The sequence below is a fragment of the Paeniglutamicibacter psychrophenolicus genome, assembly GCF_030812255.1.
Taxonomy (GTDB): domain Bacteria; phylum Actinomycetota; class Actinomycetes; order Actinomycetales; family Micrococcaceae; genus Paeniglutamicibacter; species Paeniglutamicibacter psychrophenolicus_A.
On the sequence record NZ_JAUSSH010000010.1, the window covers coordinates 1 to 111201 of the forward strand.

Sequence of the window (111201 nt, forward strand, 5' to 3'; positions counted from 1 at the left end):
CACACGGGGGTGCGGACCCTGAAACCATTCACCAATAAAATAAATAAATTGGTATCAACAAATTTGGCACACTATTGAGTTCTCAAACAACAGACAGCTCCCGGTTCGGCATCCGTGCGATCAAATGATCAGTCGGTGTTTCTTCCGGGGTGATGTGTAATAATTTAATACATGTTCTTCGCGGTGTCAAATCGGCTTTTCGCTGATTTACATTTGCGATAAACACATAATTTCTTTCAACGAATCAACGTTGTTAGAAGAATGTTTGTCATTCGCGGCTGGAAGCTTTTCGCTTGCCTTGGCCGCGGCGACTTAGAAAACAATACACAGGTTTCCCGGACACGGCAAATCGTAGGTTCCTGCACCAAACAACCGTGGAATCCCCCGTGATCACGAGGATTTTGAACGATTCCGCAGCCAATTAACGAAAAACCGGGGCGAGGTCGTTGCCGTGATCCACAGCACTCCCCTCGCCCCGGTTTATTGCCTTCAAAAAAGACCCGGTAATACGTCGCCTAATTACGCGACTTCAACAACGGCCAAGTTCTTCTTGCCGCGGCGAACCAAGAGGTAACGTCCGTGTAGGAGATCGTCGCGGCTCACCACCGAATCGATGTCCGAGTACTTCACGTTGTTGATGTAGGCACCGCCCTCGCTGACCGTTCGGCGTGCAGCCGACTTGGATTCCGAAAGCCCCGATGCCATCAAGACGGAGATGATGTCCAGTTCTTCACCGTCGACGGTGGTGCTGTTCAGCTCCTGGGTCGCCGCACGCAACGTGGCTTCGTCCATGTCACGCAACTCGCCCTGCCCGAAGAGCGCAGCCGAAGCGGCAATGACCTTTTCGGTGGCTTCAACACCGTGAACCAAGGAGGTCACGAGGTAGGCGAGTTCCTTCTGTCCCTTGCGGGCAAAGGGACGATCGGCGACTTCCTGTTCCAGCGCCTCGATCTCCGCACGTGTCAGGAACGTGAAGATCTTCAAACGCGCAGCAACATCGGCGTCGGCGGTGTTGAGCCAGAACTGGTAGAAGGTGTACGGGCTGCACATCTCCGCATCCAGCCAGATGGCGTTGCCTTCGGACTTGCCGAACTTGGTGCCGTCGGAGTTGGTGATCAACGGCGTGCCGTAGGCGTAGGCGCTCTTGCCTTCGACCTTGCGGATAAGGTCCGTGCCGCTGGTGAGGTTGCCCCACTGGTCCGAGCCGCCGGTCTGCAGGGAGCAGCCGTAGAGCTGGTGCAGCTTCAGGTAGTCGTAGCCCTGCAGGACCTGGTAGCTGAACTCGGTGTAGCTGATGCCCTCGTCGGAGTTCAGCCGCGCGGCAACCGTTTCCTTCTTGATCATGGTGCCCACGCGGAAGTACTTGCCGACCTCGCGCAGAAAGTCGATGGCGCTCAGCTGCGCGGTCCAGTCCAGGTTGTTGACCATGCGCGCGGCGTTCTTGCCCTCGAAGGACAGGAAGCGGGCGACCTGCTCCTGCAGCTTGCCGACCCACTCGGCCACGGTTTCCTTGGTGTTCAACACCCGCTCGGCGGTCTGGCGCGGATCGCCGATCAAGCCGGTGGAGCCGCCGACCAGGCCCAGGGGCTTGTGGCCGGCCAGCTGCAGGCGGCGCATGTTCAGCAGCTGGACCAGGTTGCCCAGGTGCAGCGACGGTGCGGTGGGGTCGAAACCGCAGTAATAGGTAATGGACTCCTCGGAGAGCACCTTTTCCAGCTCGGCCTCATCGGTGGACACGTGGACCAGGCCACGCCACTTCAGCTCCTGCCAGATGTTGGCAAACGACGGATCATTACTTTGTCCCACCAGTGCGGGATTCTGCTCAATTTCAGACACCCTACTAAATTAGCAGTCTCCGCGCCGGATTACGCTTCCGTGTCAATGCCCGCCGGGATCGCGCCCTCGGCCAGGAGCCGCAGGCGCTGGGTGGTTCGGGTCATGGCGACGTACAGGTCGCCGACGCTTCCCTCCACTTCGTCGATCAGTTCCTGCGGTTCGATCACGAGCACCACGTCGAATTCCAGGCCCTTGGCCTCGCGTGCGCCAAGCACCACGATGTCCTGGCTCAGTCCACCGGAGCCGGTCCCCACGCGGCGGCCAAACTGCGCCACGACCGCTGCGCGCACCTGTGCCAGGCGCGTTTCGGGCACGATGACCGCCAGCAGGCCGCCGTCGGCGATGGCCACCTCGCCGGGCAGCACCTCGTGCAGCTTGGCCAGCAGCTGGCCGGGAGCCAGCCGGTCGACCAGCGGCGGCCACTGGCCCTCGCGCACGGCCTTGGGCGTGGAGATCTTCAGCCCCGCGGCGTGGGCGACCCGGGTTGCCGCTTCGGCGATCTGCATCGGGGTGCGGTAGTTGACCGTCAGTTCCTCCAGCGTGAACCGCTCGGCCACGAACGGTTTCATGGCCTGGGCCCAGCTGTTGGCGCCCGAGGCCGAGGAGGTCTGGGCGATGTCCCCGACCACCGTGAAGGACTTCAGCGGGCAGCGGCGCATCAGCAGGCGCCACTGCATCGGGGAAAGCTCCTGGGCCTCGTCGACCACCACGTGCCCGTAGGCCCAGTTCCTGTCGGCCACCGCGCGCTCGGCGGCGCTTTGGCGTGCCTCGGTCTCCTGGTTCATGGCGGCCAGGTCCTCGGCATAGACCAGTCCGTCGATGCCGGCGTTGAAGAGCATCTCGTTGACGTTGCGCAGGGTAGCCTCGGCGTTTTCCACGTCGCGCTTGAGTTGCGCCTCGACCCCGGCGTCCTTGTTTCCCACGGCCTTGAAATCGCCCAACAGGTCCGCGGCCTCGTCCAGCAGCGGCACGTCGGACTCGGTCCACGGCGCCCCGGGCTCCCGGTGCAGCGCCGCCAGTTCCCTGGCGTTCAGCTGCGGGGCGGCGGCCGCTAGCAGGTGCTCCTTGGCGAAGAGTTCCTCGAGCAGCGACTGCGGGGTCAGCGGCATCCAGCAGAGATTCAGCGCGATGCGGACGTCGCGCGATTCGCGCACTTCCTGGAGAAGATAGCTGCGGTCCACGGCGTTGCCGGTGCCCGAGGAATCCTCGAGGACCTGCTGCAGCTGGTCGGCAAGCTCGCGCACCAGGGTCTTGGTGAAGATTTCGCGGGCCTCGTTGTGCGGCTTGCGGGAGGCCCGGGCCTTCTCGCGCGCATGGCGCACCGCACCGCGGGTGAGCACCAGCCGGGTGCCCTCGACCACGACGCGGCGGTCCTCGGCCAGCAGCCGCTGGCGGTTGGACACCGCCTTGGCCACGACCTTGGCCATGAAGGCCTTGCCCTTGATGCGGGCGGCCTCGCGGCTGTGCTCGGGCACCGCGTGGATCCCGGGGTACAGCTCCCCCACCGAGGACATGACCACACCGGTCTCGCCCAGGGAGGGCAGGACGCGTTCGATGTAGCGCATGAAGGAGTTCGAGGGGCCGACCAGCAGCACGCCTGCGGTCTTGAGCCGTTCGCGGTGTTCGTAGAGCAGGAAGGCCGCGCGGTGCAGCGCCACGGCGGTCTTGCCGGTGCCCGGCCCGCCCTGGACCACCAGCACCCCGGCCAGCGGGGAGCGGATGATCCGGTCCTGTTCGGCCTGGATGGTGCCCACGATGTCGCCCATGCGCCCGGTGCGCTTCTGGGTCAGGGCGGCCATCAGCGCGCCCTCGCCCTGCAGGCTGCCGTTTTCGCTGAAGAGTTCGGTGTCCAGGACCTCGTCGTCGATGCCCAGCACGGTGCGCCCGCGAAGCATCAGGTGCCGGCGGCGGCGCACGCCCTGCCGGCGCAGGGCGGTGGCCTGGTAGAAGGCCGCGGCCTCGGGGGCCCGCCAGTCCACCATCAGTCGGGTGAGGTCCTCGTCGGTCATCCCGATGCGCCCGATGTAGCGCGGGGACCCGGCTTCCTCCCCGGCCCGGTTCGCGTCGTCGTCCAGGTCCAGCCGGCCGAAGACCAGGCGGTCCTCCACGGCGTTGAGCTGGGCCAGGCGGTCCTCGTAGAGTGCGGCGAAGGAGTCGCGTTCGGACACGTTCTGGATGGAGCCCTGCGGGCCGGTGCGGCGGGTGCGGGTCAGCTGCTCGACCTTCTCGGCGCGCAGCTCGTCAAGGCGGCTATAGAGCATCGAAACGTAGTTGCGTTCGGCTTCGAGCTCCGGTTGAACGGTCGTGGACTCTGGCATTCAGCACTCCGATGAGGTAACGAAATCGTGGACAGACCAGTTTACGCTCTGCGGCGCCGGCCAATTGACCGGGCCGGGCAGGCGGCGGGTTAGACGAGCTGGAGGGAATGGACCTTCAGGCCGGCGAGCTTCCCGCGCCCGCCCAGGTCCTGAAGCTCCAGGACCACCCCGACACCGACAACATTGGCGCCGACCTTTTCCAGCAGCCTGGCCGCGGATCCGACGGTGCCGCCGGTGGCCAGCACGTCGTCGAGGATCAGCACCCGGGTGCCGGGGGCGACGTCGTCGCGGTGCAGTTCCAGGGTTCCGGTGCCGTATTCGAGCGTGTACTCGTCGCGGTGCACCGGCCGCGGCAGCTTGCCGGCCTTGCGGATGGTGATCATTCCGGTGCCGGTGGCGTAGGCGGCGGCCGCTGCCATCACGAATCCGCGGGCCTCGAGCCCGGCAATGACGTCAAATTGGCCGGCGAACGGCGCAATGACCTCGTCGACGATCCGGCGCAGCCCGGCGGGGTCGGCAAACACCGGGGTCAGGTCCTTGAACGAGATACCCGCCGCGGGGTAGTCCGGGACGATGGCGCTCAGGCGGTCAAGGAGGTCGCTAATGCTTTCAGGCTCTGGAATCACCCATCAAGTCTAGACCCTGCGGGCCCGGGTTCTTGGCGCGGCCGCCCGGCGGTAGGGCGAGACGCTGGGTTCGCCCGGCAGCCAGAAGCGCCACGGGTACTCCTCGGTGCCCCCGGCCCCGGCAACCCCGGTGCGCGGGCCGGCCAGGAAGGGGCGCGGGGCACCGGACAGGCTCTCCAGGCCCAGCTCCGGCCCCGGGGGCCCGGCGGTGCCGTCGCGGTAGCCGGCGGTGTTGTTGGCCAGGGTCAGGCCAAGCCCCTGGGCCAGTCGCGCCGGGCCGCTGAGCAGCTTGGTTTCGGGACCCTTGGGGTGCCCGCGCCGGGCCAGAACCGTTTCGAGGCCCGTGACGACCTCGCCGGCACGCATCAGCACCGCCGAGGCGGTGCCTTCGGCCCCGCAGACCACGTTGGCGCAATGGTGCATCCCGTAGGTGAAGTAGACGTAGGCGGTGCCCGGCGGGCCAAAGAGCCCGGCGTTCCGGGCGGTCCGTCCGCGGTAGGCGTGGGATCCGGGGTCCCCGGACCCGTCGTAGGCCTCGACCTCCGTCAGCCGCACCACCACGAGCTGCCCGCCGATGTAGCTCGAGACGCGTGCGCCGAGCAGGTGCGGGGCCAATTGCATCGATGGCAGTGCCAGCAGCTGGTCCCTCGTGCCCGTCCCCACGGCGTTTTGCCTCCCTGGATCTTCCTGTTGCCTGCTTACTGGTTCTTGGCCTTCAGCTTCACGAGCCAGGGGCCGAGCTCGGGAAGGTCGGCGCCGTCCGCGTCGGCGGTGGCCTGCACGGGTCCCAGCGGCGTGCGGCCGGCCAGCCATGCGGCCAGGTCGAAGGCCGTGCCGCTGAGCACCGTGGCATCGTCCCCGTGGCCCAGGGTGATGCGCTGGGCGCCGTGCGGCTGGAGGATGTAGCGGCGGGATTCGGGCACCCGGGCCTCGAGCACGTCGAAAAGGTGCGCGCAGAATTCCGGCTCCCAGTCGGCCACCGAATTCGACAGGGCCAAATCCGAGGTGTGGATGACCAGCTCCCGCCAGATCGCGTGGAAGAGGTCCTCCACGGTTCCGTTGCGGAACCCGGTGGCCAGGTTCCACTGACCCGCGCTGGTCCCGCGGATGCTGGATTCCAGTCCGTCGAGGGACTCGGTGGTGCGGGCCACCAGCGCCTCGGGGCGCATCAACGCAGTGATCTCGATGGCGTCGTGGCGCGCGTCCATTCCCCCGTCGTACATCTCGAAGGGTTCCTCGGCGCCGGCGGTGTCCAGCTGGCGGGCCGCGGCGCGGGAAAAGCCGTCGATGTGTGCCACGACGTGCGCGCGGTCCCAGCCGGGCAGCGCGCTGGGTCCGGACGCGGCGGCCTCGTCCACGGTGGCGATGACCTGGCGGGCGGTGGACAGGGCGGCGAGGATCCGGGTGGTCAGGTCCTGTGGTGTGAGCTCACTCATACACCTCACCCTATCCGCACTCCGGGCAGGAAATCACGAAGGCGGGGCCCACCCTCCGGTGGGCCCCGCCAGGGGATCGTGGATCGGGGTGGGTCAGGCGGCGTAGGCGCGCACCGGAACCAGTGCCTCCTTCAACGCCGCCAGCTGGGAGGCGACGGCGGAGGGTGCGGTGCCGCCCTGGGCGCTGCGCGAGTTCAGCGAGCCCTCGGTGGACAGCACGCTGCGGACCTCGGGGGTCAGGTGCCCGGAGATGCCCGCGTACTCGGCATCGGACAGGTCCCAGAGCTCGACGCCCTTGGACTCGGCCAGCTTCACCGCGGCGCCGGAAAGCTCGTGGGCCTCGCGGAAGGGCACGCCCTGGCGGACGAGCCACTCGGCGATGTCGGTGGCCAGGGCGAAGCCCAGCGGTGCCAGCTCGGCCATGCGCTCGGTGTTGAACTTCAGGGTCGCGATCATGCCGGAGACCGCCGGGAGCAGCAGCTCGAGGGTGTCGGTCGCGTCGAAGACCGGTTCCTTGTCTTCCTGCAGGTCGCGGTTGTAGGCCAGCGGCAGCGCCTTGAGCGTGGCCATCAGCCCGGTCAGGTTGCCGATCAACCGGCCGGCCTTGCCGCGGGCCAGCTCGGCGACGTCCGGGTTCTTTTTCTGCGGCATGATCGAGGAGCCGGTGGAGAAGGCGTCGTCGAGGGTGACGAAGGAGAACTCCTTGGTGGCCCAGAGGATGACTTCCTCCGAGATGCGCGAGAGGTCCACCCCGATCATGGCGGCGACCCAGGCGTATTCGGCGAACACGTCGCGGGCGGCGGTGCCGTCGATCGAGTTCCAGGCGGCGGAGTCGAAGCCGAGCTCGGCGGCCACGGCGTTCGGGTCAAGGCCCAGCGAGGAGCCGGCCAGGGCGCCGGAGCCATAGGGGGAAACGGCCGCACGGGTGTCCCAGTCGGCCAGGCGCTGGACGTCGCGCAGCATGGCCCAGGCGTGGGCCAGCAGGTGGTGGGAGAGCAGGATCGGCTGGGCGTGCTGCAGATGGGTGCGCCCGGGCATGGCGGCGTTGGGGTGCGCCTCGGCCTGCTCGATGAGCGCGTCGATGGTGGCCAGCACGCCGCGGGCGATGATGCGGGCGTGGTCGCGCAGGAACATGCGGCCGAGGGTCGCGATCTGGTCGTTGCGCGAGCGGCCGGCGCGCAGCTTGCCGCCCAGCGCGGTCCCGGCGCGTTCAATCAGGCCCCGTTCGAGGGAACCGTGGACGTCCTCGTCGGAGTCGGAAGCGACGTAGGCGCCCGAGACCACATCGGCCTCGAGGGTGTCCAGCGCCGCGATCATGCCGGCGAGTTCGGCGTCGTCAAGCAGCCCGGCGGTGTGCAGCACGCGGGCGTGGGCGCGGGAGCCGGCGATGTCGTAGCGGGCCAGGCGCCAGTCGAAGTGCGTGGACTTGCTCAGTGCCGCCAGCGCGTCGGCCGGGCCGCCGGCAAAGCGTCCGCCCCAGAGTGCACCTTCGTTTGTTGCCGATCCCATGTTCATCCTTCCGTGCGCCTTGTTCCGGCGCCGGGTCGCGAGGTGTCCAAATCCATTGCCCATCCTAAGGCAGGACCGTGCGCCGGCCCCGGATGAAACACCACTGATCTAATACTTATTCATAAGTCTACATAAATATTCACAATGCGTGCCCACGGACGGTCCCTCCCGGGCCAACCGGTACGATTTGGGTATGACTGATTCGAGCGCCCCCGACTCCCTGAACGACGAAGAGATCGCGTTCCTGCACTCCATTTTCGACCTGGCCCGCGAGGGCAGCACCGAGAAGCTGATGCTGCTTCTGGACCAGGGGATTCCCGCCGACCTGACGGACCCCAAGGGCGACACCCTGATGATCCTGGCCGCCTACAACGGCCACAACGACATCGTTGCCGCCCTGCTCGAGCGCGGCGCGGACATCAACCGGCTCAACGACAAGGGCCAGGGCGCGCTAACCTGCGCGGTGTTCCGCAAGAACGAACCACTCGCCCGGCTCCTGCTGTCCAAGGGCGCCGATCCGCACCTCGGGGCGCAGAACGCGATCGCCGTGGCAAAGATGTTCGAGCTGCCCGAGTTCGAGGCAGTGATCGCGGAGTACCTGTAGGCTTCCGCGGCCTCCGCGGCCCGCACCGCGGGCAGTCTACGGCCGCGGGTTGCAGCTGGACAGGGTGCCGGTGCACATCGGTATGCAACCGTGACCGGCCCCCGGCCCGACCCCTGTCACACAAGTCCCCTGGGGCCCTGTTTTCGGCACCCTTTTCGGCTTTGCGCTAGTCACACCTGAGAATCCCCTGTGTGCCCCTCCACAAGGGCGGGACCGGCGCGTATCGTGGTGCTTATCAGGTGTATTGGATCACTGACAGGAGCGAACAAATGCATATCGACATCGTGCGAGGGGACATCACCGAACAAAAGGTCGATGCGATCGTCAATGCTGCAAATCCCTCCCTGCTTGGTGGCGGTGGCGTTGACGATGCCATCCACGCGGCGGCGGGCCCGTCCCTGCTGGCCGAATGCCGGAAGCTGAGGGCCACAACCCACCCGGACGGGCTGGCCTCCGGGCTCGCCCTGGCCACGGGCGCCGGAGACCTTCCCGCGCGGTGGGTCATCCACACCCCGGGCCCCAACCGCCATGTGGGACAGACGAACCCCAAGACGCTGGACAAGTGCTTCACCAATTCCTTGTACGTCGCCTCGCGACTGGGAGCCACCAGCATTGCGTTTCCGGCCATCGGCGCCGGGGCCTACGGCTGGGCACCGGAGGACGTCGCATCGATCGCCGCCCACGCCATCCACGAGTGGTTCGAGTTGTACGTGCACTCCACTTCGATCCACCGGGTCGTGCTGGTTGCCTACAACGAAGAGGTCGAAGCCGCCTTCCGCAAGGCCTTTGACACGCCGCGAACCGAGAGCCAGCTCGTCCACGGTCCGTAGTGCACACCCGGCGCACCCGCCGGGAAAGCAAGGCTCCCTGGGGGCTGCCCGCGCATCGCGCGGGCAGCCCCCAGGCATTTCCCGGGTGTCGGACGCATTCCCCATTCGCGCGCCTGCGCCCATTCCGGAACCGTGCCCTATCGGGAATCGCTGCCTTGCGCGTCCGCTCCCCCGGCACCCAGGGCATTGATGTAGCCGATCGCCGGCCCGAGCCCGTCCACGACCAGCTCGAAGACAATCTCCCGGCCCTCCCTGCGCCTGCGGGACAGGCCGGCCTCCACGAGGATCCTCAGGTGCTTGGCCACGGCTTGCCTGCTGATCCCCATCGGCGCACTCAATCGAGAAGCACTGGCCGCCTTATCTCCTAGTAGCGCAAGCACCTGCCGCCGGGTCTCATCCGACAACGCCGCAAAGATCAGCTGAGTCGCTTCGCTGCCCGGCCGCCCCTTCATTTGTCGCTCAAGTAACGCTGCGCCGCGAGCATCTCGGCAGTCCATCCCTGGGTGTTGGCGCTGATGACGCGGGCATGTTCGTCCTGGTCGAAGGCGGCGAAGCCACTTTCCATGACCCTCAGCCTGACCGCACCGGAGTTGGTGGTTTCGACCCAGAACTCAATGAGCGTATTGGGGACCGGATCGTCCCATTCGTCGCCTCCCAGCGAACGGAAGGCCGCGTAGCCCGGTGCCTCGAGGGCGATTGTCTCGAATTCGAACTGGCCGTAGATGGCGTCATGGACGGTGGAGAAAGCGCCGTTGGTTTCAATGCGGTGTGGCGTGATGGCCCCGCCATTGATGAACCAGCCAGGCTCGCTGACCAGCTTCCAGACGGCATCCGCGGTGGCGGTGATGTCGATGGTTGCCTCGATGGCATCCTGTCGTTCGGTGTCCATGTTTTTCCCCTCAAGACGCAAAGCCCTTGTGCAACAACATGGTTGCACAAGGGCTTTCGTTGCACAAGGGCCTACGGACCGGTAGCCGCCATGGGTTCGACGGCCCGCACTGCACCGGAAGGATCCGGGCCGGCGGCCCCTGAAGCCAGGATGCCGGTGGTCCCGATGATGATGCCGGCCAGGATCACCAGCAGCACCAAGGCAAGCAGGATCGATCCGAGCACTGCGGCTCTCTTGCGTGGTTCCATGATTGCCTCCCGGGGCCAGGAATCCGGTGTGCCGGCTATTGCGGGTCGGCCAGTGCCAGGAACCGGGCGGCAACCTCGGCGCCTCCGTCGACCTCGCGGGTCACCAGCATGACGGTGTCGTCCCCGGCAATGCACCCCAGGATCTGCGGCATCGTGGAGTGGTCGATGGACAGGGCCAGGAAGTTTGCGGCCCCCGGCGGGGTGCGCAGCACCACGATGTTCCCCGAGGCCTCGGCGGTAATCAGCAGTTCGGCGCATTGCTTGGCGAGCTTGGCGTCATGGATTTCCTGGCTGACCCCTGCCTGCGGGCTGCGGTCCCCGCCCTCCTGGCGCACCGCATAGACCAGCCCGCCGTCGGCCCCGCGCACACGCACCGCACCAAGTTCCACCAGGTCCCTGGACAGCGTGGCCTGGGTGACGGCCATTCCGTCCTCGGCCAGCAGGGCCACCAGCTCGGCCTGCGAACGGACGGTTTGGGTGGACAGGATCGAGCTCACCCGCGCCTGGCGGGCGATCTTCGTTGTTGGCTGGAACGATGCGGGGGTGCTCATCGGCCGGCGTCCACTCCGGCAACCTCTGCCAGGCCCGACTTGGCCAGCAGCCAGGCCATGATGGCCTTCTGCGCGTGGACGCGGTTCTCGGCCTCGTCAAAGACGACCGACTGCGGGCCGTCAATGACGTCCGCGGAGATCTCGTAGCCGCGGTAGGCCGGCAGGCAGTGCAGCACCACGGCGTCCTTGTCCGCGTGGGCCATTGCCGCCGAATCCACGGCATAGTCGCGGAACAGCTCCATGCGCTGGGCCTTCTCGTCTTCCTGGCCCATGGAGACCCAGGTGTCGGTGGCCACCACGTCGGCGCCGGCCAAGGCAGCGGCGGCATCGGTGGTCACCAGCACCGAGCCGCCGGTTTCGGCGGCGCGGGCCTCGGCCGCGGCAACGATCTCCGCGGCCGGCAGGTAACCCTCGGGACCGGCAATGCGCACGTGCATGCCGGCGGTGACCCCGGCCAGCAGGTAGGAGTTGGCCATGTTGTTGGCCGAGTCCCCCAGGTAGGCCATGGACAGCCCGGCCAGCGTGCCCTTGTGCTCGCGCACGGTGAGCAGGTCGGCCAGCAGCTGGCAGGGGTGGTAGTCGTCGGAGAGCGCGTTGATGACCGGGACCGAAGAGTTCTCGGCCATTTCCTCCAGGCCGGCCTGTGCGTAGGTGCGCCACACGATGGTGGAGACCATGCGCTCGAGGACCTTGGCCGAATCGGAGATTGATTCCTTGTGGCCCAGCTGGGACTCGGCGGAGTTGATGATCAGCGGGGAGCCGCCGAGCTCGGCGATTCCGGCGGCGAAGGAAACGCGGGTGCGGGTGGAGGTCTTGTCGAAGAAGACCGCCACGGTCTGCGGGCCGGCGTAGGGCTTGTATCCGTATTTGTCTTTTTTCATGGCCACGGCAAGGTCAAGGACCTCGCCCTGTTCGGCCTGGGTCAGATCCAGGTCGGTCAGGAAATGGCGAACGGTGTTGGTCATGGTCGCGGGTCCTATTCCTTGGTGGCGGCAACGGCGGCGGAGTAAAGCGCCGGCAGTGCCGCAACGAACGTGTCGAGTTGCTCGGTGGTGATGATCAGCGGGGGTGCCAGGCGCAGCGTGTTGGGGCCCGGGGCGTTGACGATGAACCCGGCATCCAGTGCCGCGGACACCACGGCCGGTGCGACAGCCGCGTCCAGGTCCAGCCCGATGAGCAGGCCCCGGCCGCGGACGGCGGTGACGAAGTCGAGGGCCGTGAGCTTGGTGCGCAGCTGCTCCCCCACGGACTGCACCTGGGCCAGGAGGCCCTGGGTTTCGATGACGTGCAGGGTCGCCAGGGCCGCGGCGGTGGCCACGGGGTTCCCGCCGAAGGTGGTGCCGTGCTGTCCGGGGGTCAGCAGGCCGGTGGCCTGCGTGCCGAAGACGATCATGGCCCCGATGGGGAATCCGCCGCCCAGGCCCTTGGCCAGGGTCATCGCATCGGGAGTGACCCCGGCGGAGGCGAACCATTCCCCGGTGCGGCCGATGCCGGTCTGGACCTCGTCGAAGACCAGCAGCGCGCCGGCCTCCGCGGTGATCGTCCGTGCCGCCTGCAGGTAGCCGGGGGCGAATTCGATGACACCGGCTTCGCCCTGGATGGGCTCGATGAACACCGCGGCGGTGTTCTCGTCCACGGCGGCGCGCAGTGCCTCGATGTCCCCGGCCGGGATCCATTCCACTCCCCCGGGCAGCGGTTCGAAGGGTTCGCGGTAGGCCTGCTTCCAGGTCAGGGCCAGCGCACCCATGGTCCGGCCGTGGAAGGCCTGTTCCAGGGCAATGATCTTGGTGCGCGGGGCCTCGGGCGTGCCGGCGTTGCGGCGGGCCAGCTTGAAGGCGGCCTCGTTGGCCTCGGTGCCGGAGTTGGTGAAGAAGACCTTGGAGCCTTCCGGTGCCTGGCTGATTTCCAGCAGTTTTTCGGCCAGGGCGATCTGGGTGGGGCTGGTGAAGAAGTTGGAGATGTGTCCCAGCGTGGCCAGCTGGGAGGAGATCACCGAGGTGACCAGCGGGTGGGCGTGGCCCAGGGCGTTCACCGCGATCCCGGAGAGCAGGTCAAGGTATTCCTTGCCGTCCGCGTCCCACACGTGGCAGCCGGCCCCGCGCACCAGCACCCGTTGCGGGGTGCCGAAGACACCGAGCAGCGAGTGGTTGTAGCGGGCCAGCAATTCGCTGCCGGCCAGGGCGTTCAGGGCGCCGGTTTCCTGTTCAATGATCTCGTTCATGCCTTGTCCTTGGGAATGACTTGGGTTCCGACGCCGGCGGAGGTGAAGACCTCCAGCAGCATGGAGTGCGGTTGGCGGCCATCGACGATGTGGGCCTGGCCCACGCCCTCGTCCACGGCCTTGAGGCAGGCTGCCATCTTGGGGATCATGCCCGATTCCAGCGAGGGCATCAGGTCGCGCAGCGCCTCGGTGTCCAGCGAGGAGATCAGCGAGGACCTGTCCGGCCAGGCGGCGTAGAGCCCCTCGACGTCGGTGAGGATCACCAGCTTTGAGGCGCCCAGCGCGCTGGCCAGCGCCGCGGCGGCGGTGTCGGCATTGACGTTGAGCACCTGCCCGGTGGGGTTGTCCTTTTCGTCGACCTCCGGGGCCACGGTGGAGACGACCGGGATCTTGCCGGCGGCCAGCAGGTCCAGGATCTGGTCGGGCTTGACGCCCGTGACTTCGCCGACGAGCCCGAGGTCCACGTGCTGCCCGGCGATGTAGGTCCCGGTGCGCACGGCGCGCAGCAGGGCGCCGTCCTCACCGGAGAGCCCCACCGCGTAGGGTCCGTGCGAGTTGATCAATCCGATCAGTTCGCGCTGCACCTGCCCGGTGAGCACCATGCGGACCACGTCCATGGCCTCGGGGGTGGTGACGCGCAGCCCGCCCTTGAATTCGGAGGTGATGCCCAGGCGGCTGAGCATGGAATTGATCTGCGGGCCTCCCCCGTGCACGACCACGGGGTTGATGCCCACGTGGCGCAGGAAGACGATGTCCTCGGCGAAGGCGCGGCGCAAATCCTCGTTGACCATGGCGTTGCCGCCGTACTTGACCACCATCGTGGTGCCGGCGAAACGCTGGATCCAGGGAAGCGCCTCGATCAGGGCCTCGGCCTTGCGCTGTGCCGCATCCATGGACGTGGGTGTTTTCTCGGACATGCTCTGGGGTGATCCTCACTGGGACGTTTGGGTCGAATGGTGGTGCCCCTTGGCGGGCAACGGGTTCTTGTTCCCGTTACCCGCCAAGGGGCGAAAAGCGCAGTCTAGCTGCTGTAGGCGGAGTTCTCGTGGACGTAGTCGTGGGTCAGGTCGTTGGTCCACAGGCTGGCCTCGGACGCGCCGGCGTTCAGGTCGATTTCCACCAGCACCTGGCGGCCGGTGAGGTCCACCAGGTTCCTGTCGTCGCCCACCCCGCCGTTGCGGCAGACCTGGACGCCGTTGATGGACACGTTCAGTTCGTCGGGCTCGAAGGCCGCCTGGGTGGTTCCCACCGCGGAGAGCACCCGTCCCCAGTTGGGGTCCTGGCCGAAGATCGCGGTCTTGAAGAGGTTGGAGCGGGCCACGGTGCGCGAGACCTCGACGGCCTCGTCCTCGGTGGCGGCGTTGAAGGTGCGGATGGTGATTTCGTGGGCGGCGCCCTCGGCGTCGGAGATCAGCGCCTGGGCCAGCTCCACGCAGGTTGCGGCAAGCCCGGCGGAGAACTCCGCGAGGTCCGGGACGGTGCCCGACGCGCCGGAAGACATCAGGATGACGGTGTCGTTGGTGGACATGCAGCCATCCGAATCGGCGCGGTCGAAGCTCACGCGGGTGGCCTGGCGCAGTGCGGCATCCAGCTGGGCCGCCTCCAGCACGGCGTCGGTGGTGATGACCACGAGCATGGTGGCCAGTCCGGGGGCGAGCATGCCCGCGCCCTTGGCCATGGCGCCGATCGAGTAGCCGGTGCCGGAGAACCCGGCCTGCTTGGACACGGTGTCGGTGGTCATGATGGCGGTGGCCGCGGCCTGGCCGCCGTCGAACTCGTTGCCGCTGCCCAGGGCGGCGGCCGCGGCGTCGACGCCGGGCAGGATCTTGTCCATCGGCAGCTGCTCGCCGATCAGCCCGGTGGAGCACACCAGCACGTCCCCGCTGGAAACGCCCAGCACCGTGGCGACGTGCTCGGCGGTGGCGTGGGTGTTGGCGAAGCCCTCGGGGCCGGTGCAGGCGTTGGCGCCGCCGGAGTTCAGCACGACGGCGTCCGCGCGTCCGTCGGTGATGACCTGGCGGGACCAGTGCACCGGCGCGGCGGCCACGCGGTTGGAGGTGAACACGGCCGCGGCGTCGAAGCGCGGGCCGTTGTTGCGCACCAATGCCAGGTCCGGGTTGCCGGAGGCCTTGAGCCCGGCGGTGATACCCGAGGCGTCGAAGCCTGCCGGGGTGGTGATTCCCATGGGTGCGGTGCTCACGGTGCTACTCCTTCATGTGCCAGGCCGGCTGTTTCGTTCAGGCCCAGGGCGATGTTCATGGATTGGACGGCGCCGCCGGCGGTCCCCTTGGTCAGGTTGTCGATGACGGCCGAGACGATGACGCGGCCGGCGTGCGGGTCGAACGCCAGCTGGATCTGGGCGTGGTTCGAGCCCATGACCGAGGAGGTCGCGGGCCACTGGCCCTCGGGCAGCACGTGCACGAAAGGCTCGTCGGCGTAGGCCGCGGTCCAGGCGGCGCGCAGCGTTGCCTCGTCCACGCCCGGCTTGACCTTGGCGGTGGCGGTGGTGAGGATGCCGCGGGGCATCGGGGCCAGGGTCGGGGTGAAGGAGACCGTCACCGGGACGCCCGCCGCGTTGGACAGGCCCTGTTCCATTTCCGGGGTGTGGCGGTGGGACCCGCCCACGCCGTAGGGGTTCATCGAGCCCATGACCTCGGAGCCGATGAGGTTGATCTTGGCGCTCTTGCCTGCGCCGGAGGTTCCGGAGGCGGAGACCACCACGACGTCGTCGGGCTCGAGCAGGTTCGCGGCGAAGCCCGGCACCAGGGCCAGCTGGACCGAGGTCGGGTAGCAGCCGGGAACCGCGATGCGCTTGGCACCGACAAGCAGCTCCCGCGCACCGGGCAGCTCGGGCAGGCCGTAGGGCCAGGTTCCGGCGTGTGCCGAACCGTAGAACTTTTCCCAGGCCTCGGGCGATTCGAGTCGGTGGTCCGCCCCTGCGTCGATGACCAGGGTCTCGGCCGGGAGCCGGGAGGCGATTTCGGCGCTGTGACCGTGCGGCAGGGCCAGGAATACGACGTCGTGTCCGCGCAGCTGCTCGACGGTGGTTTCCACCAGGATGCGGTCCGCCAGGGAATGCAGGTGCGGGGCGAGTTCGCCCAGTCGCTGTCCGGCGTTCGAGTGGGCGGTGATGGCCCCGATGGTCACGTCCGGGTGATTGGACAGCAAGCGCAAGACCTCGCCGCCGGCATACCCACTGGCTCCGGATACAGCTACTGAAATCGTCATGAACCAACCCTACTACGCATTTATGCACGATTACTAATAAATATTCACACGGGGGTGTCTCAACACGCAACATCCCCTCCACCAGGCCCGGAGGAATCGAGGTCAAACGCTATGGTTGTCACAAATCCAGAAGCAAACCAAGGAGTTGCGCACGTGAGTCCACATGCAATTATCGCCCGCGAGGCCGGCGGGCCCGAAGTTTTCGACTATGTTTCCTCGGAAACCCCCTCTCCGCGTGCCGGGCAAGTGCTGGTGAAGGTCGCCGCCATCGGGGTCAACTTCATCGAAACCTACCAGCGCTCCGGCGTCTACAAGGTCAGCTACCCCTTCACCCCGGGCGGCGAATATGCCGGCACCGTCGAGGCCATCGGGGACGGGGTCACCGGCTTTGCCGTTGGCGACCGGGTGGCCACCACGGAGGGCTCCAAGGCGTACGCAAACTACACGCTGCTGGACGCCGAGAAGGCATTGCCCGTTCCCGCGAACGTTGCGCTGGATGTCGCCGGCGCACTGCCGCTGCAGGGCATCACCGCCCACTACCTCGTCAACTCCAGCTACAACGTGCAGCCCGGCGACACCGTGCTGACCTACGCCGGGGCCGGCGGGGTGGGCCTGCTGCTGATCCAGCTGCTCAAGCTGCGCGGGGCCACCGTCATCACCACCACCTCGACCCCGGAAAAGGCGGAACTGGCGCGCGGCGCCGGCGCCGACCACGTCCTGGGCTACGACGAGGTCCCGGTGCGCGTCCGCGAAATCACCGGTGGCCGCGGCGTGGATGTCGTGTATGACGGCATCGGCAAGGACACCTTCGACGGATCCCTCGAATCCCTGAAGATCCGTGGCACCCTGGTGCTCTTCGGCGGCGCGTCGGGCCAGGTCCCGCCCTTTGACCTGCAACGCCTGAACGCGCACGGCTCGCTCACCGTGACCCGGCCCAAGATCGCCGATTTCCTGCTGGATGCCGAGGAACGACGCTGGCGTTCGGGCGAGATCTTCGGCTTGGTCGCCGACGGCAAGCTCGATGTCAGGATCGGCGCCCGCTTCCCGCTGGCCGAGGCAGGGGCCGCGCACGCGGCGCTCGAATCCCGCGCGACCACGGGCAAGGTCATCCTGCTTCCGTAGCCGCAAGCAGGTTGTTGGCGCACCTCGCGGGCTGCCGCTCCGGAACACTGTTTCCGAGGGGCGGCCCGCGCTGCGCCCGGCGAAGATTCCAGATTCCCTGTGGGGCAGGCGCGATCGAGGGCGCCGGGCCAGCTGCGTCGCACACCCCGTCCTCGCTGCCGCCGCTTGCGTCCGAAGCCTCCGGCCCGAGCGGGGCCCTGGCCAAGCCCGGTCGACGGCCAGGGGCGGGGCGGAGGGCAAACCGCCGCTTCGGCGGTGGCGCCGATCCTCCCGAAGCACCCGGCATCGGCTCGCCGGGGCGCCCTGCCGGCCCGGGGATCCGGCGGCGATGGCGGCTAACGCAAAGCGCGAAGATACCGCCGGCGAACGACTCCCTGCACGATGAGAAGCAAGGGGAACAGCGCCCGCCAGGGCTGCTGTGGTGCCGCGCAAGTGAGGGATCGCACGGTGAGGCGCACTTCGTCTCCGTGCCGGCTCAATACGAAGGCTTCCTCGCCACTGACCGGGTGCCCGGGCAGGGTGCGGTAGGAAAATCCGACCCGGTCCGGCTCAACCACGACGGCCACCACTTCCACCGGCTCGATGATGCGGACACCGAAAAGGCGCGCCGTGACCTCCACCCGGTCGCCCGGCTCGACGGGAGCGTCCGGGCTCACCGCGAAGCCGCTTGCGGTCTTGACCCCCCAGCGCAGCACCTCCGCGCTGGCCCGCTCCCAGACCGCATCCCCGGTTCCAATGACAGACAGGGCCTCCGAGCGGCGATACTTGCCGTCGCCGGGCGGCCAATGGTCAAGATCCGGATTCGTCATGCGCCATGCTCCCCGTGGTGTCTGCAGGCCATCCAGCTGATGCCCCAAGGACATCCTTGCCCATACGCCAACGCCGCGCGGATTCTGCGCCGCCCGCAGGCCGGCTCCCCGCGACCACGCGATGCCCGCCTCACCTGCACCAATCACCTGCCGCACACCCCCGAGCAGTGGTCGTGGGGAACCCCGAACATGCATTCAAGAAATAGGCATTAATTGATGTCTTTGCGTTAACCTCTTGACTGCAAAGACTGTGTGACGCAAGCTTCAATGCATGACCAACGCACCACGTGCCAAACCCGGAGGAGGAAACCCGGGTTCCCAATCAGCGCTGCGCAAGCTCAACGAGCAGCGCATCCTGGACACCCTGGCCTCGCACGGGACACTGACCCAGGCAGGCTTGGCGCGCGTCACCGGGTTGTCCACTGCAACGGTCTCCAACATCGTCAAGACCCTGGCCGCGGAGAACCGCGTGGAAACCACCTCGATCACCAGCTCTGGCCGGCGGGCGCTGGGTGTGAGCCTCCTGGACGTGGCGGACGTGGCCGCCGGCATCGACTTCGGGCGCAGCCACGTACGCGTGGTCCTTGCCCGCCCGGGATTCCGCCTGCTTGACGAGGCCTCAGCCGCGCTGCCGATAGGACACCGGGTCGAGGACAGCATCGCCATTGCCGCCCGGATGCTCACCGCGGCCTGCGAGCGCACCGGCACCAACCCCCGGCAGCTGCTGGGCGCCGGGATCGGGGTTCCCGGACCCATTGACCACCGGACCAACAGGGTCATCCACGGGGCGATCCTGCCCGATTGGGTGGGCATCGACATCGCCGAACAGCTGCGCAGCGCACTGGGGATCCCCGTCATCATTGACAACGACTCGAACCTCGGGGCGCTGGCCCAAGTAACCTGGGGCGAGCACCAGACCTGCGCCAACCTGTGCTTCCTGAAGATCGGCAGCGGGATCGGCTCTGGCCTGATCCTGAATGGGTCGCTGTACTACGGGCACCTGGGGATCACCGGGGAGATCGGGCATTCGACGATTTTCGACCAGGGCCTGATCTGTCGCTGCGGCAACCGGGGCTGCCTGGAAACCGTGGCCTCGACCTACACCATGACCGAAATGCTCGGCCACGCCGAGGGCCGGACAATCACGGTGGAGGACATCATCCAGCGCGCCCTGGCGGGAGACTCGGCAACGCTGCGGGTCATCGACGACGCCGGGGTCGCCGTGGGGCACGCGCTGGCGAACGTCGCCAACCTGATCAACCCCGAGGCCATCGTCATCGGCGGACCGCTGGCGCCGCTGGGCGAACTGCTTCTGGATCCCATCCGCCGCGGCCTGAACCGCCACGCAATTCCGGTGGTCGGCGAAAACACGTCCCTGCACATGTCCATGCTCGGCGACCGCGCCGAGGCACTCGGCGCGGTCGCGCTGGTGCTTCGCCAGGGCGCGGCCGGGCATTCCCCGGACCCACGGAAGGCAACAAGTCGATGAAGATTGCGTTCAGTAGTTGACGGCAAGGTGTGATGCGGGTAACCATTAGGTGACACTGAGACACTTTTAGACAATTTCTCACATTTTCAAACAACTCTTGGAGGCAGACATGCGCCGTAGTCTTACATTGATTGCAGCGGCCGCGACATTGGGACTCACCCTCGCTGGGTGTGGCGGCTCCGGACAGGCCCCCGCCGAATCGGCGGCACCGGCCAGTGAGGCCACCGGCGAGGTAGGCGTGTTCACGTGGTGGGCAGACGGCTCGGAGAAGGCCGGGCTTGACGCCCTGGTTGACGTCTTCAAGGCCGACTACCCCAACCTGACCTTCGACAACCTCGCGGTTGCCGGCGGCGCCGGCTCCCAGGCCAAGAGCGTGCTTGCCGCGCAGCTCAAGGCCGGAACCCCGCCGGACTCCTTCCAGGCACACGCCGGTGCCGAACTGCAGGACTACATCGACGCCGACCAGCTCGAGGACCTCACCGCCTTCTACACCGAGAACAAGCTCACCGACCAGTTCCCCAAGGACCTGATCGACCGGCTCACCGTTGACGGCAAGATCTATTCGGTCCCCTCCAACATCCACCGCTCCAACGTGGTGTGGGCCAACGTCGAGGTGCTGGAGAAGGCAGGGGTCGACCCGAACAAGCCGGCAGACAGCCTCGAGGGCTGGTTCGCCGACATGGACAAGATCAAGGCCAGCGGCAAGACCCCGCTGGCGGTTGCCGGCACCTGGACCCAGACCCAGCTGTTCGAAAACGTGCTGCTCTCCTCCCTGGGCGTCGACGGCTACAACGGGCTCTGGGACGGGCAGACCGACTGGAAGGGCGCGGAGGTCACCAAGGCCATCGAGGCATACAAGAAGACGCTGAGCTACACCAACTCCGACCGCGACTCCCTCAGCGACTGGGCCCCGGCCACGCAGCTGGTCGAGGACGGGGCGGCTGCCTACAACCTGATGGGCGACTGGGCCGAGGCCAAGTTCGCACAGGACGGCAAGAAGGCCGGCACCGACTACTCCTACTTCCCGATGCCGGGAACCGCAGGGGTCTTCAACTTCCTCGCCGACTCCTTCACCCTGCCGGTGGGCGCGCCCAACCCGGCCGGCGCCAAGGCCTGGCTGAGCACCATCGGCTCCGCCGAGGGCCAGACGGCCTTCAACAAGGTCAAGGGATCGATCCCGGCGAACACCACCGCCAAGACCGATGACTTCTCCGAGTACCAGAAGAGCGCCATCAAGGACTTCTCCCAGGACAAGATCGTTTCCTCCCTGGCCCACGGCGCAGCGGTTCCGGTGGCCTGGCTCAACGAGCTGAGCACCGCGGTCAGCAAGTTCGGCGGCGACGGCAACGTCGCGGCCCTCCAGGACTCGGCGGCAGCCACTGCCGAGAAGTTCGCCAAGTAACAACACCACCATGGACGTGGGGGCGGTCGCAGCCGATCCGGCAGCAACCGCCCCCGCCTTCATGCGGCGCCCATTTCCCCAGGGAGGAACCTATGCTTAGGCGCGTAAAACATTGGGGACCGGGACTCTTGCTCCTGGCTCCCACCATCATCCTGGTTGGCGTGTTCGTCTACTGGCTGATCATTGAAAACTTCCGGGTCAGTCTCACCAACCAGCACACGGCCAGGCCCAGCGACAAGTACGTCGGCTTCGAGAACTACACCAACCTGCTGGCCGACCCCAACTTCCAGCACTCGCTGTGGAACCTGCTGATCCTCACCATCGTCTTCCTGGGCGGAACGTTGATCTTCGGCTTCCTCTGGGCCTGGATGCTGGACAAGCCCGCCAAGGGCGAGGGCTTCTTCCGCGCCGTCTACCTCTTCCCGATGTCGGTCTCCTTCATCGCCTCCGGCGTGGTCTGGCGCTGGCTGCTCTCCTCCCTGCAGACCGACCAGCCCGGCGGCGAGCGCACCACCGGCCTGAACCGGCTGCTGGATTCGGTGGGCCTGGGCTTCATGCAGAACGACTGGTGGTCCAACCCGACCTGGGGCATCGCCGCCATCGCCGTCCCGGCCATCTGGCAGCTCTCCGGCTACGTCATGGCCCTGTTCCTGGCCGGTTTCCGCGGCATCCCCGAGGAACTGCGCGAGGCCGCCCGCATCGACGGCTGCAGCGAATGGAAGCTCTACCGCCACGTGATCTTCCCGCAGCTGAACCCCGTGATGCTCTCGGCGGTGATCATCATCGGCCACATGTCGCTGAAGCTCTTCGACCTGATCCGCGCGATCGTCCCCGATGCCAACACCTACGACGTCCAGGTCCCGGCGACCATGATGTGGGTCAAGTACATCGGCAGCGACTACGCCGACGCCGCGGCGATCGGCATGATCCTGCTGGTGCTCGTCGCCCTCGTGGTGGTCCCTTATCTCATGTATACCTCGCGAGCGGAGAAGCGCTAATGGCCACCTCGATCCTTGACCGCGCCGCGGCCCCGGCCGCCAACACCGCCCTGGGCGCCCCGAACCCGGGCCGCCGCCGGATCAACCGCACCCTGAAGTACGCGCTGCTGATGCTCTTCGTGGTGATCGTGCTGATCCCCGCCTACGTCCTGCTGATCACCAGCTTCAAGGGCAGCGCAGACGCCGACCCCTCGCGGGCCTGGTTCCTGCCCACCACCTGGGAAACCGGTGGCTGGTCCAAGGCCTGGAGCACGCTGGCCCCGGCGCTGGGACGCACCTTTGCCCTGGTGGTCCCCGCAGCCATCATCTCCGCCACCCTGGGCTCGATCAACGGCTATGTGCTGTCCAAGTGGCGCTTCCCCGGCGCCAACGTGGTGTTCACGCTGATCCTCTTTGGCATGTTCATCCCCTACCAGGCGGTCATGATCCCGCTGACCCAGCTGATGAGCAACCTCGGGGTGCCCCAGGGCGTTCCCTCGCTGATGCTGCTGCACATCGTCTACGGGCTGCCGATCTGCACGCTGATCTTCCGCAACTACTACGAGTCGGTGCCCTCCGAACTCATCGAGGCCGCCCGCATGGACGGCGCCGGGATCCTGCGCACCTACGCCTCGGTGATCTTCCCGGTCTCAGCCCCAGGCTTCGTGGTCGTGCTGATCTGGCAGTTCACCTCGGCCTGGAACGACTACCTGTTCGCCGCGTTCTTCTCCTCCGGACGCAACGGGCCGGTGACCATTGCGCTGAGCTTCCTGGCCGGTGGCCAGCTCACCGACTACGGGGCCTCCATGGCCGGTGCGCTGATCGCCTCGGTGCCGACGCTGCTCGTCTACATCCTGCTGGGCAAGTACTTTGTCGGCGGGTTGATGAGCGGTTCGGTCAAGGGCTGAGAGCCGCCGCCATTCGACACCCCCACGTGGGGCGTTCGCCGTTCGGCGAGCGCCCCACGTTTTTTGTGCCCGGCGCGATCCCCAGGGTGCCGCGGCTGCCCGGCAACCAGCGGGTTTCCGCACTCCCCCGGCCAGACCTTCCCCGGCGGCCTTGGCCACCGCTTCCTTCAGCGCCCACCGCCGGACCGGCAAGCGCTGCCGTGCCGGTGCGGGCAGCCACCAAAGCCAGGTGCACTCCCCGCGGTGCGTAGGCGTGGTCCTCGAGCAGCTTCCCGTGGCCCGGGCCAAACGCGGCATCGGCCCCATCGGCCAGGTCCACGCCCAGGTAGCCGCCGGCAGCAGCCAGCCCGAGGTGCGGGCATGGGACACCGCAAAGGATTTCCCGTGCTCCCGGCAACAGCAATTGCGTGGTCCCCTGTGCGGCGGACGCGCCCTGCGGACAGAACCGGGTCAGCTCATGGCCTTCGGTCAGGACCTTGCGGAGCGGCTGACCGGTGCGGTCCGGCATTTCGGCCGTCAGCGGGCCATCGCGTGGCAAGCCGAGCCCGGGCCAAACATGAAGTCGGCGAGTGGTTCACGGACAGGCCCTTGCCACTCCTGGACTTCCCTGGAGTCGCGGCCGCTCCGATAGTGGTTTTTTTCTGACGAAACCAAAGTTCCTGGCCGGCTTCCCTGAAGTGATTATCCTGTTTTTGGACTGGGTGTTGGGCTCGCCCCGTTGATCTTGGCTAGTCCTCGGGCAGCAGCTCAAACTCCGCCCGCGCCGATTCCACGCCGTTGACCTGCAAGCTGAGCGCGTGCATGCCCGGGTGGTAGCGCCTGGTGGTGATCGCCCGGAAGGAATGTTCGCGTCCGACCTCGATTCTTTCGTCCGGCTCGAGGGTGCGGGTGGCAAGTTTGAAGGTCTTGCCGGTCTGCCCGCCGTTGGCCTTGCGGTGGTAGACCGTGTAGTCGATCGCCACGCGGGCGGGCTCGTCGCCCCGGTTGTGCAGCACCGCGCTGAAGTCGATGCTGTGCCCGAACCCGATCCTTGTGCTGCCGAGCACCGGACCCGCGACATCGATGGACACCGGCCCGAAGCCAAGCAGTTCCAGGGCCTGCACATCCCCCTTCTTGACCAGTGTCCGCAGGGCATGGCGGACCAGGCGTGCAGTGTTCGCATCCGGCTCGGCCAGCCAACGCCGCGCGGTGCCAACCACCAGGTCCGGGGCATCCCGGCTGAGGTCGTTGAGGTGGTTTGCCACGGAGCGGCGCACATACTCCGCGTCGTCGCGATAGAGCGCATCGAGCACGGGGATGGTTGCTCCCGTCCGTGCCGTGATCTCCGGGACCCGCGTTGACCAAGGCAGATAGGGGCGGGTCCCCTCCGAGGCGAGACGGCGCACATCCACGTCGTCCGAGGCTGTCCAGCCCAGGACGAGCTCGAGCGCACGGTCCAGGTCATGGCGCAACAGGGTGCGGATGGCGAATTCGGCGGTGAGCCGGCCGGTGAGCTCTGCCAGCAATGCCATCGCGTCGTCAAAGGCCTCGGTCGTGCCCTCCGCGACGGCCTTGGAGGCGATGGCCGAGGTAACCGGCCAGATCAGCCAGCCGTGGAAGGCCGAGTCTTCGCCCGCCGCGCGCATCGTGCCAGCCAGGGCGGCGTAGTCCCCCGGCAGGTCGCTGAGCAGGGCGTCGCGCAGCGTATCGGCCCGCTCACGCAAACCCAGTGTTGCGATCAGGGGCACGGCGAGGTGCAGCGCGGGCAGGCCCGCGTCCGGAACCACGGTGCCCAGCGACCGGATGAGGTCATGGGCCGTCGCCTCGTTGATCAATTGGTCAGCAAATGGCATGCGTTGGCCTTCCGTCGTGTTGTTCGGTGGTCTCCCGCGACCCGGGACGAAGACCGATGTCGCTGATCCGTCGGCCGATGCCGGCGTCGTCCCTTGCAAGGTCGGTGGATCCCGGCAGCGGAGGATACCGGGCGAATCCGGGCAACTGGGTCATGGCATACCTCATGGTGGAATCCGGAGCGCCCTGTACCTATCCATCATGGATCATCCTGGCTCGCCGTCAAAAGGGTGCCGGCAGCTCCGGGCTTTGGACGTAGCGGCAGATCGAGGGTCGCATCTCCCGTTGTTTCGGCACGTTCGCGGATGAAAAAGACTACGGAAAACCTGGCCCTGGCGACGAGCCAGCCGCCGCACCCTCCCTTGTCCAGTGCCAGCGGCGCCAAGGCAATGTCCTTTTGGCTTCCCCTACCACTACCTCGTTGGTTCGTTGGGCGAGGTGCTCGACATTCCGTGAGGAAAGCAGTCTCCAGCTCTCCACGCCCGCCACGCTGAGGGTGTATACCTCGTTGCGGCGGTTCACAGCGGCCGCATTCACGTGTACCTTCCGCCGGTCCAGGAGAAGGGAGACAACCCGGGCCATTGCAGCCGGGGGGCAAAATGATGCTTGCCGGACCGGGTACCAGGACGGGCACTGACACACCGATCGACAGTGCCGCCGGCCCGAGGAGCATTCTTGCGACCACAACTATTCCGGTAATCCGCTGGTACGTTTCCAGTTTCCTTGCTGATTCGATCATGCGTGAAAATGATGTTGACGCCCACCGTTGGTCAAGCACCTTCGCACACCGGGTCCCCGCCCAAGGCGACCTTCCCCTCTTGGACGCACGTCGCGCGAGCCGGGTGGCGGCCATGCATTGCTGGACCCCGCAGCAGCGGGTGCCGGTGAACACGACATGGCGAGGCGAGCTCGTGGATGGATGTTTACCCAAGGTGCATTCCACACCCTGTCCGGGAGCTCGCGGCGACAACGGGCTTTGTATGATGTTCCCATGACTGCTCCCCGGATCTACGTCAGTTTTCCCGGCACTGCGCGCGAGGCCCTCGGTTTCTATGCGGATGTCTTCGGCGGAAATCTCTCCTTTTACACGTACAAGGAGTTTGGCCGCACCGACGGTCCCCCGGATGCCATTGCCCATGGACAGCTCGAAGGAATCGTTGCCGTGGCCGGATCGGATACGCCCAAGGGAGGCAAAAGCGTCAGGCTCGAAGGCATCATGCTTTCGCTGCTGGGAACCGCAGCCCCGGCCACCCTCCACGAGTGGTTCGAGAAGCTCGCCGTGAACGGCACCGTGGTGGATCCGCTTTACCCCAAGCCTTGGGGCGCATCCGATGGCCAGGTCCTGGACCGCCATGGCCTGCACTGGCTCATAGGCTACGAACCGGAGTCCTAAGGCCCCCTGCCGCCGCCCTCGCACGAGCGGATCCGGACACCGACACCCGGCTGCTCGAGAACGTAGCGCCGGGTGCTTCATGTCCGGTCCGGGGAACCGCAACCGTGGCATGTGCCACCCCGAATGGTGCACACTTGTCCCAGACGGCGGGTCCGCGAGGGGCACCAGGCAGGAGATCCGGGACATGGACAGAGACACGTTGCGCGGCAGACAGCGGCCGCTCAAGCAGCTTTACCGTGAGCAGCCCGGAGCCGGAACCATCAAGCTGAGCGCGAGTGGCGTAGTGGGCGGCGAGGGCATCTCCTGCTCCGTGCAGACCGGACGGGCGCTGGTGGCCGCCGGACTGCATCCGGCCACCGGCGGCGACGGAACCATGGCGTGCTCGGGCGACCTGCTGCTGCAGGCCCTGGTGGCCTGCGCCGGGGTCACCCTGGCCGCCGTCGCCACCAACCACGGGCTTGCGGTGGCCGGGACCATCCGGGCCGAGGGGGAGCTGGACGTGCGCGGCACCCTGGGCGTGGACCCGGAGGCTCCGGTTGGATTCCGGTCCATCAGGTTGGCCTTCGAGCTGGACACGGATGCGGACCCGCAGGCGGTTGAAGGGCTGATCGCCACCACGGAAAAGTACTGCGTGGTGCTCCAGACCCTGCGCTCCGCGCTGCATGTCGAGACCGTTCTCGAGCGCTCGGCGGCCGGTTCCTAGTCCCGGTCCCCCGCTGCCGGGCCGAGTATCCGGTGGGCCAGGTCCTGGTGCGCCAGCCGGCGCATCGCGGCCAGGATCGGTTCGTAGACCGCGGTGCCGAGCACCGAGTACTCCACGGCCCGGGAGGTGTCGTCACCGGGCAACTGGGCCAGGTCGATCTCGGCGATCGCCATCACGTGCCGGGCATAGCCGTGCAGGCGTTCGGTTCCCATGGGCATCCCCACGGCCTCTGCTGCGGCGAGCCCGCGCTCCAGCTGGGCCACCGCCGCGTAGCCGGGGTCGTAGAGCTGGCCGATCTCCGCCAGCGCGGCCCGGGCCCGTGGATAGTCGGCGCCGGGGTCCGCTTCCACGGCCGGGGGAAGCACCTCGATCGCGCGGCCCAGCGTGCGGAAGCGGTCAGGCGCCGGCTCGTCGATGAGCCCCAGGATGGTGCGCACCGACGCCAGCGGCAGGCCCACGACCTCGGTGAGCGCGCGGATCAGCGCCAGCCGGCGCACGTGCTGCTCGCCGTAAATTGCCGTGGTCGCCCCGGTCGACTCCCCCGGAGCCAGCAGCCCTGCGCGCAGGTAGTACTTTACCGTCGCCAGCGGCACCCCCGAGCGCTGGAGAAGCTCGGACATCTTCATGTGAAACCCCTTGCATTGGATAGTTCAGGTACCTACCTTGGATAGTACAACTATCCAATCGGGTTCGAAAGGAACCACTCCCATGGAACCCAGCACGCTGGTCCTTGCCGGAATCCTGCTTCTGGCCCTCGTCACCGTCGAATCGGGCGGCGCATTCCTCGTCCGCGTCGCCGCTGGCGGGGTACCCGCCAACGACCTGCAGAGATCCTGGTACCGCGCCGGGCACGCCCACGCCGCGGTCCTGCTGGTACTGTCGCTGGCGATCCTCGTCTCCGCGGACCAGCTCGATGTGCCGGGCTGGGTCGGCTGGATCGCCCGCTCGGGTGTCCCGGTCGCCGCGATCCTGATGCCCGCCGGGTTCTTCCTCTCCGTGCTCGGGAAAAACCCGGAAAAGCCCAACCGGCTGTCGCTTCTGATCGGGCTCGGCGCCGCGTCGCTGACCGCGGGCCTGATGGCCGCCGGGATCGGGGCGATCACCACCGGGGCCGGTTCCGCCTGAGGAAACGCGGAAGGTCGGCCGCACCCTCAAACCTGCAACGCGTGCGGCAGGTTCGTGGCCAGGTCGATCCACCAGGCTCGATGACTTGTCCACAGTCCTGCGGACGGTAGGCCCGCTGGCCCACGGATCTGTCCATGCTGGGATTCCCCCACCGAATACCCAAGGACGGCCATGACCACGACCAGCAAGCAATTGCGCCGCAAGCACCGCAAGTCCCCGAAGCCACGGCGACAGGGCCCCCACCCGTCGCGCGCCTCGGGATTGGAACGGCTCTACGCCCTGGAACCTGCCTACATTGTTTGGAGATCCCGCGCCGTGCTGCCCGACCAGGCCCACGACGACTGGGCGGGATTACTTGTCCTGCTGGAGGCCTACGCCAAAATCGGGCCGTTCAATGCTCCCGACGCATTCAACCCGAAATCCTTCGCATTGATGCTGAACGGCATCCGCCGCGTTTCCGGCGAAGCGGCCCACCAAACCCTGAATCGCTTGGATGGCTACCTGCACTTCCTGAATGACACCGGCCGGTGGCATCGCGGAAGCGAGGTCTTCGACCTGCTGCATATGCTGGTCCTGGTGCGTGTTCCCGGCCCCACCCATCGACGCACACCCCGTGAATGTCCGCTCGACATCCCTGAGAGACACGGCCAAGGCATAGCGCTCGTGCAGTGGGCCGCCTATCTCCTGGACGAGATGCTCGAGGGGAGGTTCATCCCGGACGTCACCGAATCGCTTGCTTTTCCGGTCGCGGACCCTGCCGGCCCCATTCTGTTGGCGCCGGGTCTATACCCGCTGCCGCTTTCGATATTCATGGACCTTTTCACTGCCATGGACGAAGCAGATCTCTTCGAAACCGATGAAGGCGAAAGCGTCTGGGACGAGGAGGAATGCGTCGAGGAGGCCGTGGAGAACGACGGTGAGCCGTATCCCACCCATGCGGGGATGGCCCTGCTGCAGGACGATCATCCTCGAAACCACGATGCCATCCGCAGCCTGCTGACGGGCTACTTGCAAATCCTGGCCTTGGCGCATGCCACACCCGCGTCCGGCCTGGCAGGGCTGCGGCGGGCCGAAAGGTTTATCTCCGTCCTCGGCGACGCGGCCGCCGAACCATCGACCGCCAAGGCCCACGGGGAAACCAGCTTGCTGAGTCTTGGCGAGGACATCCGGGACCGGCCGGCGGACCGATTCGGGGAAATCTCCGCCTCCATCCTCGCGTGCTTGGAAGCCGGAGTCTTGGAATACGTCGACGGCATTCTCGTCGCCCAGACCGTTGTGCGTGAGGCCATCAAGGACCTGCGCGATGAATATGCGGGGTGACCTGCATTGGCCCGCGCCCCGGACACCTCCAGGACCTGAAACAACTAGGGATCCCGGATCCTGTCACGAGTTCCCTGGCATCCTCGGGCTGCTTCGCCCTTCGCTGCCGCACTCATCGCGGGTCGCTATCCGAATCATGACCGGGGAACTCAATTTCACGCAACGGCTTCGAAGCGGAGCCTGAGTCCAAGGGCCTTGACCACCTTGACGAAGGTGGCGAAGCTCGGGTTACCGTCGGCCGAAAGCGCCTTGTACAGACCCTCGCGGCTCATCCCGACGCGGCGTGCGAGTTCGCTGACGTTTCCGGAACGCGCAATTGTGCCCAGCGCCTGGGCGACCATGGCGGGGTCGTCGCTCTCTTCCAATACTGCTTCAAGATAAGCAGCAGCGTCCTCTAGATCCTTGAGGTAGTCCGCACCATCATAGGGGCTAAAGACTTCGGTTGCTTTGCTCATTGTTCTTCCATTCATCGGCGATTCTGCATGCGTCGTTGATATCGCTACTCTGGCTCGATTTGCTGCCCCTCAGAGCAACAGGATCAATCGATCTCCATCATGAAGGAAATACACCCGGTATCCCGGGCCAACATCAATCCGCAATTCCGAGATCCCCCGCCCGACAGGTTTCACGTCACCCGGATTTCCCGCGGCCAGGCGATCGATCCTCGCCGTGACGCGCGCGGCGGCTCGACGATCCCTCAAACCAGATCGCCAGCGGTCGAAGGTCTCACTCTTGAGAATCTCGATCACATGTCAACTGCAGTTCACAATTCAATGGTGGGCAACGCCAGCTCCACTGCGGAATTTCGGTTCCTGGCAGGTAGGTATTTTTGTTCGGCGGCTGCCGGAGACAGTCCTGTCGGGTTCCCTGCCGGCACTGCGGTCCTTCTCCGGAGAAACCAGCAGGAACATTCTGGATCAATCCGGAAACTGGAACTTAACAGGTCAGGGGGCCGGCAACCCCACCGCAAAAGCGGTGAAGGATGCCGACCCCCTACCGGATCAGATATTGCCTGTCTTAGCGCTGCACGGCACCGAAGCGCTCGGCCGCCAGGACCACCGCTGCGGCACGCGCCTCGGAGGCCTCGTCCGCGGTCAGCGTGCGGTCGTTGGCGCGGAAGCGCAGGCCGAAGGCCAACGACTTCTTGCCCTCCTCGATTCCGGTGCCGGAGTACACGTCAAACAGCGCAATGTCCTCGAGCAGTTCGCCGGCCCCCTCGCGCAGGGTCTCCAGCACGTCCGAGGCCACCACGGCCGAATCAACGACCAGCGCGACATCCTGGGTGGAGATCGGGAAGGTGGAGATGTGCTTGGCCACGATCACGTCGGCGGCGGCCTCGAACAGCTCGTCCGCGTTGATTTCCATGGCCACGGTGCGCTCGGGCAAATCCAGCTCGGCCAGCAGCTTCGGGTGCAGCTCGCCGGCGTAGCCGACGTGCGTTCCGTTGCGCAGCGCCAGGGCCGCGGTGCGGCCCGGGTGGAACGCCTGGTGCGCGCCCTGCGACACGACGACCTCCACGCCCAGCACGTCGCCGACCAGCCTGGCCACGTCCAGGGCGTCGGCCCAGTCGTAGGCACGCGGCACGTGTGCTGCGGCCACGGGCGAATCGTGCCCGGTCAGCACGGCGGCAAGGTGCGTCGGCTGGTGCGGCAGCCCGTTGTACAGGGCATCCAGCTCCTCATCCGAGGGCCTGGCCCCCAGCGGAGGAATGGTGGCGGTGCCCAGGGTCTCGCCCGGCAGGAACACCTGGCCGGCCTCGTAGAGGGCCAGGTCGCGGAAACCTCGGCCGTGGTTGCGCCGGGCAATGCCCAGCAGCCCCGGCAGGATCGAGGTGCGCATGAAGCCGAATTCGCTGGACATCGGGTTGTTCAGCTTCACCGCCGGAACCTCGCCGGCCTCGGCTGCGCCGAAGGTGTTGTTCTGCGCCTTGGTGACGAACGGGTAGGACAACACCTCGGTCAGCCCGGCGTCGGCCAGGGACTGCACCACGCGGCGGCGCTGGGACTGCACGCGGGAGTAGCCGCGGCCCGGAGGGGCCGTGGGCAGCGTCGCCGGGATCAGGTCGTAGCCGACCAGGCGGGCGATTTCCTCGACCAGGTCCTGCTTGGTGGCCAGGTCCGGGCGCCAGGTCGGCGCGGTGACGCGGTATCCGCCCTGGACGGTCTCAATCTGCGCCCCGATCTCGCCCAGGGACCAGGTGACCTGGTCCTCGGTGTAGTCGATGCCGATCAGTGCCGAGGCGAACCCGGCCGGCAGCTCGATCACGACGGGTTCCGGTGCGGTTCCCTCGTCGGTGACCAGCGTGGTGGCGGTGCCGCCGGCCAGCTGGACCAGCAGGTCCACTGCGCGCTGGGCCGCCACGTCGGCGATCTTCCAGTCCACTCCGCGTTCGAAGCGCTTCGAGGCCTCGGAGGGCAGCTTGTGGCGGCGACGCGAACGGGCAATGGTGATCGGCTCGAAGTGCGCGGCCTCGATCAGCACCGTGTTGGTCGCGGCGGAGACCTCGGTGGAGGCCCCGCCCATGACCCCGGCAATGCCGATGGCGCCGGACTCGTCGGTGATCAACAGGTCCTCGACGTGCAGCTTGCGTTCCTTGGTGTCCAGCGTCACCAGGGTCTCCCCTGCATTGGCGCGGCGCACCGTGATGGCCCCGGTCAGCTTGTCCGCATCGTAGAAGTGCAGCGGCTGGCCGAGCTCGAGCATCACGTAGTTGGAGATGTCCACGACCAGGGAGATCGAGCGCATGCCGGCCAGGCTCAGCCGGCTGGCCATCCACGGCGGGGTCGGCAGTGCCGGGTTCACGTTGGTGACGGTTCGGGTGACAAACCTGTCGCAGCCGTCCTTGCCGTAGATGCCCGCGGCGTCCTTGAGCTTGACTGGGTGCCCGGGGCCGGTGGCCGCATCCACGGTGACCAGCGAGGCCGGATCCGTGAAGGGCGTGTTGGTGGCGTGCGCGAATTCGCGGGCCACGCCGCGGATCGAGAACGCGTAGGAGCGGTCCGGGGTGACGTTGATTTCGGCGGCCTGGTCGTAGAGGCCCAGCAGCTCCATCGCGTCGGTGCCGATCTCCGGGTCAAGGCCCAGGGCCGAGAGCACGATGATGCCGTCGTGGTCGTCCCCGATGCCCAGCTCGCGGGAGGAGGCGATCATGCCGGCCGAAAGGTGGCCGTAGGTGTTCCGGGCGCTGATGGCGAAGTTTCCGGGCAGCACGGCGCCGGGAAGGGTGACCACGACCTTGTCGCCCTCCACGAAGTTGTGCGCGCCGCAGATGATTCCCTGCACGCCCGAGGGATCGATGCCCTCATTGGTCAGGGTCTGTTCGGCACCTTCGGGGACGACGCGGACCTGGCACCAGTTGATGGTCTTGCCGTTGGTCTGCTCCTCCTTGACGATGGAGAGCACCTGGCCGACCACGATCGGGCCGGAGAGCTCGTCGGTGGGACGGTGCACGTCCTCTTCCTCGAGGCCCACCTTGACCAGTTCGGCCATGACGTCTTCGGCCGAGGCATCGGCCGGTACCTGCGCGTATTCGCGCAGCCATGAAAGGGGAATACGCATGTCCTAGATCTCCATCCCGAAGTGCTCGCTGAAGCGGATATCGCCCTCGATCATGTCGTGCATGTCGGGGACCTCGTTGCGGAACATCAGGGTCCGCTCCACGCCCATGCCGAAGGCGAACCCGGAGTATTCCTCCGGGTCGATGCCGGCGGCACGCAGCACATTGGGGTTGACCATGCCGCAGCCGCCCCACTCGATCCATTGTGCCCCGCCCTTGGCACCCGGGTGCCAGATGTCCAGCTCGGCGCTGGGCTCGGTGAACGGGAAAAAGTTCGGGCGCAGGCGGATGGAGGCGTCCTCGCCGAACATCTGCCGGGCAAAGTGCTCCAGGGTTCCGCGCAGGTCGGCCATGGTCAGGTTCTTGTCGATGGCCAGGCCCTCGAACTGGTGGAAGACCGGGGTGTGCGTGGCGTCAAGCTCGTCGGTGCGGTATACCCGTCCCGGGCACAGCACGTAGATCGGCACCTCGCGCTCGAGCATCGAGCGGACCTGCACCGGCGAGGTGTGGGTGCGCAGCAAAAGGTGCGAATCGACGGGGTCGATGAAGAAGGTGTCCTGCATTTCGCGGGCCGGGTGGTCCGGGGCGAAGTTCAGGGCGTCGAAGTTGAACCACTCGGACTCGACCTCGGGGCCCTCGGCGATTTCCCAGCCCATGCCCACGAAGATGTCCGAGACGCGGTCCTGCAGCGTGGACAGCGGGTGGCGTGCCCCGGCGCGGCGGCGGCGCGGTGCCGCGGTGACGTCAACGGTTTCCTCCACCAGGATGCGGGCGGCGTCCTCGGCCTCAAGCACCACGGTGCGCTCGGCCAGGGCCTTGTTGACCCGCCCGCGGGAGGCACCCATGAGCTTGCCGGCGGCGGCCTTCTCGGACTTGTCGAGGCGGCCGATTTCGCGGTTGGCCAGCGACAGCGGGGCCTTTTCCCCGGTGTGGGCCAGGCGTGCGGCCTTGAGCTCGTCCAGGTTGACTGCCGCGGCGAAGGCGGCCAGCGCCGCCTGCACCACAAGATTGATGCCGGCCTCGTCGGTGGGGTGCGGGACGTCCGGGCTGTGGGCGTCCGTGACGTCCTTTTCCGGATTCGTGGGTTCAGACATGGGGTTCTACGGCCCTTTTCACTGTTGATTGTGTATCTGGTTCTCCCCCCTATTCTAGGTGCTTGACCGCACCACCCTTGAATCACCGCGCGCACCGTCTTTCGGCTTCCCACGTGTGGACACCCACCAGCGCTTAGGCAATAGTTGAACCCATGTCGCGAGTTCTTCGAACCTTTGCCCTGCCTGCCGCCGCCCTGTTGATGATCGGCTCGCTGGGCGCCTGCTCCGCCCCTCCGCCGCCGAACGCCGCCGCCGAGTCGCTGGCCGCCTCCCTGCAGTCCCTGGACCTGGGATCCGTCCCCCTGGCCGGGACCGACGCGGCCACGGCCACCGCGGAGCTGGCCGAGGCCCTGAAGCCGCTGGGATCCATCGAGCACAAGGTCACCCTCGAATCGGTCACCGAGGACGAGGGATCCGCCGACCCGAAGACCGCCACCGCCACCTACAACAACGTGTGGGACGTCGATTCCTCCGACACCGACTGGACCTACCAGAGCACCGCCACCCTCGAATTCGACACGGACACCAAGACCTGGCTGGTGCGCTACGACCCGTCCATCGCGGTGCCCGGCCTCGAGGCCGGCCAATACGTGGCCAGGGCTTCCACCCCGGCGGCGCGCGGGGAGATCCTGGGCAACAAGGACCAGACCCTGGTCACCGACCGCCCGGTGCTGCGCATCGGGATCAACAAGGAGTCCATCGACGAGGCGCAGTGGGAGGGCTCGGCAAAAAAGCTCGCGAAGCTGCTGGAACTCGACGCCGACCCCTACGCACAGCGCGTGGCCGCCGCCGGTCCGCGGGCCTTTGTCGTGGCCATCACGCTGCGCGACGATGCGGACCGCACCGTCACCGATGCACAGCTCGAGGCCATCCCGGGGGTCCTGGCGCAACCCGATTCGCTGCCGCTGGCACCCAGCAGGAACTTTGCCCGGTCCATCCTGGGCTCGGTGGGCGAAGCCACGGCGGAAATCGTGGCCGATTCCAAGGGCGCCATCGGCGCCGGTGAACAGGTCGGGCTCTCCGGATTGCAAAAGGCCTACCAGGACACGCTGGCCGGAACCAAGGGCTACAGCATCAACATCTACGACAAGGACAAGCGCGAGGTCTCCACCCTGGTGTCCCGCGAGGCGGTGTACGGCAAGGACCTGAAAACCACGCTCGATCGCGGCATGCAGGAATCCGCCGAGTCGCTGCTGGCCGATTCGGCCTCCGACAGCGCCCTGGTCGCCGTGCGGCCCTCCGACGGGGCCATCCTGGCCGCGGCCTCCGGTCCCGCGTCCAACGCCCAGAACACCGCGCTGCTGGGCAAGTACGCCCCCGGTTCCACGTTCAAGGTCATCACCGCGCTGGCCATGCTGCGCTCCGGCGACACCCCCAAAACCACCGTCCAGTGCCCCGCCACCATGACCGTGGACGGCAAGGCGTTCAAGAACTACGATGGCTACCCCTCCAGCGCCCTGGGCAGCATCCCGCTGTCCGAGGCCCTGGCGCAATCCTGCAACACCGTCTTCCTTGAAGGCGCCTCGAAGGTCAAGGCCCCGGCGCTGGCCGACGCCGCGGCCTCCCTGGGGCTGAACCTGAGCCCCTCGACCGGGGCCGCGTCCTTCCTGGGCTCGGTGCCGGACGATTCGACCGGGACGGAGCTGGCGGCCAACGGCATTGGCCAGGGCATCGTCGAGGCCTCGGCGCTGGGCATGGCAACCGTTGCCGCCTCGGTGCAGAACGCCGCCACCGTCTTCCCCCTCCTGGTGACCGGCCCCGAGCCCGAGGCCGCGCCCAAGCCCAAGAACCCGCTGACGTCGGCCGAGGCCAAGGAGCTGGCCGGCATGATGGCCCAGGTCGTGGACCACGGAACCCTGAAGGACCTCAAGCTCGGATCCAAGACCATCGGCAAGAGCGGCACCGCCGAATACGATGCCGAGCGCAACGCCCACGCCTGGGCCATCGCCGCCCGGGGCGACCTGGCGGTCGCGGTCTTCGTGGGCGACGGCAGCGGAGGCGCGCAAACGGCCGGCCCGATCCTTGCCGATTTCCTTTCAGCGAGCCAATAGGCCGGCCTCCCGGCCGCGCCCCGAAAGGCCATTAAGTCTCGAGGGACCAACAGTTGCGGAGTCTCTTCCGCAAGTGTTGGTCCCTCGGGTGTTCGGCGGCCGAACCGCTCGGTTCGGCCTCGTGCGTGGTTAGGCGTGCTCGTGCGCGGTTTCCTCGCGGCGGCGCATCGTGGCCACTGCGACCACGGCACCCAGCAGCGCCAGGAGGCCGAAGCCCAGCGACAGGTACAGCGGGGTGTTGTCCTTCTCCTTGGCCACCGCGGTCATTTCGCCGGAAGCGGTGCGCATGTCGAAGCTGACGGTGTTGCCGTCGATCTGCGCGCCGCTGCTGGCACTGACGATCTCGCCCGGGAAGGTCACGGTCATCGTGGATTCGGTCAGCGTCGAGGTGTCGCCGCCTGCCAAGCCCTGGGCGGAGAAGTAGTACTGGCCGCCGCGGAATTCGATGTTGACCTTCGGGCCGAGTTCCCCGGAAAGGTCTCCCATCTCGGTCAGCGACTTGTCATTGACCGTGAAGAGGTAGCCCTTGAACCCGTCCTGGTCGTAGGGGGTCTTCGTGGCTTCCTCGGGGAAGTTCTTGAAGAGCTCTTCCTCGGTGGTCCCCACCTGGCCCAGGACCTCCGCGACGCTGGCGTCGCCGACAACCTTCTTGTCGAAGGCCATCACCATGCTCAGCGAGGCCTTCTCCGGGCTGGAAACCACCAGATCCACATCCATCTTCATGCAACCGGTCAGGCTCAACACCAGTGCCACCATCACACCAATGACGGATACGATCTTCTTCATCAAATCTCCTCAACGTTCGGGGCACTGTTCGGCAATGATGCTCCCGGTTCAACATTCAACTCTAGTGGCTGGGGCGCTTGGGCCAAGAATTGCCCCGGTGGCTTCGGGCCACTGGCCCGATGCCGATGGCTAGACTTGGGCAGCATGAACACCTGGGAGCGCACACGCGAGGTGGCCAACTGGCTGAACCTCAGCACGATCAGTGGATTGGCGCTGGCATTGGCTTCCCGTTGCCCCGTCGCACGCGGTGAACGCGGAATCCTCCATGCCAGGAACTACACACCCGCATGGCCCCGGGCCGGGGCGTTCACGGTGGGCAACGTCGTCTTCTTTCGCACCCCGCCCCACGGTCCGGAGCCCGACCCCCGGTTGCTGGCGCATGAGGAAACACACAGCACCCAATACGCCCTGTGCCTGGGGCTGCCGTTCCTTCCGCTGTACTTCGCGGCGGCCGGATACTCCTGGTTGCGCACCTCGGATCCGGCCTCGCGGAACATCTTCGAACGCGCCGCGGGCCTGCGGGCCGGCGGCTACCGCGAGGCCCCGGTGCGCAAGCTGGCACCCGTGCTCGCCGCGCAGCTGCGCAGGATCCGGGGACCGGGCACGGGAACACCCTCGGCCGCATCCACAGGAGGAACCCCCACATGAAAACCGCACCCTCGATCACCGTCACGGGAACCGCATCCGCCCCGGCCGTGCCCGACATCATGGCCATTTCCCTCTCCGTCACCTCGCACCATGCACAGGCGGCCGAGGCCTTCGCGCTGGCCGCGGCCAGCGCCGGCGCGGTCATCGCCGCGGTGGCATCCGCGGACCCGGCGGCGGAGCTCTCGACCACGGGGATCACGCTCACTGCGCGCACCAGCTGGCGCAACGAGGAAGCCGTGCTTCTGGGCTACGATGCCGAAACCACCATCGAGGCCACGAACCTGGCAGTGGATGCGGTGGCCACCGTGCTCTCCGCCGCTGTCGGTGCCGGAGGGGACGCGCTGCGGATCCACTCCCTGCGTGCGGAGGTCTCCGATCCGGCAAGCGCCCCGGAAACGGCTCGCGAGCTGGCCTTCGCCGACGCCCGCGCCAAGGCCGAACAGCTGTCCCGGCTGGCCGGAGCCCGGCTCGGGGCCGCGCTGAGGGTGCGCGAATCGGCCCACGAGCCGGCACTGCCGCTGCAGCGCGCCAAGGCCGTCGCCATGGCGGCGTCCTCGATGCCGGTGGTGGCAGGCCGGCGGGATCTTTCGGTGGCACTCGAGGTGACCTGGGAGTTGCGCTCAGCCGGAAGACCGGGGACCGGAACCTAGTATTCGGTGCCCGCGCTGAGCAGCGGCTCGGCCGCGTTGTCCAGTGCCAATTGGGCCACGGCGGCCACCGCCGTGGCCATCTCTTCGAGGCCGGGGTGGGTGGCGTCCATCCATGGAACGTGGATGAAGCCGGCTCGGATACCCGGCACCCCGGCGGTGCGGTGCATCAGCGCATAGAACACCTGGTTGCAGACAAAGCTCCCGGCCGAATACGAGATGTTCACCTCGATGGCGTCCCGTCCGGGGGCCGGTTCCCGCAATGCCTGCAGGGCGGCCTTCAACGGAAGGGTGGCAAAGTAGGCAGCCGGAGCCCCCGCCACCACCGGCCGGTCGATGGGCTGGTACCCGGCGTTGTCCGCGATCCGGGCGTCGATGTGGTTGATGGCGACCTTTTCCAGGCCCATGGTGGTTCTCCCGGCGGCCAGCCCGAGGCTGATCACCACGCTCGGCCGGTGCGACTCGATCAGGTGATCGAGCACTGTTGGCGCGGCGGCGAAGGCGCAGGGAAGTTCCGCGGCATGCACCTCCAGTCCCTGTCCGCGCAGGATGTGCGCGGCCTGCCGGGCAATGGCGAAGGACGGATTGAAGTCATCTCCCCCGAACGGCTCGAAGCCGGTCAGCAGGATCACCGGGTGGCTCCGGCCAGCGTGTCGGCGAGCACCGCGTGCACGATCGGCAGGTCCGCCGGGATCCAGTCCAGGGCCGCCAGGGCGTCAGCGTCCAGGTCGACCCAGACCAGCTGGTCGTGGTCCTCGAGGGTGTCCGGGGTTCCGTCGGAGATCTCGGCGAACCACACGCGCATCGCCGCGGTCTCGTTCAGCACCCAGCCCTCGGGAACGGGACCGAACACCTCGCTGCCCAGAACCACCCGGACGCCGAGCTCCTCGGCCAGTTCGCGCCGGACCCCGGCTTCGCAGCTCTCCCCCGGTTCAAGCTTGCCGCCGGGAAATTCCCACAACCCGGCCAGCATCGGCGGGGAGGTGCGCCGGGCGGCAAGCAGCTTGCCCGGGGCACTGAGCGAATCCAGGATCGCGGCTGCGACTATTTGCTTGTAAGCCATGGGACCTAGCCCTGCCCGGCAGGCGTCTCGGGAACACCATCGGTGGAGACCAGGATGTCCGGCTCGATGTAGATCACGCACTTGTGCTCCACCGCGGCGCGGATCCGTGATTCGGCCCCGTCGATCGCGGCGGCAATCTGTGCCCCGGTGGCGTTGGCGGGCACGGAGACCTTCGCCGCGACCAGGATTTCCTCGGGCCCCAGGTGCAGGGTCTTGAGGTGGATCAGGCGTGCGCCCTCGGCGGTGATGGCCGATGCGATCAGGTTCACGTGCTCGGCGGTTGCCGATTCGCCCAGCAGCAGGGACTTGGTTTCGACCGCCAGCACGATGGCGATGGCGACCAGGAGCAGGCCGATGCAGGCGGTGCCCGCGGCGTCGAAGACGCCGTTTCCGGTCAGCAGGGTGAGGCTGACGCCGCACAGCGCCAGGACCAGGCCGATGAGCGCCCCGAGGTCCTCGAGCAGGATCACCGGCAGCTCCGGTGCCTTGGCGGTCCGCACGAACTTGGCCCAGGACTGCTTGCCGCGCACCAGGTTGGATTCCTTGATCGCGGTACGGAACGAGAAGCCCTCGGCAATGATCGCGCCGATCAGCACCGCCAGGGGCACCCACCACCACTTGCCTTCGATGCCGTGCGGGTCCTTGAACTTCTGCCACGCCTCATAGAGCGCGAACAGGCCGCCGACACTGAAGAGCACGATGGAGACGATGAAGGAGTAGACGTAGCGTTCCCGGCCGTAGCCGAAGGGGTGTTCCTGGTCCGCTTCCCTCCGGGCCTTCTTCCCGCCAACGAGCAGGAGGATCTGGTTGCCCGAGTCGGCCACCGAGTGGATGGCTTCGGCGAGCATTGAGGATGAGGCCGTCACGGCCCACGCCACAAACTTGAACAGCGCAATGGTCAGGTTGGCCGCCAGTGCGGCAACCACCGCTTTCGTTCCCCCCGATGCTGCCATGGCGTCCCTACTCTCTATGGTTCGTGTGTTCCAGGTTCCCGCACGAGGTTCCGTCCGGCCGCTCCGGCAGTCGGCATACAGGAGGTCTTGACATGGTGTTTCGGCATTCCTGCCCCATCCTATGCCACGGCTTGGCCCGTGGCGGGGTGGGCTCAGCCGCGGCGCTGGGCGCGCGCGGAGGCGTACAGGCACATGGTGGCGGCCGTTCCCACGTTCAGCGATTCGGCGATCCCGTACAGCGGCACCGCCACCCGGTGGTCCGCTCCGGCCAGTTCGGTCTCGTCCAGGCCCTGGCCCTCGTTGCCGAAGACCCACACGGTGGGATCCTCCAGCACCGGCTGGCCCTCCGGGGCAGGTTCGGTGCTGCCGGCCCGACGTGCGGCGCTGGCGTCCTGGAGGGCGTCCAGGTCCGCTGCCCCGTAGCCGTCGGCGGCCAGGATGGTGGAGCCCTGGCCCTTGAATGCGGCCATGGTCGCACCGAAATCGGCGTTGGTGATGATGGGCAGGTGGAAGATGGAGCCGACGGTGGAGCGCACGGCCTTGGGGTTGTAGATGTCCACGCTGCCGGAGGTGAGCACCACGGCATCGGCGCCTGCGGCGTCGGCGGCGCGGATGATGGTTCCGGCGTTGCCCGGGTCCTGCACGCGGGTCAGCACCGCCACCAGGCGCGGCTTGGTGGCCGCCACGTCCTGCAGGCTGTTTTCGGGGATGACGCATACGGCCACGATGCCCTGCGGTGTCACGGTGTCGGCGATCGCCGCCAGGACTTCCTGGTTGACCAAGCGGGTGTGCACGCGCTCGGCCTTGTTCGACATGACCTCGAGTTCGGGGTGCTTGTCCAGGCAGTCCTCGGTTGCGTAGACCGCGCGGACCACCTCGGTCCGGCCATGTTCGGCGTTCTCAAGATGCAGGCGCAGGGCTTCTCGGACGGCCTGCGGGCCCTCGGCCAGGAACTCGCCGCTGCGGGCGCGTCCGGTGCGGGTGGCCAGTCGGGCCACTTCGCGAACCTTTTCGGCACGGACGTTGGTCATGGTCAGTTCGTTGTCTCCGGCAAGATTCATGAGAACGACTTTACCGGGGATACGCCAAAGGGACGGAATCGCAAGCGATTCCGTCCCTTTGGACAAGAGCTTAGAAGCTCAAGGATTAGGCGTCCTTGATCTGCTGGCGGGATTCGCCACCTGCAGGCTCGAAGCCGGCTGCCTTGGCGGATTCGATGGTCTCGAACCAAACTTCGGCAACGGTCTGGTCGTACCAGGTCGAGCCCGGAACGTGGTACTTGTTCGACTGGGCGTTGCCCTTGATGACGAAGCCTGCCGGAGCCTCTGCCCCTTCGGCAGCCGGAGCGGCAGCCTTCTTGGCAGCGGCCTTTTTGGCAACCGGGGCAGCAACGGCTGCGGCGGCGGCCTTCGGGGCGTTGACATCGGCCGGGAGGGCGTTCTTGGCAACGGCAACCAGGGTGGCGAATGCGTTGGCATCCGACACGGCCAGCTCGGCAAGCATGCGGCGGTCAACCTCGACCTCAGCGGCCTTCAGGCCCTGGATCAGGCGGTTGTAGGTCAGGCCGTTGGCGCGGGATGCAGCGTTGATGCGCTGGATCCACAGGCGACGGAAGTCACCCTTGCGCTTGCGGCGGTGGCCGAAGCTGTAGACGAACGAGTGGAGCAGCTGCTCCTTGGCCTTGCGGTACAGGCGCGAACGCTGACCGCGGTAGCCCTTGGCGCGTTCAAGAATGACGCGACGCTTCTTATGGGCGTTTACTGCCCGCTTCACACGTGCCACGTGTGTACTCCTTTGTTTCTGTCTCGCCCAGCCGCATCGTGGCGGTCTGGCGAAAAATCTTTATGTGGTCGGGAATCCAGGATCGGAATCCCAAGACGGACTGGAGTTAGATACCGAGCATCCGCTTGATGGTCTTGACGTCCGCCTTGGCGACCAGCTGGTCAGATGCCAGGCGACGGGTGATGCGGGAGGACTTGTGCTCCAGGTAGTGACGGCGGTTGGCCTGCTGGCGCATGATCTTGCCGCTACCGGTGAGCTTGAAGCGCTTCTTGGCGCCACTATGGGTCTTGAACTTCGGCATATCCGCCGTTCTCCTTACTTGCTCCCGGGGACCTGTCGGGCCGGGGATCTTGCGAACTCCCGCGTTTGGGGGAATCCGTGGTTCTGGTGTTGCTCTTGCGAGCGTGCCCTGCTCGGGACGACCTTACTTGGTCGTCCCGGGCTTGGCGGCGCGGGTTGCGGGCTTGGGACCCGGCTTGCCCGCAGGCTTTGGAGCCATGGCCATTGGCTTGGGAACGGCCATCGGCTTCGGTGCTGCAACCGGCTTGGCTGCAACGGCCGGCTTGGCGGCCGGTGCCGGAGCGGTGGCCGGTGCCGGAGCGGTGGCCGGTGCCGGAGCGGTGGTCGGCCTGCTGGCTGCCGGACGAACCGGAGCCTTGCTGGCTGCCGGACGGCTGGACGCATCGCGCACCGGGGCCGCCTTGACAGGGGCCTTGGCCACTGCCGGGGCTGCCTTGACCGGGGCGGCCTTGGGTGCGAGCTTGGCGGCGGCCTCTTCGGCTGCTGCTTCCGCACGTACCTTGGCAAGCTTTTCCATGATGTCCGACTCGATGACATCGGCAACCGAACCGCCGATGTCGCCCTGGGGCTCCGAGGTGTCCATCTTCGCCTTGGGGTTCGCTGCCTTGGCCTTGTCCGCATCGCGCTGTTCGTTGCGACGGGCTTCGGCCTTGGCCTCTGCCTTGTTCTTCAACGGTCCAACAACCATGACCATGTTGCGGCCATCGATGCGGGGGCTCGACTCGACCGCGCCGACTTCGGCAACGGCCTCGGCAAACTTGTTCAACAGGCGGATGCCCATTTCCGGACGCTGCTGTTCACGGCCGCGGAACTGGATCATGGCCTTGACCTTGTCACCAGCGCCGAGGAAGCGCAGCGCGTGCCCGACCTTGGTTTCGTAGTCGTGCGTGTCGATCTTCAGTCGGAAGCGGACTTCCTTCAGCACGGTGTTCGTCTGGTTCTTGCGCGTTTCGCGTGCCTTGACGGCGGCCTCGTACTTGTACTTCCCGAAGTCCATCAGCTTGCACACGGGAGGCTTGGCAGTGGGTGCCACCTCCACGAGATCAAGGTCGGACTCGATGGCAAGACGAAGAGCATCCTCAATACGGACAATGCCAACCTGTTCACCGGCAGGCCCGACAAGCCGCACCTCTGGGACGCGGATTCGATCATTAATGCGTGGATCGCTAATGTGTTGCTCCTGAGTAGTTCGTAGTTTCAGGCCACCGCAACAAAAGGAAAGGCCTTCGGCTGCAGGTGCAGGCGAAGGCCTCGAATTCGATCGATGAAAAATCATCCAACCGACGAATCCCGCGGGATCAATCGGTACCGAACTTACCCGGCCGCCTGATTCGGCTGCTGCGGGTGGGAGTGGCCTCCACTTGCATACTGAACCCAGGCGCTTTCGGTCGCATCCACCGAAGTGGAGGACGCACCCAAATGCACGGATTCAGTCGGTCTATGGAAAGCTTAGCAGTATGAGTACTCCTGAAACCAATCCGGACTCCAACAACGCCACCAACGAGATTCGCGACATTGCCGAGGTGGCAGCCGTTGAAATCATCACCACCGCCGCCGTGCACCTCATGAGTGCCGCCGCGGTTAAATGCGGCCTGGCCGAGGGCCACGACGCCGAAGAGCTCAAGGACCTCGACGAGGCCCGCAAGCTCATCACCGCACTGGCCGGCCTGGTCACTTCCGCAGCCCCGGAAATCGGTTCCCAGCATGCCGGACCGTTGCGCGACGGCCTGCGTTCGCTGCAGCTGGCCTTCCGCGAGGCCTCCGCGTTCCCCGACGAGCCGGGCAAGGGCCCGGGCGAAAAGCTCACCGGCCCGGTGAACTAACACCCCCGAAATCCAGGTAACACTTCGACCCATGGACCGTTGGCCGCCGAGAGATTGACCACACCGGGGCTTCGAGGCATTCCGGTCTTCCTGCTTCGGCTCGGCCGCACGGCAAAAAATCCCCCACCGGTTTTCCGGCGGGGGATTTTTTGTGGTCCTGGCTTGGCCCTAGCTCTCCGGCACCAGCAACCTTGCCCGGCCGCGGGCGCGCCGGACCTGCTGGGCCACCAGGGCCACGGCGCAGATGACCGCCCCGATGAAACCGACCATGATGAATCCGGCGCCGGCGCCGAAGCCGTCCACCGTCGCCCCGGTGATCGGGGAACCCAGCGCGGTGCCGCCGGTCAGTGCCGATCCGTACCAGCCCATGGCCTCGCCGCGGCGTTTTTCCGCCACCAGGTCGGTCAGCCATTCCGAGGCCGCCGACAGCACCGGGGCGCAGAGCATGCCGGGGGCGATGGACAGCAATGCCAGGGTCCAGGTGTCGGTGGCCAAGGCCATGGGAACGGTCAGCACGGCCATGGCCAGCAGCAGCACGATCGGCGAGATGCGCCGGTTCAGGCTGCCGTACAACAAGCCGCCCACCAGCGAGGCGCCGCACCAGAACAGGAACACGATGCCCAGCTGGCCCTCGCTGCCGTTCTCGTCCAGCAGCGACAGGATGCCTACCTCGGTGCCCGAAAGCACCAGTCCGGCTCCGGATGCGGCGATGAACACTGCGATGACCGAGGCACTGACCCAGCCGAACCTGTGCCGGAAACTGCGTCCGCGCGCGGCGATCCGGGCCTTGGCCGACTTCGCGCCGGCCAGGATCAGTTCCCCCTCGACGTCGGCCAGGCCGCCGGGCCCGGCGGCGATCAGCGAGGCCTCGGCCCCGAGGCGTTCCTCGTGCGGGTTGGCCTTGAGCGCGACGGCACCGGGCTGGCCGGAGCGCGTGGGCGGGTTCAGCAGCATCAGTGCGAGCCCGGAGGCGGAGGAGGCGATCCCGATGCCGATCATCCCGACGGTGGTGTCCAGCGAGGTGGCCACGATGCCGGCTCCCGCGGGGCCGACGATGAAAACCAGTTCGGTGGCCATGGCGTCCAGCGCGAACGCCGAGCGCCGGGTGTCCCCGGTGGTCATCACGCCCAGCGCGGTGCGCACCACGGAGAAGACCGGCAGCGAGAAAAGCCCGCCGATGAATACCAGCGGCAGCACCCACTTGAAGGAAACCTGCGGGACGATGCTCCAGACCACGACCTCGGCGATGACCGAGGGGATCAGTGCCCGGCGCAGCCCGTACATGTCAACGACGTGCCCGCGCCAGGGCGCACCCAGGGCGATGCCGATGGTCATCAGGGCGACGACCAGTCCGGCCGAGCCCCAGTCCTGGTCCAGTTCGTTGACCAGGTGCAGCAGCAGGAGCATGCCGACCGCGGCGTGCGGGAGCCGGGCGACCATGCCGATCAGCAGCAGGGCACCGACCCCGGGTTGCTTCAGCAGTTGGCCATAGCGACCGAATTTCATGCGCCGGGGTCCGGTGCCGTTGCCGGCGCCGCCTTGAGGGCCACCTCGAGCGAGTCGACGCCTTCGGCGAATTCCTGGTTTGCGGCCAGCCGCCCGTGGATCCGTGAGACGCATTCGCGTGCCCCGGCCTCGTCGATGCCCGGGTGGAAGGTGAATTCAAGGCGCAATTCCGGGCCCGGTCCCCCGCCGGGAACCGAGGCGCCCGAGGCCGTGCGCGTACCCACGCCATGGCCCGGTGCCAGGTGGATCGAGGCCAGCGAATCCTCGCTGGTTGCCTGCTCGGAAACGACCGCGGCAAGGTCTTCGTTGAGGTAGCTGGGGATCCATGCCCGTTGCTGGGCCAGTGCCCACATGCCCGGGCGGCGCAGCACGAAGGTGTACTCCGCGCCGGGATCCAGGACCAGCATCTGGGCATCCTCGGAAACCGCGGAGAGCGCGGCCCGCGGGGCGTAGACGGCAACGGGGCGGGCCTCGGCATGCCAGGCCTGGAGGTTGTTGACGCTGCTGAAAACGGGCAGGGCCTTGCGTCCGTCGGGGGCGCTGAGCGTGACCAGGGCCATGTCCGCTTCCTTGTCCTCGGTGAAGCCGTGCTCCCCCAGGCCTCCCTCGGCCAGCTGGGCCACCACGGCGATGTAGATCCGGGCCTCGGCCAGGGCTGCGTGGACCTGCTGCTCGCTGCCGGTTCCCGCGACCAGGGCGGCCAAGGCGGCCTCGAGCCTCGGATCGATCAGGCCGTTGTCGTTGTCGAAGTTGTGCAGCGGGTTGCCCTCTCCGGACAGGTCCCGGCCTTCCCAGCTTTGCCCCGCCGAGTCGACGGCGCCGCCGGCACGCTGCAGGGCCGCGGCAATGTGGCCGGGCAGGTGTCGTTCGGCACCCTGGCCGGCGTGGGAAGAAGGAGAATTCGCGCTCATACGCCCATGCTATCCCGCGCCCGCGCCGGGGCCCGATCGGCTGTTTGCCCTGCTCACAGGTCTGCGGCCCACGTGCCACGGCGAATCCCTGCCGGTGGACGGTCAGCAACGTGTGGCGAACCTCGCGCGCAGCAGCTGCGGCGCGACGCCGAGGCAGCCTGGCTAGCTTAGGTCCCAGAGCATCCTGTAATACCCGATGCGTGTCGCATCCGGTTCGATCCCATAGCCGGAATACACGTACTCCTCGTACCCGGGCCCGTAGTTCCAGGCGGTGCTCCAGGCCGCGACAGCAAGGTCCGCCCAGCGGTCGGCCACGCCCAGCTCGCCCAAATCCACGTGGGCGGCGAAGTTCCCGTGCCCGTCCAGCAGCGTGTTCGGAGCGCAGGCATCCCCGTGGCACACCACCAGGTCCAGCGGCAGCGGCGGAGCGGACAGCAGCTCCCGGGCCCCGGGGATGGACAGGTGCGAGTATTCGTGGCTCCAGTTTTCCGGTCTCTGGCCCGCCGCAATGCGCTGCTCGAAGGCCTGCAAGCGCTCGGCCACCGACCATTCGAAGGGGCAGTCCCGGACGGGCAAGGCGTCGTGGAGCGCACGCAGCCCCCTGCCCAGGGCACGGGCGGCCAGCTCGGGGCGGCGCATCCACTGCGCGGACACCGCGGATTCGCACGACAGTGCGGCGGTGAGCAGCCAGCTTCCCGACTCGTCGCTGCCGACCGCGAGCACTTCCGGGACCCGCGCGTGGCGGGCGGCCCATTCCAGCCTCGTGGCTTCCTTCGCGAAGTCCGTTTCCCCGGTGCCCTTCGGTGCGTACTTGAGGTAGCGGTCGGTGGGGGTTCCTGCCCCGATCCTGAAGGTCGTTCCGCCGGCCTGGTTGATCCAGACGGCCTCGATGGCTTGGCCCCCGGCCATCCGGGAGACGGAGGCGGGAACGGTCCTGGTCTCGGCGGGGACGAATGCAAGGGGAGGTCGCGGATTCATCCTCCCAGCATGCCCGTTCCCTGCCCTGCTTCGCGACCCGAATCCGGCGGTGCGCCGGCGTGGATGGGAAAAGGGTGAAGTCCGATGGACTTCACCCTTTCCTTGTCGATGCCGTTTGCCGGGCCATCGGGCCCGAGCCGGGGACCTAGCGGCGGCCCGCCACGTCCAGGGCCTCGGCCATGGTGAACTTGCCCGCATACAGGGCCTTGCCCACGATGGCGCCCTCGACGCCGGCCGGGACCAGTTCGCGCAGCACACGCAGGTCCTCGAGGCTGGAGATGCCGCCGGAGGCGATGACCGGCTTGGAGGTGCGCTTGCACATCTCGGCCAGCAGTTCCACGTTCGGTCCGCGCAGCGTTCCGTCCTTGGTGACGTCGGTGACCACGTAGCGGGCGCAGCCGGCGTCTTCGAGGCGGGCGAGCACCTCCCAGATGTCGCCGCCTTCCTTGGTCCAGCCGCGGCCCGACAGCACGGTGCCGCGCACGTCCAGGCCGACGGCGATCGCCTCGCCGTGGCGGGCAATGGCGCGGGCGGTCCATTCCGGGTTTTCCAGGGCAGCGGTGCCCAGGTTCACGCGGGTGGCACCGAATTCGAGGGCGCGCTCGAGGGATTCGTCGTCGCGGATTCCGCCGGAGAGCTCGACCTTGATGGTCAGTTCCCTGGCGATGCGGCCCAGCAGTTCGGTGTTGGCACCGCGGTCGAAGGCCGCATCCAGGTCCACCAGGTGCACCCATTCGGCGCCGGCTTCCTGCCAGGCCAGGGCGTTTTCGAGCGGGTCGCCGTAGCTGGTCTCGGAGCCGGCCTCGCCCTGGACCAGGCGCACGGCCTGGCCGTTCACCACGTCGACGGCGGGCAGCAGCTCAAGGATGTTGTTTTGGTTCTTGGACATGATCGATCCTTAGGTTCGGTGTCGGCCGGTGCCGGGGCAGGGGTGCGGTGCCGGCGGTTGGGCCGTGGGTTAAAGCAGGGTGAGGCGGTAGGCGGCGAAGAGCGAAACCCCGGCCAGTGCCCAGACGGCGATGATCCAGGAAATGTGGGCACGTTGCTGACGCAGGGAGAGCGCTCCGCCGGCGAGGATGCCGGCGACGCCCATGAGCACGATTGACCAGATGAGCATGGACTACAGGGTCTCCAACCAGTTGCGCAGCAATCTTGCCCCGGCGTCCCCGGACTTCTCCGGGTGGAACTGCAGGGCGCACAGGGGCCCGTTTTCGATGCCGGCGATGAAGGGGACCCCGTGTTCGGCCCAGGTGACCTGCGGCGGTGTCATCTTGGGCTGGGCGACCTCGAAGTTCCATTTCTGCACCGCGTAGGAGTGCACGAAGTAGAAGCGTTCGCTTTCGATCCCGGCGAACAGCTTGCTGCCGGCCGGAGGGGTGACGGTGTTCCAGCCCATGTGCGGGATGACCGGGGCCTTGAGCAGTTCCACGGTGCCGGGCCATTCGCCCAATCCGGGGGTGCGGGTCCCGTGTTCCACGCCCTCGTCGAAGAAGACCTGGTGTCCGACGCAGACACCGAGCACCGGCCGCCCGCCGGCGATGCGGCGTCCGATCCAGCGGATCGCCCCGACGTCCTTGAGTGCCTGCATGACCGCAGCAAACGCGCCCACGCCGGGAACGAACAGCCCGTCGGCCTCGAGGATGTCCTCGGGCTTGGCCGAGAGCTTGACCTGCGCGCCGGCAGCCTCAAGTGCCCGGACGGCGGAGCGGACGTTGCCCGATCCGTAGTCCAGGACGGTGACGGTCTTGGGCGCCATCTACAGCGCACCCTTGGTGGACGGGATGGCGTCGCCGATGCGGGGGTCGATTTCCACGGCTTCGCGCAGGGCGCGGGCCAGGGCCTTGAACTGGGCCTCGACGATGTGGTGCGGGTCGCGGCCCGAGAGCACCTCGATGTGGGCGCAGACCTGCGCGTGGAAGGTCAGCGACTCGAACACGTGGCGGGTCATCGAACCGGTGAAGTGCCCGCCGATCAGGTGGTATTCCTGGCCGGCCGGCTCGCCGCCGTGCACCAGGTACGGGCGCCCGGAGATGTCGACCACGGCGCGGGCCAGGGCCTCGTCCAGCGGTGCGTAGGCGGTGCCGAAGCGGCGGATGCCCGCCTTGTTGCCCAGCGCGGTGCGCAGCACCTCGCCGATGGTGATCGCGGTGTCCTCGACGGTGTGGTGCACATCGATTTCGATGTCTCCGGTGGCCCGCACGGTCAGGTCGATGAGCGAATGCTTCGACAGGGCCGTCAGCATGTGGTCGTAAAACGGTACGCCGGTGCTGATTTCGGAGCGGCCGGTGCCGTCCAGATCGAGTTCGACAAAGACGGAGGACTCGCTGGTGATGCGTTCGAGGCGAGCGCGACGACCCGTGAGTTTTTCGGCAGACATGCACATTCCTTTAGATCAGGCGGTGAGACGAGGATGTGGGGCGGCGGAACATCGATGCTCGATCGGAGGAAGGGCCCAGGCCCGTCTTCCGGCACCATTGCCACCTGCCCCAAGTTTAGCGTGAGAGCGTGTGAGGACCCTGATCGAGCAGTTCCTCGAGGCGGACAAGGAACGCGGTGGTTTCCGCTTCCGTGCCCGCGGTGACCCGCAGGTGGCCCGGGATTCCGACGTCGCGGATGATCACCCCGGCCTCGAGCAGCCCGTTCCAGATGGCCTTGGTGTCCTTGATCCCGCCGAAGAACACGAAGTTGGAGTCGCTGGAGGCAGGGTGCAGGCCCATGCGGGTGAGCTCGTTGACGATCCTGTCGCGCTGGATCTTGATGTCCTCGACGTTGGCCAGCAGGGCATCGACATGCTTCAGCGCGGCATTGGCGGTGGCCTGGGTGACTGCCGAAAGGTGGTACGGCAGGCGGACCAGGCGGATCGCGTCGGTGACTTCCGGAGCCGCGGCCAGGTAGCCCAGGCGGGCGCCGGCCAGGGCGAACGCCTTGGACATGGTCCGTGAAACGATGAGCCGCTCGCGTCCCGGCAGCAGGGACAGCGCCGACGGGGTTCCGTTGTGGGCGAATTCCGCGTACGCCTCGTCAACGATCACGATGGCGTTGCTTGCCTCGCCGGCTTCGTAGACCTCTTCGACCACATCCAGGCCCAGCGCGGTGCCGGTCGGGTTGTTGGGAGAGCAGAGCAAGACGATGTTCGGCGCCGCCTCACGGACCTGTGCCGCGGCATCGATGGCCGAGAGCCCGTAGTCCGCCGAGCGGACACCGGCCAGGTAGGCGGTGTCGGTCCCGGAGGCCAGCAACGGGTACATCGAGTAGGTGGGAGGGAAACCCATCACCGTGCGCCCGGGTCCGCCGAAGGCCTGCATGATCTGCTGGAGAACCTCGTTGGAACCATTGGCTGCCCAGACATTGTCGGCTTCCAGGCCGTGGCCCAGGTAGGCGGCGAGACGTTCGCGCAATTCGGTGAACTCGCGGTCCGGGTAGCGGTTCAGTCCCATGGCTGCTGCGGAGACTTCTTCGACGATGGCGCGATGCACTTCCGGGGGAAGCGGATGGGTGTTTTCGTTGACGTTCAACTGGATGGGTACGTCGATTTGGGGTGCGCCGTAAGGTTCAAGACCTTGAAGATTCTCTCGCAGGGGCAGATTTGCCAGGCGATTTAGCCGTTCATTCACGGCTCAAGTCTACGGCGGCGGCGCGGTGACCATGGAATCTTCACCGGTGCCAGGGGTAATAAACGGTTAGCAATGGTGGGGCGCGGCATCGATCGGCGCGCCCGGAGGGCGCTGGCCCTAGCTTCCGGTGGGGACGAAGATTTCCGCCCCGGGGTGCAGCACCGAGCTGTTGAGGTTGTTCAGGTCGCCGATCTGCCGAACGGCTTCGCGGGGCTCGAGCTGCGGGGCAAACTCCCTGGCGATCCCCCACAAGGTGTCGCCCTCGATGACGGTGACGGTGACCGCTTCGACGCCCAGCGGGGTGTCGACCGAGGCGTTGGCCGGGGATTGGAACAGGCCCAGGAGCATGAGCACCGCCGCGCTGACCAGGAAGATGGGCAGTGCAATCAGCACGAATTTTCCGCGGCGCGTGAGCCGCAGTGGCGCCAGCTCGGGCTGCGAAACCAGTGCGGGTTGCGGTGCCGGGGTGTAGTCGGACGTTACAAGGTGGAGCGGGGCCGAGAAAGCAGTGTTTGCCATGTCGTTGCCTTTCCTCTGTGTTCACTTGCCGTACGGGCCCGGTGGCCCATTCGAACAGATGACGGTTATTCGAACACATCTTTCGAACGTGTGTTCGTAGTGCGCATCTTATTTCTAGCACCTTTGGACGACACGTGTCCAGATATGTTCGAACAAATCTTTGAAAGTAGTGTCTTTGTCTACTAAGATGGGGGTAGTGGAGCGATGTATTGACTACATCAGTTCCCACCGACAATTTGCGGCACGCGCGGGCAACCGGCGACGATCGGGATGAGGCATTGACAATGACGACCGAACAACGAACCCCTCGACGCGACGCGAAGAGCCTGACCATCCGTCAGAAGAAGGTTCTTGAGACCATCCAGCGCTCCGTGAGCACCAATGGCTACCCGCCATCGATGCGGGAAATCGGGGACGCCGTGGGATTGGCCAGCCTCTCAAGCGTGACCCACCAGCTGAGCCAGCTCGAGAAGCTCGGCTACATCCGCCGCGACCCGCGCCGTCCGCGGGCCATGGAGATCCTGCTTCCCCTGCAGCTCAAGAGCGAGAGCAAGCTCGAAGTGGTGGAGGGCCAGTCGGATCTGAGGGCAGCCAACGGGATGAGCGTCTCGGAGCTGACCACCTCCGCGGACACCGCCATGGTTCCCCTGGTGGGGCGCATTGCCGCCGGCGGTCCGATCCTCGCCGACCAGGCGGTCGAGGACGTCTTCGCCCTGCCGCGCCAACTGGTGGGACACGGCGAGCTCTTCATGCTGAAGGTCAGCGGGGACTCGATGATCGACGCCGCCATTTGCGACGGCGACTGGGTGGTCGTGCGACGCCAGCAGACCGCAAACAACGGCGACATCGTCGCGGCACTGCTCGAGGACGAAGCCACGGTGAAGACCTTCCGGCAGCGCGACGGGCACACCTGGCTGCTGCCGCAGAACTCCCGCTACGAACCCATCCTCGGTGACGCCGCAACCGTCATGGGCAAGGTCGTATCGGTCATGCGTTCGGTCTAGGCCCGCACCTACATTCATCCCCCGCAAACACGTGAGGACCGGTCAAACGACCGGTCCTCACGTATTTCCCGTGAACCCACGGGACAGGACGTCCTAGCCTTCGCTCAGGCGCTCGAGTGCGGAAATCACTGTCGCCTTGTCGGGCGTGGCCCACAGGGGCGGCAGCGAGGCACGCAGGAACGTGCCGTAGCGCTCGGTGGCCAGGCGCGAATCCAGCACGGCCACCACTCCCTTGTCGTTGACCGAACGGATCAGGCGACCGGCGCCCTGCGCGAGGCGCACCGCGGCGTGGCTCGCGGCCACGGCCATGAAGCCGTTGCCGCCGTGCTTGGCCACGTCGCGGCTGCGGGCCGAGGACAGCGGGTCGTCGGGCCGCGGGAACGGGATCTTGTCGATGATGACCAGCCGGCAGGCGTTGCCCGGAACATCCACGCCCTGCCAGAGCGTCATCGTGCCAAAGAGGCAGGTGTCGGGTTCGGCGGAAAACTGGTCCACCAGGGCCTTCATGCTGGACTCGCCCTGGCACAGGATCGGGATGTCCAGGCGTGCCCGCAGGATCTCCGCCGCTTCTTCCGCGGCGCGGCGCGAGGTGAACAGGGCCAGCGCCCCGCCGCCGGAGGCCTTGATCAGGTCCTCGATCTCGGACAGGGTTTCCTGGGACATCTGGCGCCCGGGCTTGGGCAGATGCTTGGCGACGTACAGGATCCCTTGCCTGGGATAGTCGAAGGGGCTTCCCACGTCCACGCCGTTCCAGGTCGGTGCCCCCTCGCCCACGAGGCCCAGGGTGCCCGCCACGGGCTCGAAGGCCGCCCCGATGGCCAGGGTTGCGCTGGTGAGGATCACCGTGCGCCCGTCGAAGAGTCCCTCGCGCAGCTTGCCGGCGACCGAGAGCGGGGCGACGTTCAGGGTCGGCTGGCTTGACTCGTCGGGTTGGACATAGCCCTCCCCCGGGCTGAAGTGCCCGGGACGCGAGGCCCAGATGACTTCCCGTTCCTCGGTCATTTCAAGCATCTTGCTGCACTGCTCCACCAGGTACATGACCTGCGAGCGGGCCATTTGGCGTCCGCCGTCGGCGGGGGCGTTGGCCTCGGGCTTTGAATCGGACAGGACCACGCGTGCGGCCTCGGCGATCTGGTTGATCGCCGCCTGCTGGTCCTCGTTCAATCCGCGGGCCATGAGCCCGGTGGGGACTCCCTCCAGGGCGCGCTGCAGCGCCTTGGCCCCCTGGTTCAGCGAATCCACGCTGACCGAGCAGTGCTTGCGCGCCGCCGACGCGGCGGCCTGGACCATCGCCACCGACAGCGGCCGGGTCACCGAGGAGGTCACGCGGTCCTGCAGCTCGTGGGCCTCGTCGATGATGACGGTGTCGAAGTCCGGCAGCACGGCCAGTCCCTCGAACGCCGAGACGGCCAGCATCGCGTGGTTGGTGATCACGACGTCCGCGGTGGCCGCGCGGGCGCGGGCCAGTTCGCTGAAGCATTCGGAGGCCATGGGACATTTTTGGGATCCCAGGCAGTCCATCGCGCTGACCGAGACCTGTCGCCAGGCCTTGTCGCTGACGCCCGGGGCCAGGTCGTCGCGGTCCCCGGTGTCGGTCTGCTCGGCCCACTGCCGCAGCCGCACCACTTCCTTGCCCAGCACCGAGCCGGGCCCGTCCGCGGAACCGCCCAGTGCGGGGGTGCCGGAATCCATCGAGAACAAGGCGCCCTCGTCGTCATCCGGGTAGCCGCCGCCGAGCTTGTACTGGCACACGTAGTTGGAGCGTCCCTTGACCAGGGCCACGTCCATCTCGCGCGGCAGTTTGTCCTTCAGCGAGGACAGCAGGCGCGGGACGTCCCGGCCGACGATCTGGGCCTGGAGCGCCAGGGTTGCGGTGGAAATCACCACCGGCTTTTCCGAATCCAGCGCATGGGCCAGCGCGGGGACCAGGTAGGCCATGGATTTGCCGGTGCCGGTCCCTGCCTGCACCAGCAGGTGCTCGCCGGTTTCCATGGCCCGCACGACCTGGCGGGTCATTTCGTGTTGGCCCGGCCGGTTTTGTCCGCCCATCGTGGACACCGCAGCGTCCAATAGGGCGATGACATCTGATTCCTCAGCCATGAATACTAAATTGCTCCACTTCTGCGGCCATGCTTTCGCGGACCTTGACCATCATGCGGGTTCCCGTTTCGGTGTGTTCGACGGCCAGGATCTCGGCCTCGGCGCCGTGGAGCTTGTTGACCACGTCGCCTCGATCATAGGGAATCATCAATTCTAGTTGGACATCGGGGCGGGGAATTGCCGCGCTGATTTTCGCGAGTAGTTCCTCGATGCCCTCGCCGGTGCGTGCAGAGACGATGACGTGGTTGGGTTCGCGCTGGCGCAGGCGTTCGACCACGAACGGGTCGGCCACATCCGCCTTGTTCAGCACGATGATCTCCGGGATGCCGCGCGCATCCACGTCGTTGAAAACCTCGCGCACCGCCTGGATCTGCCCTTCGGGGTCCGGGTGCGCGGCGTCGACCACGTGCAGGATCAGGTTGGCGTCGGCCACTTCCTCCAGCGTGGAGCGGAAGGCCTCGACCAGCTGGGTGGGCAGCGACTTCACGAAGCCGACGGTGTCCACCAGCGTGTAGGTCAGTCCGTCGCTGGTTTCGGCCTGGCGGACCGTGGGATCCAGCGTCGCGAACAGGGCGTTTTCGACCAGCACGCCGGCGTGGGTGAGCCGGTTGAGCAGCGAGGACTTCCCGGCGTTGGTGTATCCGGCGATGGCCACCGAGGGCACGGCGTTGCGCTTGCGGTTGGCGCGCTTGGCCTCGCGGGCCGGGAGCATTCCCTTGATTTCCTTGCGGAGCTTGGCCATGCGGTCGCGAATGCGGCGGCGGTCCAATTCGATCTTGGTTTCGCCGGGGCCGCGGGAGCCGATGCCGCCGCCGGCGGTGCCGACCCGGCCACCGGCCTGGCGGGACATCGATTCGCCCCAGCCACGCAGGCGCGGCAGCAGGTACTCGAGCTGGGCCAGTTCCACCTGGGCACGGCCCTCGTGGCTCTTGGCGTGCTGCGCGAAGATGTCCAGGATCAGCGCGGTGCGGTCGATGACCTTGACCTTGACGACGTCCTCGAGGGCGCGTCGCTGGGAGGGCGCGAGTTCGGAGTCGATGATGACGGTGTCCGCCCCGGTTGCCGCGACGATTTCACGCAGCTCCACGGCCTTGCCCGAACCGAGGTAGGTTGCGGCGTCGGGTTTTGCGCGGCGCTGGACCAGGCCGTCGAGCACCTCGGAGCCCGCGGTTTCGGCCAGGGCGGCCAGCTCCCGCAGGGAGTTCTCCGCGTCCTCCGCGGTGCCTTCGTTCCAGATGCCGGCCAGGACCACGCGTTCGAGGCGCAGCTGCCGGTTTTCGACCTCGGTGACGTCCTCGAGCTCGGTGGACAGGCTTGCCGCCCGGCGCAGGCCGCGGCGTGCGTCGAGTTCTTCCTGGTCGCCGTCGAACGAAGTGTGCTCGCCGGTGTGCTTGCTCAGTGCCTGGGCGCGTCCGGCGAGGATGTTCTCGTCCTCCGGGGCACCGAAGTGCGTGCTCTTGCTGGCTGTGGCGGCGTCGCTGGCAAGGATGCGTTCGATGGCGGCTTGGAGCTGGGCCTCGTCCATGTCGCTGTCCTGCGGGCCGGAAGGCTGTGGATTGGTCATGTTCCCCTTTGCTTGCTGTATTCCAGAATAGTGCCCCGCACCGACAGAAGCGCCTTCGTGCGTGGATTGGTTCTCTTGGGTGTGGCGATTGTTTGACGTATGCATGGTGGCTCCTTGGACGGGCACCGTGTGCCAACGGTTTGCCCTGGATGCTGGGGCCGGGCCGCTGCGCGAGGCGCGGTTCCCGGGTTGCTGTGGTGGCGGTGGTGGTTCCGGTGTTGCCGCGGGGCACCTGCGGCCATGGTTCATCCGGTGCGGCCCGGGTGGGTTCCCGGAGCCGGCGACGAAAACGAGGTGTGTTTTCCTGGGCTGGATGTCGTGAAATGACTTTCGGGCGCTCCGCCGAACGGTCCGGGCTGATCGACTTCCCGTGATCGGGACTGGGCCCGGGGAAGGATGATGGGGACCGAAGTGTGTTCGGTCGCGTCTTACAAGTAAGTCATAGGGAAAACTCTATCACTTTGTGGCCGGATGCACCTTGAGACATCTCACACCCATTCCGGGCCGCGTTTGGGGCCTTGGGTTTGGGTTTGCCACCCGTGGCCGGTTAACCTGCAAACATGAGCCCGGAACACTATTTCAGCGCCCAGCCTTCCACTCCAGAGAAGCGGCGCACCATCAGCGTCGAATTGGGCGGTGCCACGCGCAAGCTGCAGTCTTCCGGCGGCGTCTTCAGCCCCGACCGGATCGACAAGGGAACCGCGGTGCTCTTGCGCGGCGTTCCGGCCCCGGCACCCGAGGGAAACCTCCTGGACATCGGCTGCGGCTGGGGACCGATCGCGCTCTCGATGGCCTTGGCCTCGCCGGAGGCAACCGTCCACGCGGTCGACGTCAATGAGCGAAGCCTCGCCCTGACCCGCGACAACGCCGCAGCACTGGGCTTGAAGAACGTGGTGGTCGCCCTTCCGGATGACGTCGACCCGGCCCGGACCTACAACACCATCTGGTCCAACCCGCCGATCCGGATCGGCAAGGAGGCACTGCACGAGCTGCTGCTGTTGTGGCTGCCGCGCTTGTCCCCGGGCGGAGAAGCCTGGCTGGTGGTGCAAAAGAACCTGGGGGCGGACTCGCTGCAGAAATGGCTGGGTACCGTCCTGCCCGAAGACTGGAACATCGACCGGGTCTCGACGGACAAGGCATTTAGGATCCTGAAGGTCGTACGTCCCGAGGAATCCTAGGATCCCGGCGGGGCAACGGCACTAGCTGGCCGAGACCTCTCCGCGGGACACCAGGACCGCGGGGCCGCTGAGCACGACGTGTTCAAGCCCGTCGGGGCCATCAACGAAGCCGACGCCCAGTTCCCCTCCGGGAACCTGGACCGACCACTGCCGGATGTCATGGGCCTGGGCCCAGTGCCGGGTGGCGATGGCCGCCGCGCAGGCGCCGGTGCCGCAGGAGAGCGTCTCTCCGACGCCGCGTTCGTGCACGCGCATCCGCACCGAGCCGCGGCCCCCGCTCACCAGCGGGTCGGCGGCCAGCACGTATTCGACGTTCGTTCCGTGTGGCGGCAGCGGCTCGACCGCGGGGGTCGAGGTCAGTTCGATGCCCTCCAGCTCGCCGGTGTCGGCGATCGCCACGACCGTGTGGGGGTTGCCCATGGACACGCTCAAGGCCCCGCGGACCTTGGCCAGCCCGGTGGTTTCCACGCGGGAGTCCAAGCCGTTGGTCGCTGCCGCCTGCGCATGGATGAACTCCCAGGCGCCCATGTCCACGGCGTAGCCGTCTTCCAGGCGGGTGACGATCTTCAGGCCCCCGCGCGTGCCGATGGGAAGCGTCGCGCCCACCGGCATCTCCACGAGTTTTTCGCAGACCAGGAAGTGCACGAAAACCCGCACCCCGTTGCCGCACATTTCCGACAGGGACCCGTCGGCGTTGCGGTAGTCCATGAACCAATAGGCGTCGGGGCGGGTTTCCAGGATCGCCCGGCCCTCGGCCAGGGTGCTGGAGGGGACCGCGCGGATCAGCCCGTCCCCGCCGATCCCCCGGTGCCTGTCGCACATCCGGGCGACCTGCCCGGGCTCGATGCTGTGCGTATCCAGCGGGTCGGCAACGAGGATGAAGTCGTTTCCGGTGCCATGCCCCTTGGCATAGGGAAGCCTGCCCACCGTCTCTTGCAGGGTGGGGCCGGTGCTGGTGGCGGGTTCGGTCGATCTCATGGTTTCAAGAATACGTGCCGCAAAACCCCGCCGCCTATTTTTCGCCGCCTCCGGGACCGTACCCGGGATCAGGAGGAGCGGATGCGGGCCAGGACCCCGGGAACCAGGGAGTCGGCCAGCGGGTCGAACCAGCTAACCCGGTCGTCGGCACCGAACCAGGTGACTTGGCGCCGGGCAAATTGGCGCGTGGCGATGACGGTCTTTTCCACGGCGTCCTTCAGGGACATCGTTCCGTCGAGGACCGCGAGGAACTGGGCGTAGCCGATGGCCCGCGAGGCGGTCTTGCCCTCCCGCAACCCCTGGGAATCCAGCCGGCGGACCTCGTCGAGCAGGCCCTGCTCGACCATCTTCGCCACCCGGGTCTCCAGCCGCGCATGCAGCAGCGAGCGGTCGATGTTCAACCCGATCTGGATGGCCGGGGCGTGGTATTGCCGTTGCGGCATGAAGGAGCTGAAGGGCTTGCCGCTGATTTCGTGGACTTCCAGGGCGCGGATCAACCGGCGGTCATCCAGGTTCCGGGCGGCCGAGTCCGGGTCGACGGCGGCCAGCCGCTCGGCCAGCGGGCCGATGCCGCTTACCGCGGCCTCGGCTTCGAGGCGTTGGCGCACCACCGGGTCGGTGGGCGGGAAATCGATCTCGTCCAGGGCGGCGCGCACATACAGGCCGGATCCGCCGACCAGGATGGGCACCGAGCCGCGGGCACGGATCTGGGCGAAGATCCCCCGGGCCTCGGCCTGGAAGCGTGCCACGCTGGCTTCCTGGCGCACATCCATGATGTCGAGCAGGTGGTGGGCGATGCCCCCGCGCTCGTCCTCGGGGAGCTTGGCCGTGCCGATATCCATGCCGCGGTAGAACTGCAGGGCGTCGGCATTGACGATTTCCCCGCCCAGTTCCCGGGCCAGGGCGATCGACAGGTCGGACTTGCCCGTTCCGGTTGGTCCCAGGACGGCAATGACCGGCAATGTCATGGTCGGCGGCCTACTTGCGTGCCGGCAGGGCGGGCATGCCCAGCGAGACGCCGCTGGTGTTCTTGGTCCCGGTGGTGCCGGTGCCGCAGGATTCGGCCTGCGAGCGGTCCCAGGCGTCCCCCGCCCGGGAGCGGCGCACCGAGTACTCGGCCAGGGTGGCGGGATCGGAGACCAGGTGGAAGGCGGCCGATCCGGTCACCGGAACCGTGACCAGGTCCCCGGGGCGCGGGGTCTGGCCGCCGGCGGGGATGGAGAAGTGCACGAGGCGCTGGTCGGTGGACCGTCCGGTGAGCCGGTGGGTTTCGGTGGACTTGCGCCCGGCGTGCTCGGTGACCAGCACCTCGACGGTGCGCCCGACCTGCTTGGCGTTTTCCTCGGCACAGATCCGGTCCTGCAGGGCCGTGAGTCGCTCGTAGCGTTCCTGCACCACGGCCTTGGGCAGCTGGTCGGGCAACTCGGCCGCGGGGGTGCCGGGGCGCTTGGAGTACTGGAAGGTGAATGCGCTGGCGAAGCGCGAGGCCTCGACCACGTCCAGGGTGCCCTGGAAGTCTTCCTCGGTTTCGCCCGGGAAGCCCACGATGATGTCGGTGGTGATGGCGGCGTGCGGGATCAATTCGCGGACCTTCTCCAGGATGCCCAGGAACTTCTTTGAGCGGTAGGAGCGGCGCATCTCCTTGAGGACCTTGTCCGAGCCGGACTGCAGCGGCATGTGCAGCTGCGGCATGACGTTGGGGGTTTCGGCCATGGCCTCGATGACGTCGTCGGTGAAGGCGGCGGGGTGCGGGCTGGTGAAGCGCACGCGTTCCAGGCCCTCGATCTGCCCGCAGGCGCGCAGCAGCTTGCCGAAGGCCAGGCGGTCCCCGAATTCCACGCCGTAGGAGTTGACGTTCTGGCCCAGCAGGGTCACCTCGATGACACCGTCGGCGACCAGCGCCTCGATCTCGGCCAGGATTTCCCCGGGGCGGCGGTCGCGTTCCTTGCCGCGCAGGGCCGGGACGATGCAAAAGGTGCAGGTGTTGTTGCAGCCCACGGAGATCGAGACCCAGCCCGAGTGCACCGAGTCGCGCTTGGTGGGCAGCGTGGAGGGGAAGACCTCCAGGGATTCGAGGATTTCCAGCTGGGCCTCGTTGTTGTGGCGGGCGCGTTCCAGCAGGGCCGGCAGGGAGCCGACGTTGTGGGTTCCGAAGACCACGTCGACCCAGGGGGCCTTCTTCAGGATCGTTTCGCGGTCCTTCTGGGCCAGGCAGCCGCCAACGGCAATTTGCATCTCGGGGCGTTTTTCCTTGACTTGGGCGAGCATGCCGAGGTTTCCGTAGAGCTTGTTGTCGGCGTTTTCCCGGACCGCGCAGGTATTGAAGACCACGACATCGGCGATCTCGTCGCCGGATTGCTGCCGGGACAGGCCGCTGGCCTCCAGCAGGCCCGCCAGTCGCTCGGAATCGTGGACATTCATCTGGCATCCGTAGGTCCGCACCTCGTAGGTGCGTGTCGATACGGCTGATTCTTGCTCAGGGGAAATTGAAATGCTCGCAGTCACCCCTCAAGGGTACCCAATCGGCCCCGCCGGGGACCGAACAAGTCGCAGCCCGGTGCTATTGCTCCGCGTCGGGCCCGAAGCGTTCATCCCAGGCGGCGTTGACGATGCGGAACGCGACGGAGGGCGAGTATCCCTTCCGGGCCAGCATGCCCACGAGCCGGCGCACGCTTTTCTCCCGGTCCACCCCCATCGAGGGGGCCCGCAGCTTGCGTTCCACAAGGTCGCGGGCGGTTTCTTCCTCGGATTCGTCGTCGATCTGTTCCAGGGCGCTTTCGGCCAGCTCGCCCTCGATGCCTTTTTCCCGCAGCTCGCGCTTGATCGCCGAGCGTGCCAGGCCTCGGCTGCGGGCGCGGGAACGGACCCAGCCCTCGGCGAAGGCCTCGTCGTCGACGAGTTCGATCTCCTCGAACCTCTCCAGCAGTTCCTCGGCGATGTGCTCGGGGATCTCCTTTTCCAGGAGCTTGGTCTTCAGCTGGGCGCGGCTCTTGGCCGAGGCGGTGAGCTGGCGCAGCAGGATGGAGCGTCCCTTGGACGCATATTGCTCGTCGGTGAGCTCGATCGGCTCCTTGGCTTCCCGTGGTGTCCGCTCGCGGGTCCGCGGTGCCTTCGGTGTGCTGCGCTTGGCGCCGGCCCGGGCTGGGCGGCCGCCGCTGCCCCACGACCCCGTGCCTCCGGCACCGCGCGGCGAGGTGCGCGAGGAGCTGCGTCCGGCATATCCGGCCCGTTCGCCGAAGGCGGGCTTGGGTTCGGGTGGTCCGGGGACCTGTTCGGGTGGCGGGGCCGCCGCGGCGGCTTCGCTGTGCGCCCAGGCCGGAATCTGGGTCGGGTCTCCCCAGTCGGAATTGCCGTCTGCCGGCAACGACCAAAGCGGCCGTTCGGCTCCCTTCCGGGAGCCGGACGAACCGCCCTGGTTTTTGGTGGTGCCCACGGAGTTAGGACCCCTTGACCACGCGCAACGTATCCTCGCCCTTGTCCTCGGGTGCCTGGCCAATGCCGAGCTTCTCGAGGATCTGGCGTTCGAGTTCGTTGGCGAGATCCGGGTTGTCGCGCAGGAACTTCCGCGCGTTTTCCTTGCCCTGGCCCAGCTGGTCCCCGTCGTAGGTGAACCAGGCGCCGGACTTCTTGACGAAGCCCTGGTCCACGCCGATGTCGATGAGGCTGCCTTCGCGGGAGATGCCCAGGCCGTAGATGATGTCGAATTCGGCCTGCTTGAACGGCGGGGCCATCTTGTTCTTCACGATCTTGGCGCGCGTGCGGTTGCCGACCGGGACGGTGCCTTCCTTCAAGGTTTCGATGCGGCGTACGTCGATGCGGATCGAGGCGTAGAACTTCAGCGCCTTGCCACCGGTGGTGGTTTCCGGGCTGCCGAACATCACGCCGATCTTTTCGCGCAGCTGGTTGATGAAGATCGCGGTCGTCTGTGTCTGGGACAGGCGTCCGGTGATCTTGCGCAGCGCCTGGCTCATCAGGCGGGCCTGCAGGCCGACGTGGCTGTCGCCCATTTCGCCTTCGATTTCGGCGCGCGGCACCAGTGCTGCCACGGAGTCGATCACGACGATGTCGACGGAGCCGGAGCCCACGAGCATGTCCATGATTTCCAGTGCCTGCTCGCCGGTGTCCGGCTGCGAGACCAGCAACGCGTCGGTGTCGACGCCCAGCTTCTTCGCGTATTCCGGATCCAGTGCGTGCTCGGCATCGATGAAGGCGGCGATGCCGCCCAGTCGCTGGGCGCTGGCCACCGCGTGCAGGGCAACGGTGGTCTTGCCGGAGGATTCCGGACCGTAGATCTCCACCACGCGGCCACGTGGAAGCCCGCCAATGCCCAGCGCGATGTCAAGTGCCACAGACCCGGTGGGGATGGCGGCAATGGGCGCTACGGTCTTGTCGCCCAGTCGCATGACCGAGCCCTTGCCGTACTGCTTGTCGATCTGTGCGAGCGCGGCTTCGAGTGCCTTCTCGCGATCTTTACCAATGGCCATTGTCCACCTCGGTTGTTGGGGCCCCGCGGGACCGTTGCTCTATGTCTGTTCCTGAGCGTACGACCCGGGGCCGACACTTTGGATTTCGGGCGTTCGCACTGTGCATAACCCACGACAGACGCCGAACGAATCTTCATTATGAACAATACACTCTTCCGAACAGATATTCGAACGGATTCGGTGCGTGTGGCGAATATTCCCTAGGATTCCCTGGGAGCGATGTCGCGTCCCAGCCAGCGCTCGGGCGGCACATCCTGCATCTTGCACATGGCCTGCCAGACCTTCTTGGGGGCGACGCCCCTGCCCAGCGCCTCGGCTGCGGTGACGCCTCCGACCTCGGCCAGCACCAGGGAAGTCGCCAATGTGCGGGAATAGCCCGCACCGAACTCGTCGTCCATCAGACGCCAGAAATCACTCAATCGCACCCTCGCAATTGTGCCACGGGTTTCCGGGGGTTTAAGCAAAAAAGCCCCCGCCCGGCTTCGCGGGCCAATTGGCCCTGGAAGACCGGCGCGGGGGCCGATGTTGCGGATGCCAGGTGAAACACTGGATCCGGATGTCGTTGGTTAGTGGCTCGGTGCCAGGCGCTTGCCGAGTTCAACCGGATAGTCGCCAGCAAACTCGCTGGTCAGGTCCACGGGGACCGTATCCGGAATGGTGATGCCTTCGGCGATGGCCACGCGGTCGCTGACCTCGCGAAGCATCAGTGAAAGCGGCACCTCGAGGGCACCACAGATCGAGGAGAGAAGCTCGGATGAGGCTTCCTTTTGTCCACGCTCGACCTCGGAAAGGTACCCAAGGGAAACGCGGGCGCTGTGGGAGACTTCGCGCAGGGTGCGACCCTGGCGTTGACGAACGTCACGAAGAACGTCACCGATTTCATGTCGAAGGACTACCATCTTGCGCTCCTCTTTGTCTCGGCGGACCTCGCTCTGTAGGCCCACATCACGCCAACGGACCACACCGTTTACCGATACTGGTTGCTTGACCATGTGCATTGCCTTTTGTTCTCCGGTCCTAATGCCTTGTGGGGCGATCGGTGCGGGCCACTTTTTTGTGCCCGTCATGGGTTACAACTGCCGGGGGTCGTTTTTTGTTCCCACGCCCCCACCTTAGCCATTGCTGCGGGTGTATTTCCACAACAACCGTGAATCGTTCCGTAATCGAGTCACAAAACCAGTCAGTGCAACCATCCCCCATCAAGCTGTGTGGCTGCTGGGTGAGAGGTGGGAAGAAAGCAGTTCCAGCGCGCGGACCGTGCTCAGGGTGCGGATCTGTGCCCTGTCCCCGGTGAAGTGGTGCTCGGTGAAACCGCTGCCGCTTGCCGAAGCCCAGCCCAGGAAGACCGTGCCCACGGGCTTGCCGTCGTGGGCGTCGGGACCAGCGACCCCGGTGGCCGAGACCGCCACGTCCGACCCGCAAACCCGGCGTGCGCCCAGGGCCATTTGCCGGGCCACCTCCCCGTCCACCGAGCCCGCTTCTTCGAGCAGCTTCGGTTCCACGCCCAGGACGTTGGCCTTCACCGCGCTGGAGTAGCTGACGATCCCGCCGACAAGCGCGGCGGAGGCCCCGGGCACCTCGGCGAGGGTGGCGGCAATCATGCCGGCGGTCAGCGACTCGGCGGTGGCCAGGGTCAGTCCGTTGGCCTTGGCCGCGGCAACCACGGTGCCGGCCAGGGCCTGCAGTTCCAGCGGGTCCGGTGGGGGTGTCATGTCCAGCTCCTTTGCGCCAGGTGGAAGTGGTGAATCGGCCTCAGTGGGAAGCGTGCCTACTTCTGGGTGCCGCCGACGGAGGCCGCGCGCAGTTGCCAGGCCTTGAACAGGTAGTCCAGCCCGGTGACCACGGTGGCGGCCAGGGCCAGCAGCATCACGGTGAACGCCACCACGTGCACCCAGTCGATGGTGTGGGCCCAGGGCAGCAGGTAGAGCAGGATCGCCGCGGCCTGCAGCACGGTCTTGAGCTTGCCGCCGCGCGAGGCGGCCATCACGCCGTAGCGGATGACCACGAAGCGCACGGCCGTGATGCCCCATTCGCGCACCAGGATGACGATGGTGATCCACCAGGCCAGCTCCCCCAGGATGGAGAACATCACCAGCGCGGAGCCGGTGAGCAGCTTGTCGGCGATCGGGTCGGCGATCTTGCCGAAGTTGGTGATCAGCCCGCGGCTGCGGGCCAGGTCCCCGTCCAGCTTGTCGGTGTACATGGCCACGGCGAAGATCGCCAGGGCCACCCAGCGCATGAGTCCGTATTCCGTCTCATCGGCCACCAGGGCCCAGATGAAGAACGGGACCATGATGATGCGCAGGGTGGTGAGCACGTTGGCGATGTTCAGGGTCGGCACGTGGGCCGGTGTCGGGTTCGCTGGGGATTCAGTCACGCCTCAAGGCTACCTTCCGGTCAGGTTCCAGGCGTCTTCCGACCCCGGCTCGTCGCCACCGTCGTGGTAGTCAACCGCCTGTTCGAAGCCGTCGAGGTCCTCGGCGACCAGGTCGGTGCCGTAGTGGTTGGCGTTGGCGTTGTCCGCCAGGGCGGCCTCGGTCGCGGTCGGGACCACGTCGCCGGCACCGGTCTCGTCCCCGCGCATCGCGGCCAGCACCTCGGGCAGGTCGTCGGGCTTGACCAGCACGTCGCGGGCCTTGGAGCCCTCGGAGGGACCGACCACGCCGCGGGATTCGAGCAGGTCCATGAGCCGGCCGGCCTTGGCGAAGCCCACGCGCAGTTTGCGCTGGAGCATCGAGGTGGAGCCGAACTGCGTGGTGACCACCAGCTCGGTGGCCTGCAGCAGCAGCTCCAGGTCGTCCCCGATGTCGTCGTCGGTCTGCTTCTTTTGCACCTCGGGGGCCACGTCGTGGCGGTATTCGGCCTTCAGCTGCCCCTTGACGTGCTCGACCACGGACTGGATCTCGGATTCGGTGACCCAGGCACCCTGCACGCGCATGGGCTTGGAGGTGCCCATGGGCAGGAAGAGGGCGTCGCCCTGGCCCAGCAGCTTTTCGGCTCCCGGCTGGTCCAGGACCACGCGGGAGTCGGTGACCGAGGAGGTGGCAAAGGCCATGCGGGAGGGCACGTTGGCCTTGATCAACCCGGTGACCACGTCCACGGACGGGCGCTGGGTGGCCAGCACCAGGTGGATGCCGGCGGCGCGGGCCAGCTGGGTGATGCGCACGATCGAGTCCTCGACGTCGCGCGGGGCGACCATCATCAGGTCGGCGAGCTCGTCGACGATGACCAGGAGGTACGGGTAGGGCTTCATGATCCGCTTGGAGCCCTCGGGCGGGACGGCCTTGCCGTTGCGCACGGCCTTGTTGAAGTCGTCGATGTGCTTGTACCCGAAGTTCGCCAGGTCGTCGTAGCGGGTGTCCATCTCCTTGACCACCCACTGCAGCGCCTCGGCGGCCTTCTTCGGGTTGGTGATGATCGGGGTGATCAGGTGCGGGACGCCCTCGTAGGCGGTGAGTTCCACGCGCTTGGGGTCGACCATGACCATGCGGACCTCGTCGGGGGTGGCGCGCATCAGGATCGAGGTGATCATCGAGTTCACAAACGAGGACTTGCCCGCGCCGGTGGCGCCGGCGACCAAGAGGTGCGGCATCTTGGCGAGGTTGGCCACGACGAAGCCGCCCTCAACGTCCTTGCCCACGCCCATGACCATCGGGTGGTCGGTCTTGCGGGCGTTGTGGCTGCGCAGCACGTCGCCCAGCACCACGATTTCCTTGTCGGCGTTGGGGATCTCGATGCCGATCGCGGACTTGCCCGGGATCGGGGAGAGGATGCGCACGTCCGAGGAGGCCACGGCGTAGGAGATGTTCTTGGACAGGGCGGTGACGCGCTCGACCTTGGTGCCCGGGGCCAGTTCGATTTCGTAGCGGGTGACCGTCGGGCCGCGGGAGAAGCCGGTGACCTTCGCGTCGACCTTGAACTGGTCCAGGGTGTCGGTCAGCGCCGCGACGACCGCGTCGTTGGCCTCGGAGCGTTCCTTGGACGGCGGGCCGGCGGGCAGGAAGTCGGAGGCCGGCAGCGTGTAGGTCACGTCCCCGGAGAGCTGGAGCTGTTCGGTGCGCGCCGGGATCGGCGGCAGCGGGGCCGCCGCGGGGCGCGAGGGGACCTGGTCCATCGCGCCGGTGGCATCGTTGTCGTAGCTGGTCAGGTCGATGGCGCTCATGGCCTGGGTGTCTGCCTCGGGCTCGGTGCCCAGGCCCACGGATTCCATGATCGCGGCGCGCTCGCGCTCGTCCTTGGTGGGGCGGCGCACCCCGGGGCGGATGGCCGGTTCCGCGTCGGCTTCGTCGGCGTAGAAGTCGGCCGGGTCCGCGGCTGCGCCGTGGTCATCGGTGATGACCGCGGTGTCGTAGGCGCCCTCGCCGGTGTTGCCCAGGAGGTCCTCGGCGGCGATGGCCTCCTCGTCGCGGTCCTTGCCGAAGAGCCGCATCTTCTTGCGCGGCTTCTTCGCAGCTGCCTGTTCCTCGTAGAGGTAGGACTGGTCGTGGTCCTCGGCGCCCAGGTCCACGCCCTTGCCGGAGCCGGCCTCGGGGGTCTGGCCCATGAGCTTCTCGTAGCCCTCGCGGAAGCGTGCGGGGATGTGCCGGAAGGGGGTGGCGGTGAGGATCATCAGGCTCAGCAGGGCCAGCGCGATCATCACTGCCAGCGCGCCGGGTGCCGATATCAGCCCGGCCAGCGGGACGGTGGCCAGCGCCCCGAGCACTCCCCCGGCGCCCCAGAGGACGTCAAAGGGCGCGGAGACGGGGGGAAGCCCGCCGACCACGTGGGAGATCCCGGACCCGGCCAGGGAACCCAGGGCCAGGCCGATGCCCACGCGGTTGTTGGCGCGGTGTTCCTCGGGCCAGCGGAAGAGCCGGATGGCGCCGATGAGCAGGATCGGCGGCATGAGCGCGGCCATGAACCCGAAGGTCCCCCCGGCCACGGCGTGCACGAAGCCGCCGTACCAGCCGACCCCGCGCAGCCCCCACCATTCCACGGAGGCAATGACGATGGCGATGATGACCAGGAAGAGCCCGGTTCCGTCGCGGCGCACCTCGTAGTCCGGGTGCACGTCGCGGCCGATCTTGCGGAAGGCCCCGCCGGTGACCCGCGCGATGCCCATCCAGGCCGAACGCACCATGCGCACCGGCAGCGGGAAGTCGTGTTCGATCGCTGCGGGGGTGCTCTTGGAGTTTCTGGTCGTCTTGGCGGAGGAGCTCGACGCACGCGGTTTGCGCGTGGTCGTTTTCTTCTCGCCTTGCGAGGAGGTAGGTGGGGCCATGGCTCTAGGGTATCGCCCACGGGTGTCCGAACCCTGAATTTACACGGTTCGACGGGGAACGGGGGCGGTGGAGAATCGTCACAGACCCAAGGCGCGCGGACGGCCTTGGGGGTTGGCTGAGAGCTTCCCGGGTCAAGATCCCGCTCTGTGGGTGCACACATCAGGATCTGCTCGGTTCGCGATCGCATCGGAAAACCGCCCCCGCGTCGCCGACATCAACAGCAGCGCGCTCCCCTGCCCGGGCAACACCCGCGGTGCCCCGGGCGCGAGCATGAGAAGTAGTTGAACCATCACCAAAGAGGGAATTGCGGTGGCCACCTCCGGGCCCACAGGCGTGGCATCGGCCCACCCCAGGGTCACCTTCTTGAAAATGGCCTTCAATGTGGCCCGGGCGGCCGGCACCAAATCATCGCAGGGGCCCACTGGAGCGCGGCCAGCAAGAAGATGCCGTCCACCGTTCGGCACCATCATGTGGGTCATCTCGCGGAACCCTGTTGTCAATCTCAACAGCAAATGGCCCGTCTTTGGGAGCGCTTACCGGCTGTGCGGCCGCGCAGTCCAACCCCTACCGCCGCGCCTTGGGCCAATGGATGATCCAGCTTCATTGGATGATCCCGTTCTGCGCACGGCACCCGAGCGACGAACAGCGGATCATATCGCTACGGCCGACGAACGACTTCTTGGCTGTTGCGCAACCGCGACACCGATCGGTTCGCGCATGGGTGCTGCCTAACTGCCGGAGTTCGTTGGCCTACATCCAGAAAAAGCGACCGTTGGATCGCCGAGGCTAGGCCAGCGAGAGGAAGAGCTTTTCCATGTCGGCACGGTCCGCCGTGGGGTCCTCGCTTTTCAGGCACTGTTCGAGCCCGGTGGCGATGATGGAGAACCCGGCGCGGTCGATGGCCTTCGATGCTGCGGACAGCTGGGTGACGACCGCGCGGCAGTCACTGCCTTCCTCAAGCATGCGAATCACAGCGTTGAGCTGTCCTTGGGCACGCTTGAGCCTGTTGATAGCGGGCTTCATGGCGTCCACTTCAAGTTCCATGATGGGTTCCTCCCGGGTGCTGGTTTCTCCAAGTGTATACCCCCGGGGGTTTACTCGCGCATGATCGACCGCGACTTGCCCATACCCCCGGGGGTATGTGCAATACTCGAAGACAGGGGGCTGCCAGGCTTCCATCGAGAATCCAAAACCGAAGGAATCATCACATGTGCCGAGCGACCACATGCCGCAAATGCCGGAAGACCACCTGGGCCGGATGCGGCCAACATGTCAAGCAGGTCATGGCGCAGGTGCCGCGCCATGAACGCTGCTCCTGTGACCCCCAGGCCCCGAAAGAGCGCGGTAAGGAAGGGGGCTTCCTCGCGCGCCTCTTTGGCCGCTAAGCCCGAGCGCTCCATGCCGAACTGCGGTCGGCGCCAGCATGAATGGCGCCGACCGCCGCTTTTGGCTGGGCAAGCGAACCCGGGACCGGGCAGGGGAAGGCTTGACGCATACCCCCAGGGGTATTATCGTTTGAACTGAAGAACATACCCCCGGGGGTATGTCAGGCAAATGGGCCAGCCAAGGACGAACAACAAGGAGAGACCATGCTTCTCGAACGCATCTATGACGAAGACCTCGCACAGGCCAGCTACCTCATCGGCTGCCAGGCCAAGGGCGAGGCCGTCGTGGTCGACGCCCGCCGCGACATCCGGGTGTACCAGGACCTCGCCGCAAAAAACGGGATGAAGATCATCGCCGTCACCGAGACGCACATCCACGCCGACTACCTTTCGGGAACCCGGGAGCTGGCCGCAGCAACCGGCGCGAAGATTTTCGTCTCGGGCGAGGGCGGGACGGACTGGCAGTATCAGTTCGAGGCCGAACGCCTCCTCGACCAATCCACCATCGCCTTGGGCAACATCACCGTCAAGGCCCTGCACACCCCCGGGCACACCCCCGAGCACCTTTCCTTCCTGGTCACCGACGGCGCCTTCAGCGACAAGCCCGGCTTCCTGCTTTCCGGCGACTTCGTCTTCTCCGGCGACCTGGGCCGCCCGGACCTGCTCGACGAGGCCGCCGGCGGCATCGACACCCGCTTCGCCGGGGCCCACGACCTGTTCACCTCCCTGAAGGAAAAGTTCCTGGCCCTGCCCGACTACGTGCAGGTCTACCCGGGCCACGGCGCCGGCAGCGCCTGCGGCAAGGCACTGGGCGCGATCCCGTCCTCCACGGTCGGCTACGAACGCAACTTCGCCTGGTGGGGCCCCTACCTGGAGGCAAACGACAAGGCCGGTTTCGTCGAGGCCCTGCTCGACGGGCAGCCCGACGCCCACGCCTACTTCGGCCGCATGAAGCGCGAAAACCGCCGGGGCCCGGCCGTCCTGGGCGACCGCGCACCGCTGGCCGAGCTGGCCACCGGGGACGTCGCCGCGGCCCTGGCCGCCGACGAAATCGGCGTGGTCGACACCCGCCACCACACCCGGGTCCACGAGGGCACCGTCGCCGGGGCACTGAACATCCCCGCCGGCACGAAGGCCGCCAGCTACGGTGCCTGGGCCGTGGACCCGGAAACGGACCAGCGCCCGCTGGTGCTGCTGGCCCCGGACAGCGAGAGCGCCACCGAGATGTGGGACCACCTCATCCGGGTGGGCATCGACAAGGTCGCCGGGTACATCACGTCCCTGGAGGGCCTGCCGGTCTATGTGCCTCGCACGATCTCCCCGGCCGATCTGGCCGGGTTCGATGCCGCCCTGCTGTTGGATGTGCGCAACAAGACCGAGCATGCCGCCGGGCACGTGCCGGGTTCCGAGCAGCTGAGCGCCGGACGCGTGCTCTGGAACACCGAGAACCTTCCGTCCGACGGCCTCATCGTGAGCTACTGCCAGTCCGGGGTCCGCAACTCCGTGGCAGCCTCCACGCTGCGCCGTGCCGGGTATGACGTCGTCGAGCTCGAGGGCAGCTACGCCGGCTGGGCCGACTGGAAGCAAATGCAGAACGCCTAACGTTCTCCGCCGTTCCATCCCCCAGCCATAGATCCCACGTATTTCCGGTCCCGCATCCCCCTTTCCGGATGCGGGACCGGCCGGGCGCCATGCCCGGCAGAAAGGGCCCACAAGCCATGAACCCCGTTCCCCAGACCACCAGCCCCGAAGACCTCAAGGACTGGATCGCCGCCGGCTCCGACGTCGTGGTGCTCGACGTGCGCTCCGCCGCCGAATTCGAATCCCTGCACATCCTGGGCTCCTACAACGTCCCCCTCCCGTTGTTGGCCGAACACACCGAGGAACTCGCCTCGAAGCTTGACACCAAGGTGGTGCTGGTCTGCCAATCCGGCGTGCGCGCCACCGAAGCCAAGACCAACCTCGCATCGGTCGGCTTCGGCAATGCCCATGTCCTGACCGGCGGCGTTCCCGCCTACCAGCAGGCCGGAGGCCGAACCGTTGAAGGGTCCAAACGCTGGGCCCTGGAACGCCAGGTGCGCATGGTGGCCGGTTCCCTCGTGGTGGCCGGCCTGGCCGGGGGCAGGTTCCTTTCCCCGCAGTTGCGCACCGTCGCCGGGGCCATCGGGGCGGGCCTGACTTTCTCCGCGGCCACCAACACCTGCGCCATGGGCAAGGCCCTGGCCAAGATGCCGTGGAACAAGACCGGCAACGAGCCGACCCGTGCATCGGTCATGGCCCAGCTTCCGCCCAAGAAGTCCTAGCCCACACCCGGTTGGCCCTCTGCCAACCCGATTTCTCCCGGTTCCCGGGCCCGGTTCGCGTTGATCCGGGCCCGGCAACCACCACATACCGCTTGAACACGCCCCGAAGGAGCACACCATGCAGGAAATCACCATCACCGACGCCGACCAGCGACGTGCCACGGACCAGCTCCTTGACGTCCGCGAGGACTTCGAAGTCACCGAGGGCATGATCCCCGGCGCCCTCCACATCCCCATGGGCGAGCTAAACACCCGCCTGGGCGAGATCGACCGCTCCCGCCCCGTCATCGTCATCTGCCGCAGCGGAAACCGCAGCGCCCGCGTCGCCGATGCCCTCACCGGGGCCGGATTCACCGCCGACACCATGGCAGGCGGCATGATCGCCTGGCAAGGCGCCGGCCTGCCCGTCGCCTAAGGGCACGCGCCCGCGCCAACCCGTACGCCCTCTGCCCTCCCTCCCCAGACAAGGCCACCTCCATGACCCTCACCCTCGTACTGACCCTCCTGCTTTCGGTGCTGATCGGGCTCTCGCTCGGCCTGCTCGGCGGGGGCGGGTCCATCCTCACAGTCCCGATCCTCACCTATGTTGCTGGCATGAACCCCAAGGAAGCCATCGCCGCCTCGCTCTTCGTCGTCGGCGCCACCTCCGCCGTCAGCGCCGTGACCCACGCCCGAAAGAAGCGCGTCAAATGGCGCACCGGGCTGGTCTTCGGGGTCGCCGGCATGGCCGGGGCCTTCGGCGGTGGCCTGCTCGGGGGCCACATCCCCGGAACGATCCTCATGATCGCCTTTGCCCTCATGATGGTCGCCACCTCCCTGGCCATGATCCGCGGCCGCAAAGACCGCACCACCGTGGCCCACGACGGTGAGCTCCCCCTGCTCAAGGTCATCCTCGAGGGCCTGGTCGTGGGCCTGGTCACCGGGCTCGTCGGCGCCGGCGGCGGCTTCCTTGTCGTCCCGGCACTCGCCCTGCTCGGCGGCCTGTCGATGCCCGTCGCGGTCGGCACCTCGCTGGTGGTTATCGCCATGAAGTCCTTCGCCGGACTTGGCGGCTACCTCACCACCGTCTCGCTGGACTGGGTCCTGGTCGGCGGGGTCACCGCCGCCGCGATCCTCGGCTCCTTCCTCGGCGCCCGGCTGGCCGGACGGATCCCCGAAGCGGCCCTGCGCAAGGGATTTGGCTTCTTCGTCCTGGCCATGGGCGTCTTCGTCCTCGTCCAGGAACTGCCTTCCCCGGCCAATCTCGTCCTGGGCATCACCGCCGGCGCAACCGCGGCGGTTGCGGCGCTGTGCTGGTTCGTGATCCCCGCCTGCCCCCTGCGGCGCAAATCGCTCACACCCCCTGCCGCCAACATGGCAACCGAAGCCCGCTAGTCTCCGGCTCCCCGCCGAGTTGCCCCTCCAACCCCGGCACCCCAGGAGCCAGCGCATGAAACCGTCCACCACCAAGATCCTCCCCGTCCTGGGTTTGCGCGCCAACGCGGCGCAGTTCGCCCTGCTTGTCGCGGTCAACGCGCTGGTCGGCGGGATGGTCGGGCAGCAGCAAACCGTCCTGCCGCTGCTGGCCCACGCCGAGTTCGGCCTGGGCGGATACACGTTCCTCTTCGCCTACGTCGCGGCCTTCGGGATCGCCAAGGCGGCCTCCAACTGGTTCGCCGGAACCCTCTCGGACCGCTACGGCCGCAAACCCGTGCTGTTGGCCGGCTGGCTCTTCGCCATCCCGGTGCCACTGCTGCTCATCTTCGCCCCGGACTGGAGCTGGGTCGTCGCGGCGAACGTGCTGCTGGGCATCAACCAGGGCCTGACCTGGTCCACCACCGTCATCATGAAAATCGACCTGGTGGGACCGGCGCAGCGCGGCCTGGCCATGGGCCTGAACGAGGCCGCAGGCTACGGGGCCGTGGCAGCCACCTCCCTGCTGGCCGGATACCTCGCCGAACAATACGGGCTGCGACCCGCACCCTTCCTCCTGGGCCTGGCCTACACCGCCTTGGCGCTGCTGCTGTCGGGGGTGTTCGTCCGGGAGACCCGCCCCCACGCACTCCTTGATGCCTGAAACATGGCATCCCGAGGCACCTCCGTGAGGCATGGCATGGACGCCGACCTGGCCAACCGCCAGGTCTTTGCCCTGGCCAGCTTCCGGGAACCGGCTTTGTCCTCGGCGAGCCTGGCCGGATTGGTGAACAACCTGAATTTCGGACTCTCGTGGGGCCTGTTCCCGCTCCTGTTCGCCACCGCGGACCTCGGCACCAGCCAGATCGGCCTGCTCTTCGCCCTGTATCCCGGGGTGTGGGGCATTGTCCAAATGTTCACCGGTGCCCTCTCGGACCGGATCGGGCGCAAACACCTCATCACCACCGGCATGCTGGTCCAGGCCGGGGCCCTGACCCTCATCGCACTCGGAAACGGCTTTGGAGCCTGGGCGGCCGGAACGGTGTTGCTCGGCGCTGGAACCGCCATGGTCTACCCCACGCTGCTGGCCGCCGTCGGCGACGCTGCACACCCCATCTGGCGGGGACGGGCAGTGGGGGTCTACCGGGTCTGGCGCGACCTCGGATACGCCGTCGGAGCCATCGCCGGCGGGATCATCGCCGACCTGTTGGGACTGCACGCGGCCATCTGGATGGCCGCCACCCTCAGCGCCGCCGCAGCCCTTACCGTCGCGGTCCGCATGTATGAAACACACCCGCCGCATCCCCGGCCATCCCCTGCCGCTGATGTGTCGGCAATGCTTCCGCATGATCGCCCCAACACCTAGCATGGGCACGGAACCGAGGGATCCCGCCGTGGCAGACCACGCAGCCGCCCGGGCAGGCCTCCACACGACAATCCCAGGGGAAACACAATGACGTACACCCACGCCATCACCGTCCCGCTCTCATGGCAAGACGCCGTCGCCAGGACCCGCAGCGCCCTGACGGAACAGGGTTTCGGTGTCCTGACGGAGATCGACGTGAAGGAGACCTTCACCCGGAAGCTGGGCCGGGAAGCCGGGAACGCCGTGGGGGACTACATCATCCTGGGGGCCTGCAACCCGCAATTGGCCCAGCGCGGCATCACCGCCGAACCCCAGTTGGGCGCGCTGCTCCCATGCAACGTCGTGGTGCGTCGCGCCCCCGACGCCACGAAAACCACCATCGAGGCCATCGACCCGCAAACCATGGTCCAGCTCAGCCCGAGCGAAGCGACACGCGATGTCGCCAACGACGCCGATGCCCGCCTTCAGGCGGCGTTGAAGAGTATTTCCACGACCTAGGTCGGCCAGGTTTCAACCCGAAGCGCCGAGACTACGGTGCGCTTGTTTGGCATCGAACACGCGCTCCGCAGAGCCTGGACGGTGCCGGCCCCTGCACCAGCCGATCCGGCAGACCCAGACGATGGCGCGGAAAGAGCTTTCGAGCGGCACGGCCGGCATTTTTTCGTCTTCGCGGCTGCGTGTCCCGGCATCCCGGTCCCGGATGGATCCGTGCAATTCGTTTACCGGGCATCCGGGGCTGCCACAGCCTGCGCAGGGTCGGGCCCAGGCCTGCAGGCCAAAGACCGTGGCCATGGTCCCACCCCCAAGGGGCGGGACCATGGCCACGGTCTTGTTGTCGTGCCAGGGTGCTTAGGCTTCGAGCACGACCGGGACGATCATGGGCTTGCGGCGCAGCTTGCGCGACACCCACGAACCGATGACCCGGCGGACGATCTGCTGCAACTGGGCCGTGGTGTGCGTCGGGTTGTTGCGCACCGCGTCCTCGATGGCTTCGGCAATCTTCGGCTTGATCTCGTCAAAGACGTTGTCGTCCTCGGCCACGCCGCGGGCGTGGATCTCGGGTCCGGAGATCAGCTTGCCGGTCTGGCGGTTGATCACCGAGATGATCGAGATGAAGCCCTCTTCGGCCAGCGTGACGCGGTCCTTGAGGTCTTCGTCGGTGATGGTGCCGACCTTGGAGCCGTCCACGTACACGAACCCGCAGTCGACCTGGCCCACGAGCTTGGCCACGCCGTCCCGCAGGTCCACGACCGACCCGTCCTCGGTGAGCAGCACGTTCTCCGCCGGCACGCCGGACTGGGCGGCCAGGCGGGCGTTGGCGATCAGGTGGCGGGTCTCGCCGTGCACCGGCATCACGTTCAGCGGCTGCAGGATGTTGTAGCAGTACAGCAGTTCGCCGGCCGAGGCGTGGCCCGAGACGTGGATCTTGGCCATGCCCTTGTGGATCACGTCGGCGCCCAGGCGCATCAGGCCGTTGATCACGCGGAACACCGAGTTCTCGTTGCCCGGGATCAGCGAGGAGGCCAGGATGACGGTGTCGCCCGGGCCGACCTGGATGCGGTGGTCTCCGGTGGCCATGCGCGAGAGCGCGGCCATCGGCTCGCCCTGCGAACCGGTGGACATCAGCACGACCTTGTTGTCCGGCAGCTTGTCCACGTTCTTCATGTCCACCAGGATCCCGGCGGGGATGTGCAGGTAGCCAAGCTTCTCGGCGATGGTCATGTTGCGCACCATGGAGCGGCCGATGAAGGCGACCTTGCGGCCGTGCACCTGGGCGGCGTCGATGACCTGCTGCACGCGGTGCATGTGCGAGGAGAAGGAGGCGACGATGATGCGCTTGCGCGCACGGCCGAAGAGGGCCTCGAGCACCGGGCCGATTTCCTTCTCGGCGGTGGTGAAGCCGGGGACGTCCGCATTGGTGGAGTCGGGCATGAACAGGTCAACGCCCTCGTCTGCCAGGCGGGCGAAGTGGCGAAGGTCGGTGATGCGGCCGTCCAGCGGCAGCTGGTCCATCTTGAAGTCGCCGGTGTGCAGCACGTTGCCGGCATCCGTGCGGATGAACACGGCAAGCGCGTCCGGGATCGAGTGGTTGACGGCAATGAATTCGGTCTCGAACGGGCCGAAGGTCTCCACGTCGCCCTCGACCACCTGGCGCAGCACCGGCTTGATGCGGTGCTCCTCCAGCTTGGCCGAGATCAGCGCGAGGGTCAGCCGCGAACCGATCAGCGGGATGTCCCCGCGCAGGCGCAAAAGGTACGGTACGGCGCCGATGTGGTCCTCGTGGCCGTGGGTGAGCACGAGGCCGACCACGTCGTCGAGGCGGTCCTTGATGTAGCTGAAATCGGGCAGGATGACGTCCACGCCCGGCTGGTGCTCCTCGGGGAAGAGCAGTCCGCAGTCGACGATCAGCAGCTTGCCGTCAATTTCGAAGACGGCCATGTTCCGCCCGATCTCGCCCAGGCCACCGAGCGGCACGATGCGCAAGGTGCCCGGCTTGAGCTTGGGCGGAAGGTTGTGGAGCACCGTATCGGTGACCACTGAAGTGGAATCGGTCATGAATGAATTACCTTTCTAGATCTCCCATCCGCCCTCGCGCAAATCGGTGCGGATGGTTTCGAGTTCCGTTTCCGACGGTGCCACAAGCGGCAGCCGGACCACGGCGTTGGGCAGGACTCCCTGCCAGTTAAGGATCTGTTTTGCCGCGACGGCGCCCTGGACGTGGCTCATCACGGCACGCTGGATCGGGTCCAGCGCGAAGTGCGCGGCGCGTGCGGTGGCCAGGTCGCCGGCGAGCATCGCGTCCACCAGGGTGCGGTACTGGGCCGCGGCGACGTGGGCCGTGACCGAGACGACGCCGATGGCGCCCGCGGCCATCAGCGGCAGCGTCAGCCCGTCGTCGCCCGAGTACACGTCCAGGTCGGTGTTGGCCAGGACGGTGGTGGTGGACTGGTAGTCGGCCTTCGCGTCCTTCAGTGCCACGACCAGGGGGTTCTTCGCCAGGGTGATGATGGTTTCCGGGGCCATGGCGATTCCGGCGCGTCCGGGGATGTCATAGAGCATCACCGGCAGCTGCGTCGCCGCGACGATGGCCTCGACGTGGGCGATGACGCCCGCCTGGGAAGGCTTGTTGTAGTACGGCGCGGTCACCAGGATGCCGTGCACCCCGGCGTCCTTCGCTGCCAGCGAGAGCTGGATCGAGTGTGCGGTGTCATTGGTGGTGGACCCGGCCAGGACCTTGGCCCGGTGCCCCACCGCCTTGACCACGGCGGCGAACAAGGCGATGTTTTCCTCATCGCGAAGCGTGGAGGTTTCCCCGGTGGTGCCGGTGACGACCAGTCCGTCGCAGCCGTCGTCGACAAGCTTGGTGGCCAGCTTCGCGGCCGACTCGTAGTCAACCTCCCCGTTGTCCTTGAAGGGAGTCACCATGGCGGTGAGCACCGTTCCGAAGGTGTAGTTCTTGCCCGGGGTATGCAACGCAGTTTCAGCCATGGTTCCTACGTTACCCTTTGGATCCTTCAAGGTTTGATTCGGCACATGCGTTTAGGCTGTAAACATGACGCAATTCTCCACCCCGGGCGCCTCCGCACACGCTGCCTCCGGTTCCGGGCGCGGTGCCCGCACCCGGATCGCGGGTGTCGACGCGGCGCGCGGATTGGCCCTGCTGGGGATGGTTGCGGTGCACATCATGCCGCTGCGGATCATCACGGCCGAGGGCGCCGCGGCGCCCTCGTGGGCCGCCACGCTGTTTTCCGGGCGGGCCTCGGCGCTCTTTGTGGTGCTGGCCGGGGTCGGGCTCGCGCTGCTGTCCGGCGGATCGGCGAAGATCGGTGCGCCGAAGCTGGCCGGGATCAGGAGGAGCGTGGCCGTGCGGGCGGTGCTGATCTTCGTGCTCGGCCTGGGCCTGGGGATCCTGGACACCAACGTGGCGGTGATCCTGGTGCACTACGGGGTGCTCTTTGCCTGCGCGATCCCGTTCCTGAACATGCGCGCCAGAACCCTGGGCTTCTGGGCCGCCGGCTGGCTGCTGCTCTCCCCGATCGCGCTGTACCTGCTGCGGCCCTGGCTGTCCGGGGTGCTCGATCCCTTCCGGCTGGGTGCCTCGCCGCTGCCCGAGGACCTGTTCACCCCCGCGGTGTTCGCCGCCGATGTGCTGGTCACCGGCTACTACCCGGTGGTCGTGTGGTTTGGCTTCATCCTGGCCGGGCTGTGCGTGGGGCGCCTGGGGTTGGCCCGCCCGCCGGTGGCCCTGGCCATCGGTGCGTCCGGGGCCGTGCTGGCGGTGGGCGCCAAGGCGCTCTCCGCGTGGCTGCTGGCCTCCCCCGGGGCCATGGCGTCGCTGGCCAAGGCCGCGGACCTGGGACGAAGCGAGCTCTCGGTGGCACTGGTGACGGGCCAGCGGCTGGGCGGGGCGATGGACACGCCCTGGTTCCTGGCCGTGTCCGCTCCGCACACCGGCGCACCGTTGGATGTGCTGCATGTGGCCGGCTGCGCCCTGGCGGTGCTGGGCGCGGTGCAATTGGTGTGCCTGGCCTTCAGCGCGCTGCTTGGCTCGGTCGGCGAGATGCTGCTGTGGCCGCTGACCGGGGCCGGGGCGGCAACGCTCACGCTGTATTCGGCGCACCTGGCGGGCCTGGACCTGTTCAGCGATGTCTCCGCCCCGTTGCCGCGCACCAGCCTGTTCATCATCTATGCGGTCGCTTGCCTGCTGGCCGGGCTGGTCTTTAAGTTCCTGGGGCGGCGCGGACCGCTCGAGGCGCTGGTGCACTCGGTGTCGCGGACGCTGGGACGCGCCGCGTAGAACCACCCTGCGACCCTGGATGAGGGATCCCGCGGCATACGGCAAGGCCTTCTGGCAAGATCATGACTGATGAGATCCACGACCGAGGCACCATGCAATGAACCACGGCTCTCGCCGGGTGCCCGGTGATCCGTTGGGCCCCCATGAACGTGCCCTGCTGGAGCTCCTGTGCTCGGGCACGTGGCACGGAACCAGCGAGGCGCGCCAGCAGCTGGCCCACGCCCGCTGGGGCGGGTTGGAGTTCGATGGCTGCGAATGCTTCCTGGTCGAGGTGCCCGAGGACCTGGATCTTCCAAGGATTCCCAAGCGTTCGGGCGGGCCGTTTGCGACTGTGGACGTCCTTGATGGAGAAACCGCACTTGGCCATCTGAACCTCTGGGCGCTGGAAAGACTCCTGTATTCGGTGGACCACATGACGTTCGACGCCCCGGATGGGAAGCTCCCCGCCGTGGAGCTTCTCGGCGACGGACCCTTCAAGGGCTGAACGGACCCACGGCTTGGCGGTCGAACCGGACGACGCGAATGGTCGCAACCACATTTAGCCGAGCCCCTGGTGGCCGGTCGCTCACCGTGATCTTCCGGCCGCTACGGGTCAAGCAGCAGCGAGCGCAAGGTGCTCCGCGTCGCCGTGCCCACCTTCAACGCATCGAAGATCTCTCTGGCTCCCCCGGCTACCTCCCGAACCATCGGGTGCTTGTACGCCAACCAGGATTCGACCGTGCTCTGTGTCCACTTGGCCTGCTGGTCGATCGTGGGTAAATGGTTCGCAACACCGGCCATGGCACGGACGGAGGCGGGTAATCCGCGGCGACGAGCATGGGGTCCACCCCGGCGTTGCCCGGAAGCAGTGCACAGATCATCCCGGTGCGGTCCCGCCCCGCACTGCAGTGGAGCAGAACGCCCGGGGCGGCGGTGGCGATGGCTTCGAGTGCCGCCCGCACCAGATGCGGCTGCAGGAGCCAGTTGTGGCTCCAGCATTTGGGGGAATCGAGGATCGGGAAGCACGCTTCCCTGAACGCGGGGTCCTCGTGGTCCTCGGTCGGCGCCTGCCGGATCGCGATCCCGGCGAGCTCTTCGGCCGGAACCACCGGGTCGGTGGCTTGGGCTCCGGCCTCGTAGGCACAGCGCAGGCCCACGATCGTGGACAGCCCCGGTGCCGAGCTGCGCTCCAGCCCTCCCGCCCCAATCGATCACGGCGTGGCCCCCGTGCCAGCCGCCCCGGGATTGTCGTGCTGCCCCCGGTAAGTGCCAACGAGTGCAGGGGAAGTTGTCAACAGTTGACCAGCCTTTGCCCGATTGGCTCCTGGGGCTGTACTCAGAGCTCCGGCGCGCACCGCCGAGTCCCACTGACGCCGGGATGCTTGACACATCTGAACTAGTCATGAAGTATGGATCTATGAGTGCTGCACGACTTCTTCCCCCTACACGGACCGAGAACTTCTCAACTTTTTTGCGTCACCCCAACAGCGTGATCGAGAAGTTGGAGCAGGGTGAAATTCGTTTGTCCCGTCGAGGCGCCGAAGACCTTGTCATTGCTCGTGTCAGCCAGGACAGCCAAAACCGTGAAGCTTTGGAACATCTCGCAAGACTCATAGCAGCCAGCCTTGACGACGATACTTGCGATCGCATGGCCAACAGTCTCGCTGATGAATACACCTGGATTGAGTTCCTGCCGATAGACGAGCGACGAGAGTTCGTCGGTTCATACTTTCGGCTTCTACGGGCAAGCGCCAAACTTGGCGCATTCGGCCGGGTTACCGAGCTTCTGAATTCTTGGGAGGGCACGGCGGAAGCCTATGCACTCGGGCTAGAACCAGCCGAAATCGATGAAGATTTCCTTGCATCCAAGGAATCCCTGGTCCCGAACCCTCGCACATGATGGCGAAGAGGGACACGGAAGTTCCCCGTCCGTCAAAGACAACGGAATACACGCTGAAGTTTGGCTCCGCTGCGACCGGGAAGGGATGGATGGGCTTCAAAGCGACCGCAAACAATGCACTGGCCGACGCTTGGGAGCACCTTGTAAAGCACCCCGAGGAGTGTTCGGATCGCTGCTACCCGCTGAAGGGCAAACAATTGGGTGTCGCGAATTATGGTGGTCATAGTTACACGCAATGGCAGTACAAAATCACTGACGGCGGCCGGATCTGGTACATCGTAGTTCCCGGAAGCAAGAAGGAAAAAGGTGCCGGAACCGTGATCATCACGAGATGTTCCGCGAGCCATCCAAAGGAAACCGAGTCCTGAGGCAACTACAGCGCATCAGTGTCCGTGGGCAGGCCCTCACCTTGAATTACTGCAGCTGAATCTGCGAGCTTCGCCCTGTGAGCAAGATTCCACCCGAAGCCCAGACCGTCGGCAGCCCACCGACGTCCCTGGCATCGGGGCATCCGTCCCATGCAAGCTCAATCATCCAGCCAATCTACGACTTTCAGCGTTCGCGATCCGGAGGCATTCCCGGAGGCTGGAAGGCGAGAAACGGTCGCTAACAGCAGCGGGGTGGGCCCTCGAACTGGCCCCTGTACCGCGGGCCCATCCCTGTGGCCGGCCAGCAAGGCACGGTGCGGGCCTTGCCGATCCCCCGGTCTGCTGGCACCGTGGTGGGATGGTGACCTCGGTGCGTGCCGCAACGGAATTCAACGACGTCAGGACGATGCTGGGCCCTAAGCAGGATCTGGATGCGAAGGCGTGCTGGTGCCTGGGCCACCGGCTGGGCGGCTCGACGGGCCCGGGGCTCCCGTCCAACGGCGCGGATATCGTGCGCGGGCTGTGCGCGCAGGGCCCGCCGCCCGGGGTGCTCGCCTACGACGGCACGGACGTGGTGGGTTGGGCGGGTGTGCACCCGCGGGCAGACACGGCGCTGGCACGCAGCCGCACGATCCCCCACGTCGATGACCTCGTTGTCTGGTCGGTGTGGTGCCTCCGGGTGCGGGCCGGGCACCGCGGCCAGGGCATTTCCCACGCGTTGCTGGCCGGGGCGGTGGAGTTTGCCCGGGGATACGGCGCCCCGGCAATCGAGGGATATCCGCTGGACAACGGGGGTGCCAGGGCCGACCGCACCGCCGCGTACGTCGGCACCCGGTCCCTTTTCGAGCGGGCGGGATTCACGAAGGCCGCCGACACCGGCTCGGTGGTGGGCGGGTTTCCGCGCGTGCTGATGCGTCTGGACCTGCGCTGACGATGCGGGGAAACCGCGCCAGAGGCCGATGACCGGGGTCCCCACGTCGAAATACCCTCCGGCCGGGACGAACCCGAGCCGCTCGTAGTGCGGCCGCGCGGGGTTGCCCTCCCCGATGTTGGGGCCGACGGAGGTCGGGCCACGATGCCGGCGGGCCCGTGCTCGGGGACATTCCGGTGCCGTGATCGGCACGACGACGCCGTCCACCAGTCACTCTCCCCCGAAAAAACGCGTGACCGGGTTCCCCCTGATGCAACGCTGACGCATGTTGCGACGCAACGCCGGACCTCCGGTCGAGGGCGGTGATGCGTTTCAAGCGCCAGTGGCCTGCTCGGCCGGGGCGGGCCATCACCCGGGCACCGACGTGGCGCCGCGAACGGTGAGCGGGCTCTGGACCGACAGGGAAATCCGGCGATCGTCGTCGGCGGCGGGCCGCAGGATCTGCACGATCCACTCGCCGTCTGGATCGGCGAGACGGTAAACCGAGACAAATGGCATCGATCCACCCTGGTCGACCGTCGGCTCCGCCGTCCAGCGCTGGTCCATGAGGGAGGCGCCGACCGCGTCGGCCGCCTCGGCCGGCGTCGTCCCGCCGGCTACCTCGACGGTCGACCAGGTCGTCCAGAAGGCGCTGTCGCGCTCCGGACGGCGCAGCAATTCGGACTCGCCGAACTGCGGCTGGGAGGTCATGTGGACCTCGAGTGTGCCGTTCCTGGGCACGTGCGCGAGCATCCCCTCGTGGATCTCCTCGGCGCGGTCCTCGTACTGATCGAGCCGGCTCTCCACGGCCGGTGTCGAACACCCCGCGAGTGCCGCAGCCACCACGATGATCACGCCTAACCCGGCCCCGCGCCACGTCCGCATGCCACCAAGGTAGCATTCGATGGATCCGCTCCGCCCGACCTTGGTCGCATGGATCGCACGCTGCGTCGGTCCGGAAACACATTCCCGGCCCTGCTACTGACTTTGGGTGTTTGCGGTGCCATCATGGCCATATGGGCGGCATGGATACGGCAAACGGGCTCGATCCACGGGTGCTGGTTCTCATGGGTGTCTCGGGCTGCGGGAAGACCACGGTTGCCGCATTGCTGGCAGGCCGTTTCGGCTGGGATTTCGAGGAGGGCGACTCGCTCCACCCGCAGTCGAACGTTGAAAAGATGCATGCCGGGAACCCGCTGACCGACGAGGACCGTTGGCCGTGGCTGGCCAGGGTCGCCGACTGGATCGAGGCCGAGCTCGATGCGGGCAAGCACGGGGTCATTACCTGCTCGGCGTTGAAGCGTTCCCACCGCGAGGTGCTCAACCGGCGGGGCACCGGGATCGTGTTCGTCTACCTCGCCGGGACCCCCGAGCAGATCGGCGCCCGCCTGGCGGCACGGCAGGGCCACTTCATGCCCACCAGCCTGCTGGCGAGCCAGTTCGCCGCCCTAGAGGAACCGGGCGAGGACGAACCGGCCATCCGAATCGACATCGGTGAAGCACCGCGGCAAATCGTCCAGGCCATCGTCGATGACTTGGGCCTTGGATCCCCTGCCTCTTTGGACAAACCATGAACACCTTCAGCACGGGCGTGGCCATCCTTGCCGACGCCGCCTCCGACTAGCTGGAGCCACCACCAATCAGACGCAACACAATTGCGATCAGAGACTGCCAATCCGTGCGCGTCTGCGGCACCAGCCAGGCCGGTGTCCGGCTGGTGGCCGCCATCGGGCAGTTGCCGGGCTCGGCGGCGGCCACCTGGGAAGGGGCCTGTGGATCCTTGTTGATCCACCGGCCCCTTCCCTGGTTCCTACTTCTTGTTCAACTGCATTCCCACGAGCACCGGATCGTGGTCCGAGGAGCGGAACTGGTCCGGGGAGAACAGCTGGGCCACGTTGTAGTTGTAGCGGCTGTATTCATAGGCCACGGACTCGGTGGCGTTGATGTTCCAGATGGTCTGCCCGGTCACGTGCTGCGCCACCTCGCTTGACCCCAGGATGTGGTCCAGGGAGCCGGTGCGGCCGCCGAAGAGGTAGCTGCGGGTGGGCGCAGCGGCACCCAGGTCCACGTATCCGGCCCGGGCCAGGACCTGGATCGGTTCCTCGGCGGAGTAGGAGTTGAAGTCACCGGCCAGCAGCACCTTGTCGGTGTTGCGTTCCTTCTTCAGTCCCTGGGCGAACTTCACCAGCGCCTTGGCCTGCTCGACGCGCGCGGCATTCCAGGCTCCCGCGCCGTCGCCCTTGTCGGAGTTGGCCGAGCCGTCCTGGGGATCCGAGCCCTTGGACTTGAAGTGGTTCGCCACGACCAGGAAGCGGGTCTTGGAGTTTCCGCCGACGCGCTGGAAGGCCTGCGCCAGGGGTTCGCGTGCGTTGTCGAAGGCCGCGTCGTCCAGGATGACCGATTCGTCGATGGGCTTCACCGCTGCGTTCTTGAAGATCATCGCGGTGCGGATGACGTCCTCGTCGGCCGGGACCGCCACGGGGCTTGGCACGTATTTCCACGCCTGTGCACCCGCAGCCCGGTTCAGCGCATCCACCAGGGTGGCCAGCGCGTCATCGCGGTCCAGCCCGAAGCGGGCGGAGTTCTCGATCTCTTCCAGGACCACGACGTCGGCTTCGAACTTGTTCAGCGCCGAGACGATCTTGGCCTGCTGCCGTGCGAGGTTTTCCTCGTTGGCGGCGCCGCGTGCATCGCATCCGCCGCGCACGGTGACCGGCGCCCCCGCGCGGTCGGTGTAGTAGGTGCAGCCGGACAGCTGGTCCCCGGTGGTGGTGAAGTAGTTCAGGACGTTGAAGCTGCCGACGCTCACGTTTCCACCGACATCCGCCGGCTTCGCTTCGTTGGCCCGGGCAAAGGCCGCCGGGATGTCCGCATCCTCGGCACCGACAACCTGGCCCTGGGGCTGGAACCGCCACAGGTCGTAGCGGTAGTCCATGATGACCGGCCCGGTGAAGGTTGCCTCGGCGCCGACGCTGACGTGCTGCTCGGCCGAGATGTATGGAAGCGGCACGGACTTGTTGGAGCTTGCACCGAGGAAGTTCAGGGTGGCGCCGTCATCCAGCAGCAGCGCGCGCTCCTGGTTCTCGGCTTCCAGTGCCAGGGCCTGGGCGCTGCCCGGGGCAAAGGCATCGGTGGCCTGGCGCAGGGTGCGTTCCCCGGGGAGGATCGAGCTGGTTCCCTGGGCCAGGGTGATTTCGCCGAACTGGTTCAGCGAGTAGTTGTCCGCCACCGTCCACTGTCCCTGCGGATCGACCAACATCGATTCGAAGCGCTCGCGCTCCGCATCGCCGGAGGGAATGTCGATGGCCAGCGGCTTGATCGCGTCGGCCGGCTCGGCGAGCACCTCAATGCCGGATGCCGAGGCGCTGATCTGGGTCAGTCCGAAGTATTCGCCGACCGTACCGGTGACCTGCACGTGGTCGCCCACGGCGACCTCGGACACGCCGCTTGAGGAGAAGACGAAGATTCCCGAGCTGCCCTCGGGGGAAACCTCTGCGCCGCTGCCGGCGGTCTGGACGTAGAAGCCGCGGATGCCTCCCTCGGCGTAGGCGCCGGTGACCACGGCGCGAACCGTCACCTGCTGTCCGGCCATTGGACTTGCGGAACCCGTTCCCTGGATTGCCTCGATGGATGTTGGCTGGTTATCGGCCGCCGTGGCCGGAGCCATGGCCCCCATCGCCATCGAGGCCGCCAAGGTCGCGGTGGCCAACGCAATTGTTGCGCGGTTCTTCATGGATTTCCCCTAGCTCGTTGTTTTCGCCGTGGCGATGTGGCGCACGGTGTGTAGCCCGAACAGATTTGATCATCCGCGCGTGAACCGGGCATGAACGGGGCCTGAACCCCGCCGGGCCTTTCGCTGGATGGCCATTGAACCATCAAAGTCCAAGATGTGCTTCACGTCTAGGTGTTTGGTCCCCGGAGTGGGGGAAACGGAGGCAGGCATCCTCGTGCCCAAGAATTCCATGCCCGAACGACAAGCACCGTGCTTTCCGCCGCTTTCCCTCCGTTGCCGGGCCGGGTGCATGGCGTGGAGCCCCGGCAAAGAAAAAAGTCCCCCCGGGCGGCTCTTGCGAACCGTTCGAGGGGACATCATTCAGGCCTTGGCTGCTATTGCTTGCCGGCGGCCAGGTACAACCCGATGGCCTTGCGCATGGATTCGCGGGCCCGGCGGCGGTCCCCGGCCGCGTCGTAGGCCAGTGCCAGGCGGTGCCAGGACTTCCACGACTCGGGGTTTGCCTCGACCTCTTCCTTGTACTGCACGAAGTCTTCGTCGGCCGCGGCCTTGACGATGCGACCCGAGGGCGTGCGGGGCAGGTTGTCCTCGGGCAGCAGGCCCTCGGAGGCCAGGATCGAGGCCATCTTTTGGGTGCGTGAACCGAAGAGCACCTCGCGGATCAGGATCCACACCCCGACCAGCGGGATGACCAGGGCGGCAACGCCGATGACCTTGGCGATCGGCTCCTCGGCGGTGATGAAGCGGACCGCCGAGCCGAAGGCGGCGACCAGGTAGAACACGAAGAGCAGCAGGATGGCGCCGACCCAGAACTTGGTTTTCATGTGCGTCTAGCGACCCAACTCGAGGTAGCCGTCAAGGCCGTAGGTGAGCCCCGGACGCGAGGCCACGGTGCGCAGGCCCAGCAAAACCCCTGGCATGAAGGAGGCTCGGTCGTAGGAGTCGTGGCGCAGCGTGAGCTGCTCGCCTTCCCCTCCGAGCAGGACCTCCTGGTGGGCGACCAGGCCGCGCAGGCGCACCGAGTGCACATGGATCCCGTCAACCACCGCGCCGCGGGCGCCGTCCAGCTGGGTCTCGGTGGCATCCGGGCTCACCGGCACGCCGGCTGCTGCGCGCTCTGCGGCAATCAGCTCGGCGGTGCGCACCGCGGTGCCCGAGGGGGCGTCGACCTTGTTGGGGTGGTGCAGTTCGATGATTTCCACCGATTCGAAGTAGCGTGCCGCGGTGGCGGCGAAGGCCGAAGCCAGCACCGAGCCCAGGGCGAAGTTCGGGGCGATGAGCACACCGGTTTCGGGGTATTCGGCCAGCAGCGAGGTGAGGGACTCGCGCTTGTCGTCGTCCCATCCGGTGGTTCCGACCACCGCGTGGATGCCGTGCTCGACGGCGAAGCGCACATTGGCCTCGGTGCTTGCCGGGACGGACAGGTCCACCACGTGGGTGGCCCCGGTCTTCAACAGGATTTCCAGGGAATCACCGCGGCCCAGCGCGGCCACCAGTTCCATGTCCGTGGCCGCATTGACGGCCTTGACGGCCTCGGCTCCCATTCGTCCCGCTGCGCCAATTACGGCGACTTTGTATGGTGCACTCATGGGTTCAAGCCTATCGGGAATTTTCGATGGCTCCGCGTCGGTGACAGGTGGCCCACATCCTGTTCCGTTGGGGGTCCGGCTGCTGCCCGGACTCGTCGAAATATCCACTGGCCTTCGGCTGCGTTGCCGCAGGCCAGCATCGGGGGCGTCCGGGGAACAAAAGGGGCAGCAAAAAGCCGCCGGAATACAGTGCTTCCGGCGGCCCCTCGGTGGTTCTAGCTGGCGTCGATGACGTACCAGCAGCGATCCTCGCGATTCCAGCCCACCGAGGCATCACGCAATTTGCGCAAGGACTTCAGGACGTCGCGGTTGATGGCCGGGTGCCCGTTTTCGTGGGTGTAGACCCACTCCTCGCCGAAGGCCTCCGCAATGCGTGGCACGAGGGCTTCCTGGTGGACGGTCTTTTCTTTGTGGATCGCATCAAGGATCCACTGGGCAATTTCTGGTGCATTGGTCATCTACTCAGGGTACTGGTGCACTGGACGCACCACACAACGCGCCCTTCCCGGGAATCGTCTTCACCACCCGCGCATTCCAGGAACGCTCCGGGTGCGTCAAGGGGCAGGCGGCAGGCGGGTACCGATGCCGGGCGATATGTTGGATCGCTTTTGCCGGTGGCCAAGCTGCTTGCCGGCCCGCAAGGCTTAGGCGCTGCCCACCCATTCGACCTCGCCGTCGGCGAAGAACTGTTCCTTCCACACCGGCACGTGGGCCTTGACGGTCTCCACCAGGTCCCGGCAGGCCTCGAATGCTTCGCCGCGGTGGGCCGAGGCCGCCGCGGCCACCAGTGCCGAGTCGCCGATGTGCAGCTCGCCGACCCGGTGTGCGGCCCAGAGCCGGGTGCCGGGGTGCCGGGCTGCGACCTCGGCCACCAGTTCGGCCATGCGCGCCGGGGCGCTGGGGTGCGCGCTGTAGGTCAGCCGCAGCACCTCGCGCCCGGAGTCGTGGTTGCGCACGATCCCGCCGAAGCTCACCACCGCGCCGGTGTGCGCGGATTCCACCGCGTCCCAGGCGGTGGCCGAATCGATCGGGGTGTCGCTGATCCCGGCGAAGACGACCTCGCCGGGAACCGGGGTGCTGCTAGTGGTGGGCATGGCTTCCCTCGAGCTGGTCGCAGATGTGTGTCAGGACCGGGGCGAGCACGGAGAGCCCGTCCATGACCCCGGACGGGGATCCGGGCAGGTTCACGATGAAGGTCTCCCCCGCGATGCCCGCATGCCCGCGGCTGAGCGAAGCCATCGGGGTCTTCTGCAGCCCGGCGGCGCGCAGCGCCTCCATGATCCCGGGCACTGTGCGGTCCAGCAGCGGCTCGGTCTGTTCCGGGGTCACGTCGTCTGCGCTCAGCCCGGTGCCGCCGGAGGTGATGATGACGCTGGGCTTGGCCAGCAGCATGCCCTGCAGCGCCGCACCCACGGCCGGGCCGTCGGGCACGATGACCGCGGGGATGACGTCGAAGTTCTGTTCCTGCAGCCAGTCGGCGATGATCGGGGCGCTGGCATCCTCGTAGATGCCCAGCGCGGCACGGGTGGACGAGATCAAGATGGCAGCCTTGCGGGGGGCTCCCAGTGGTTCACAGGCGCTCATGCGCGTATTTCTCCTTCGGGGTTCGGGTGTTGTTGCGGGGCAATGTCCCAGGAACCGGACTTGCCGCCGGACTTGGACAGCACCCGCATGTCGGTGATGCTTGCGTGCTTGTCGACGGCCTTGATCATGTCATACAAGGCCAGGGCGGCGGTGGACACGGCGGTCAGCGCCTCCATTTCCACCCCGGTGACCCCGCGGGTCTTCACGGTGGCCAGGATGCGCACGCGGTCCACGGCGTCCAGCTCGAAGTCGACTGTGACCTTGGAGATCGGCAGCGGGTGGCACAGCGGGATCAGCTCGGAGGTTTTCTTGGCCCCCATGATCCCGGCGATCCGTGCCACGGCCAGCGCGTCGCCCTTGGGCATCCCGGAGGAGGCGACCAGCGCCATGACCTCCTCTGTGGTGTGCACCCAGGCCTCGGCGGTGGCCTCGCGGCTGGTTTCGGCCTTCTCGCTGACATCGACCATGTGGGCGCTGCCGTCTGCGCGCACGTGCGAGAGCTTGGCCGGTTCGGACCCGGGTGCCGGTGTGGTGTCGGGGTTCATGAGCCATCTCCAATGATCAATACCTGCACCGGGCTTCCGGCGGGCAGGACGGTGGTGTCCTCATCGATGAGGATGAACGAGTTGCTGCCGGCCAGTGCGGCGAGCAGGTGCGAGGAGGCCCCGCCCAGCGGGGTGAAGACGCCCCCGGCATAGCTGCCGCGGCGGACCTGGAGCTTGTTGGGCATGGAGGTCACCTCCTCGGTGAGCGTGGCCAGCAGTTGCTGGCGCTCGGGCAGCCCCAGGATCTCGGCGAGCGCTGGGCGCAGGAACATCTCGTAGCTGACGTACGCGCTGACCGGGTTGCCGGGGAAGGCAATGAATGCCACGGGTGCGTGTCCGGGCAACGCCAGGTTCCCCGCTCCCTGCGGTCCTCCCGGTTGCATGGCCACCGAACCGAATTCGATGCCGTGATTGATGAGCACTTCCTTGACCACGTCAAAGGCGCCCTGGGAGATCCCCCCGCTGCTGAGCACCAACCGGTAGGAGCGCTCGCCGGCGTCCAGCGCCTGGCCCAACGAGGCCATGAAGCTTTCGGGGGAATCGTCAAGCACCCCCACGGTGGTCACGGCGCATCCGGCGGATTCCAGTGCGGCGGCCAGCATCGTGGTGTTGGCGTCGTGGATCTGCCCGGGTGCAAGCTCCGAACCCGGTGCCACCAGTTCGTCACCGGTGGACAGCAGCAGCACCTCCGGGCGCCGGAACACTGCCACCTCGCCGATGCCCAGGCCCGCGAGCAACCCCAGGGAGGTGGGTCCCAGCCGGGTGCCGGCTGCGAGCACCGGGTCCCCGGCGGCGATGTCGCTGCCGGTGGCGCGGATGTAGCTGCCTGGCTCGGCAATGGCCGGCAGCCGGACGCGGAAGCCGGAGGCGGTCTCGGCTTCGCCGGGGAATCTGTCGGGTTCGGCCGCCTCGATGGGGATCACGGTGTTGGCTCCGGCCGGGACGGGGGCACCGGTCATGATCGGTGCTGCGGTGCCGGTTTCCAGGTCCGGTGCCGCAACGCCTGCGGCAATGGGTGCCACCACGCGCAGCGGCTCGGGTCCGAGGTCGGCGGTGTTCACCGCGTACCCGTCCATCTGCGAGTTGTCCCAGGGCGGCAGCGAGCGCGGGGCCGTGACCGGGGCGGCCAGGGTCCGGCCCAGGGCACGGTCCAACACGAGGGTCTCGGTGCCCGGGTCGCCGAGGGCCTTATCGAGGAGGTCCTTGATGCCGGCCCGGTGCTCGGTGACACTGCGGCGGAAGGGTGAGGTCATGGCATCCATCCTAGGCCGCAACCTGCAAGGGATGCTTGTTGGCGGCCGTGCCGCGTCGGTGGACTATGCGTCGCTGGCCGGGGGTTGTTTCAGGCACTTGTAGCGCACCAACATGACACCCGTGCCAAAGCTTCGCGGTGGTTCCACCATCTCGAAGCGGCTGGCTTCCACCCCGTTGGGGAAAAGCTTCTTTCCCGTGCCCAGTACCACCGGATACACCCACAGGTTCAGCTGGTCCACCAGTCGCGCCTTGAAAAGCGACTGCAACAGGTCCGCGCTTCCCCAGGAATGGATCTGCCGGTGGGCGGCCAGCAGGGCCGGCAGTGCTGCGGCGGCATCCACGAGCTGGGTGGTGTTCTCCCATGTGAGTTCCGGGGTGCCGCGGGAGGCCAGGTACTTGGGCACCGCATCGAAGGCAATCCCGATCGCGTCCGTCTTCCCCGGCCAATAGCCGGCAAAGAGCTCGTAGGTGATCCGTCCCAGGAGCAGGGCATCGGATTCCTGCACGTCGGCGATGATCTGTGCACCGGCCTCGGCCGTCCGGTAGGGAGTTTCCCATCCCGGGTATTCGAATCCCCCGTCCTGGTCGCTTGGACCGCCGTTGGCCTGGATCACCCCGTCCATCGTGATGTGCATGTTCACGTGCAGCTCACCCATGACGCGCTTCTTCCCATCAGTAGGAATTGCCGGCGGCGTCACCGCCGGCCGTTTGATGCAGCAAGTGTAGGCCGCATCCCGATCTCAGGAAACTGTTGTCCCGGCAGCTCCAATTAGCACCGGGAGTGTCAATGTCGCCATACTGACGCTGCGGGCCGGCGCCCACTTCCGTCAACCATTTCCTGGGCCGCCCGGATCGTGTTCTTCACACACCTGGTGGCCCGCGGCCCGGCCGGTCACCTCTCCAAGACCCCCGCCGTTCCCATCGAGGCCATCGCGGCGAACTTGTTCCCGCCGACCGGCAGTGACGGTCATGCTGCACTGGGTTTGCGCCCCACCGGGTTCAGGCCCTGTGTCTGGCTTGCCTGAACAGACAGGAACGTGGGGAGCGCACGCGGGTGCGGTTCCGGGCGGCCTGCATCTACCGAGTCAGCGAACCAACAGTGACGCTCTTGTTCAATTGTTATATAATTAATCATATAAGGACGAAGGGAGTCCCCCATGGCAGTCACAAGTGTCGATCTGGACCTGAAGTTGATCGAGCGAGCAAGGGCGCTGACGGGTGAGAAGTCGAACCGCGCTGTCCTCGACCTCGCTTTGCGACGCCTGATCGCTTCGAAGCAGAAGGGCTCGATGATTGACGGCATCTCCGCCTTGAGCGATCTTGAGTCCGAACTCGGCTCACCAGTCGTTGTTCCTCCCCGCGCCTCATGACGGATTACCTGGTCGACAACTCCGTTTGGGCCCGGCTCGCGTCCGGTGATGCGCGCATCACCGCGCGACTGCGGCACATTGAGCGCGCGCCATCGGATCTCTTCGTAACCTGCCCTCCGCAGGTCCTGGAGTTCTGCCACAGCGCCCGGAACCCAGATGAGTACGCAACGTATCGGGAACAGATCTCACTCGGATTCCCGTTGGAACATGCTCCCGACGAGTCGCTGGTGCTCGATATCCAGAGCGCCCTATGGAGTTCGGGCCTCGTCCGCGCGGCGGGTTCGCTCGACATTCTCATCGCCGGCTACGCGATCGTGAATGACGCAACCGTGCTCTCAGCCGACCACGACTTTGACCATATCGCCGCGGTGAGCGATCTGAAACACGAGTATGTTGCGCCTTTGCCGTAGTTACTGGCAGTTGCTCCAACCGCGCAATCGCAATGAATCCCTGTCGGAACATGACGGAGTTTATGTCCATTGCAGATAGAACCGGGCAGAAGGCGTTTCTCGGATTACCGCTTGGAAAGCATCCACTCCACCACAGTGGGGCTGGCCAGCGCGTTTGCATACGGCCGTGTCGCTCAGCGGTTCACCCGCGGCGTTCTACCCCGCGAACATCTGAACGCCCGGGATGTCCCATCGCGACGTCGTCGTGTTTGACCCCCGAAAGTCGTTGATCCTGGGCGTCGTAAGCCGCAACCTTCCTGGCCAACCGACGGAACGCCCGGTCAGGCAACCTTCAACGGCGTGATCGCTGCGACTTTGTCCCGCAGGGCCCGACGCTTGAGCCGCAGCTCGTAGTTGGACTGCAGGCTCATCCAGAACTCTTCCGAAGTACCGAAATACCGTGCGAGCCGGATCGCGGTATCAGCCGTGATCCCGCGCTTGCCGTGCACGATCTCGTTAATTCGACGCGGGGGCACGCCGATGGACACCGCAAGCTTGTTCTGGGTGATCCCGAATCCCTCGATGAAGTCCTCCACCAGGATCTCCCCCGGGTGTATCAGCTCGATCAGATTCGCCTCAGGGGTAATCGAGGAGTTCAACATCTTCCGCACTTCCATCGTTCCAAACGAAGCAGAGACGCCACTGCACCTTCACACGGATGCCTTGCTGACCGCGACGTTCACCGCTGGCGATAACGCCGTAAGCACTTGAACGCCGCATTCGACGCCCCCAGCTGCTCTACGGCTTTGGCCTCGCATCGATTGAGGGGCCGTGCGTCCAGTTGATCACTCACGCGACTTTCAACGGAGTGATCGCTGCGATTTGATCGGCCACACGGTCTTCCGCGAGCTCGAGCGCGTACCGAGTCTGCAGGTTGAGCCAGAACTGCGGAGACACCCCGAAGTACCGTCCCAGACGCAGGGCAGTATCGGCTGTGATGGCCCGCTTCCCATGCACAATCTCGTTGATGCGCCTCGGCGGCACACCGATCGACACGGCGAGCTTGTTCTGGCTGATCCCGAAACCCTTGATGAAGTCCTCCATCAGGACCTCACCTGGGTGGATCGGTGGGTAAAGTTTCTCGACCATTATCTTCCTCAGTGGTAGTCCACGATCTGCACGTCGTCGGCTCCGGCATCCGTCCAGCGAAAGCAGATCCTCCATTGATCGTTGATACGGATGCTGTACTGTCCCGCTCGGTCACCCTTCAGCGCTTCCAAGCGATTCCCTGGCGGCACCCGCAACGTATCCAGCGTTGTCGCAGCATCCAACTGATGGAGCTTGCGGTTCGCCGTCATATGAATTCGCGGATCAAACCGCTTCGCCGATTCACGACGCCAGACTCGCTCGGTATCACGGTCGATTAAGAAACCGATCACGCCGCCAGCGTATGCCGCAGCGCGTCAATAACGCTAGACGTTTCACCGGAACTCCACCACGTTCCGTAACCGACTAGCCTATGCACCGCGATGAATTACCAGCTCCGCTTCAATTCATTCCTGGGCCCGCGACACTGCTCGCAGACCTCAATGTCCTGGGCCAGATGGTTTGGACAGCATCCCAGCGCGACCCTGCGACGTCGAAAGGGCGTTGACGTCATTATTGCGGATGCAAGCCCTCAATCGGATTGACGATTAATGTTCTGGAACTCTGCGCGGACGTCCCGCAGTCGCCGACCGTCACCCACAGCCCAGAAATACCAGCCGTTTGTCGCCTTCTTCCGTAGGGCATGACCAGCCGCAGACGGCGACGTATACCGCTTTCCATCTAGCTCAATCGCACCATCGGACGTCAGCACCGCTTCTTTTCCCTTGAAGTCCCTGTGTGTAGCCGACAATATATCGCCGTCTCCTAGAAGCCCAGCCTCAATCAGGTGCTTGAGTTCGACCCAATCACCAGCCTTCGTCTGAGGATCGACGACCTTGCCGAGATGCCCCTCGGGCACGGGCCAGATATGGAGAATGGCGTCGATCAGTTCTGCGGCGCGATTGTCGATTAGCGACTCGTCCCAGTCGTGGTGCTCGGTCTTGCTCACGAGGCGGCCGGTGAGCGTAATAGTGTTGTGTTGCAGGAGGGCAGCGCGTTTGGCTGACCAAGGCCCGTTAGAGACCTTAGAGTTCAGCGACTTCGTTAGAAGGGTGAGGTTCCCCAGGCGGTGCACCCTTGCCTGGCGTGCTTCTTCAGCCTCCGGGGTCTCCACGGGCCAAGTGTCTTTCCAGTTCCGCGGCAAGATGTGCTCGATCGGGTACCCCTTACGCTCAATCTGAGGCTGACCAGTCTCGGAGCGATAGTGGTCTTCGATGGCTTCGAGGAACATGCGCAACCTGCCCCGTGGGAAACGTGAGTAGACAGCCTCTGTGCTTAGAGTCAGCCGAACCTCCTCGTCCCCGGGCCAATAGGTGCTGGTGACGTTAAGGCGAGCTAAATGACCGATCACTCGATCCGGGAATTCACTGGCGGATATGCCTGTGCTGGCCGCGATAACGTCGGCGACGATGCGTCCCAAATCGCTGCCCGACAAACGGAGCATCTGGCGACGATACACCCAACTCTCTGCAGCCTGAACGATCCTGTCGATGCTTTCCTGTGGAAGGTTGCGCCCCGGTTCGTACAGCCAAATCAGCAACGGCTTCAAAACCTCAACGCCGCTGGCTCGCATTCGATAAAAGGCCATCACCGCAGAATCGAACGATCCGCCAGGTTTTGCTGCGTCCTCGGTCCACGCCTGATACTGCTGGGCTTGATGCTTGATTGTTGGCAACAAATCTGCCATCTTCTGACCCGATTCCAGTTCCACCCATGACTTGAATCGGTAAAAGGTGGCCTGCGGACTGATTTCTTCCCCGGTCCTCGCCACCAACCACTGGTTGAGAAAGAGGGAACTGCGGCTGACAAGATTTCGACCGACGCTCACCTCTCGCATCCAAAACTTCGTCTCGAAGGGCCAGTCTTCCCGGTACGCCTTCTTCGTGTCGCTGCCCTCACCGTCGAGCCGCTGAAAGACAAAATTTCGCACTAAATCGGCCGCGGTCAAGGGCGTCCCTCGCGCGTTGAGAGTCTCGAAGATTTCTTGAGAATTCTCCGTTGCCTCCAGCTCAATCGACACAAGCTGCAGACCGTCCAGGAGAACGTTGGTCAGCTCTTTGGCTTTGGCCGAGTAATTATCAGTGCCCTGCGTCCCGAGCCATTGGTCTACAACAGTAGAGAAGTACTTATGTGCGGCAACAATTTGTGAGTCCGAGTGCGAAAGATCTTCATAGTCGACAGGCGAGTCTGCAGCCATAAGTTCGTCGAAGGGCTCCCGGTCCTTGTTCAAATGGCGGAGCTTGAGAGGACTGTCACCATCGTCTACATACTTCTCGGAGTTGTGGGTTAGGTCTTCGAGCTGACCGGCAAGCTTCGCGAGGCCAGCTTGCGCGAGCAAAGAGCGGGTCGCATCGGCAAGAACTTGAAGAGTAGTCAGCCGCTGCTGGCCGTCGATCACGTTCCACATCGTCAGGCGTCCGCTCTGAGCCTCGTGCGACTGAATCACGACGGCCCCGAGAAAGTGTTTGGCGTCAACGTGCGGCTCAGCAATCCGGAGTTCCGCGACCCGACGTATGTCCTTCCACAGTGGCTCCCACTGCTCGACCTCTTTCCAAACGTAGGGGCGCTGGAAAAGAGGGATTACGAAATTCTGCGGCAGATTGAACAGCTGCAGCGGCGTCCGCTTGAAAGTCTCCACGAATACAAACCTACCGGAAACGTCCAGCGCACTTCATGCGCACGGAAAGGGTTGGGACTCACAAGACCTCACCAGAACGCGAAATCGGGGTCCTGAATGGCTGTTCAGACTCGTCAGTGATAGGAGTGCTGCCTGTGGCACTAAAAATTGCGAAGGTCACCCGGAACAAGGCTACTAGACAACGAGTTCGCAACCGGTCGAACACGAGTACCACCAAACGATTCCGCTGTTTCCACCTGACATACGTCAGGACTGAATGCGACCGAAGAGTGAGGATCAGATCTCGCCATGACTAACATCTGGTCCTACACGCGCTGGGCCCCCACGGGCAAGAAATGCCGCCCTCATACGTTTATCCCGGGGGCAGCATTTCTATTGATTCAGACGACGGATCTTTACACTAAATCTAAACTCCACAGTGTTCTGTTTCAACGCCCAGTGGGATCAAGCCCGTTGTCCGACTTGCCTCCCAGGATCGATGTCCGACGGGCGCTTGCAGCGAGGCATCGGGTTTCAGCCCGGCGGCGTGTCTTCTCCCCTGGGGTCGAAGAGATCGTCGATCCTGCACCCAAAGACCCCGGCCAAGCGGAAGGCCAGCGGCAAGGACGGGTCGAACCGGCCGCGTTCGATGGAGATGACCGTTTGGCGGGAGACTCCCAGCTCATCGGCAAGGCGTTGCTGTGACCAGCCACGCTCCTGCCGGCGTTCATTGAGCGAGTTCTTCACCCTCAGCCACGCTTCTTCGCCATGAGATAGCGCACGAAAGTGCTGAAGAAGCCGACCACGATGACCCCGGTGAGCGCCCAACCCACATCGAACTCGAATCCGGTGATGGAGAGGATTGCCAGGACAAAGCCGGTCAGCATGATGGTGTCGCGGAATGCGCCGGCCATGGCGGCGTCCAGCCATGTCGATTCGATCGATTCATCAGGCTTGTGGATAGCTCCCCGCAGGCTCGACCGGTCGACGACGAGCGCCCAGACCAGGCCCATAAGGCCCCAGGACACGACAAGCGCGAACACCCCGGAGACGGCCAGGGCATGCTCGCCACTGGCCACACCTGTCCAGAGGGTGATTGCTCCGACACCGGCAGCCAGCAGCAGCCCCACCGGGATGGCGACGGCCACGGCGGGAAGGCGGCCGCCGGCGAAGCGGATGCGGCCCCAACGCGTGCAGCACAGAGCACAACTCGGCGTTCAGGCACCCTCAATTGAGGTCAACCTGTGGCACGGGCGCGCAGGTCGTCCGGCGGCGTGGACCCGGGAACCCTGTTCCCACGGAGTCCGCGCAGCACCGAAGCCACCGCACCTGGACGGTCTTGGCAATCGGAGCGTGCTGCTTTCCGGCGTCGCGCCTATCCGATCGGCGGTGCCGCTATGGGCGAGGTTCACCGATGCTGGCACCAAAAGTCTCGCCCAGGGCCGTGGCCACCGACGGCAGCAGCACCTCCGGGATCTCCACATACTCGCCAACCTCCAAAAAGCCATCTTCGATCCAACGTTGCACGGAGTAGCCAAGCATGCCGGAGAGCGCGTTCGCCAGATCGTCGAGCACGATCTGCCCGTCCTCGATTCCCTCCAGCACGAAATCCGCCGTCAACGGGGTTTCCGTCGCCCCGGACATCAGCATCACGGCCACCGCGCGGTAACCCAGCTGGGCCTCGCCATTGCTTCGCGGCAGCTCACCGCCGAGCACCTGGTAGGCGGCGGTCGCCAGGGACTGCACGGCAATCGCCGTAGCCTCGGGTTCGGCATCAAGGAACGCCCTGCCGAAGGCGGTGGGCCGCACCCGCGTGCTGGTCAGTTCCACCAGGGCCGCATAACGCAACATCTGCCAGTACAAGTCCAGCCGCGGCGCCTCGGAAGCGGATCGCACCTCCAGGGTCCCTTCCGTATCCGGTTCCCAGAAGCCCGAGGCGTACCCCGTGGCCACCCCGATGGCGTCCTCACCCAAGGTCGCCGCAGCAGGGGCGATGTCCTTGCGGCGCAGCGTCTGGCTTGCCGTGATTTCCTTGCTCTTGCCCATCCACTTCAGCAAGGCCCGCGCCTTTGACACAAAGGGCAGCGCCTCCATGGCGGCCAGTGCCTGGGCCTTGTCCAACGACGAGGAGTAAATCACCACGGTTTGGGGTTCCACAAGCTCGAGCCGGATGTATTCTTCCCCGTCTTCTTCGAGATCGTCGTCATCCATGTCCAGGTCATCGACCACCAGCTCGTAGACCTGTTCATATGATTCGTCGCTGCCGGAGTACAGCTGGGATTCGTCCAGGAACTCCATGAAGCGCCCCATCCCTGACTTCGCACCCTCAAGCATGTCCGGGAAATGGTCTTCCACGAACCGCAGCGTCTCGCGCACCGCGTCCACGGACGGTTCGGTGAGAATCCAGTAAGCGTCCCTGGCGGAACAGTGCGAGACCACGAATGACACGGTACCCATGGTCACCTCCGGATCCACATCGGGCTCCGTTGCTTCCAGCCACTGGCAAAAGTCGGGCTTCATCCGGGCAAAGTCTTCCCGTGACCGCTCGACGTTGGGCGGCAAGTGCACGCCATCGTCCTCGAAGTCATCCGGGCCGTGGCCTTGGCGATATCCAGGGGTCATGAATTGTGGTCCTTCAAGGTGTTCGCGAACAAGGTACGTGGATCGGTTCGAAGCCACCGAAGCCAATCCAAGGTGGGTGCGCTGCGGGGAGGGTCAACCAGTGCATTATCCTACAGGCCAGGCGTTCCCCGTGGACTGCCGAGCACCGCAGCAGCGGCGCTCGAGCGCACGGGCTGGCAGGGGACATATAGGTGCTGCCTACGGCGAGCGCGGTGCACCGATAACCAACGAATAGGGCTTGGCCAGGGCCGTGGCCAGGGCCGGCAACAGGACCTCGGGGATCGTGATCGTTTCCCCGATCTCCACCAGGCCGTCTTCGGCCCATTCCCTGATTCTCTTGCCCACGACGTTGGTGAGCGTCCTGGAAAATTGGCCGGCGAGCGGTTCCCCGTTCTCGGATCCCTCCAAAACGGACTCGGTGGAGTAGGGATCGCCAGTTGCCCCGGCGACGAATACCGCGGCCATGTAGTCGCCGGAGTGCTCGCGTTCGCCACTGCTGCGCGGAATCACCCCGGTCAACATCTGGTAGGCGGCCGCGGCCATGCCCAGCACGGCCTTCGGTGTGGAAGAGGGATGCTTGGCCGCGAATGTCCAGCCGAATTCACTGAGCCCCACCCACTTGCCGCTGACTTGGATCAGCCCGGCGGACAGCAGCATCTTCCAGTACAGATCCAGCCGCGGAACCTCCTGCATGGAACGGACCTCGAGCACCCCGGACGACATTCCGATGGCGTGCCAGACCGGGGTCCCGGTGGCCAATCCCAGGGCCTTGACGCCCAGGCGGGCGGCAGCGGGCTTGATGTCGTTCCGGCGCAGCACCCCGGTGGCCGTCACTTCCTTGCGCTCGCCAATCCATTTCAGCAAGGCCCGCGCCCTGGCCGTCAGCGGCAGGGCCTCCATGGCCGCCAGGCTCGCAGCGGCGCCAAGCGACGATGATGCCACCATGGTCTTGGGTATTACGGGTCCGGCGACCTTTGGCGGGGCCGGGATCGTCAATTCCGGCGTCCGTGGGCCCTCGGCTTCCGGCACGCCCCGGGAAGGGAACCGGGCCCAGTCAATTTCTTCCTCGTCAGCGAGCATCCCGTGGAGGCCTTCGAAAAGTTCATCGTTTCCGGTGAACTCGTCGGATTCGTCGAGGAACTCCAGGAAACCAAGCATCTTCATCTTGGTGTTTTAAAACGTCTCAGGGAATTGTTCCCCTACGAACCCCAACACCGAACGCAGGCACGGGATGGAAAGAGCCGTGATCCTCGTGTGTGCTTCGCGCATGGCGCAGTTCGTGAGCACGAAGGACACCAGGTCCATGATCTCGTCCGGGTCTTCCGGGGTCTGCTGTTCCAGCCACCGGCGGTATCCGGGCTTCAATGAGTTGAAGTCATCTCGCACCCGGATGACGTTCATCGGCAGCGCGGCCGGGCCTCGGGCGGCGTCGTTGGCGTTGCGCACCTCGCGTGGATTTGGGTCGTGGCTCGGGTGCACCGGGATGTGTCCTTTGGTCTTGGGGTGTGCCAAACGCAAGCCGGGCATCGAAGAGACAGATGCCAATGCTTCGACATGCGTGTCATGGGCTTGGGCGGCCACAGAAAAGTTTACCCACCCCCGTTGCTCGGTCCCGGCCGGGGAGGTGATGCCCCAATGGCCACGGCATCAGGTCACCGGCGACTTCCCCCAAGACACCAGGCACACGGCGTGCAACCGGGAGGTCGATTCCCCGCCGTCGGCGAGGAACCGATGCCGCCAACCCTTCCCCGACCCTTGCCCCCGTGCTTACGATGGGGCCATCACGGTTGGCGTCAACCGGGCGCACCGCAGAAAAGCAGGAGAAGAGCCATGACGGTTCAATCTGCCCTGTCCAAATCGGACAAACTCGATCTATTGCGCATGATGGTGCTGATCCGCACCTTCGAGGAAGCCATCTTGCGCGAATACCACGCCGACAAATCGCCGGGCTTCGACATCGGGGCCGGACTGGTGCCCGGCGAAATGCACCTGGCCGCCGGCCAGGAACCGGTTGCCGCGGGGATCGGCGCACACCTGTCCCAAGGCGATGCCATGACCGCCACGCACCGCCCGCACCACCTGGCCATCGCGCACGGGGTGGACATGCGCAAGATGGCCGCGGAAATCTTTGGACGGGAGACCGGACTGGGCCGGGGCCGCGGCGGGCACATGCACCTCTTTGACCCCGAGGTCCATTTCTCCTGCTCCGGGATCGTCGCCGAGGGGCTGCCGCCGGCGCTCGGACAGGCATTTGCCTTCCAACGTGCAGGAACCGACCGGGTGGCGGTCGCCGTGGCCGGGGAGGGCGCGGCAAACTCGGGCGCGTTCCACGAATCCCTGAACCTCGCCGCGCTGTGGAAGTTGCCGGTCATCTTCGTGATCGAGGACAACGACTGGGGAATCTCCGTCCCGCGTTCGGCCTCGACCTCGGTTCCCTCCAACGCTATCCGCGCCGCCTCCTACGGAATCCCGGGAATCCGCGTGGAGGACAACGCCGTCGAGGATGTCTGGGCAGCGGTCGGCGAGGCGGTCCGCCGTACCAGGGCCGGGCAAGGACCCAGCCTGATCGAGGTCCACACCCTGCGCCTGTGGGGCCACTTCGAGGGCGATGCCCAGGGCTACCGCGGCGACCTCGACGGCGTGCCGGGGCGCGACCCGATCCCCACCTACCAAAAGCACCTCAGCGACGCCGGGATCCTCGACGACGCCGCATTCACCGACATGGGGGAAACGGCCTCCGCCACGGTGGAGGACGCGATCGCCTTCGCGAAGTCCTCTCCCCTGCCCGATCCCGCCGACGCCTTGAAGTACATATTCACCGAAGGAGCAAGGTCATGAGCACCGCGCCCACGACACAAACCGAGCTGCCGCTCGAGCCCGAAGCGGGCCGCCGCAAGCTCTCCACCGCAAAGGCCATGGTCGAGGCCATCGCCCAGCAAATGCACACCGACGAGAACGTCTTCGTGATGGGCGAGGACGTCGGCGCCTACGGCGGCATCTTCTCCTCGACCACCGGACTGCTCGACGAATTCGGCCCCGAACGCGTGATCGACACCCCGATCTCGGAAACCGCCTTCATCGGCCTGGGCATCGGCGCCGCGGTCGAGGGCATGCGGCCGGTCGTCGAGCTGATGTTCGCCGATTTCTTCGGGGTCTGCATGGACCAGATCTACAACCACATGGCCAAGATCCACTACGAGTCCGGCGGCAACGTGAGGGTGCCGATGGTGCTGATGTCGGCGGCCGGCGGCGGATACTCCGACGGGGCCCAGCACTCCCAGTGCCTCTGGGGGACCTTCGCCCACCTGCCCGGGATGAAGGTCGTCGTCCCGTCGAACCCCTACGACGCCAAGGGATTGATGACCGCCGCCATCCGGTCCGATGACCCGGTCATCTACCTGTTCCACAAGGGGATCATGGGACTGGGCTGGATGAAGAAGAACCCGCGGTCGATCGGCGCGGTGCCCACCGATGCCTATGAGGTGCCGATCGGCAAGGCCCGGGTGGCCCGGGAGGGAAGCGACGTAAGCATCGTGACGCTTTCCCTGTCGGTCCACCATTCCCTGGATGTCGCCGAGAAGCTCGCCGGCGAAGGTATCGACGTGGAGGTCATCGACCTGCGCACGGTGGTGCCGCTGGACCGGGCGGCGATCGTGGCCTCCGTTTCCAAGACGCGGCGGCTGGTCGTGGTGGACGAGGACTACCAGTCCTTCGGCCTGAGCGGAGAGGTCATCGCCACGGTCGCCGAGGCGCTGCCCGGCGGGCTCAAGCACGTCTCGCGCGTCGCGGTCCCCGACGTCCCGATCCCCTACTCACGGGACCTGGAGTATTCGGTGCTGCCGACACCGGCACGCATCGAGGCCGCGGTGCGCCAGGCGGTGGAGGGATGAGCCAGATCCTGTTCCCCGTGATGACCGAGGATGCCGAGGCCAAGGGCGTCGTGGTCACCTGGTTCTTCGAGGACGGCGAGCAGGTGGAGGTCGGCGACCTGGTCGCCGAGGTGGCCATGGACAAGGTGGACAGGGAAATCAAGGCCGAAGACGCCGGAGTGCTCAGGGTGCTCGTTCCGGAGGAGGAAGCGGTGGCGCAGGGTGCGGTGATCGGCAGGATCGAATAGCCCCGGCGCGGGAACAGGCGAGGGCCGCAGGTTCAAGCGACCAGCCGGAGCGGGAGCCACAGCAGGCTCCCGCTCCGGCCGGCCCTCCCCTGGAGAAGCGTTGTCCGCCAAGGGCCAAGCCACAAAGGGCCAAAAGCCCGTCCCCGTCGACTACGCTCGATATATGGCGACGAACACTGAGAAACCCCGGAACACCGTCAGCCTGCCCATGCCCACCATCCTGACCCCGGCCCCGGCGGACTCCCCCGGGCTCAGCGACAAGTTCGGCCGGCAGGCCACGGACCTGCGCATCTCGCTGATCGACAAATGCAACCTGCGCTGCACCTACTGCATGCCCGCCGACGGACTGGCCTGGCTGCCCAAGTCCAAGCTACTCACCCTGGAGGAAATCACCCGGATCGTGCGCATCGGCGTGCGCGACTTGGGAGTGCGCGAACTGCGCCTCACCGGAGGAGAACCCCTGGTCCGCGTGGACCTGCCCCAGATCATCGCCGCGGTCCGCGCCGAACACCCGGACCTGCCCGTCTCGCTGACCACCAACGGGGTCGGGCTGGCCCAGAAGGCCGCCGCGCTCGCCGAGGCCGGGCTGACCCGCATCAACGTTTCCCTGGACACCCTGCACGCCGAGACCTTCGCCAAGCTCACCCGCCGCGACCACATCGACTCGGTGTTCGCCGGCATCGATGCGGCCTTGGCCGCGAACCTGGCCCCGGTGAAGATCAACGCGGTGCTGATGCGCGGGATCAACGACGAACAGGCCCCCGAGCTTTTGGCCTGGGCACTGGAGCGCGGCCTGGAGCTGCGCTTCATCGAGCAGATGCCGCTGGATGCGGACCACGTGTGGCGCAAGGACAATATGGTCACCGCAGCGGATTTGCGCGCCTACCTGGAATCCCGTTTCCGGCTCTCCCCCGACACCAAGCCCCGCGACGGGGCCCCGGCCGAACGCTTCCTGGTCTCCACCCTTCAGGATCCGGACACCATCCTTGGCGCGGTGGGCATCATCGCCTCGGTCTCCGAGCCGTTCTGCGCCGACTGCAAGCGCACCCGCATCACCGCCGAGGGCAAGGTCATGAGCTGCCTGTTCTCGCGTACGGAAACCGACCTGTCCGCGCTGCTGCGCGACGGCTCCGACGACGCGGCCATCGCCGAACGCTGGCGCGCGGCGATGTGGGGCAAGCCCCGGGCCCACGGCATGGACCATGCCGGGCTCGGTTCGAAGGACTTTGTACAATCGGAGCGCTCGATGAGCGCCATTGGAGGATAAGTGCGCATTCGCTACTTCGCCGCCGCCGCACAGGCCGCCGGCATCACCGAGGAACGACTCGACCTGGTTGGGCTGCCCGGGGCCACCCTGGGCTCGGTGCTCGAGCACCTGGCCGCCCGCACCCCCGCGTCCGCCCCGGTGGCCGACGGGCCGCTGCTGCGCCGCACCACCTCGCTGGGCACGGTGCTGGCACGCTGCAGCTTCCTGGTCAACGGAACCAGCGAACAAGACAAGAACCGCGTTCTGCACCCAGGCGACGAGCTGGACGTGCTCCCGCCCTTCGCCGGCGGATAACGGCAACCAGCCGCCACGAGTCCCCGCGGAGCAGTCCCGCTCCACAGGGCATCGCCTTTCCTGCTCCGGCCACGCGGCCCGGACCGCCAACCGACCCCCACTTTTCCGGGAACACCGTCGTTTTTGGGCACCGGCGAGCGCCCTGTCCCGTTGCCCCCGGGGACGCGCAAAAGATTCCCGTGGTGGTTGCCCCGGCGGTGGACTTCCCCGAGGCCCTGCTCCCCAGCTCTGGCTTGTGCGGCAACTCGGAGGCAGACTGGGGCCATGGGCATACCAGCTGGCGCAGACGACCCCCGCGGAACTTCCGGGCACCCGGACACCGCCGGGACGCGCAACCCCACAACGGCCGCCGACATCATGAGTTCACCTGTTTTCACGGTTTCCCCAAGCACCTCGGTCGAAGAGATCGCCGGGATCCTGGGCAGACGCCGCGTTAGTGCAGTCCCCGTTCTGGAGGAATCCGGGCATGTGGTGGGATTGGTCAGCGAATACGATGTCCTGGCCAAGCCCGGAGAAACTGCCGGCGAGGTGATGAGCCGTGGAGTGATCAGCGTTTCCCCCGATACAGCGTTGGCCGATATCCGGGCCCTGCTGGTGGACCAGCGCATGGGTCGGCTTCCGGTGCTTGACAAGGGAAGGCTCATCGGAATCGTCAGTCGGCGCGATGTCGTGGCCCTGCTGACCACCGAATGGGTGTGTGGAAAGTGCGGCCAACCGGCCCGCGGATTCGAACCTCCCGAGACCTGCCCGACCTGCGGGGGCACCGGCAACTTCATCCTTCAGGAGCAATCCCCCGGCCCCTAGCATTCGCGCCGGACACACACACGGAGAAAAGCCCCTGAAGGAGGAAGACAATGGTCGATCCAGCCAAACAGCAGGATCCCGGGGGGAAGAGGCAGCCAGTGCCCCCGTTTCCCGGTGGCGAAGCCCCGGAAACACTCATCGGCTACTACCGGCAGATGGCGCTCATCCGCCGATTCGAGTTGACGGCCGACCAAATGTACAAACGGGCGAAAATCGGCGGGTACTGCCACCTCAACCTGGGCGAGGAAGCCAGTGTCGTGGGGCTGATGGCCGCACTGAAGCCACGGGACTACCTCTTCACCAACTACCGCGACCACGGTTACGCGTTGGCACGCGGCATGGAAGCCGGGGCCGTCATGGCCGAACTCTTCGGAAAGACCACCGGGGTTTCCAAGGGCCGCGGCGGATCGATGCACCTGTTCGACACCGAAACCCGCATGCTTGGCGGCTACGGAATCGTGGGTGGCCAGATCCCTCCCGCCACGGGGGCCGCGCTGGCACTGACCTACCGCGGCGAGCCGGGACCCGAGGCGGAAGCCGTCATGTGCCAGCTTGGCGATGGAACCACCAACATCGGCGCCTTCCATGAATCGCTGAACCTGGCGGCAGTCTGGCACCTGCCGATTGTCTACGTCATCATCAACAACGGACTCGGCATGGCCACCACCGTCAAGGCCGCTTCCGGCGAACCCGAACTATACAAACGCGGCTGTTCCTACCGCATCCCCGGTGAACGCGTGGACGGCAATGACGTGCTCGCGGTGCGCGACGCGGCGACCCGGGCCCTGGAGCGCGCCCGCATGGAACGTGAACCCTTCTTGTTGGAGCTTCTCAGTTCCCGGCTCCGCGGGCACTCCGTCGTGGATCCCGCCCGCTACCGTTCCCGGCAGGACGTCGAAGAGGCACAGGAAGCGGATCCGGTTCCCGCCTTCCGCGCCCGTTTGCTGGATTCGGGCTTGCTCGATGAATCGGGGGCACAACAAATCGATACCGAGGCCCGGAAGCAGGTCGAGGACGCGGTTGCCTTCGCCGACGCCGGCCCGGACCCGACGCCGGACCAGCTCTTCGACTACGCCTACGCCACCCCCGTAGCCAATTCGCCCAATACCTTGCCCGGGGAACCGGTCACCGGGATCCCCCATCCAGCGAAGAAGGAGCCCCGATGACCGCCATCACCTATCGACAGGCGCTTAACGACGCCTTGCGCTCCGAATTGCTGCGGGACGAAAACGTCATCTTGCTTGGCGAGGAAATCGGCCTCTTCGAAGGTTCCTACAAGATCACCGCCGGGCTGTTGACCGAGTTCGGGCCTCGCCGCGTGCTTGATACCCCAATCGCCGAAGAGGGGTTTGTGGGTGCCGCCATCGGTGCCGCCATGTTGGGCATGCGCCCGGTGGTGGAAATCATGACCCTGAACTTTTCCTTGATAGCGATCGACCAAATCGTGAATCACGCCGCCAAGATCCACGGCATGTTTGGCGGGCAGAGCTCCGTTCCGTTGGTGATCCGGATGCCCGGCGGGGGCGGGCAACAGCTTGCCGCCACCCACTCGCAGAACCTGGAGGTCTGGTACGCCCACATCCCCGGGCTCAAGGTCGTGGCCCCATCCTCGCCGGCGGATGCCAAGGCACTGCTGGTGGCGGCCATCCGTGACGACGACCCGGTGATCTTTCTGGAAAACCTGGCCCTCTACAACACCCAAGGCGAGGTACCCGAGGGGAACCATGTGGTCGAGATCGGCAAGGCCTCGGTGCTGAAGGAAGGCCGGGACATCAGCGTCATCACGTACTCGCGTTCCACCACGGTGGCACTCGAGGTGGCCCGACAGCTGGAATCCGAAGGCATCTTCCTGGAAGTGGTGGACCTGCGCAGCCTGCGTCCGCTGGATCGGGAGACGGTCTGCGCCTCGGTTCGAAAGACCGGCCGCGCCGTGGTGCTCGAGGACGACTGGCTTAGCTACGGCATCGGCGCAGAGATTTCGGCAACCCTCATGGAAGGGGCATTCGACTACCTCGATGCCCCGGTCCGGCGTGTGGCCGCCGCAGAGGTTCCCCTTCCGTATGCAAAGCCCCTCGAAAACGCCGCGCTGCCAACCGCCAAGGACCTGATCCGCGTCATCCGCGAGCAACTCGATGCAACCGGTTTCACTCGATAGGAGATTTCGATGCCCGAGGTGATCATGCCACGGCTGTCCGACACGATGAAGGAAGGTGTCCTCAGCCGTTGGATCAAAAACGAAGGCGACCATGTCCGCGAGGGTGATGTCATCGCCGAGATAGACACCGACAAGGCCACCATGGACCTGGAAGCCTTCGACGAAGGGGTCCTGGAGAAGCAGCTGGTCGCGGAGGGCACCACGGTACCGATCGGTGAACCTGTGGCCATCATCGGCACCGGAACCACCACGGGGAGCCGCGAGGCACCCCCACCAACGGATGCCGCCGCATCCACCTCGGGCGCGGGGTCCCGTGCCCCCGGCGCGCAAGCGGAAAGCCAGGCGGCCGCGGCCAGCACGGACCGGCAGCAGCCTCCGGCCCGCCAGACCCAAGAACCTCCCGCGGCTGCGCCGACAACCCGCATACTCTCCTCGCCGCTGGCGCGTCGAATCGCCAAGGAGCATGACATAGACCCTGCCGACATCATCGGCACCGGACCCGGCGGAAGGATCGTCAGGGCGGATGTCGAGGCCGCGGTGACCGCCCGGGCCCAGGAGTCTGCCCCGAGGCAATCCCCGGCAGCCCAGGCCGCGCAGGCAGGCGCGGGCGACGCCGGCGGGGATTCGCTGGAAATCCCGCTGACCACGATGCGCAAGGTCATGGCCGAGCGGCTCGCCGAAAGCGCCGGCGCGCCACACTTCTTCCTGACCAACGTCGTGGTCGTTGACCGCCTGATGGCCCTCCGCGCCGAAATCAATAAACGTTTCGAGGAATCCGGGGTCAGGGTCAGCGTGACGGACATGCTGGTCAAGGCATGTGCCCTCACCCTCGAAGCCCACCCCCGGGTGAATGCGTCCTGGGCCGGGGACAAGATCCTGCAACACCGCCGCGCACACATTGGTGTTGCGGTGGCCTTGGAGGACGGACTGGTCGTCCCGGTCGTGCGCGACGCGGCCACCAAGGGCCTTGAGGTCATCGCGGCCGAAACCCGCGCGCTGGCGCAGCAGGCACGGAACCACACCCTGGCACCGGCGCAGTTCAGTGGTGGAACATTCACGCTGAGCAACCTGGGCATGTTCGGCATAGACAATTTCACGGCCGTCATCAATCCGCCCGAGGCAGCCATCCTTGCGGTGGGCAGCACCACCCAAGAGCCTTACGTGGACGATGGGCAGCTGCTGAGCCGCCACATCATGAAAGTCACCCTCACGGCCGACCACCGGGTCCTCGACGGGGCCGTGGCGGCTGCATTCCTGCGCGACCTCAAGCGCACGCTCGAGGAACCGCTGAGGATCATCCTCTAAAGGCCCAACCCTGTTGCCGTTCCCGGTGGCGGGGCGGGGCAGGCCTTGTGCCCATGCCTTCTTCCAGCAGGCCACCAGGCAGACCCGCGAAAGGGGCACTATCGCGGGTACCCGATCGATGGCTATGGTGAAGGGGAATGCCCCGGAGCCCAGGTGGCCAGGTCTTGGTCCCTCCGGTGGCACAAACCTGGCTGAAGGAGTCTGAACATGGGTGCTTCGAATCCGGTCAATGAGGGAGGCTCGCCGATCCGGTTGGCCGCCATAGAACACGCCAGGACGCTGCTCAACGGCGTGACTGCGTGCACACCCATCGAGACCAGCGCCTCGCTCAGCGCCCTTGCCGGGGCCACGGTGTTTCTCAAATGCGAGAACCTCCAACGGACCGGATCGTTCAAGCTTCGTGGTGCGTTCACCCGGCTTGCGGCGCTGGGCGATGCCGAGCGCGAGCGCGGCGTGATCGCTGCCAGCGCGGGCAACCATGCCCAGGGCGTGGCCTTCGCGGCACGCGAACTGGGGATCGGCTGCATCGTCTACATGCCCGTCGGGGCCGCGCTTCCCAAGATCACTGCCACCCGCGGTTATGGCGCCGAGGTGCGGCTGGCCGGGGAGGACCTGGCGGAGTCCATCGATCTGGCCAAGGCCGAAGCGGCAACAAACGGATACATCTTCATTCCGCCCTTTGACCACCCGGACATCATCACCGGCCAAGCCACCTTGGGCCTGGAAATCCTGGAACAGGTCCCGGATGTCGCCACCATCATCGTCCCCACGGGAGGCGGGGGCCTGCTCGCGGGAGTGGCAAGCGCCGTGCATCTTTCCGGGTCCCGTGCCCGGGTCATTGGCGTACAGGCCGAGGGGGCCGCTGCGTTCCCGGAATCCCTGGCCCAGGGCAGGCCGGTACGCCTGGCCCGGATGTCGACTCTCGCCGACGGGATCGCCGTGCCCGAGCCAAGCGAGTTGACCCTGGGTATTGTGCGCGAGCACGTGGCCGAGATTCGCACGGTCAGCGAGGAACAGATCGGTGAGGCGATGCTCTTCCTGAACGAGCGGGCCAAACTGGTCGTGGAACCCTCCGGGGCGGCAGGGGTTGCCGCCCTGCTCGACGGCGCCCATGGCCTTGAGGAACCCATCGTTGTGGTCCTTTCCGGCGGAAACGTGGACACGCTGGTGCTTAACCGGGTACTGCAGCACGGCCTGGTCGCGGCCGGACGCTTCATGCAGATGATCGTGCGTGTGGCCGACAGGCCCGGATCCCTGGTCAAGTTCCTCACCGCGCTGGCGGAAACCGAATGCAACGTGGTCAGTGTCGAGCATGATCGAACCAGCAGCGGGCTGGCGGCAACCGAGGTGCAAATCGGCGTCAAGGTCGAGGCCAAGGGCCAGGAACACAAGGTGGAGATCGTGTCGGAGCTACAGCGCCTCGGGTACGAGGTCGCTTTTCCCGCCCTGGACATGGCCTGAACGATATCCCCGAAAATCTTGCGCGCGGGACGGCGGCCGGAAGATGACCATGGAATCGGTCAGCGGCGCCCGGCCCACAGCCCGAGCAGCAGCGGCAGCACCGACCCGATCATCAGCAGGTTGCCCAGCACCGGATCGCCGGGCCGCAGGATCGCCCCGGCAATGAGCAGGGCACCAAAGAGGACCGCGTGGAGTACCCGGCGTCCGGTGCGCTCCAACCGGGCCACCCGGCGCTCGAGGCGCGGGTTGGCCACGGAAAGCGAGCCGTCCTCGATCCGGGCGGCGAGCCGGTCCAGCCGGCCCGGCAGGCGCAGGGCGAGCCCTGCCGCATCCAGCACCTGCTTGGCTGCATCCTGGACGAGGTTTCCACGCTC

General features: G+C 66.5%; 115 protein-coding genes and 1 pseudogene (1 of these 116 only partly in view). 41 read left to right on the top strand and 75 right to left on the bottom strand.

Annotated features, from left to right (window positions below):
- Window positions 1-519: 519 nt before the first annotated feature.
- From tyrS to argH, 6 genes are all read right to left on the bottom strand, one after another.
- Window positions 520-1836 (bottom strand): tyrosine--tRNA ligase, encoded by a 1317-nt coding sequence (gene tyrS / locus J2T21_RS13660; RefSeq protein ID WP_307581914.1) that lies wholly within the window; start codon window positions 1834-1836, stop codon window positions 520-522.
- A 29-nt stretch (window positions 1837-1865) separates the two neighbouring features.
- On the bottom strand, window positions 1866-4154 hold the full coding sequence (locus tag J2T21_RS13665) for a HelD family protein (protein ID WP_307581916.1): 2289 nt from the start codon (window positions 4152-4154) through the stop codon (window positions 1866-1868).
- An 89-nt stretch (window positions 4155-4243) separates the two neighbouring features.
- Window positions 4244-4780, bottom strand: a complete 537-nt coding sequence (locus tag J2T21_RS13670; RefSeq protein ID WP_307581918.1) for an adenine phosphoribosyltransferase — start codon at window positions 4778-4780, stop codon at window positions 4244-4246.
- Between the two features lie 9 nt (window positions 4781-4789).
- A complete protein-coding gene (locus J2T21_RS13675; protein WP_307581920.1) occupies window positions 4790-5443 on the bottom strand; it encodes a DNA-3-methyladenine glycosylase in 654 nt (217 codons plus the stop codon).
- A gap of 35 nt (window positions 5444-5478) precedes the next feature.
- On the bottom strand, window positions 5479-6216 hold the full coding sequence (locus J2T21_RS13680) for a maleylpyruvate isomerase family mycothiol-dependent enzyme (protein ID WP_307581921.1): 738 nt from the start codon (window positions 6214-6216) through the stop codon (window positions 5479-5481).
- A gap of 93 nt (window positions 6217-6309) precedes the next feature.
- Window positions 6310-7725, bottom strand: a complete 1416-nt coding sequence (gene argH, locus J2T21_RS13685) for an argininosuccinate lyase (protein WP_307581922.1) — start codon at window positions 7723-7725, stop codon at window positions 6310-6312.
- Window positions 7726-7918: 193 nt separating this feature from the next.
- Here argH and J2T21_RS13690 point away from each other — a divergent pair, with 193 nt between their 5' ends.
- Window positions 7919-8329 carry an ankyrin repeat domain-containing protein gene (locus J2T21_RS13690; protein ID WP_307581924.1) on the top strand — a complete coding sequence of 137 codons (411 nt, stop codon included), beginning with the start codon at window positions 7919-7921 and terminating at the stop codon, window positions 8327-8329.
- A 269-nt stretch (window positions 8330-8598) separates the two neighbouring features.
- Complete coding sequence (locus J2T21_RS13695; protein ID WP_307581926.1) at window positions 8599-9159, top strand: O-acetyl-ADP-ribose deacetylase; 561 nt, start codon at window positions 8599-8601, stop codon at window positions 9157-9159.
- A gap of 137 nt (window positions 9160-9296) precedes the next feature.
- On the opposite strand, the gene J2T21_RS13700 is transcribed toward J2T21_RS13695, so the two are convergent.
- From J2T21_RS13700 to argC, 9 genes are all read right to left on the bottom strand, one after another.
- The gene (locus J2T21_RS13700; RefSeq protein WP_307581927.1) at window positions 9297-9656 is read right to left on the bottom strand and encodes an ArsR/SmtB family transcription factor; all 360 of its coding nucleotides are present in this window, start codon (window positions 9654-9656) and stop codon (window positions 9297-9299) included.
- The gene (locus J2T21_RS13705; protein WP_307581929.1) at window positions 9608-10048 is read right to left on the bottom strand and encodes an ATPase; all 441 of its coding nucleotides are present in this window, start codon (window positions 10046-10048) and stop codon (window positions 9608-9610) included. Before J2T21_RS13705 ends, J2T21_RS13700 begins: the two co-directional genes overlap by 49 nt.
- A 71-nt stretch (window positions 10049-10119) precedes the next feature.
- Window positions 10120-10296, bottom strand: a complete 177-nt coding sequence (locus J2T21_RS13710; RefSeq protein ID WP_307581931.1) for a hypothetical protein — start codon at window positions 10294-10296, stop codon at window positions 10120-10122.
- Window positions 10297-10331: 35 nt separating this feature from the next.
- Complete coding sequence (locus J2T21_RS13715; protein ID WP_307581933.1) at window positions 10332-10847, bottom strand: arginine repressor; 516 nt, start codon at window positions 10845-10847, stop codon at window positions 10332-10334.
- Window positions 10844-11812, bottom strand: a complete 969-nt coding sequence (argF, locus tag J2T21_RS13720; protein ID WP_307581935.1) for an ornithine carbamoyltransferase — start codon at window positions 11810-11812, stop codon at window positions 10844-10846. The genes J2T21_RS13715 and argF overlap by 4 nt, the downstream gene beginning before the upstream one ends.
- 11 nt (window positions 11813-11823) lie before the next feature.
- The gene (locus tag J2T21_RS13725) at window positions 11824-13068 is read right to left on the bottom strand and encodes an acetylornithine transaminase (protein ID WP_307581937.1); all 1245 of its coding nucleotides are present in this window, start codon (window positions 13066-13068) and stop codon (window positions 11824-11826) included.
- Window positions 13065-13985, bottom strand: coding sequence for an acetylglutamate kinase (gene argB, locus J2T21_RS13730; protein WP_307581938.1), 921 nt, complete (start codon window positions 13983-13985; stop codon window positions 13065-13067). The genes J2T21_RS13725 and argB overlap by 4 nt, the downstream gene beginning before the upstream one ends.
- A 104-nt stretch (window positions 13986-14089) precedes the next feature.
- Complete coding sequence (argJ, locus tag J2T21_RS13735) at window positions 14090-15253, bottom strand: bifunctional glutamate N-acetyltransferase/amino-acid acetyltransferase ArgJ (protein WP_307582133.1); 1164 nt, start codon at window positions 15251-15253, stop codon at window positions 14090-14092.
- 11 nt (window positions 15254-15264) lie between these two features.
- Window positions 15265-16296, bottom strand: coding sequence for an N-acetyl-gamma-glutamyl-phosphate reductase (argC, locus tag J2T21_RS13740; RefSeq protein WP_307581940.1), 1032 nt, complete (start codon window positions 16294-16296; stop codon window positions 15265-15267).
- A 111-nt stretch (window positions 16297-16407) separates the two neighbouring features.
- Between argC and J2T21_RS13745 the strand changes: the two genes are divergently transcribed.
- Window positions 16408-17418 (top strand): quinone oxidoreductase family protein, encoded by a 1011-nt coding sequence (locus J2T21_RS13745; RefSeq protein ID WP_307581942.1) that lies wholly within the window; start codon window positions 16408-16410, stop codon window positions 17416-17418.
- Between the two features lie 335 nt (window positions 17419-17753).
- Here J2T21_RS13745 and J2T21_RS13750 read toward each other — a convergent pair whose 3' ends face one another.
- Window positions 17754-18227 carry a DUF1990 family protein gene (locus J2T21_RS13750; RefSeq protein ID WP_307581944.1) on the bottom strand — a complete coding sequence of 158 codons (474 nt, stop codon included), beginning with the start codon at window positions 18225-18227 and terminating at the stop codon, window positions 17754-17756.
- Window positions 18228-18498: 271 nt separating this feature from the next.
- Here J2T21_RS13750 and J2T21_RS13755 point away from each other — a divergent pair, with 271 nt between their 5' ends.
- The 4 genes from J2T21_RS13755 (at window position 18499) to J2T21_RS13770 (ending at window position 23003) form a co-directional block, all read left to right on the top strand.
- Window positions 18499-19716, top strand: coding sequence for an ROK family transcriptional regulator (locus J2T21_RS13755; RefSeq protein ID WP_307581945.1), 1218 nt, complete (start codon window positions 18499-18501; stop codon window positions 19714-19716).
- Between the two features lie 109 nt (window positions 19717-19825).
- Window positions 19826-21118, top strand: coding sequence for an ABC transporter substrate-binding protein (locus J2T21_RS13760; RefSeq protein ID WP_307581946.1), 1293 nt, complete (start codon window positions 19826-19828; stop codon window positions 21116-21118).
- A 92-nt stretch (window positions 21119-21210) separates the two neighbouring features.
- Entirely contained in the window at window positions 21211-22116 is a 906-nt protein-coding gene (locus J2T21_RS13765; protein WP_307581947.1) for a carbohydrate ABC transporter permease, read from the top strand.
- Window positions 22116-23003: a carbohydrate ABC transporter permease gene (locus J2T21_RS13770; protein WP_307581949.1), complete on the top strand. Its 888-nt coding sequence runs from the start codon at window positions 22116-22118 to the stop codon at window positions 23001-23003. Before J2T21_RS13765 ends, J2T21_RS13770 begins: the two co-directional genes overlap by 1 nt.
- 728 nt (window positions 23004-23731) lie before the next feature.
- On the opposite strand, the gene J2T21_RS13775 is transcribed toward J2T21_RS13770, so the two are convergent.
- Entirely contained in the window at window positions 23732-24835 is a 1104-nt protein-coding gene (locus tag J2T21_RS13775; protein ID WP_307581951.1) for a DNA alkylation repair protein, read from the bottom strand.
- A gap of 989 nt (window positions 24836-25824) precedes the next feature.
- Between J2T21_RS13775 and J2T21_RS13780 the strand changes: the two genes are divergently transcribed.
- The gene (locus J2T21_RS13780) at window positions 25825-26226 is read left to right on the top strand and encodes a VOC family protein (RefSeq protein ID WP_307581954.1); all 402 of its coding nucleotides are present in this window, start codon (window positions 25825-25827) and stop codon (window positions 26224-26226) included.
- 184 nt (window positions 26227-26410) lie between these two features.
- Window positions 26411-26929 (top strand): OsmC family protein, encoded by a 519-nt coding sequence (locus J2T21_RS13785; protein WP_307581956.1) that lies wholly within the window; start codon window positions 26411-26413, stop codon window positions 26927-26929.
- On the opposite strand, the gene J2T21_RS13790 is transcribed toward J2T21_RS13785, so the two are convergent.
- A complete protein-coding gene (locus tag J2T21_RS13790; protein WP_307581958.1) occupies window positions 26926-27555 on the bottom strand; it encodes a MerR family transcriptional regulator in 630 nt (209 codons plus the stop codon). The two genes, J2T21_RS13785 and J2T21_RS13790, sit on opposite strands and share 4 nt — an antisense overlap.
- A gap of 82 nt (window positions 27556-27637) precedes the next feature.
- Between J2T21_RS13790 and J2T21_RS13795 the strand changes: the two genes are divergently transcribed.
- Together J2T21_RS13795 and J2T21_RS13800 are read left to right on the top strand one after the other, a co-directional pair.
- Window positions 27638-28054: a hypothetical protein gene (locus tag J2T21_RS13795; RefSeq protein WP_307581959.1), complete on the top strand. Its 417-nt coding sequence runs from the start codon at window positions 27638-27640 to the stop codon at window positions 28052-28054.
- 171 nt (window positions 28055-28225) lie between these two features.
- Window positions 28226-29374 carry a hypothetical protein gene (locus J2T21_RS13800; RefSeq protein WP_307581960.1) on the top strand — a complete coding sequence of 383 codons (1149 nt, stop codon included), beginning with the start codon at window positions 28226-28228 and terminating at the stop codon, window positions 29372-29374.
- A 155-nt stretch (window positions 29375-29529) separates the two neighbouring features.
- Here J2T21_RS13800 and J2T21_RS13805 read toward each other — a convergent pair whose 3' ends face one another.
- The 4 genes from J2T21_RS13805 to pheS form a co-directional block, all read right to left on the bottom strand.
- Window positions 29530-29829: an addiction module antidote protein gene (locus J2T21_RS13805; protein WP_307581962.1), complete on the bottom strand. Its 300-nt coding sequence runs from the start codon at window positions 29827-29829 to the stop codon at window positions 29530-29532.
- Window positions 29830-29898: 69 nt separating this feature from the next.
- Complete coding sequence (locus J2T21_RS13810; RefSeq protein WP_307581963.1) at window positions 29899-30123, bottom strand: type II toxin-antitoxin system RelE/ParE family toxin; 225 nt, start codon at window positions 30121-30123, stop codon at window positions 29899-29901.
- Window positions 30124-30391: 268 nt separating this feature from the next.
- A complete protein-coding gene (gene pheT, locus J2T21_RS13815; protein WP_307581965.1) occupies window positions 30392-32932 on the bottom strand; it encodes a phenylalanine--tRNA ligase subunit beta in 2541 nt (846 codons plus the stop codon).
- Between the two features lie 3 nt (window positions 32933-32935).
- The gene (pheS, locus tag J2T21_RS13820; RefSeq protein ID WP_307581967.1) at window positions 32936-34024 is read right to left on the bottom strand and encodes a phenylalanine--tRNA ligase subunit alpha; all 1089 of its coding nucleotides are present in this window, start codon (window positions 34022-34024) and stop codon (window positions 32936-32938) included.
- 152 nt (window positions 34025-34176) lie between these two features.
- Here pheS and J2T21_RS13825 point away from each other — a divergent pair, with 152 nt between their 5' ends.
- Entirely contained in the window at window positions 34177-36075 is a 1899-nt protein-coding gene (locus J2T21_RS13825) for a penicillin-binding transpeptidase domain-containing protein (protein WP_307581969.1), read from the top strand.
- Between the two features lie 129 nt (window positions 36076-36204).
- Here J2T21_RS13825 and J2T21_RS13830 read toward each other — a convergent pair whose 3' ends face one another.
- A complete protein-coding gene (locus J2T21_RS13830) occupies window positions 36205-36861 on the bottom strand; it encodes an LppM family (lipo)protein (RefSeq protein ID WP_307581971.1) in 657 nt (218 codons plus the stop codon).
- Window positions 36862-37005: 144 nt separating this feature from the next.
- Between J2T21_RS13830 and J2T21_RS13835 the strand changes: the two genes are divergently transcribed.
- Window positions 37006-37509 carry an eCIS core domain-containing protein gene (locus J2T21_RS13835; RefSeq protein WP_307581973.1) on the top strand — a complete coding sequence of 168 codons (504 nt, stop codon included), beginning with the start codon at window positions 37006-37008 and terminating at the stop codon, window positions 37507-37509.
- Window positions 37506-38159, top strand: a complete 654-nt coding sequence (locus J2T21_RS13840) for an SIMPL domain-containing protein (RefSeq protein ID WP_307581975.1) — start codon at window positions 37506-37508, stop codon at window positions 38157-38159. The genes J2T21_RS13835 and J2T21_RS13840 overlap by 4 nt, the downstream gene beginning before the upstream one ends.
- Here J2T21_RS13840 and J2T21_RS13845 read toward each other — a convergent pair.
- The 7 genes from J2T21_RS13845 to infC form a co-directional block, all read right to left on the bottom strand.
- Entirely contained in the window at window positions 38156-38788 is a 633-nt protein-coding gene (locus tag J2T21_RS13845) for a pyroglutamyl-peptidase I family protein (protein WP_307581977.1), read from the bottom strand. The two genes, J2T21_RS13840 and J2T21_RS13845, sit on opposite strands and share 4 nt — an antisense overlap.
- The gene (locus J2T21_RS13850; RefSeq protein WP_307581979.1) at window positions 38785-39219 is read right to left on the bottom strand and encodes an NUDIX domain-containing protein; all 435 of its coding nucleotides are present in this window, start codon (window positions 39217-39219) and stop codon (window positions 38785-38787) included. The genes J2T21_RS13845 and J2T21_RS13850 overlap by 4 nt, the downstream gene beginning before the upstream one ends.
- A 5-nt stretch (window positions 39220-39224) precedes the next feature.
- Window positions 39225-40172, bottom strand: coding sequence for a cation diffusion facilitator family transporter (locus tag J2T21_RS13855; protein WP_307581981.1), 948 nt, complete (start codon window positions 40170-40172; stop codon window positions 39225-39227).
- Window positions 40173-40324: 152 nt separating this feature from the next.
- On the bottom strand, window positions 40325-41233 hold the full coding sequence (locus J2T21_RS13860; RefSeq protein ID WP_307581982.1) for a TrmH family RNA methyltransferase: 909 nt from the start codon (window positions 41231-41233) through the stop codon (window positions 40325-40327).
- An 85-nt stretch (window positions 41234-41318) separates the two neighbouring features.
- Window positions 41319-41954 (bottom strand): 50S ribosomal protein L20, sunset domain variant, encoded by a 636-nt coding sequence (rplT, locus tag J2T21_RS13865; RefSeq protein WP_307581984.1) that lies wholly within the window; start codon window positions 41952-41954, stop codon window positions 41319-41321.
- A 106-nt stretch (window positions 41955-42060) separates the two neighbouring features.
- Window positions 42061-42255, bottom strand: coding sequence for a 50S ribosomal protein L35 (rpmI, locus tag J2T21_RS13870; RefSeq protein ID WP_007272446.1), 195 nt, complete (start codon window positions 42253-42255; stop codon window positions 42061-42063).
- Window positions 42256-42378: 123 nt separating this feature from the next.
- On the bottom strand, window positions 42379-43383 hold the full coding sequence (gene infC, locus J2T21_RS13875; protein ID WP_373457935.1) for a translation initiation factor IF-3: 1005 nt from the start codon (window positions 43381-43383) through the stop codon (window positions 42379-42381).
- A gap of 328 nt (window positions 43384-43711) precedes the next feature.
- Between infC and J2T21_RS13880 the strand changes: the two genes are divergently transcribed.
- A complete protein-coding gene (locus J2T21_RS13880; protein ID WP_071215811.1) occupies window positions 43712-44077 on the top strand; it encodes a DUF1844 domain-containing protein in 366 nt (121 codons plus the stop codon).
- A gap of 168 nt (window positions 44078-44245) precedes the next feature.
- Here J2T21_RS13880 and J2T21_RS13885 read toward each other — a convergent pair whose 3' ends face one another.
- From J2T21_RS13885 to J2T21_RS13925, 9 genes are all read right to left on the bottom strand, one after another.
- The gene (locus J2T21_RS13885; protein ID WP_307581987.1) at window positions 44246-45583 is read right to left on the bottom strand and encodes an MFS transporter; all 1338 of its coding nucleotides are present in this window, start codon (window positions 45581-45583) and stop codon (window positions 44246-44248) included.
- Window positions 45580-46494, bottom strand: coding sequence for an SseB family protein (locus J2T21_RS13890; protein ID WP_307581988.1), 915 nt, complete (start codon window positions 46492-46494; stop codon window positions 45580-45582). Before J2T21_RS13890 ends, J2T21_RS13885 begins: the two co-directional genes overlap by 4 nt.
- A gap of 162 nt (window positions 46495-46656) precedes the next feature.
- Window positions 46657-47472, bottom strand: a complete 816-nt coding sequence (locus J2T21_RS13895) for an aminoglycoside 3'-phosphotransferase (RefSeq protein WP_307581989.1) — start codon at window positions 47470-47472, stop codon at window positions 46657-46659.
- Window positions 47473-47617: 145 nt separating this feature from the next.
- On the bottom strand, window positions 47618-48361 hold the full coding sequence (priA, locus tag J2T21_RS13900) for a bifunctional 1-(5-phosphoribosyl)-5-((5-phosphoribosylamino)methylideneamino)imidazole-4-carboxamide isomerase/phosphoribosylanthranilate isomerase PriA (protein ID WP_307581991.1): 744 nt from the start codon (window positions 48359-48361) through the stop codon (window positions 47618-47620).
- Window positions 48362-48430: 69 nt separating this feature from the next.
- Window positions 48431-48589: a hypothetical protein gene (locus J2T21_RS13905; protein WP_175475508.1), complete on the bottom strand. Its 159-nt coding sequence runs from the start codon at window positions 48587-48589 to the stop codon at window positions 48431-48433.
- Window positions 48590-48592: 3 nt separating this feature from the next.
- Entirely contained in the window at window positions 48593-49228 is a 636-nt protein-coding gene (gene hisH, locus J2T21_RS13910) for an imidazole glycerol phosphate synthase subunit HisH (RefSeq protein ID WP_307581992.1), read from the bottom strand.
- The gene (hisB, locus tag J2T21_RS13915) at window positions 49229-49849 is read right to left on the bottom strand and encodes an imidazoleglycerol-phosphate dehydratase HisB (RefSeq protein ID WP_307581993.1); all 621 of its coding nucleotides are present in this window, start codon (window positions 49847-49849) and stop codon (window positions 49229-49231) included.
- 115 nt (window positions 49850-49964) lie between these two features.
- On the bottom strand, window positions 49965-51086 hold the full coding sequence (locus J2T21_RS13920; RefSeq protein ID WP_307581994.1) for a histidinol-phosphate transaminase: 1122 nt from the start codon (window positions 51084-51086) through the stop codon (window positions 49965-49967).
- 117 nt (window positions 51087-51203) lie between these two features.
- On the bottom strand, window positions 51204-51605 hold the full coding sequence (locus tag J2T21_RS13925) for a LysM peptidoglycan-binding domain-containing protein (protein WP_307581996.1): 402 nt from the start codon (window positions 51603-51605) through the stop codon (window positions 51204-51206).
- A gap of 284 nt (window positions 51606-51889) precedes the next feature.
- Between J2T21_RS13925 and lexA the strand changes: the two genes are divergently transcribed.
- Entirely contained in the window at window positions 51890-52609 is a 720-nt protein-coding gene (lexA, locus tag J2T21_RS13930) for a transcriptional repressor LexA (protein WP_071215819.1), read from the top strand.
- A 93-nt stretch (window positions 52610-52702) separates the two neighbouring features.
- Here lexA and J2T21_RS13935 read toward each other — a convergent pair whose 3' ends face one another.
- Window positions 52703-54709, bottom strand: a complete 2007-nt coding sequence (locus J2T21_RS13935; protein WP_307581999.1) for an ATP-dependent DNA helicase — start codon at window positions 54707-54709, stop codon at window positions 52703-52705.
- On the bottom strand, window positions 54702-56273 hold the full coding sequence (gene hflX, locus J2T21_RS13940; RefSeq protein ID WP_307582001.1) for a GTPase HflX: 1572 nt from the start codon (window positions 56271-56273) through the stop codon (window positions 54702-54704). Before hflX ends, J2T21_RS13935 begins: the two co-directional genes overlap by 8 nt.
- 560 nt (window positions 56274-56833) lie before the next feature.
- On the opposite strand from hflX, the gene J2T21_RS13945 reads away from it, so the two are divergent.
- Complete coding sequence (locus J2T21_RS13945) at window positions 56834-57451, top strand: class I SAM-dependent methyltransferase (RefSeq protein WP_307582003.1); 618 nt, start codon at window positions 56834-56836, stop codon at window positions 57449-57451.
- A gap of 21 nt (window positions 57452-57472) precedes the next feature.
- Here the strand turns inward: J2T21_RS13945 and dapF are convergent, their stop codons facing one another.
- From dapF to J2T21_RS14000, 11 genes are all read right to left on the bottom strand, one after another.
- A complete protein-coding gene (dapF, locus tag J2T21_RS13950; RefSeq protein ID WP_307582005.1) occupies window positions 57473-58429 on the bottom strand; it encodes a diaminopimelate epimerase in 957 nt (318 codons plus the stop codon).
- A 68-nt stretch (window positions 58430-58497) separates the two neighbouring features.
- Entirely contained in the window at window positions 58498-59397 is a 900-nt protein-coding gene (gene miaA / locus J2T21_RS13955; protein WP_307582007.1) for a tRNA (adenosine(37)-N6)-dimethylallyltransferase MiaA, read from the bottom strand.
- 10 nt (window positions 59398-59407) lie between these two features.
- A complete protein-coding gene (gene miaB / locus J2T21_RS13960) occupies window positions 59408-60934 on the bottom strand; it encodes a tRNA (N6-isopentenyl adenosine(37)-C2)-methylthiotransferase MiaB (protein ID WP_307582009.1) in 1527 nt (508 codons plus the stop codon).
- A 55-nt stretch (window positions 60935-60989) separates the two neighbouring features.
- The gene (locus tag J2T21_RS13965; protein ID WP_307582011.1) at window positions 60990-61862 is read right to left on the bottom strand and encodes a regulatory protein RecX; all 873 of its coding nucleotides are present in this window, start codon (window positions 61860-61862) and stop codon (window positions 60990-60992) included.
- A 4-nt stretch (window positions 61863-61866) separates the two neighbouring features.
- Complete coding sequence (gene recA, locus J2T21_RS13970) at window positions 61867-62913, bottom strand: recombinase RecA (protein ID WP_071215826.1); 1047 nt, start codon at window positions 62911-62913, stop codon at window positions 61867-61869.
- 200 nt (window positions 62914-63113) lie between these two features.
- Window positions 63114-63338 carry a DUF3046 domain-containing protein gene (locus tag J2T21_RS13975; protein ID WP_307582012.1) on the bottom strand — a complete coding sequence of 75 codons (225 nt, stop codon included), beginning with the start codon at window positions 63336-63338 and terminating at the stop codon, window positions 63114-63116.
- Between the two features lie 141 nt (window positions 63339-63479).
- On the bottom strand, window positions 63480-63905 hold the full coding sequence (locus J2T21_RS13980; protein ID WP_071215828.1) for a helix-turn-helix domain-containing protein: 426 nt from the start codon (window positions 63903-63905) through the stop codon (window positions 63480-63482).
- A 207-nt stretch (window positions 63906-64112) separates the two neighbouring features.
- Window positions 64113-64625 carry a CinA family protein gene (locus J2T21_RS13985; RefSeq protein ID WP_307582013.1) on the bottom strand — a complete coding sequence of 171 codons (513 nt, stop codon included), beginning with the start codon at window positions 64623-64625 and terminating at the stop codon, window positions 64113-64115.
- A 56-nt stretch (window positions 64626-64681) separates the two neighbouring features.
- Window positions 64682-65290 carry a CDP-diacylglycerol--glycerol-3-phosphate 3-phosphatidyltransferase gene (pgsA, locus tag J2T21_RS13990; protein WP_307582015.1) on the bottom strand — a complete coding sequence of 203 codons (609 nt, stop codon included), beginning with the start codon at window positions 65288-65290 and terminating at the stop codon, window positions 64682-64684.
- A 9-nt stretch (window positions 65291-65299) separates the two neighbouring features.
- A complete protein-coding gene (locus tag J2T21_RS13995) occupies window positions 65300-68173 on the bottom strand; it encodes an FtsK/SpoIIIE family DNA translocase (RefSeq protein WP_373457936.1) in 2874 nt (957 codons plus the stop codon).
- Between the two features lie 787 nt (window positions 68174-68960).
- Window positions 68961-69218 (bottom strand): metal-sensitive transcriptional regulator, encoded by a 258-nt coding sequence (locus J2T21_RS14000; RefSeq protein ID WP_307582017.1) that lies wholly within the window; start codon window positions 69216-69218, stop codon window positions 68961-68963.
- Window positions 69219-69763: 545 nt separating this feature from the next.
- Between J2T21_RS14000 and J2T21_RS14005 the strand changes: the two genes are divergently transcribed.
- The 6 genes and pseudogenes from J2T21_RS14005 (at window position 69764) to J2T21_RS14030 (ending at window position 75118) form a co-directional block, all read left to right on the top strand.
- Window positions 69764-71161 (top strand): MBL fold metallo-hydrolase, encoded by a 1398-nt coding sequence (locus J2T21_RS14005; RefSeq protein ID WP_307582019.1) that lies wholly within the window; start codon window positions 69764-69766, stop codon window positions 71159-71161.
- A gap of 116 nt (window positions 71162-71277) precedes the next feature.
- Window positions 71278-71862, top strand: coding sequence for a rhodanese-like domain-containing protein (locus J2T21_RS14010; RefSeq protein WP_307582021.1), 585 nt, complete (start codon window positions 71278-71280; stop codon window positions 71860-71862).
- A gap of 118 nt (window positions 71863-71980) precedes the next feature.
- On the top strand, window positions 71981-72277 hold the full coding sequence (locus J2T21_RS14015; protein ID WP_307582022.1) for a rhodanese-like domain-containing protein: 297 nt from the start codon (window positions 71981-71983) through the stop codon (window positions 72275-72277).
- Window positions 72278-72339: 62 nt separating this feature from the next.
- On the top strand, window positions 72340-73236 hold the full coding sequence (locus J2T21_RS14020; protein ID WP_307582023.1) for a sulfite exporter TauE/SafE family protein: 897 nt from the start codon (window positions 72340-72342) through the stop codon (window positions 73234-73236).
- A gap of 55 nt (window positions 73237-73291) precedes the next feature.
- Window positions 73292-74620, top strand: a pseudogene (locus tag J2T21_RS14025) (MFS transporter).
- Window positions 74621-74707: 87 nt separating this feature from the next.
- Entirely contained in the window at window positions 74708-75118 is a 411-nt protein-coding gene (locus J2T21_RS14030; RefSeq protein ID WP_307582025.1) for a DUF302 domain-containing protein, read from the top strand.
- A 351-nt stretch (window positions 75119-75469) separates the two neighbouring features.
- Here J2T21_RS14030 and J2T21_RS14035 read toward each other — a convergent pair whose 3' ends face one another.
- Together J2T21_RS14035 and dapA are read right to left on the bottom strand one after the other, a co-directional pair.
- Window positions 75470-77176, bottom strand: a complete 1707-nt coding sequence (locus J2T21_RS14035; protein ID WP_307582027.1) for a ribonuclease J — start codon at window positions 77174-77176, stop codon at window positions 75470-75472.
- A 15-nt stretch (window positions 77177-77191) separates the two neighbouring features.
- A complete protein-coding gene (gene dapA / locus J2T21_RS14040) occupies window positions 77192-78109 on the bottom strand; it encodes a 4-hydroxy-tetrahydrodipicolinate synthase (protein WP_307582029.1) in 918 nt (305 codons plus the stop codon).
- Between the two features lie 64 nt (window positions 78110-78173).
- Here dapA and J2T21_RS14045 point away from each other — a divergent pair, with 64 nt between their 5' ends.
- Both J2T21_RS14045 and J2T21_RS14050 read left to right on the top strand, forming a co-directional pair.
- Entirely contained in the window at window positions 78174-79418 is a 1245-nt protein-coding gene (locus tag J2T21_RS14045) for a heparan-alpha-glucosaminide N-acetyltransferase domain-containing protein (protein WP_307582031.1), read from the top strand.
- 97 nt (window positions 79419-79515) lie between these two features.
- Window positions 79516-79902: a hypothetical protein gene (locus tag J2T21_RS14050; protein ID WP_307582032.1), complete on the top strand. Its 387-nt coding sequence runs from the start codon at window positions 79516-79518 to the stop codon at window positions 79900-79902.
- Window positions 79903-80089: 187 nt separating this feature from the next.
- Here J2T21_RS14050 and J2T21_RS14055 read toward each other — a convergent pair whose 3' ends face one another.
- Window positions 80090-80554 carry a tyrosine-protein phosphatase gene (locus J2T21_RS14055; RefSeq protein ID WP_307582033.1) on the bottom strand — a complete coding sequence of 155 codons (465 nt, stop codon included), beginning with the start codon at window positions 80552-80554 and terminating at the stop codon, window positions 80090-80092.
- 260 nt (window positions 80555-80814) lie between these two features.
- Here J2T21_RS14055 and J2T21_RS14060 point away from each other — a divergent pair, with 260 nt between their 5' ends.
- The 3 genes from J2T21_RS14060 (at window position 80815) to J2T21_RS14070 (ending at window position 82596) form a co-directional block, all read left to right on the top strand.
- Window positions 80815-81297 carry a hypothetical protein gene (locus J2T21_RS14060; protein WP_307582034.1) on the top strand — a complete coding sequence of 161 codons (483 nt, stop codon included), beginning with the start codon at window positions 80815-80817 and terminating at the stop codon, window positions 81295-81297.
- A gap of 89 nt (window positions 81298-81386) precedes the next feature.
- Window positions 81387-81665, top strand: a complete 279-nt coding sequence (locus J2T21_RS14065; RefSeq protein ID WP_307582036.1) for a hypothetical protein — start codon at window positions 81387-81389, stop codon at window positions 81663-81665.
- A 358-nt stretch (window positions 81666-82023) separates the two neighbouring features.
- Window positions 82024-82596 (top strand): GNAT family N-acetyltransferase, encoded by a 573-nt coding sequence (locus J2T21_RS14070; RefSeq protein ID WP_307582037.1) that lies wholly within the window; start codon window positions 82024-82026, stop codon window positions 82594-82596.
- Window positions 82597-82944: 348 nt separating this feature from the next.
- Here J2T21_RS14070 and J2T21_RS14075 read toward each other — a convergent pair whose 3' ends face one another.
- Window positions 82945-83430: a hypothetical protein gene (locus J2T21_RS14075; RefSeq protein WP_307582038.1), complete on the bottom strand. Its 486-nt coding sequence runs from the start codon at window positions 83428-83430 to the stop codon at window positions 82945-82947.
- A gap of 170 nt (window positions 83431-83600) precedes the next feature.
- On the opposite strand from J2T21_RS14075, the gene J2T21_RS14080 reads away from it, so the two are divergent.
- Window positions 83601-84149 (top strand): gluconokinase, encoded by a 549-nt coding sequence (locus J2T21_RS14080; RefSeq protein WP_307582039.1) that lies wholly within the window; start codon window positions 83601-83603, stop codon window positions 84147-84149.
- A gap of 236 nt (window positions 84150-84385) precedes the next feature.
- On the opposite strand, the gene J2T21_RS14085 is transcribed toward J2T21_RS14080, so the two are convergent.
- The 9 genes from J2T21_RS14085 to J2T21_RS14125 all read right to left on the bottom strand — a co-directional run bounded on the left by J2T21_RS14085 (window position 84386) and on the right by J2T21_RS14125 (window position 91936).
- Window positions 84386-86308, bottom strand: a complete 1923-nt coding sequence (locus J2T21_RS14085) for an ExeM/NucH family extracellular endonuclease (RefSeq protein WP_307582040.1) — start codon at window positions 86306-86308, stop codon at window positions 84386-84388.
- A gap of 374 nt (window positions 86309-86682) precedes the next feature.
- Window positions 86683-87132: a tetratricopeptide repeat protein gene (locus J2T21_RS14090; protein WP_307582041.1), complete on the bottom strand. Its 450-nt coding sequence runs from the start codon at window positions 87130-87132 to the stop codon at window positions 86683-86685.
- A 6-nt stretch (window positions 87133-87138) separates the two neighbouring features.
- The gene (gene dapB / locus J2T21_RS14095; RefSeq protein WP_307582042.1) at window positions 87139-87897 is read right to left on the bottom strand and encodes a 4-hydroxy-tetrahydrodipicolinate reductase; all 759 of its coding nucleotides are present in this window, start codon (window positions 87895-87897) and stop codon (window positions 87139-87141) included.
- 215 nt (window positions 87898-88112) lie between these two features.
- A complete protein-coding gene (locus J2T21_RS14100) occupies window positions 88113-88355 on the bottom strand; it encodes a DUF6953 family protein (RefSeq protein ID WP_307582043.1) in 243 nt (80 codons plus the stop codon).
- 186 nt (window positions 88356-88541) lie between these two features.
- The gene (locus J2T21_RS14105) at window positions 88542-88991 is read right to left on the bottom strand and encodes a molybdenum cofactor biosynthesis protein MoaE (protein ID WP_307582045.1); all 450 of its coding nucleotides are present in this window, start codon (window positions 88989-88991) and stop codon (window positions 88542-88544) included.
- On the bottom strand, window positions 88978-89481 hold the full coding sequence (locus J2T21_RS14110; protein ID WP_307582047.1) for a MogA/MoaB family molybdenum cofactor biosynthesis protein: 504 nt from the start codon (window positions 89479-89481) through the stop codon (window positions 88978-88980). Before J2T21_RS14110 ends, J2T21_RS14105 begins: the two co-directional genes overlap by 14 nt.
- A complete protein-coding gene (moaC, locus tag J2T21_RS14115) occupies window positions 89478-90026 on the bottom strand; it encodes a cyclic pyranopterin monophosphate synthase MoaC (RefSeq protein WP_307582049.1) in 549 nt (182 codons plus the stop codon). The genes J2T21_RS14110 and moaC overlap by 4 nt, the downstream gene beginning before the upstream one ends.
- Window positions 90023-91279 (bottom strand): molybdopterin molybdotransferase MoeA, encoded by a 1257-nt coding sequence (locus tag J2T21_RS14120; protein ID WP_307582050.1) that lies wholly within the window; start codon window positions 91277-91279, stop codon window positions 90023-90025. Before J2T21_RS14120 ends, moaC begins: the two co-directional genes overlap by 4 nt.
- Window positions 91280-91342: 63 nt before the next feature.
- Window positions 91343-91936, bottom strand: a complete 594-nt coding sequence (locus tag J2T21_RS14125; RefSeq protein WP_307582051.1) for a dihydrofolate reductase family protein — start codon at window positions 91934-91936, stop codon at window positions 91343-91345.
- A 501-nt stretch (window positions 91937-92437) separates the two neighbouring features.
- Here J2T21_RS14125 and J2T21_RS14130 point away from each other — a divergent pair.
- On the top strand, window positions 92438-92650 hold the full coding sequence (locus tag J2T21_RS14130) for a type II toxin-antitoxin system VapB family antitoxin (RefSeq protein WP_307582053.1): 213 nt from the start codon (window positions 92438-92440) through the stop codon (window positions 92648-92650).
- Entirely contained in the window at window positions 92647-93060 is a 414-nt protein-coding gene (locus tag J2T21_RS14135; protein ID WP_307582056.1) for a PIN domain-containing protein, read from the top strand. Before J2T21_RS14130 ends, J2T21_RS14135 begins: the two co-directional genes overlap by 4 nt.
- A 320-nt stretch (window positions 93061-93380) precedes the next feature.
- Here J2T21_RS14135 and J2T21_RS14140 read toward each other — a convergent pair whose 3' ends face one another.
- From J2T21_RS14140 to J2T21_RS14180, 9 genes are all read right to left on the bottom strand, one after another.
- Window positions 93381-93701, bottom strand: coding sequence for a HigA family addiction module antitoxin (locus tag J2T21_RS14140; RefSeq protein WP_307582058.1), 321 nt, complete (start codon window positions 93699-93701; stop codon window positions 93381-93383).
- A 187-nt stretch (window positions 93702-93888) separates the two neighbouring features.
- Complete coding sequence (locus J2T21_RS14145; protein WP_307582060.1) at window positions 93889-94188, bottom strand: HigA family addiction module antitoxin; 300 nt, start codon at window positions 94186-94188, stop codon at window positions 93889-93891.
- Between the two features lie 8 nt (window positions 94189-94196).
- Window positions 94197-94478, bottom strand: coding sequence for a type II toxin-antitoxin system RelE/ParE family toxin (locus J2T21_RS14150; RefSeq protein ID WP_307582062.1), 282 nt, complete (start codon window positions 94476-94478; stop codon window positions 94197-94199).
- 239 nt (window positions 94479-94717) lie between these two features.
- Window positions 94718-96823, bottom strand: a complete 2106-nt coding sequence (locus J2T21_RS14155; RefSeq protein ID WP_307582064.1) for a GmrSD restriction endonuclease domain-containing protein — start codon at window positions 96821-96823, stop codon at window positions 94718-94720.
- Window positions 96824-97336: 513 nt separating this feature from the next.
- Window positions 97337-97549, bottom strand: coding sequence for a helix-turn-helix transcriptional regulator (locus tag J2T21_RS14160; RefSeq protein ID WP_307582066.1), 213 nt, complete (start codon window positions 97547-97549; stop codon window positions 97337-97339).
- Between the two features lie 2 nt (window positions 97550-97551).
- On the bottom strand, window positions 97552-97950 hold the full coding sequence (locus J2T21_RS14165; RefSeq protein WP_307582068.1) for a hypothetical protein: 399 nt from the start codon (window positions 97948-97950) through the stop codon (window positions 97552-97554).
- A 247-nt stretch (window positions 97951-98197) separates the two neighbouring features.
- Window positions 98198-99424, bottom strand: a complete 1227-nt coding sequence (locus tag J2T21_RS14170; protein ID WP_307582070.1) for a hypothetical protein — start codon at window positions 99422-99424, stop codon at window positions 98198-98200.
- Between the two features lie 198 nt (window positions 99425-99622).
- The gene (locus tag J2T21_RS14175) at window positions 99623-100588 is read right to left on the bottom strand and encodes a hypothetical protein (protein ID WP_307582072.1); all 966 of its coding nucleotides are present in this window, start codon (window positions 100586-100588) and stop codon (window positions 99623-99625) included.
- 9 nt (window positions 100589-100597) lie between these two features.
- A complete protein-coding gene (locus tag J2T21_RS14180; RefSeq protein WP_307582073.1) occupies window positions 100598-100942 on the bottom strand; it encodes a hypothetical protein in 345 nt (114 codons plus the stop codon).
- 312 nt (window positions 100943-101254) lie between these two features.
- On the opposite strand from J2T21_RS14180, the gene J2T21_RS14185 reads away from it, so the two are divergent.
- From J2T21_RS14185 to ilvA, 10 genes are all read left to right on the top strand, one after another.
- Window positions 101255-102262, top strand: coding sequence for a thiamine pyrophosphate-dependent dehydrogenase E1 component subunit alpha (locus J2T21_RS14185; RefSeq protein ID WP_307582074.1), 1008 nt, complete (start codon window positions 101255-101257; stop codon window positions 102260-102262).
- On the top strand, window positions 102259-103314 hold the full coding sequence (locus J2T21_RS14190; RefSeq protein WP_307582075.1) for an alpha-ketoacid dehydrogenase subunit beta: 1056 nt from the start codon (window positions 102259-102261) through the stop codon (window positions 103312-103314). The genes J2T21_RS14185 and J2T21_RS14190 overlap by 4 nt, the downstream gene beginning before the upstream one ends.
- Window positions 103311-103541, top strand: a complete 231-nt coding sequence (locus J2T21_RS14195) for a biotin/lipoyl-containing protein (RefSeq protein ID WP_307582076.1) — start codon at window positions 103311-103313, stop codon at window positions 103539-103541. Before J2T21_RS14190 ends, J2T21_RS14195 begins: the two co-directional genes overlap by 4 nt.
- Before the next feature lie 208 nt (window positions 103542-103749).
- The gene (gene moaA / locus J2T21_RS14200) at window positions 103750-104808 is read left to right on the top strand and encodes a GTP 3',8-cyclase MoaA (RefSeq protein WP_307582137.1); all 1059 of its coding nucleotides are present in this window, start codon (window positions 103750-103752) and stop codon (window positions 104806-104808) included.
- The gene (locus J2T21_RS14205; protein ID WP_307582078.1) at window positions 104809-105102 is read left to right on the top strand and encodes a MoaD/ThiS family protein; all 294 of its coding nucleotides are present in this window, start codon (window positions 104809-104811) and stop codon (window positions 105100-105102) included.
- Between the two features lie 264 nt (window positions 105103-105366).
- Window positions 105367-105906: a CBS domain-containing protein gene (locus J2T21_RS14210; protein WP_307582079.1), complete on the top strand. Its 540-nt coding sequence runs from the start codon at window positions 105367-105369 to the stop codon at window positions 105904-105906.
- A gap of 50 nt (window positions 105907-105956) precedes the next feature.
- Window positions 105957-107072 (top strand): pyruvate dehydrogenase (acetyl-transferring) E1 component subunit alpha, encoded by a 1116-nt coding sequence (pdhA, locus tag J2T21_RS14215; protein ID WP_307582080.1) that lies wholly within the window; start codon window positions 105957-105959, stop codon window positions 107070-107072.
- Entirely contained in the window at window positions 107069-108061 is a 993-nt protein-coding gene (locus J2T21_RS14220) for an alpha-ketoacid dehydrogenase subunit beta (RefSeq protein ID WP_307582082.1), read from the top strand. Before pdhA ends, J2T21_RS14220 begins: the two co-directional genes overlap by 4 nt.
- A gap of 9 nt (window positions 108062-108070) precedes the next feature.
- Complete coding sequence (locus tag J2T21_RS14225; RefSeq protein WP_307582084.1) at window positions 108071-109366, top strand: dihydrolipoamide acetyltransferase family protein; 1296 nt, start codon at window positions 108071-108073, stop codon at window positions 109364-109366.
- 207 nt (window positions 109367-109573) lie between these two features.
- Complete coding sequence (gene ilvA / locus J2T21_RS14230; protein WP_307582085.1) at window positions 109574-110827, top strand: threonine ammonia-lyase; 1254 nt, start codon at window positions 109574-109576, stop codon at window positions 110825-110827.
- 59 nt (window positions 110828-110886) lie between these two features.
- Here ilvA and J2T21_RS14235 read toward each other — a convergent pair whose 3' ends face one another.
- Window positions 110887-111201, bottom strand: the 3' end of a protein-coding gene (locus J2T21_RS14235) for an ABC1 kinase family protein (RefSeq protein WP_307582087.1). 1392 nt of this gene lie beyond the right edge of the window; only the last 315 of its 1707 coding nucleotides appear in the window; its start codon lies beyond the right edge, outside the window; its stop codon occupies window positions 110887-110889.

Bases quoted from the DNA above. Each gene is read 5' to 3' on its own strand.
- J2T21_RS14140 (WP_307582058.1), bottom strand. From the start codon at position 93,701: ATGTTGAACTCCTCGATTACCCCTGAGGCGAATCTGATCGAGCTGATA.
- J2T21_RS14070 (WP_307582037.1), top strand. From the start codon at position 82,024: ATGGTGACCTCGGTGCGTGCCGCAACGGAATTCAACGACGTCAGGACG.
- J2T21_RS14080 (WP_307582039.1), top strand. From the start codon at position 83,601: ATGGATACGGCAAACGGGCTCGATCCACGGGTGCTGGTTCTCATGGGT.
- pdhA (WP_307582080.1), top strand. From the start codon at position 105,957: ATGGTCGATCCAGCCAAACAGCAGGATCCCGGGGGGAAGAGGCAGCCA.
- J2T21_RS14120 (WP_307582050.1), bottom strand. From the start codon at position 91,279: ATGACCTCACCCTTCCGCCGCAGTGTCACCGAGCACCGGGCCGGCATC.
- J2T21_RS13690 (WP_307581924.1), top strand. From the start codon at position 7,919: ATGACTGATTCGAGCGCCCCCGACTCCCTGAACGACGAAGAGATCGCG.
- J2T21_RS13825 (WP_307581969.1), top strand. From the start codon at position 34,177: ATGTCGCGAGTTCTTCGAACCTTTGCCCTGCCTGCCGCCGCCCTGTTG.
- argH (WP_307581922.1), bottom strand. From the start codon at position 7,725: ATGGGATCGGCAACAAACGAAGGTGCACTCTGGGGCGGACGCTTTGCC.
- J2T21_RS13710 (WP_307581931.1), bottom strand. From the start codon at position 10,296: ATGGAACCACGCAAGAGAGCCGCAGTGCTCGGATCGATCCTGCTTGCC.
- J2T21_RS14100 (WP_307582043.1), bottom strand. From the start codon at position 88,355: ATGACCAATGCACCAGAAATTGCCCAGTGGATCCTTGATGCGATCCAC.
- J2T21_RS14085 (WP_307582040.1), bottom strand. From the start codon at position 86,308: ATGAAGAACCGCGCAACAATTGCGTTGGCCACCGCGACCTTGGCGGCC.
- J2T21_RS13835 (WP_307581973.1), top strand. From the start codon at position 37,006: ATGAACACCTGGGAGCGCACACGCGAGGTGGCCAACTGGCTGAACCTC.
- J2T21_RS13995 (WP_373457936.1), bottom strand. From the start codon at position 68,173: ATGGCCCCACCTACCTCCTCGCAAGGCGAGAAGAAAACGACCACGCGC.
- J2T21_RS13780 (WP_307581954.1), top strand. From the start codon at position 25,825: ATGACTGCTCCCCGGATCTACGTCAGTTTTCCCGGCACTGCGCGCGAG.
- argC (WP_307581940.1), bottom strand. From the start codon at position 16,296: ATGACGATTTCAGTAGCTGTATCCGGAGCCAGTGGGTATGCCGGCGGC.
- J2T21_RS13755 (WP_307581945.1), top strand. From the start codon at position 18,499: ATGACCAACGCACCACGTGCCAAACCCGGAGGAGGAAACCCGGGTTCC.
- J2T21_RS13695 (WP_307581926.1), top strand. From the start codon at position 8,599: ATGCATATCGACATCGTGCGAGGGGACATCACCGAACAAAAGGTCGAT.
- J2T21_RS13715 (WP_307581933.1), bottom strand. From the start codon at position 10,847: ATGAGCACCCCCGCATCGTTCCAGCCAACAACGAAGATCGCCCGCCAG.
- J2T21_RS13790 (WP_307581958.1), bottom strand. From the start codon at position 27,555: ATGAAGATGTCCGAGCTTCTCCAGCGCTCGGGGGTGCCGCTGGCGACG.
- J2T21_RS14060 (WP_307582034.1), top strand. From the start codon at position 80,815: ATGAGTGCTGCACGACTTCTTCCCCCTACACGGACCGAGAACTTCTCA.
- J2T21_RS13700 (WP_307581927.1), bottom strand. From the start codon at position 9,656: ATGGACTGCCGAGATGCTCGCGGCGCAGCGTTACTTGAGCGACAAATG.
- J2T21_RS14175 (WP_307582072.1), bottom strand. From the start codon at position 100,588: ATGAAGATGCTTGGTTTCCTGGAGTTCCTCGACGAATCCGACGAGTTC.
- J2T21_RS14210 (WP_307582079.1), top strand. From the start codon at position 105,367: ATGGGCATACCAGCTGGCGCAGACGACCCCCGCGGAACTTCCGGGCAC.
- J2T21_RS13925 (WP_307581996.1), bottom strand. From the start codon at position 51,605: ATGGCAAACACTGCTTTCTCGGCCCCGCTCCACCTTGTAACGTCCGAC.
- J2T21_RS13765 (WP_307581947.1), top strand. From the start codon at position 21,211: ATGCTTAGGCGCGTAAAACATTGGGGACCGGGACTCTTGCTCCTGGCT.
- J2T21_RS13885 (WP_307581987.1), bottom strand. From the start codon at position 45,583: ATGAAATTCGGTCGCTATGGCCAACTGCTGAAGCAACCCGGGGTCGGT.
- J2T21_RS13805 (WP_307581962.1), bottom strand. From the start codon at position 29,829: ATGAGCAAAGCAACCGAAGTCTTTAGCCCCTATGATGGTGCGGACTAC.
- J2T21_RS14110 (WP_307582047.1), bottom strand. From the start codon at position 89,481: ATGAGCGCCTGTGAACCACTGGGAGCCCCCCGCAAGGCTGCCATCTTG.
- J2T21_RS13665 (WP_307581916.1), bottom strand. From the start codon at position 4,154: ATGCCAGAGTCCACGACCGTTCAACCGGAGCTCGAAGCCGAACGCAAC.
- argJ (WP_307582133.1), bottom strand. From the start codon at position 15,253: ATGGGAATCACCACCCCGGCAGGCTTCGACGCCTCGGGTATCACCGCC.
- ilvA (WP_307582085.1), top strand. From the start codon at position 109,574: ATGGGTGCTTCGAATCCGGTCAATGAGGGAGGCTCGCCGATCCGGTTG.
- J2T21_RS14170 (WP_307582070.1), bottom strand. From the start codon at position 99,424: ATGACCCCTGGATATCGCCAAGGCCACGGCCCGGATGACTTCGAGGAC.
- J2T21_RS14125 (WP_307582051.1), bottom strand. From the start codon at position 91,936: ATGGGTGAGCTGCACGTGAACATGCACATCACGATGGACGGGGTGATC.
- J2T21_RS13745 (WP_307581942.1), top strand. From the start codon at position 16,408: ATGGTTGTCACAAATCCAGAAGCAAACCAAGGAGTTGCGCACGTGAGT.
- J2T21_RS13945 (WP_307582003.1), top strand. From the start codon at position 56,834: ATGAGCCCGGAACACTATTTCAGCGCCCAGCCTTCCACTCCAGAGAAG.
- J2T21_RS13850 (WP_307581979.1), bottom strand. From the start codon at position 39,219: ATGGCTTACAAGCAAATAGTCGCAGCCGCGATCCTGGATTCGCTCAGT.
- recA (WP_071215826.1), bottom strand. From the start codon at position 62,913: ATGGCCATTGGTAAAGATCGCGAGAAGGCACTCGAAGCCGCGCTCGCA.
- moaC (WP_307582049.1), bottom strand. From the start codon at position 90,026: ATGAACCCCGACACCACACCGGCACCCGGGTCCGAACCGGCCAAGCTC.
- J2T21_RS13980 (WP_071215828.1), bottom strand. From the start codon at position 63,905: ATGGTCAAGCAACCAGTATCGGTAAACGGTGTGGTCCGTTGGCGTGAT.
- J2T21_RS14135 (WP_307582056.1), top strand. From the start codon at position 92,647: ATGACGGATTACCTGGTCGACAACTCCGTTTGGGCCCGGCTCGCGTCC.
- priA (WP_307581991.1), bottom strand. From the start codon at position 48,361: ATGTCCAAGAACCAAAACAACATCCTTGAGCTGCTGCCCGCCGTCGAC.
- J2T21_RS13770 (WP_307581949.1), top strand. From the start codon at position 22,116: ATGGCCACCTCGATCCTTGACCGCGCCGCGGCCCCGGCCGCCAACACC.
- J2T21_RS14065 (WP_307582036.1), top strand. From the start codon at position 81,387: ATGGGCTTCAAAGCGACCGCAAACAATGCACTGGCCGACGCTTGGGAG.
- J2T21_RS13800 (WP_307581960.1), top strand. From the start codon at position 28,226: ATGACCACGACCAGCAAGCAATTGCGCCGCAAGCACCGCAAGTCCCCG.
- J2T21_RS14220 (WP_307582082.1), top strand. From the start codon at position 107,069: ATGACCGCCATCACCTATCGACAGGCGCTTAACGACGCCTTGCGCTCC.
- hflX (WP_307582001.1), bottom strand. From the start codon at position 56,273: ATGACCAATCCACAGCCTTCCGGCCCGCAGGACAGCGACATGGACGAG.
- pheT (WP_307581965.1), bottom strand. From the start codon at position 32,932: ATGCGTATTCCCCTTTCATGGCTGCGCGAATACGCGCAGGTACCGGCC.
- J2T21_RS14050 (WP_307582032.1), top strand. From the start codon at position 79,516: ATGAACCACGGCTCTCGCCGGGTGCCCGGTGATCCGTTGGGCCCCCAT.
- J2T21_RS13760 (WP_307581946.1), top strand. From the start codon at position 19,826: ATGCGCCGTAGTCTTACATTGATTGCAGCGGCCGCGACATTGGGACTC.
- J2T21_RS14145 (WP_307582060.1), bottom strand. From the start codon at position 94,188: ATGGTCGAGAAACTTTACCCACCGATCCACCCAGGTGAGGTCCTGATG.
- J2T21_RS14190 (WP_307582075.1), top strand. From the start codon at position 102,259: ATGAGCACCGCGCCCACGACACAAACCGAGCTGCCGCTCGAGCCCGAA.
- J2T21_RS14105 (WP_307582045.1), bottom strand. From the start codon at position 88,991: ATGCCCACCACTAGCAGCACCCCGGTTCCCGGCGAGGTCGTCTTCGCC.
- hisH (WP_307581992.1), bottom strand. From the start codon at position 49,228: ATGGCGCCCAAGACCGTCACCGTCCTGGACTACGGATCGGGCAACGTC.
- J2T21_RS14185 (WP_307582074.1), top strand. From the start codon at position 101,255: ATGACGGTTCAATCTGCCCTGTCCAAATCGGACAAACTCGATCTATTG.
- J2T21_RS13855 (WP_307581981.1), bottom strand. From the start codon at position 40,172: ATGGCAGCATCGGGGGGAACGAAAGCGGTGGTTGCCGCACTGGCGGCC.
- argB (WP_307581938.1), bottom strand. From the start codon at position 13,985: ATGTCCGAGAAAACACCCACGTCCATGGATGCGGCACAGCGCAAGGCC.
- J2T21_RS14010 (WP_307582021.1), top strand. From the start codon at position 71,278: ATGAACCCCGTTCCCCAGACCACCAGCCCCGAAGACCTCAAGGACTGG.
- J2T21_RS13795 (WP_307581959.1), top strand. From the start codon at position 27,638: ATGGAACCCAGCACGCTGGTCCTTGCCGGAATCCTGCTTCTGGCCCTC.
- J2T21_RS13680 (WP_307581921.1), bottom strand. From the start codon at position 6,216: ATGAGTGAGCTCACACCACAGGACCTGACCACCCGGATCCTCGCCGCC.
- J2T21_RS14000 (WP_307582017.1), bottom strand. From the start codon at position 69,218: ATGGAACTTGAAGTGGACGCCATGAAGCCCGCTATCAACAGGCTCAAG.
- J2T21_RS14005 (WP_307582019.1), top strand. From the start codon at position 69,764: ATGCTTCTCGAACGCATCTATGACGAAGACCTCGCACAGGCCAGCTAC.
- dapA (WP_307582029.1), bottom strand. From the start codon at position 78,109: ATGGCTGAAACTGCGTTGCATACCCCGGGCAAGAACTACACCTTCGGA.
- J2T21_RS14035 (WP_307582027.1), bottom strand. From the start codon at position 77,176: ATGACCGATTCCACTTCAGTGGTCACCGATACGGTGCTCCACAACCTT.
- J2T21_RS13935 (WP_307581999.1), bottom strand. From the start codon at position 54,709: ATGGCTGAGGAATCAGATGTCATCGCCCTATTGGACGCTGCGGTGTCC.
- J2T21_RS13750 (WP_307581944.1), bottom strand. From the start codon at position 18,227: ATGACGAATCCGGATCTTGACCATTGGCCGCCCGGCGACGGCAAGTAT.
- J2T21_RS13785 (WP_307581956.1), top strand. From the start codon at position 26,411: ATGGACAGAGACACGTTGCGCGGCAGACAGCGGCCGCTCAAGCAGCTT.
- J2T21_RS14225 (WP_307582084.1), top strand. From the start codon at position 108,071: ATGCCCGAGGTGATCATGCCACGGCTGTCCGACACGATGAAGGAAGGT.
- J2T21_RS13775 (WP_307581951.1), bottom strand. From the start codon at position 24,835: ATGCCATTTGCTGACCAATTGATCAACGAGGCGACGGCCCATGACCTC.
- dapB (WP_307582042.1), bottom strand. From the start codon at position 87,897: ATGAGTGCACCATACAAAGTCGCCGTAATTGGCGCAGCGGGACGAATG.
- rpmI (WP_007272446.1), bottom strand. From the start codon at position 42,255: ATGCCGAAGTTCAAGACCCATAGTGGCGCCAAGAAGCGCTTCAAGCTC.
- J2T21_RS13725 (WP_307581937.1), bottom strand. From the start codon at position 13,068: ATGAACGAGATCATTGAACAGGAAACCGGCGCCCTGAACGCCCTGGCC.
- dapF (WP_307582005.1), bottom strand. From the start codon at position 58,429: ATGAGATCGACCGAACCCGCCACCAGCACCGGCCCCACCCTGCAAGAG.
- J2T21_RS13985 (WP_307582013.1), bottom strand. From the start codon at position 64,625: ATGACACCCCCACCGGACCCGCTGGAACTGCAGGCCCTGGCCGGCACC.
- J2T21_RS14130 (WP_307582053.1), top strand. From the start codon at position 92,438: ATGGCAGTCACAAGTGTCGATCTGGACCTGAAGTTGATCGAGCGAGCA.
- J2T21_RS13705 (WP_307581929.1), bottom strand. From the start codon at position 10,048: ATGGACACCGAACGACAGGATGCCATCGAGGCAACCATCGACATCACC.
- moaA (WP_307582137.1), top strand. From the start codon at position 103,750: ATGCCCACCATCCTGACCCCGGCCCCGGCGGACTCCCCCGGGCTCAGC.
- J2T21_RS14015 (WP_307582022.1), top strand. From the start codon at position 71,981: ATGCAGGAAATCACCATCACCGACGCCGACCAGCGACGTGCCACGGAC.
- hisB (WP_307581993.1), bottom strand. From the start codon at position 49,849: ATGTCTGCCGAAAAACTCACGGGTCGTCGCGCTCGCCTCGAACGCATC.
- J2T21_RS14195 (WP_307582076.1), top strand. From the start codon at position 103,311: ATGAGCCAGATCCTGTTCCCCGTGATGACCGAGGATGCCGAGGCCAAG.
- miaA (WP_307582007.1), bottom strand. From the start codon at position 59,397: ATGACATTGCCGGTCATTGCCGTCCTGGGACCAACCGGAACGGGCAAG.
- J2T21_RS14090 (WP_307582041.1), bottom strand. From the start codon at position 87,132: ATGAAAACCAAGTTCTGGGTCGGCGCCATCCTGCTGCTCTTCGTGTTC.
- J2T21_RS13840 (WP_307581975.1), top strand. From the start codon at position 37,506: ATGAAAACCGCACCCTCGATCACCGTCACGGGAACCGCATCCGCCCCG.
- J2T21_RS13905 (WP_175475508.1), bottom strand. From the start codon at position 48,589: ATGCTCATCTGGTCAATCGTGCTCATGGGCGTCGCCGGCATCCTCGCC.
- J2T21_RS13830 (WP_307581971.1), bottom strand. From the start codon at position 36,861: ATGAAGAAGATCGTATCCGTCATTGGTGTGATGGTGGCACTGGTGTTG.
- J2T21_RS13860 (WP_307581982.1), bottom strand. From the start codon at position 41,233: ATGAATCTTGCCGGAGACAACGAACTGACCATGACCAACGTCCGTGCC.
- J2T21_RS13880 (WP_071215811.1), top strand. From the start codon at position 43,712: ATGAGTACTCCTGAAACCAATCCGGACTCCAACAACGCCACCAACGAG.
- J2T21_RS13890 (WP_307581988.1), bottom strand. From the start codon at position 46,494: ATGAGCGCGAATTCTCCTTCTTCCCACGCCGGCCAGGGTGCCGAACGA.
- J2T21_RS14030 (WP_307582025.1), top strand. From the start codon at position 74,708: ATGACGTACACCCACGCCATCACCGTCCCGCTCTCATGGCAAGACGCC.
- lexA (WP_071215819.1), top strand. From the start codon at position 51,890: ATGACGACCGAACAACGAACCCCTCGACGCGACGCGAAGAGCCTGACC.
- J2T21_RS13895 (WP_307581989.1), bottom strand. From the start codon at position 47,472: ATGAATCCGCGACCTCCCCTTGCATTCGTCCCCGCCGAGACCAGGACC.
- argF (WP_307581935.1), bottom strand. From the start codon at position 11,812: ATGACCAACACCGTTCGCCATTTCCTGACCGACCTGGATCTGACCCAG.
- J2T21_RS14045 (WP_307582031.1), top strand. From the start codon at position 78,174: ATGACGCAATTCTCCACCCCGGGCGCCTCCGCACACGCTGCCTCCGGT.
- pheS (WP_307581967.1), bottom strand. From the start codon at position 34,024: ATGTCTGAACCCACGAATCCGGAAAAGGACGTCACGGACGCCCACAGC.
- J2T21_RS14020 (WP_307582023.1), top strand. From the start codon at position 72,340: ATGACCCTCACCCTCGTACTGACCCTCCTGCTTTCGGTGCTGATCGGG.